This is a genomic window from Arthrobacter sp. (assembly GCF_031179985.1).
In the GTDB taxonomy this organism is placed as follows: Bacteria; Actinomycetota; Actinomycetes; order Actinomycetales; family Micrococcaceae; genus Arthrobacter.
This window is the reverse complement of record NZ_JAPSHJ010000016.1, coordinates 1-85713: the sequence shown is the minus strand read 5'-3', so window position 1 is coordinate 85713 and position 85713 is coordinate 1. Positions and strand designations below refer to the sequence as shown.

Annotated in this window: 75 protein-coding genes and 1 pseudogene; 52 read left to right on the top strand and 24 right to left on the bottom strand. The window is 62.5% G+C overall.

Features of this window, described 5'->3' with window-relative positions:
• The first annotated feature begins 50 nt into the window (after nucleotides 1-50).
• The gene (gene pdxS, locus RIN13_RS09875) at nucleotides 51-977 is read left to right on the top strand and encodes a pyridoxal 5'-phosphate synthase lyase subunit PdxS (RefSeq protein WP_309107158.1); all 927 of its coding nucleotides are present in this window, start codon (nucleotides 51-53) and stop codon (nucleotides 975-977) included.
• A 200-nt stretch (nucleotides 978-1177) separates the two neighbouring features.
• Here the strand turns inward: pdxS and RIN13_RS09870 are convergent, their stop codons facing one another.
• Together RIN13_RS09870 and RIN13_RS09865 are read right to left on the bottom strand one after the other, a co-directional pair.
• Nucleotides 1178-3190 (bottom strand): M3 family metallopeptidase, encoded by a 2013-nt coding sequence (locus tag RIN13_RS09870; RefSeq protein WP_309107151.1) that lies wholly within the window; start codon nucleotides 3188-3190, stop codon nucleotides 1178-1180.
• 12 nt (nucleotides 3191-3202) lie between these two features.
• Nucleotides 3203-3496: a hypothetical protein gene (locus tag RIN13_RS09865; RefSeq protein WP_309107150.1), complete on the bottom strand. Its 294-nt coding sequence runs from the start codon at nucleotides 3494-3496 to the stop codon at nucleotides 3203-3205.
• Between the two features lie 7 nt (nucleotides 3497-3503).
• Here RIN13_RS09865 and RIN13_RS09860 point away from each other — a divergent pair, with 7 nt between their 5' ends.
• A complete protein-coding gene (locus tag RIN13_RS09860; RefSeq protein WP_309107149.1) occupies nucleotides 3504-4502 on the top strand; it encodes a CapA family protein in 999 nt (332 codons plus the stop codon).
• 15 nt (nucleotides 4503-4517) lie between these two features.
• Here the strand turns inward: RIN13_RS09860 and RIN13_RS09855 are convergent, their stop codons facing one another.
• Nucleotides 4518-5258 (bottom strand): glutamine amidotransferase, encoded by a 741-nt coding sequence (locus RIN13_RS09855; RefSeq protein ID WP_309107148.1) that lies wholly within the window; start codon nucleotides 5256-5258, stop codon nucleotides 4518-4520.
• Nucleotides 5255-6559, bottom strand: coding sequence for a MurT ligase domain-containing protein (locus RIN13_RS09850; protein WP_309107147.1), 1305 nt, complete (start codon nucleotides 6557-6559; stop codon nucleotides 5255-5257). Before RIN13_RS09850 ends, RIN13_RS09855 begins: the two co-directional genes overlap by 4 nt.
• A 91-nt stretch (nucleotides 6560-6650) precedes the next feature.
• Between RIN13_RS09850 and pdxT the strand changes: the two genes are divergently transcribed.
• The 9 genes from pdxT (at nucleotide 6651) to RIN13_RS09805 (ending at nucleotide 16621) form a co-directional block, all read left to right on the top strand.
• Nucleotides 6651-7409, top strand: coding sequence for a pyridoxal 5'-phosphate synthase glutaminase subunit PdxT (gene pdxT / locus RIN13_RS09845; protein ID WP_375164756.1), 759 nt, complete (start codon nucleotides 6651-6653; stop codon nucleotides 7407-7409).
• A gap of 3 nt (nucleotides 7410-7412) precedes the next feature.
• Nucleotides 7413-8168, top strand: a complete 756-nt coding sequence (locus RIN13_RS09840) for a YebC/PmpR family DNA-binding transcriptional regulator (protein ID WP_309107146.1) — start codon at nucleotides 7413-7415, stop codon at nucleotides 8166-8168.
• Between the two features lie 9 nt (nucleotides 8169-8177).
• Nucleotides 8178-8753: a crossover junction endodeoxyribonuclease RuvC gene (ruvC, locus tag RIN13_RS09835; RefSeq protein WP_247040160.1), complete on the top strand. Its 576-nt coding sequence runs from the start codon at nucleotides 8178-8180 to the stop codon at nucleotides 8751-8753.
• Nucleotides 8754-8838: 85 nt separating this feature from the next.
• Nucleotides 8839-9483, top strand: a complete 645-nt coding sequence (gene ruvA / locus RIN13_RS09830; protein WP_309107145.1) for a Holliday junction branch migration protein RuvA — start codon at nucleotides 8839-8841, stop codon at nucleotides 9481-9483.
• On the top strand, nucleotides 9476-10564 hold the full coding sequence (gene ruvB, locus RIN13_RS09825) for a Holliday junction branch migration DNA helicase RuvB (protein ID WP_309107144.1): 1089 nt from the start codon (nucleotides 9476-9478) through the stop codon (nucleotides 10562-10564). Before ruvA ends, ruvB begins: the two co-directional genes overlap by 8 nt.
• A gap of 231 nt (nucleotides 10565-10795) precedes the next feature.
• A complete protein-coding gene (yajC, locus tag RIN13_RS09820) occupies nucleotides 10796-11191 on the top strand; it encodes a preprotein translocase subunit YajC (RefSeq protein ID WP_309107156.1) in 396 nt (131 codons plus the stop codon).
• Between the two features lie 117 nt (nucleotides 11192-11308).
• Entirely contained in the window at nucleotides 11309-13066 is a 1758-nt protein-coding gene (gene secD / locus RIN13_RS09815) for a protein translocase subunit SecD (RefSeq protein WP_309107143.1), read from the top strand.
• Entirely contained in the window at nucleotides 13067-14095 is a 1029-nt protein-coding gene (secF, locus tag RIN13_RS09810; protein ID WP_309107142.1) for a protein translocase subunit SecF, read from the top strand.
• 132 nt (nucleotides 14096-14227) lie between these two features.
• Nucleotides 14228-16621: a RelA/SpoT family protein gene (locus RIN13_RS09805; RefSeq protein ID WP_375164755.1), complete on the top strand. Its 2394-nt coding sequence runs from the start codon at nucleotides 14228-14230 to the stop codon at nucleotides 16619-16621.
• Here the strand turns inward: RIN13_RS09805 and RIN13_RS09800 are convergent.
• Complete coding sequence (locus RIN13_RS09800; protein ID WP_309107141.1) at nucleotides 16618-17277, bottom strand: type IV toxin-antitoxin system AbiEi family antitoxin; 660 nt, start codon at nucleotides 17275-17277, stop codon at nucleotides 16618-16620. The genes RIN13_RS09805 and RIN13_RS09800 overlap by 4 nt on opposite strands.
• Between RIN13_RS09800 and RIN13_RS09795 the strand changes: the two genes are divergently transcribed.
• Nucleotides 17210-17722 (top strand): NUDIX domain-containing protein, encoded by a 513-nt coding sequence (locus tag RIN13_RS09795; RefSeq protein WP_309107140.1) that lies wholly within the window; start codon nucleotides 17210-17212, stop codon nucleotides 17720-17722. The genes RIN13_RS09800 and RIN13_RS09795 overlap by 68 nt on opposite strands.
• Before the next feature lie 103 nt (nucleotides 17723-17825).
• Here the strand turns inward: RIN13_RS09795 and RIN13_RS09790 are convergent, their stop codons facing one another.
• Both RIN13_RS09790 and RIN13_RS09785 read right to left on the bottom strand, forming a co-directional pair.
• Nucleotides 17826-19565, bottom strand: coding sequence for a DUF349 domain-containing protein (locus tag RIN13_RS09790; RefSeq protein ID WP_309107139.1), 1740 nt, complete (start codon nucleotides 19563-19565; stop codon nucleotides 17826-17828).
• Between the two features lie 67 nt (nucleotides 19566-19632).
• Nucleotides 19633-20445 carry a peptidylprolyl isomerase gene (locus tag RIN13_RS09785; RefSeq protein WP_309107138.1) on the bottom strand — a complete coding sequence of 271 codons (813 nt, stop codon included), beginning with the start codon at nucleotides 20443-20445 and terminating at the stop codon, nucleotides 19633-19635.
• 246 nt (nucleotides 20446-20691) lie between these two features.
• On the opposite strand from RIN13_RS09785, the gene hisS reads away from it, so the two are divergent.
• Nucleotides 20692-22038 (top strand): histidine--tRNA ligase, encoded by a 1347-nt coding sequence (gene hisS / locus RIN13_RS09780; protein WP_309107137.1) that lies wholly within the window; start codon nucleotides 20692-20694, stop codon nucleotides 22036-22038.
• 10 nt (nucleotides 22039-22048) lie between these two features.
• On the opposite strand, the gene RIN13_RS09775 is transcribed toward hisS, so the two are convergent.
• Nucleotides 22049-23320, bottom strand: coding sequence for an APC family permease (locus RIN13_RS09775; RefSeq protein WP_309107154.1), 1272 nt, complete (start codon nucleotides 23318-23320; stop codon nucleotides 22049-22051).
• 110 nt (nucleotides 23321-23430) lie between these two features.
• On the opposite strand from RIN13_RS09775, the gene aspS reads away from it, so the two are divergent.
• On the top strand, nucleotides 23431-25209 hold the full coding sequence (gene aspS / locus RIN13_RS09770) for an aspartate--tRNA ligase (protein ID WP_309107136.1): 1779 nt from the start codon (nucleotides 23431-23433) through the stop codon (nucleotides 25207-25209).
• Between the two features lie 96 nt (nucleotides 25210-25305).
• Nucleotides 25306-26109, top strand: coding sequence for a GNAT family N-acetyltransferase (locus tag RIN13_RS09765; protein WP_309107135.1), 804 nt, complete (start codon nucleotides 25306-25308; stop codon nucleotides 26107-26109).
• Nucleotides 26110-26114: 5 nt separating this feature from the next.
• Here the strand turns inward: RIN13_RS09765 and RIN13_RS09760 are convergent, their stop codons facing one another.
• The gene (locus tag RIN13_RS09760) at nucleotides 26115-26792 is read right to left on the bottom strand and encodes an acVLRF1 family peptidyl-tRNA hydrolase (protein WP_309107134.1); all 678 of its coding nucleotides are present in this window, start codon (nucleotides 26790-26792) and stop codon (nucleotides 26115-26117) included.
• An 87-nt stretch (nucleotides 26793-26879) separates the two neighbouring features.
• Between RIN13_RS09760 and RIN13_RS09755 the strand changes: the two genes are divergently transcribed.
• The 14 genes from RIN13_RS09755 to nusB all read left to right on the top strand — a co-directional run bounded on the left by RIN13_RS09755 (nucleotide 26880) and on the right by nusB (nucleotide 40499).
• Nucleotides 26880-28298: a replication-associated recombination protein A gene (locus RIN13_RS09755; protein ID WP_309107133.1), complete on the top strand. Its 1419-nt coding sequence runs from the start codon at nucleotides 26880-26882 to the stop codon at nucleotides 28296-28298.
• A gap of 187 nt (nucleotides 28299-28485) precedes the next feature.
• Nucleotides 28486-29112, top strand: coding sequence for a 30S ribosomal protein S4 (rpsD, locus tag RIN13_RS09750; protein ID WP_247040174.1), 627 nt, complete (start codon nucleotides 28486-28488; stop codon nucleotides 29110-29112).
• A 195-nt stretch (nucleotides 29113-29307) separates the two neighbouring features.
• Complete coding sequence (locus RIN13_RS09745; protein ID WP_309107132.1) at nucleotides 29308-29682, top strand: DUF948 domain-containing protein; 375 nt, start codon at nucleotides 29308-29310, stop codon at nucleotides 29680-29682.
• 20 nt (nucleotides 29683-29702) lie between these two features.
• On the top strand, nucleotides 29703-29933 hold the full coding sequence (locus RIN13_RS09740; protein ID WP_309107131.1) for a DUF6167 family protein: 231 nt from the start codon (nucleotides 29703-29705) through the stop codon (nucleotides 29931-29933).
• Nucleotides 29934-30060: 127 nt separating this feature from the next.
• Complete coding sequence (alaS, locus tag RIN13_RS09735) at nucleotides 30061-32739, top strand: alanine--tRNA ligase (protein ID WP_309107130.1); 2679 nt, start codon at nucleotides 30061-30063, stop codon at nucleotides 32737-32739.
• A gap of 9 nt (nucleotides 32740-32748) precedes the next feature.
• On the top strand, nucleotides 32749-33348 hold the full coding sequence (ruvX, locus tag RIN13_RS09730) for a Holliday junction resolvase RuvX (protein ID WP_309107129.1): 600 nt from the start codon (nucleotides 32749-32751) through the stop codon (nucleotides 33346-33348).
• Nucleotides 33345-35063, top strand: coding sequence for an endolytic transglycosylase MltG (mltG, locus tag RIN13_RS09725; protein WP_309107128.1), 1719 nt, complete (start codon nucleotides 33345-33347; stop codon nucleotides 35061-35063). Before ruvX ends, mltG begins: the two co-directional genes overlap by 4 nt.
• The gene (locus RIN13_RS09720; RefSeq protein WP_309107127.1) at nucleotides 35060-35920 is read left to right on the top strand and encodes a shikimate dehydrogenase; all 861 of its coding nucleotides are present in this window, start codon (nucleotides 35060-35062) and stop codon (nucleotides 35918-35920) included. Before mltG ends, RIN13_RS09720 begins: the two co-directional genes overlap by 4 nt.
• 26 nt (nucleotides 35921-35946) lie before the next feature.
• Nucleotides 35947-37146, top strand: a complete 1200-nt coding sequence (gene aroC, locus RIN13_RS09715) for a chorismate synthase (protein WP_309107126.1) — start codon at nucleotides 35947-35949, stop codon at nucleotides 37144-37146.
• Between the two features lie 23 nt (nucleotides 37147-37169).
• Nucleotides 37170-37775: a shikimate kinase gene (locus tag RIN13_RS09710; protein ID WP_309107125.1), complete on the top strand. Its 606-nt coding sequence runs from the start codon at nucleotides 37170-37172 to the stop codon at nucleotides 37773-37775.
• Nucleotides 37772-38863, top strand: a complete 1092-nt coding sequence (aroB, locus tag RIN13_RS09705; protein WP_309107124.1) for a 3-dehydroquinate synthase — start codon at nucleotides 37772-37774, stop codon at nucleotides 38861-38863. The genes RIN13_RS09710 and aroB overlap by 4 nt, the downstream gene beginning before the upstream one ends.
• On the top strand, nucleotides 38863-39381 hold the full coding sequence (locus tag RIN13_RS09700) for a tetratricopeptide repeat protein (protein WP_309107123.1): 519 nt from the start codon (nucleotides 38863-38865) through the stop codon (nucleotides 39379-39381). Before aroB ends, RIN13_RS09700 begins: the two co-directional genes overlap by 1 nt.
• A 144-nt stretch (nucleotides 39382-39525) precedes the next feature.
• On the top strand, nucleotides 39526-40089 hold the full coding sequence (gene efp, locus RIN13_RS09695) for an elongation factor P (RefSeq protein WP_247040184.1): 564 nt from the start codon (nucleotides 39526-39528) through the stop codon (nucleotides 40087-40089).
• Entirely contained in the window at nucleotides 40089-40499 is a 411-nt protein-coding gene (nusB, locus tag RIN13_RS09690) for a transcription antitermination factor NusB (protein ID WP_309107122.1), read from the top strand. The genes efp and nusB overlap by 1 nt, the downstream gene beginning before the upstream one ends.
• Before the next feature lie 235 nt (nucleotides 40500-40734).
• On the opposite strand, the gene RIN13_RS09685 is transcribed toward nusB, so the two are convergent.
• The 5 genes from RIN13_RS09685 to RIN13_RS09665 all read right to left on the bottom strand — a co-directional run bounded on the left by RIN13_RS09685 (nucleotide 40735) and on the right by RIN13_RS09665 (nucleotide 45801).
• Complete coding sequence (locus tag RIN13_RS09685) at nucleotides 40735-42393, bottom strand: choice-of-anchor G family protein (protein ID WP_309107121.1); 1659 nt, start codon at nucleotides 42391-42393, stop codon at nucleotides 40735-40737.
• Nucleotides 42394-42422: 29 nt separating this feature from the next.
• Nucleotides 42423-43127: a hypothetical protein gene (locus RIN13_RS09680; protein WP_309107120.1), complete on the bottom strand. Its 705-nt coding sequence runs from the start codon at nucleotides 43125-43127 to the stop codon at nucleotides 42423-42425.
• Nucleotides 43124-43672 carry a signal peptidase I gene (locus RIN13_RS09675; protein ID WP_309107119.1) on the bottom strand — a complete coding sequence of 183 codons (549 nt, stop codon included), beginning with the start codon at nucleotides 43670-43672 and terminating at the stop codon, nucleotides 43124-43126. The genes RIN13_RS09680 and RIN13_RS09675 overlap by 4 nt, the downstream gene beginning before the upstream one ends.
• A 25-nt stretch (nucleotides 43673-43697) precedes the next feature.
• Nucleotides 43698-44459: a SipW-dependent-type signal peptide-containing protein gene (locus tag RIN13_RS09670; protein WP_309107118.1), complete on the bottom strand. Its 762-nt coding sequence runs from the start codon at nucleotides 44457-44459 to the stop codon at nucleotides 43698-43700.
• A 76-nt stretch (nucleotides 44460-44535) separates the two neighbouring features.
• On the bottom strand, nucleotides 44536-45801 hold the full coding sequence (locus tag RIN13_RS09665; RefSeq protein ID WP_309107117.1) for a PrsW family intramembrane metalloprotease: 1266 nt from the start codon (nucleotides 45799-45801) through the stop codon (nucleotides 44536-44538).
• Nucleotides 45802-46011: 210 nt separating this feature from the next.
• On the opposite strand from RIN13_RS09665, the gene pyrR reads away from it, so the two are divergent.
• From pyrR to RIN13_RS09600, 13 genes and pseudogenes are all read left to right on the top strand, one after another.
• A complete protein-coding gene (pyrR, locus tag RIN13_RS09660; protein ID WP_309107116.1) occupies nucleotides 46012-46596 on the top strand; it encodes a bifunctional pyr operon transcriptional regulator/uracil phosphoribosyltransferase PyrR in 585 nt (194 codons plus the stop codon).
• Nucleotides 46593-47591 (top strand): aspartate carbamoyltransferase catalytic subunit, encoded by a 999-nt coding sequence (locus tag RIN13_RS09655; RefSeq protein ID WP_309107115.1) that lies wholly within the window; start codon nucleotides 46593-46595, stop codon nucleotides 47589-47591. Before pyrR ends, RIN13_RS09655 begins: the two co-directional genes overlap by 4 nt.
• Nucleotides 47591-48955 carry a dihydroorotase gene (locus tag RIN13_RS09650; RefSeq protein ID WP_309107114.1) on the top strand — a complete coding sequence of 455 codons (1365 nt, stop codon included), beginning with the start codon at nucleotides 47591-47593 and terminating at the stop codon, nucleotides 48953-48955. The genes RIN13_RS09655 and RIN13_RS09650 overlap by 1 nt, the downstream gene beginning before the upstream one ends.
• On the top strand, nucleotides 48955-49473 hold the full coding sequence (locus tag RIN13_RS09645) for a hypothetical protein (protein WP_309107113.1): 519 nt from the start codon (nucleotides 48955-48957) through the stop codon (nucleotides 49471-49473). Before RIN13_RS09650 ends, RIN13_RS09645 begins: the two co-directional genes overlap by 1 nt.
• Nucleotides 49454-50767, top strand: a complete 1314-nt coding sequence (gene carA / locus RIN13_RS09640) for a glutamine-hydrolyzing carbamoyl-phosphate synthase small subunit (protein WP_309107112.1) — start codon at nucleotides 49454-49456, stop codon at nucleotides 50765-50767. Before RIN13_RS09645 ends, carA begins: the two co-directional genes overlap by 20 nt.
• On the top strand, nucleotides 50767-54096 hold the full coding sequence (gene carB / locus RIN13_RS09635) for a carbamoyl-phosphate synthase large subunit (RefSeq protein ID WP_309107111.1): 3330 nt from the start codon (nucleotides 50767-50769) through the stop codon (nucleotides 54094-54096). The genes carA and carB overlap by 1 nt, the downstream gene beginning before the upstream one ends.
• Nucleotides 54089-54955 carry an orotidine-5'-phosphate decarboxylase gene (pyrF, locus tag RIN13_RS09630; RefSeq protein WP_309107110.1) on the top strand — a complete coding sequence of 289 codons (867 nt, stop codon included), beginning with the start codon at nucleotides 54089-54091 and terminating at the stop codon, nucleotides 54953-54955. The genes carB and pyrF overlap by 8 nt, the downstream gene beginning before the upstream one ends.
• Nucleotides 54955-55245 (top strand): annotated as a pseudogene (mihF, locus tag RIN13_RS09625) (integration host factor, actinobacterial type); the annotation flags it as partial. The gene pyrF and the pseudogene mihF, both read left to right, overlap by 1 nt.
• A 57-nt stretch (nucleotides 55246-55302) precedes the next feature.
• Nucleotides 55303-55875 (top strand): guanylate kinase, encoded by a 573-nt coding sequence (gmk, locus tag RIN13_RS09620; protein ID WP_309107153.1) that lies wholly within the window; start codon nucleotides 55303-55305, stop codon nucleotides 55873-55875.
• Nucleotides 55876-55914: 39 nt separating this feature from the next.
• Nucleotides 55915-56175, top strand: a complete 261-nt coding sequence (gene rpoZ, locus RIN13_RS09615) for a DNA-directed RNA polymerase subunit omega (protein WP_309107109.1) — start codon at nucleotides 55915-55917, stop codon at nucleotides 56173-56175.
• A gap of 31 nt (nucleotides 56176-56206) precedes the next feature.
• Nucleotides 56207-57484 (top strand): bifunctional phosphopantothenoylcysteine decarboxylase/phosphopantothenate--cysteine ligase CoaBC, encoded by a 1278-nt coding sequence (gene coaBC / locus RIN13_RS09610; protein WP_309107108.1) that lies wholly within the window; start codon nucleotides 56207-56209, stop codon nucleotides 57482-57484.
• A 121-nt stretch (nucleotides 57485-57605) separates the two neighbouring features.
• Nucleotides 57606-58838 carry a methionine adenosyltransferase gene (metK, locus tag RIN13_RS09605; protein ID WP_309107107.1) on the top strand — a complete coding sequence of 411 codons (1233 nt, stop codon included), beginning with the start codon at nucleotides 57606-57608 and terminating at the stop codon, nucleotides 58836-58838.
• Between the two features lie 215 nt (nucleotides 58839-59053).
• Nucleotides 59054-61198, top strand: a complete 2145-nt coding sequence (locus tag RIN13_RS09600; RefSeq protein WP_309107152.1) for a primosomal protein N' — start codon at nucleotides 59054-59056, stop codon at nucleotides 61196-61198.
• A 33-nt stretch (nucleotides 61199-61231) separates the two neighbouring features.
• Here RIN13_RS09600 and RIN13_RS09595 read toward each other — a convergent pair whose 3' ends face one another.
• From RIN13_RS09595 to RIN13_RS09580, 4 genes are read right to left on the bottom strand one after another with little or no spacing between them, the layout of a single operon-like run.
• Nucleotides 61232-62326, bottom strand: coding sequence for a glycosyltransferase family 1 protein (locus RIN13_RS09595; protein ID WP_309107106.1), 1095 nt, complete (start codon nucleotides 62324-62326; stop codon nucleotides 61232-61234).
• Nucleotides 62323-63252 (bottom strand): alpha/beta hydrolase, encoded by a 930-nt coding sequence (locus RIN13_RS09590; RefSeq protein ID WP_309107105.1) that lies wholly within the window; start codon nucleotides 63250-63252, stop codon nucleotides 62323-62325. Before RIN13_RS09590 ends, RIN13_RS09595 begins: the two co-directional genes overlap by 4 nt.
• Nucleotides 63253-63262: 10 nt before the next feature.
• Nucleotides 63263-64132, bottom strand: a complete 870-nt coding sequence (locus RIN13_RS09585) for an aldo/keto reductase (protein ID WP_309107104.1) — start codon at nucleotides 64130-64132, stop codon at nucleotides 63263-63265.
• Between the two features lie 52 nt (nucleotides 64133-64184).
• Complete coding sequence (locus RIN13_RS09580) at nucleotides 64185-65147, bottom strand: sugar-binding domain-containing protein (RefSeq protein ID WP_309107103.1); 963 nt, start codon at nucleotides 65145-65147, stop codon at nucleotides 64185-64187.
• Between the two features lie 124 nt (nucleotides 65148-65271).
• Here RIN13_RS09580 and RIN13_RS09575 point away from each other — a divergent pair, with 124 nt between their 5' ends.
• The 5 genes from RIN13_RS09575 to RIN13_RS09555 all read left to right on the top strand — a co-directional run bounded on the left by RIN13_RS09575 (nucleotide 65272) and on the right by RIN13_RS09555 (nucleotide 73490).
• The gene (locus tag RIN13_RS09575) at nucleotides 65272-67041 is read left to right on the top strand and encodes a glycerol-3-phosphate dehydrogenase/oxidase (protein ID WP_309107102.1); all 1770 of its coding nucleotides are present in this window, start codon (nucleotides 65272-65274) and stop codon (nucleotides 67039-67041) included.
• Nucleotides 67042-67198: 157 nt separating this feature from the next.
• Nucleotides 67199-67948, top strand: a complete 750-nt coding sequence (locus tag RIN13_RS09570; RefSeq protein WP_309107101.1) for an MIP/aquaporin family protein — start codon at nucleotides 67199-67201, stop codon at nucleotides 67946-67948.
• 92 nt (nucleotides 67949-68040) lie between these two features.
• Nucleotides 68041-69555 carry a glycerol kinase GlpK gene (glpK, locus tag RIN13_RS09565; protein WP_309107100.1) on the top strand — a complete coding sequence of 505 codons (1515 nt, stop codon included), beginning with the start codon at nucleotides 68041-68043 and terminating at the stop codon, nucleotides 69553-69555.
• Nucleotides 69556-69918: 363 nt separating this feature from the next.
• Complete coding sequence (gene leuS / locus RIN13_RS09560) at nucleotides 69919-72444, top strand: leucine--tRNA ligase (RefSeq protein WP_309107099.1); 2526 nt, start codon at nucleotides 69919-69921, stop codon at nucleotides 72442-72444.
• A gap of 56 nt (nucleotides 72445-72500) precedes the next feature.
• Nucleotides 72501-73490 (top strand): DegV family protein, encoded by a 990-nt coding sequence (locus RIN13_RS09555; RefSeq protein WP_309107098.1) that lies wholly within the window; start codon nucleotides 72501-72503, stop codon nucleotides 73488-73490.
• A 52-nt stretch (nucleotides 73491-73542) separates the two neighbouring features.
• Here the strand turns inward: RIN13_RS09555 and RIN13_RS09550 are convergent, their stop codons facing one another.
• The 3 genes from RIN13_RS09550 to RIN13_RS09540 all read right to left on the bottom strand — a co-directional run bounded on the left by RIN13_RS09550 (nucleotide 73543) and on the right by RIN13_RS09540 (nucleotide 75541).
• Nucleotides 73543-73818, bottom strand: a complete 276-nt coding sequence (locus tag RIN13_RS09550; RefSeq protein WP_309107097.1) for a hypothetical protein — start codon at nucleotides 73816-73818, stop codon at nucleotides 73543-73545.
• Nucleotides 73819-73826: 8 nt separating this feature from the next.
• Nucleotides 73827-74912, bottom strand: a complete 1086-nt coding sequence (locus RIN13_RS09545; protein WP_309107096.1) for a C2 family cysteine protease — start codon at nucleotides 74910-74912, stop codon at nucleotides 73827-73829.
• Between the two features lie 83 nt (nucleotides 74913-74995).
• A complete protein-coding gene (locus RIN13_RS09540) occupies nucleotides 74996-75541 on the bottom strand; it encodes a hypothetical protein (RefSeq protein ID WP_309107095.1) in 546 nt (181 codons plus the stop codon).
• Between the two features lie 292 nt (nucleotides 75542-75833).
• Between RIN13_RS09540 and RIN13_RS09535 the strand changes: the two genes are divergently transcribed.
• Both RIN13_RS09535 and RIN13_RS09530 read left to right on the top strand, forming a co-directional pair.
• A complete protein-coding gene (locus tag RIN13_RS09535) occupies nucleotides 75834-76682 on the top strand; it encodes a ComEA family DNA-binding protein (RefSeq protein ID WP_309107094.1) in 849 nt (282 codons plus the stop codon).
• 12 nt (nucleotides 76683-76694) lie between these two features.
• On the top strand, nucleotides 76695-78770 hold the full coding sequence (locus tag RIN13_RS09530; protein ID WP_309107093.1) for a ComEC/Rec2 family competence protein: 2076 nt from the start codon (nucleotides 76695-76697) through the stop codon (nucleotides 78768-78770).
• Between the two features lie 94 nt (nucleotides 78771-78864).
• Here RIN13_RS09530 and RIN13_RS09525 read toward each other — a convergent pair whose 3' ends face one another.
• Nucleotides 78865-79608, bottom strand: a complete 744-nt coding sequence (locus tag RIN13_RS09525) for a helix-turn-helix transcriptional regulator (protein WP_309107092.1) — start codon at nucleotides 79606-79608, stop codon at nucleotides 78865-78867.
• A 136-nt stretch (nucleotides 79609-79744) separates the two neighbouring features.
• Between RIN13_RS09525 and RIN13_RS09520 the strand changes: the two genes are divergently transcribed.
• The 3 genes from RIN13_RS09520 (at nucleotide 79745) to holA (ending at nucleotide 83141) form a co-directional block, all read left to right on the top strand.
• Nucleotides 79745-80941, top strand: a complete 1197-nt coding sequence (locus RIN13_RS09520; RefSeq protein WP_309107091.1) for a PLP-dependent aspartate aminotransferase family protein — start codon at nucleotides 79745-79747, stop codon at nucleotides 80939-80941.
• A gap of 232 nt (nucleotides 80942-81173) precedes the next feature.
• Entirely contained in the window at nucleotides 81174-81971 is a 798-nt protein-coding gene (locus RIN13_RS09515) for an alpha/beta hydrolase (RefSeq protein WP_309107090.1), read from the top strand.
• A gap of 156 nt (nucleotides 81972-82127) precedes the next feature.
• Nucleotides 82128-83141, top strand: coding sequence for a DNA polymerase III subunit delta (gene holA / locus RIN13_RS09510; protein WP_309107089.1), 1014 nt, complete (start codon nucleotides 82128-82130; stop codon nucleotides 83139-83141).
• 31 nt (nucleotides 83142-83172) lie between these two features.
• Here holA and ftsH read toward each other — a convergent pair whose 3' ends face one another.
• Nucleotides 83173-85140: an ATP-dependent zinc metalloprotease FtsH gene (gene ftsH / locus RIN13_RS09505; RefSeq protein ID WP_309107088.1), complete on the bottom strand. Its 1968-nt coding sequence runs from the start codon at nucleotides 85138-85140 to the stop codon at nucleotides 83173-83175.
• Nucleotides 85141-85377: 237 nt separating this feature from the next.
• Nucleotides 85378-85638 carry a 30S ribosomal protein S20 gene (rpsT, locus tag RIN13_RS09500; RefSeq protein WP_230119666.1) on the bottom strand — a complete coding sequence of 87 codons (261 nt, stop codon included), beginning with the start codon at nucleotides 85636-85638 and terminating at the stop codon, nucleotides 85378-85380.
• Nucleotides 85639-85713: the final 75 nt, after the last annotated feature.

The following is an 85713-nucleotide window of genomic DNA, read 5'->3' as shown; positions in this document are numbered from 1 at the left end:
CGATCGGGAATCCGGATCAAAGTAACATCTATCTACCCATAGGGGTTTTTGTGTCTACACCTGATGTAAGCAGCGAAGCCGGCTCGTCGGCGAACGGCGTCACGGGCAGCAAGCGCGTCAAGCGCGGTATGGCTGAGATGCTCAAGGGCGGCGTCATTATGGACGTCGTTAACGTCGAGCAGGCCCGCATCGCCGAAGACGCCGGTGCCGTGGCAGTGATGGCGCTGGAACGTGTTCCGGCCGATATCCGTGCCCAGGGCGGCGTGTCCCGCATGTCCGATCCTGACATGATCGACAAGATCATCGAAGCAGTCTCGGTGCCGGTCATGGCCAAGGCCCGGATCGGCCACTTTGTTGAGGCGCAGGTCCTGCAGTCCCTCGGAGTGGACTACATTGACGAGTCCGAGGTCCTGACCCCGGCCGACTACACCAACCACATCGACAAGTGGAAATTCACTGTTCCCTTCGTCTGCGGTGCCACCAACCTCGGTGAGGCACTGCGCCGCATCAACGAGGGCGCAGCGATGATCCGGTCCAAGGGCGAAGCCGGCACCGGCGACGTCTCCAACGCCACCACCCACATGCGCCAGATCCGTGCAGAGCTCCGCCGGCTCTCCTCGCTGCCTGAGGATGAGCTGTACGTGGCCGCCAAGGAACTGCAGGCACCGTACGAACTGGTCAAGGAAGTAGCGCTTTCGGGCAAGCTTCCGGTGGTCCTGTTCACCGCCGGCGGCATCGCCACTCCGGCTGACGCTGCCATGATGATGCAGCTTGGTGCCGACGGTGTGTTCGTCGGCTCGGGCATCTTCAAGTCCGGCAACCCGGCCCAACGCGCTGCCGCCGTCGTGAAGGCAACCACCTTCTTCGATGACCCGGATGTCATCGCCAAGGCCTCCCGCGGCCTGGGCGAGGCCATGGTGGGTATCAATGTCGACGAGATCCCGCAGCCGCACCGCCTCGCCGAGCGCGGCTGGTAGTCCTCTGCCTGACGGCAGGTCCTGATCCTCTGCTTGCTATTCCCCACGTCCCGCTGAGGCCGCTCCGCGGCGAGCGGGGACGCAGGGCCCCTTTTACGCAAGCTGCCGGACCACGACCAGCCTCCTAGCAACAAACCGCGACGGCGGCGAGTCACCTGCAGTAGGTGACTCGCCGCCGTTATTTTAAGGGGTGGACGGAGTTATTCCAGGCCGCGGCGCTTGAGTAGCGGTTCCAGTTGGGCATCCCTGCCACGGAATGCGCGGAAGGATTCCAGGGGATCCCGGCTGTTTCCCCTGGCAAGCAGCTCAGAGCGGAAGAACTCACCATTTCGCCGGTTGAGTCCACCGTTCTCCCTGAACCACTCCACGGTGTCGGCGTCGAGCACTTCGCTCCAGATGTATGAGTAGTAGCCGGCCGCATAGCCGTCTCCGGCAAAGATGTGTTGGAAATAGCCGGTCCTGTATCGGGGCGGAATCAGGGCGTGGGCGACACCGGCTGAAACCAGTGCCTTGGCCTCGAATTCCAGGGGATCGGCAGGAATGTCAGACGCGTCGAGTACATGCCAGGCGAGATCCAGCAGGGCGGCGCTCAAGTATTCAGTGGTGCCGAAACCCTCACCCCAAAGCTCGGCGTCCTTAAGGCGTTCAACCACATTCAGGGGAAGGGGCTCGCCTGTCTCGTGGTGCCGGGCGTAGTTGGCCAGGACTTCGGGCCACATGATCCACATTTCGTTGACCTGGGAGGGGTATTCAACGAAGTCCCGCGGCACGGACGTGCCGGAGAACCGGGGAAAGGTCACGCTGGAAAACAGACCGTGGAGTGCGTGGCCGAACTCGTGAAAAGCGGTGCGCAGCTCGTCGAGGGTGAGGAGGGTCGGCTCGCCAGCGGGAGGCTTGGAGACATTGAGGTTGTTGATGACCACAGGCTTGGTTCCCAGCAGGGCCGACTGTTCAACCAGCGAATTCATCCACGCGCCGCCGCGCTTGGATTCACGGGTGTAGTAGTCACCCAGGAACAGGCCAAGCTCAGAGCCGTCTTCGTTCCGGACCTCCCACACCCTGACGTCCTCGTGGTAGCCCGCCAGATCGTTTCGTTCGTGGAAAGTGATGCCGTAAAGCGTGGTGGCTGCAAAAAACACACCGTCTGTCAGCACCCGATCCAGTTCAAAGTAGGGCCGCAGTTGCCGGTCATCAACCGAATACCTGTCCTTCTTTACTTGTGCCGAATAGTATGCCCAATCCCATGCCTCCAGCCGGTGACCTGCGATCTCCGCCAGCGCAGCACTCTCCGCGTCAGCGTTCCGCACAGCTGCGGGAGCGAGCCTGTTCATCATGGACTGTACGGCTTCGAAGTCAGGGGCTGTCTGACGGTCCACAGTCAGTTCTGCATAGCTTCCGAAGCCCAGCAGGGCAGCCTTTTCAGATCGCAGCCGCACCAGGTCCTTGACGAGTTCCAGGACGTCAAGGCTGCCGCCGCTGCTCCCGCGGCTGACGGATGCCTCGTACAGCCGGCGGCGCACAGGGCGGTTTTCCAAGGCTGACATTGCGGGTTGATTGCTCGGCAGGATCAAGGTGAGGAGGAATTTGCCCTCATGCCCGGCCAGGCGGGCCGCTTCCGCTGCACTGGCAATGTCATCGGTGGAAAGCCCTGCCAGTTCACCTGCATCCTCCAGCAGCAAGGCCGACTGCTTCATACCTTCCTTCACGCGTTGGCCGTACTCGGTGCCAAGGCGGGAAAGCTCTGCATTCACCGCTCTGAGCCTTTCCTGTCCGGCGGCGTCCAGTTGAATCCCTGACTCCCGGAATTCTTTAAGGTACTCCTGGACCAGCCGCGCCGATTCGCCGTCGAGTCCTTCTGTCTTCAAAGCATTGAAGCGTTCGAACAGTTCTCTGTTCATATAGATTGCGTCCTGGTGTGCCGCAAACAGCGGTGACACTTCAGTCTCCAGGGAGCGGACGGCATCTGATGCGTGTGCCGAAACCAGCGTGAAGAAGGAGGCCGCCGCGCGCTGAAGGAGGGCACCGCTGCGCTCCATCGCCAGGGCCGTGTTCTCGAACGTCGGCGGCTCCGGGTTTGCGGCGATTTCCCCGATTTCTTCCAGATGCTCCGCCAGACCGGCCCGGATTGCTTCCCCGTAGTGGATTTCCGAGATATCGGCAAAGGGCGGCAGCCCGAACGGCAGAGGGCTGGGTGTCAGAAGGGGGTTCGTCATGAAGCAACAATTTCACGCGGCGGCATGGTTGACCAGCATCCGCGGCGTTCGCCGTAGGATGTCGAACATGTCGAGCAATCCCAGAAAACTCTCCCACAGGCTCGCCGCAGTCTCAGCCGCGGCGGCGCTCATGGTTTCGATGGCTGCCTGCGGAGTGATCGCCGACCAGGACCGTGAGGCAACGACGTCGGCGGCGGCACCGCCGGCGTCTCCGTCACCTTCCCCGACACCCACGCCCACGCCGACGCCGACCCCCGGCAAAGGCTCCGAATGCCCCACGCTGCGCTGCACTACCGTTCTGGTCACCGGCGACATGCTTGTGCACACGCAATTGTGGCAACAAGCCCAGCAGGACGCAGCCGCAGCCGGACAGCCAGGGCTGGACTTCGTTCCTCTCCTGGAAGGACAGCGGCCGTATATTCAGCGAAGCGACCTCGCAATCTGCCATCAGGAGACCCCGGTCGCCGGTCCCGACGGCCCCTTCTCGGCCTACCCGTCGTTCAATGTTCCCCCGCAGATCATTTCCGCCTCCAAAGCTGTGGGCTATCAGGCGTGCACCACGGCCAGCAACCACACCATTGACCGCGGAACCGAGGGCCTGGTCCGCACTCTGGATGCCCTCGACGCTGCCGGGATGAAGCACACCGGCTCGTACCGGACGGAGGCCGAGGCGCAGGAGATTCTCATCATTCCTACTCCCGCAGCGAAAATTGCCGTCATCATTGGCACCTACGGACTCAACGGCCAGATTCCCGAACAGGAATGGCAGGTGGACATGCTCGACGCAGCCACCATGATCGCCAAGGCCAAGAAAGCCAAAAGCCTCGGTGCTGACATCGTGCTGGGAGTCATGCACGCAGGCGATGAATACGCCAGCGAGGCGAACGCCCAGCAGCAGGAGACCGCCCATGCACTGGTGGACAGCGGCGAATTCACCATGATCTACGGGCACCACACCCACTCCGTGCTGCCGATCGAGCAGTACAAAGGAACATGGATTGTTTACGGCTTGGGCAACGGAGTGACAGAGTTGTCGCCGTGGTACCAGGTCAACAACGAGGGGTTGTTGGTCAGGGCCCAGTTCAGCCAGGACGCTGCCGGAAAATGGACTGCGGCAGATCTTGCCTGGGCCCCTTCGGTCATTGTCCGTGACCCTTACAGGTGGTGTTCGGTCGCTTCCGACGCACCGCAAGGACCGTGTGCAACACCGGCCGAGGACGCCGCAACACACCAGCGGACCAAGACGGTCGTGGAGTCGATGGGTGCGGCAGCAGCCGGCGCCCACGAACTCCTCATCAGCAAGGAGCCCTGAGCGCCAGGTGTTCAGCTAGCGCGGACGGCGGCCCGCGTGTTCCCTTGCCAGGACAGCGAAACGGTCATCCGGTGCACCGGCAGTGAAGCTTCCGTATTTACGTTCGACGGCGGTGCGGATCAGGAAATCTGCGATGGCCGGATTCTTGGGCAAAAGTGAACCATGAAGGTAGCTGGCCACGATGTTCTTGTAGCGGGCTCCCTCCTGTCCGTCGCTGCTGTTGTTTCCGGTGCCCTTGGCCGTGGTCCCCAAAGCGCGGACGGCTGGACCCAGCGTGGTTTGGCCGCTGTGATTCTCGTAGCCCAGGATCTCCCCGAACTCCTCGGATTCGACCTTCACGTTTCCGATAAGCCGTTCGTCTGTGCCGTGTGTTTCCACGTCCAGGACGCCGATGCCGGGAATAACGGAACCCTTGCGCGTCTCGAAGAAGCGGCCAAAAAGCTGGTACATGCCGCAGATCAGCAACATTGGCGTTCCATCCTCGGCAAGTTCCTGCAGCGTTGACCCCCGCTTCAGGAGGTCGGCCTGAATAACCAGTTGCCCGCTGTCCTGACCGCCGCCGCCAACGATGAGGTCCGCATCGTCCGGGAAGTCATCGCCCACATTGTATTCGAGCAGTTCCGGAGTGTAGCCGTGCCAGGCCAGGCGCCGTTTCAGGACAAGGGCGTTGCCCCAGTCGCCATAGATGTTCATGTCCCGCGGATACAGCTGCACTACACGGATGGTGCCTTTGTTCTCCGAAGCCTCCTGCGTCAAGAGACCACCTCCACCGTTGTGATCTTGGACAGCTCCCGGCGGATGGCCAGCATCGCTGTATATGTGCAGAATATCCGTTTCGGCCTGCCCTTGGCGTCCCGGATAAAGGCTGCCAGAGCGGAAGTGATGTCGGTGTTGACTTCGCTGACAGGGACCTCGTCGTACTGAAGCCGAAGCGCCATGTCGTAGGCGCGCGAGCCGCTCAATTGGTCGACGCCGCCGTTACGCAGGGAGTCGAATTCGACGTCCCAGAGCCAGGACATGTCGCGGCCGTCAGCGTAGTTGTCGTTGATGGCGATCATGGTGGCGTAACCGCCTGCGGGGAACGATTTGAGTCCCAGCCGGAAGCCGCTGGGGTTCTTGACCAGGACCAGGTCAAGGGGGAGTCCGTCCACAATCAGGCTCTCACCCCGGCCAAAAGCAGGGGCCACGTTGGAAAGGGCCGACAGCAGTGATTCGGGGTCCGTGGGACCGGACCCCTGCCCTGCGATGCAACGGGCCAGCGTGAGGGCAGCGGCAGCGTTGAAGATGTTGTATACGCCGCGAAGCTTCATGCGCGTCGTGACGACCGCGCCGTCGTACTCAAAGTCGGCGTCATCCACACCCACGCGGCGAAGCACGACGTCGGCATGCGCCCTTTCCTGTACAACCGGCACCGGGCTGCCGGGACCGGCACGCATGTCATCGTCATTGGGAAAGGTGCTCAACAGTGAGTCATCAAGACCGAAATAGCGGACCTTGGGCCCGCCGGACCCCGGCTGGGGCAGCGCGGAAGCAATCCTGGCGACCCTCGGATCCTCACGGTTGAGCACCACCGTGCCAGTGGTCTTGGACGCTACATGCTGCAGCAGCTCAGCTGTCTTGTCGATCTCTCCGAACCGGTCCAGCTGGTCGCGCAGCACATTCAGGAGCAGGCTGTAACGCGGTGGAACCCTGTTCACAAAATGAACTGCATGGGCTTCGTCGAGCTCCAGCACAGCGATATCGGCATGAAGGCGTCCGCGCCGGTCCACTTCTCCCAGCAGCGCGGCCGCAACTCCACGAGTGAAGTTGCTTCCAGTGCGGTTCGTGAAGACCCTCAGCCCTTGGCTTTCCAACAGTTCCACCACCATTTTTGTGGTGGTGGTTTTGCCGTTTGTGCCGCTGACGACGGCCACGCCGTGGGGCAGTGTGGTCAACGTCCGCGCCATAAAACCGGGATCGATCTTTTCGACCACCAGGCCGGGAAAAGCCGAGCCGCCTCCCCTTAGCCGGGTGATCCGGCGCACGAGCTTTCCAAGGGGGACGCTGAAGAAAAACATGCTCCGAATATATCCCAGCACAGGCGTGCACTCTTGCCGTGCCTTGTCCCTGCTGCGTCAGGAGCAGCTTGGGGGAGATTATGCTGGATGAATGACCAATCCCACTTCCCAGGACTTTTCGCTGGATTCGGCGCGGGGTTCATCGTTGTCCTCGTCGTGGTCAGCAGCGGAATCATCAAGAGCAGGCGCAGGCCTTCGCATCGGCGTCCTGGCGCTGCAGGGTGACTTCCGGGAGCACCTCCACGCCGCCGAAGACGCCGGTGCCAAGGGCGTGGCAGTCCGGCGGCCGAAAGAACTCGACGACCTTGACGGTCTCATCATTCCTGGCGGCGAGTCCACCACAATTGACAAGCTCGCCAGGATTTTCGAGCTGACTGAGCCGCTGCGGGACAAGATTGCCAGCGGCCTCCCCGTGTACGGGTCCTGCGCCGGCATGATCCTGCTGGCCGACGAAATTGCCGATGCGGCAAAGGACTTGTCCGGAAATCCCCAGCAGACCTTCGGCGGGCTGGATATGACTGTCCGCCGCAACGCCTTTGGACGCCAGCGCGAATCCTTTGAGACCGATCTTGACTTCAAGGGACTCGAGTTCAGCGCCACCGGTTCCGGTGTTGCTCCCGTGCATGCCGTGTTTATCCGGGGTCCTTGGGTTGAGCGGGTAGGCCCGGCCGTGGAGGTGCTGGCGCAGGTGGAACCGGCCAACGCCGCTCACTCCGAGGCCCTGCACGGGAAGGCTAGAATTGTTGCAGTGCGTTCAGGTCACCTGCTGGCCACCTCATTCCACCCGGAAGTGACGGGGGAGAAGCGTGTGCACGAACTGTTTATTCGAATGATCAGAGGAGAAGCGTAAAGCATGTCAGGCCACTCCAAATGGGCGACGACCAAGCACAAGAAGGCTATCCTCGACAGCCGGCGGGCCAAGTCGTTTGCCAAGCTGATCAAGAACATCGAAGTCGCAGCTCGCATGGGCGGGCCGGATCTTGCCGGAAACCCAAGCCTGGAACTCGCCGTTACAAAGGCAAAGAAGACTTCGGTCCCGGCTGACAACATTGACCGTGCCATCAAACGCGGCGCAGGCCTCACCGGTGAAACGGTTGATTACACAGAGATCATGTACGAGGCCCGTGGCCCTCAGGGCTCGGCCCTTTTGATCGAGTGCCTCACAGACAACAAGAACCGCGCCGCCTCGGAAGTACGGCTCGCAATTTCCCGTAACGGCGGCACCATTGCCGATCCCGGTTCGGTCAGTTACCTCTTTTCCCGGAAGGGTGTTGTATCGCTGCCTAAGAACGGCCTCAGCGAGGACGATGTCCTGATGGCCGTGCTGGATGCCGGCGCTGAGGAAGTCAAGGACAACGGGGAGACCTTCGAGGTCCACTCCGAGCCCACGGACCTGCAGGCCCTCCGCGATGCCCTTACCGAGGCCGGAATCGAGTACGACACCGATGAAGCGGAGTTCGTGCCGTCCATGCAGGTGCCGCTGGACCTCGAGGCCGCCAAGAAGTTCATGAAGCTCGTGGACGCGCTCGAAGAGCTCGACGACGTTCAGAACGTCTACAGCAACGCTGACCTCAGTGACGAAGTGCAGGCCGCCCTGGAAGCCGAGTGATCTAGGGCCTTGCTCCGCGTATTGGGGGTAGATCCGGGGCTCACGCGATGCGGTATCGGCGTCGTGGATGTTGAAAAAAACCGCCGTGCAACCATGGTGGCTGTGGGCGTTGTGGGCACCTCGCCCAGTGAGACGCTGGACCAGCGGCTGTTGCTGATCGCCACGTCGATCGATGACTGGCTGGACCGTTACGAACCGGATGTCCTGGCGGTGGAGCGTGTTTTTTCCCAACTCAACGTCAGTACCGTCATGGGTGTGGCACAGGCGTCCGGAGTGGTGATCGCCGCCGCCGCCCGGCGGGGAATTCCGGTAGCACTCCACACGCCGTCGGAGGTTAAGGCAGCCGTGACCGGCAGTGGCACCTCAAACAAGGAGGCCGTCACAAAACTGGTCACCAAGATCCTGCGGCTTGACGCTCCGCCCCGTCCTGCCGATGCCGCAGATGCGCTGGCCTTGGCCATAACCCACGCGTGGCGGGCGGGCAGCGGGGCTGCAGTGGCCACGACGGGTCCCGGAAGCCTGTCACTTACCCCTGCACAACGCGCGTGGGCTGAAGCGGAGGCAAAGGCGCGCCGTGCACGGTGAATGGATGTTAGTCGTTCGGGTATTAGGGTATTCGTAAGTATGTTCGGATAACCGGTTCAGCCGGTGGTATTTCAGGAGCCCGGCCTTGATCAGTTTTCTCCGCGGAACAGTAGCTCACGTCGGGCTGTCCAGTGCCGTTATCGACCTCAACGGCGCCGGCATGAGCGTCAACGCGACACCCCAGACACTCAGCAGGCTGCGTCAGGGTGAAGAAGGAAAGCTGTTCACATCGCTCATCGTCCGTGAGGACTCCCTGACTCTCTTCGGTTTCTCCACCGACGACGAGCGCGAAGTCTTCGACGTTTTACTGAGCGTCAGCGGTGTTGGTCCCAGGCTGGCGTTGGCGGTCCTGGCCGTCCACGACCCCGAGGCCGTCCGCGTAGCCGCACACTCCGGCGACGGTAAGGCTTTCACCAAGGTGCCGGGTATCGGTCCGAAGGTTGCTGGCAGGATCGTGCTGGAGCTGGCCGGAAAACTCGTCCCGCACGGGACGCCCGGTGGAACTGTGCCAGCTGCCGTTACGGTCACCGCCTGGAAGGGCCAGGTCGTCGCAGCCATGACCAGCCTGGGATGGTCCGAAAAAGACGCCACCGCCAGCATCGACAAGGCCTTGGCCGATTCGCCGGAAATCGCGGAAAAGGGCAACGTAGCCGAAATTCTGCGAACCACGCTGCGCTGGTTGGGCCAGGACGGCGCCCGCGCTGGCAACAGAGTAGGCAGCCGTGGCTGAGCCCTCCCTGGTCACCGGGGGCGAAGAGCCCGAAGAGCGGGTCATTGAAGCAGCCCTCCGCCCGAGGAACCTTCACGATTTCGTGGGGCAGCACCGCGTCCGCAAGCAACTGTCGCTGGTCCTTGAAGCGTCACGGATGCGAGGGCGCAGCGCCGACCACGTACTCTTTTCCGGGCCGCCCGGACTCGGCAAGACCACCCTCGCCATGATCGTCGCGTCTGAAATGAACGCTCCGTTGCGGATCAGCAGCGGTCCGGCCATCCAACACGCCGGTGACCTCGCAGCAATATTGTCCTCCCTCTCGGAGGGGGAGGTGCTGTTCCTGGACGAAATCCACCGCATGTCCAGGCCCGCCGAGGAGATGCTTTACATGGCGATGGAAGACTTCCGGGTTGACATCGTGGTGGGCAAGGGAGCCGGTGCCACAGCTATTCCCCTGGAGTTGCCACCCTTCACACTTGTGGGGGCCACCACTCGCGCCGGCCTTCTTCCAGGTCCTCTTAGGGACCGCTTCGGCTTCACTGGCCACCTCGAGTTCTACTCAGTGGAGGAGCTGGAACTTGTACTTCGCCGTTCAGCCGGGCTCCTGGATCTGAAAGTTAATTCGGCCGGCTTCAGTGAAATTGCGGGCCGTTCACGGGGCACTCCGCGAATAGCCAACAGGCTCCTGCGCCGTGTTCGTGACTGGGCGCTCGTGCACGGCATCGAGCAGATCGACGCGCGGGCAGCCTCGGCAGCTCTGGACATGTATGAAGTGGATACCCGAGGCCTGGACAGGCTGGACCGCGCCGTCTTGGAAGCACTGATCACGAAATTCGGCGGAGGACCAGTGGGCCTCTCAACCCTGGCCATCGCAGTGGGGGAGGAACCCGAGACTGTGGAGACGGTCGCCGAACCGTTTCTTGTGCGGGAAGGGCTGCTCGGGCGTACACCCCGGGGCCGCATCGCCATGGGACCGGCGTGGACGCACTTGGGGTTCGCCATCCCTCCCGGGGCCTTCGGCCAGGAGCCACTGGATCTATTCGACGGCGCTCAGGTTGGCCAGGATCCAAGTGACGAGTGGATTCGGAACGGTCAATAGCACCGCAGCCGACTGTTTCCCTTTAGACTGGTATGACGCTCGGCACGTTCGGGTCTTTATTTCTGTGCGCCGGCTCCAAAGAGTCGCCCGCCGGCAAGGTCTCCTGCCGGGCAGATGGAAGTGAAGCGGACGTTGCTGAAAAACAGTGACGCAAGTACAGAACGGAATTTTCCTGTGTTCGGAAATATCTCTGCCCAGGCCCAGCCGCAGGCCGGCGGCGGCATCGACATCATGACCATCCTGCTGTTCGCGATGCTCGGTCTCTTCATCTTCATGATGTTCCGCCGCAACAAGAAGACGCAGCAGCAACAGGCCAAGCTGCAGTCGCAGTTCGAGCCGGGTGTTGAGGTCATGACGAGCTTCGGTCTCTTCGGCCGTATTGTCTCGATCGATGATGCCGAGAACAAGGTTGTCCTGGAGCTGTCTCCGGGCCACCTGGCAACAGTGCACCGCCAGGCTGTGACGAAAATCGTGGAGCCTCCCGTTGCGGACGAAGAGCCCACAGCTGTTCCCGACGACGCTTCCTCCCTCACCGCCCAGGAAACGGATGCCACGCCCAATGCAGTGGTGGAGACTCCTGACGAGGCCGGGAAGCGCCTTAACGACGAGGGCAAGAAGGACATTTAGTCCGCCGCGTTCCGTCAGCTCCCGCAAAGTAACGATCCTACGGCTGCGGGCCGCCGCCGGTGAGCGTGCTGCAAGCACCTGCCGGCGGCTCCTCCGTAATTAATAGAAAGATCCACAATGGCACGAACTGGCCCCAAAAACTCAGCACTCCGGGTGCTGGTCTGGCTTGGCGTTATCCTGGCAGTCCTTACGGCTGTCCTGGCTGGCGGCACCATGGCCGGCCAAGCGAGCTGGGCTCCAAAACTTGCACTGGACCTGGAGGGCGGCACCCAGATGATCCTGGCGCCCAAGGTTGAGGGCGGTTCGGACATCAATGAAGAGCAGCTGAACCAGGCTGTGGCCATCATTCGCCAACGCGTGGACGGCTCCGGTGTCGCGGAAGCGGAAATCAGCACGCAGTCCGGCCGGAACGTTGTGGTCAGCCTTCCTGGCACGCCTTCCTCCCAGACCCGGGCGCTGATCCAGGCTTCCGCAGACATGAACTTCCGTCCGGTACTGCAGGCGGGCCCGGGTGCTCCGGTTCCTGCCGAACAGCAGACCCCGGAGGACCAGCTGCCCAAGCCCACTGCCGAGCCCACCAACGGCAGTGACATCAACTGGGTAACCCCGGAGATCTATAAGCAGTTCGAGGCGCTCGACTGCGACAATCCCGCACAGGACAAGCAGGAGCGTTCCGATCCTGCCAAGCCCCTCGTCACGTGTGAGCCCGCCACGGCTGCCCAGCCTGCCATCAAGTACATCCTTGGACCGGTCGAAGTGAAGGGCTCAAACATTGAGTCCTCCTCCTTCCAGCTCCAGCAGGGAGCCCAGGGTGCCGTCACCAACGAGTGGGCTGTCAACATCCAGTTCGACGCCGAAGGCACTGCAAAGTTCAAGGAAGTTACAGAGCGCCTCTTCCAGTTCTATACGGCCGCGGGCGGCGACGCCGGTTCAGACCCCAAGTCCCAGTTCGCCATTGTGCTGGACGACCAGGTTATCTCCGCTCCGCGATCCCTGGCCGTCATTACTGATGGTCGCCCGCAGATCACCGGTGGCTTCACGGAACAGACGGCAAAAGCACTCTCGGACCAGCTGCGTTTCGGTGCATTGCCGATCAGCTTTGAAATCCAGAGTGAGCAGCAGATTTCAGCGACGCTTGGCGGTGAGCAGCTACGGATGGGCCTCTTGGCAGGTGTCATCGGGCTGCTCCTGGTGGTGGTCTACTCCCTCTTCCAATACAGGGCTCTGGGCCTCGTGACCATCGCTTCTTTGGTAGTGGCAGGTGCTCTCACATATCTGGCCATTGCCATCCTGGGCTGGACGGAAAACTACCGGCTGTCCCTTGCAGGCGTCGCCGGTATCATCGTGGCCATCGGCCAGACTGCCGACTCCTTCATTGTCTACTTTGAACGAATCCGTGATGAGCTTCGTGAAGGCCGGGGACTGGTCTCGGCCGTCGAGAACGGATGGAAGCGTGCCAAGCGGACAGTGCTTGCGTCCAAGGCAGTAAACCTGCTGGCCGCGCTGGTGCTCTACTTCGTGGCGGTAGGCAACGTACGTGGGTTCGCCTTCACGCTCGGCCTGACCGCCATCGCTGACCTCATCGTGGTCTTCATGTTCACTCACCCCACCCTGCGGCTCCTCGCACGGACCAAGTTCTTCGGTGAGGGCCACAGATTCTCGGGTCTTGACCCGGAGCGGCTGGGCGCGGTTCCCCTGTATCGCGGTGCCGGACGAGTACGCAGCCCCGAGGACAAGCCTGCAACTGTTCGTGCCAAGAACGCCGGCGCTGCTGCGGAAGCAGAGCGCAGAATGACCATTGCAGAACGCCGCCACGCGGAAAAGCAGGAGCAGCTCGCCGGTTCCTCCAAGAGCTCGGCCAAGGAGGGCAAGTAAATGTCCAATACTTTCGCAAATTTCGGCAATGAGCTCTACACGGGCAAGCGCTCGTACGACTTTGTCGGTTCCAAGAAGATCTGGTTCCTCATAGCTGCCGTTGCGGTTGCCCTGTCGATCCTGCTGCCGGCAGTCAAGGGCGGCTTTAACCTCGGTATCGAATTCCGCGGGGGTTCCGAGTTCACGGTATCCAACGTGCAGAACACCGACACCACGCTGGGAACCAAGGCGGTCCAGGACGTCGTCGAGGGTAGCGTTCCCCGTGTAGCGAACGTCGCCGGTACCACCATGCGCATCCAGACAGACAAACTGACCGATGAAGAGACGCTGGCCATCAAGGAGGGGTTGACCACCGCCTACGGCGTCACGGACAACGAAGTTACCTCCACGTTCGTCGGTCCCACCTGGGGCGCCGACGTCACGCGCCAGGCATTGGTGGGCCTGCTGGTGTTTGTCGCCTTCGCGTCTGTCCTGATGGCGTTGTACTTCCGCACCTGGAAGATGTCATTGTCGGCCATCGCAGGCATGTTGGTGACAATGTTCATCACGGCGGGCGTCTACTCCCTCAGTGACTTCGAAGTGACCCCTTCGGCTATCATCGGGTTCCTCACGGTCCTCAGCTACTCGCTGTATGACACCGTGGTGGTATTCGACAAGATCCGTGAGAACACTGCCGACCTTGATGCCTCCACCCGGCGGACCTTCGCTGAGGAGGTCAATCTTGCCGTCAACCAGACGCTGGTGAGGTCCATCAACACCATGATGGTGGCGATCCTCCCTGTGGGCGCCATCCTCTTCATCGGTGCGGGCTTGCTTGGGGCCGGAACCCTGCGCGACCTTTCCCTGGCATTGTTTGTCGGGATCCTGATCGGCACTGCGGCAACCATCTTCATAGCCGCGCCGCTGTACGCATGGCTGCGGGAGAGGGAGCCACAGCTCGTCAGCCAGGCCAAGAGGGTGGAACACCGCCGCCACGATGCTGCGGCCAGGGCTGCTGCTTCCGCTTCCTCGGAAACAGCTTCCGCCTGATTGTTGTTTTTTGGATGGGCCGGGTTGCGTCACGATGACGCGGCCCGGCCCATTGGCGTTGCACCCGGTTATCGAAGTGTCCTGCTGCGGGAATAGACTGGAATAATTAAACAGGTCGTGAGGGGTGCTTCATTGGAAGAACGTTCGACGTCGGCGGCAATGGCAGACGGAAATGCCGATCCGGGCCAGGCTCCACAGGCTGGCGTGGTGGCCTCAGTGCGCCCCGGACCGGGCGTACCCGTCGATAATCCCGGCCTGCGCCAGACGTTCCCGGGACGACGGGAGCGTACGCGTTCCCGTCTCGCCCGGCTGACGGGAAGGGGCGCCATCACGTATTCGCCCATCCTCGAACCGCTGCTGCGAACCGTGCGGGTGAACAATCCCAAAGAAGATTTTGACCTCATCCAGCGGGCGTTCATCGTGGCCGAGCGCAGTCACCGCGGCCAAAAGCGCAAAAGCGGGGATCCGTACATCACCCATCCTGTGGCCGTGGCAACCATCCTGGCCGAGCTTGGCCTCAGCGGTGCTACCCTCGCCGCAGCGCTGCTCCACGACACTGTAGAAGACACGCCCTACACCCTGGCTGATCTCAAGGCGGATTTCGGGCCGGAAGTGGCGATGCTGGTAGACGGCGTCACCAAGTTGGACAAAGTCAGCTTCGGCGAGGCCGCCCAGTCCGAGACAGTCCGCAAGATGGTTGTGGCTATGGCCAAGGACATCAGGGTCCTGATGATCAAGCTGGCCGACCGGCTGCATAACGCCCGCACCTGGCGATTCGTTTCGGCCGAGTCTTCCGCGCGGAAAGCCCGGGAAACCCTGGAAATCTTCGCGCCGCTTGCGCATCGGCTTGGCATGAACACCATCAAGTGGGAACTTGAGGACCTTTCCTTCGCTGCCCTCTACCCCAAGGTGTACGAGGAAATCGTCCGCATGGTCGGAGACAGGACCCCGGAGCGTGAAAAGAGCCTGAGCGTTATCCGGAACCAGATCACTGAGGATCTGCGGACGGCCAAAATCAAGGCCACCATTACAGGCCGGCCCAAGCATTACTACTCGATTTATCAGAAGATGATTGTCCGCGACAAAGACTTCGACGACATCAACGACCTCATGGGAGTCCGGGTGCTGGTGGACTCGGTTCGCGACTGCTATGCGGCACTGGGCACGTTGCATTCCCGGTGGAACCCCCTGCCCGGCCGGTTCAAAGACTACATAGCCATGCCGAAGTTCAACATGTACCAGTCTTTGCACACCACGGTGATCGGTCCCGGCGGGAAGCCTGTCGAAATCCAGATCCGTACCCATGAGATGCACCGCCGGGCGGAATACGGCGTGGCGGCCCACTGGAAGTACAAGGACCAGCCGAACCGGACGGCAGCAGGGCCTGGAAGCCCGCGCGACGGTGACATGGGCTGGCTTCGTTCCCTGGTGGACTGGCAGCAGGAGACGTCAGATCCGGGCGAGTTCCTGGATTCCCTGCGGTTTGAAATCAATGCCCGGGAAGTGTTCGTTTTCACACCCAAGGGTGAGGTCATGGCGCTGCCGGCAGGCTCAACCCCCGTGGACTTCGCCTACGCAGTGCACACTGAGGTAGGCCATCGCACCATCGGCGCCAGGGTCAACGGCAAGCTGGTGCCGCTCAACAGTGAGCTGAATCATGGCGACTGGGTGGAGATATTCACCTCCAAGGCGGAGGGGGCAGGTCCCAGCCAGGACTGGCAGCATTTCGTCAAGAGCGCGCGGGCACGGAACAAGATCCGTCAATGGTTCAGCAAGGAACGCCGGGAAGAAGCCATCGACCGCGGCAAGGACCTTCTTACCAAGGCAATGCGGAAGCAAAACCTTCCCCTGCAGCGGCTAATGACCCATGACGCCTTGGCAGCGGTGGCCGAGGACTTGAAATACGCCGACATTTCCGGGCTTTACGCCGGGGTTGGCGATGGGCATACGTCGGCACAGTCCGTGATGGAGAAGCTTGTTGAGAGCCTGGGCGGCAAAGAAAGTCCTGACGATGACCTGGCTGAAGTCAGCATCCCCACTCAGGTCACGAAAGCCAGGTTCTCCGATTCCGGTGTCATTGTCCGCGGTGTGGGAGATGTCTGGGTGAAGCTGGCGCGCTGCTGTACGCCTGTTCCGCCGGATCCGATCCTCGGTTTTGTGACCCGCGGTTCCGGTGTATCGGTGCACCGGACTGACTGCACCAACGTCTCGGATTTGAAGGACCAGCCCGACCGGATCGTGGAAGTGGACTGGGCTCCGACCCAGTCCAGCGTCTTCCTCGTGGAAATCCAGGTGGAAGCACTGGACCGCAAGTCGCTACTTTCGGACGTCACCCGCGTCCTGTCCGAGAATCACGTAAACATCCTGGCGGCCAGCGTGCATACCTCAACTGACAGGGTGGCCATTTCCAAGTTCGCCTTCGAAATGGGTGACCCCAAGTACCTCAGCCACGTGTTGAGTGCGGTGCGGCGCATCGACGGCGTCTTCGACGTTTACCGGACCACGGGCAACAGACGCCGCAACTAGCCTTGCCCGGACCTGCCGGTGAGCTGGCTGAGCTTCTCCAGGGCTGCCTTCTTATGAGGAACCCTCGGTGTTGCCTCAACGGCCAGGACCAGCAGGCGCAGCCGGACATTCAATTCGGGACGATCCAAGAGTTCCTGGAGTGCCGGGATAGCGCGGACAGGTTCCACGTGCAGTGCTATATCCAGCGCTGTGCGCAGGGGAGTGGAGACCATCAGTCCCCCAAGGCTGACCACATCGCACGGGCCCAACCGGACTTCGTGCAAGGTGCACCCCCGAGTGGAGCGAAGGCTGGACACACGACGTTTTGCATCCACAAGCAAAGCCAACCGATCAGGTTCGGGAGCGCACCCGTAGATCCAGGCCGCAGTCATACGGCCCGCCACCACCCTTTGCCTGATTGCCTGGGGCACTGCGAAGGCCGCCGCCCTTGCCCTCAGCTGCGGCGTTTCAGGTGTGCCGGGCAAAAGGTAACCGCGCTGGAAAAGCTGCGTCAGCACGCCGTCGGAGGCCATGGCCTGCAGCTCAGGCCAGGAGAACAGCCTGCCAGGAAAAAGCAGCTCCGCGGATACGGTTGCGGCAGCGTCCCCGGTGGACGCGGTAGCTGCACTCCCTGGCAGGGAGCCTGCCAGGAGGGAAGGGCGGGAGGTGGTGGCCATTGAGCAATCTTCCTGCGCCCGGATTGAACGGGACAGTCCCGGCAGCGGTTATGTGGATAACCCGGATCGAGGCTCTGAGACGTTGGTACCGGCCGGGACGATTGAACCGGGAGAAACCCCTCCTCAGGCGGCCGTGAGAGAGCTTCAGGAAGAGACAGGTCGAGGCCTCGGGCTGCCTCTTTTCCATTTCGCGGACAGCGTCTACGACATGCGCCAGTACAAGCCCGAGATTCACCTGCGCAGCTGGTTCTTTGGGGTCGCGACCACCGATGATTTCCCGCCAGGCCCATGGACCCACGTAGAACGCCGGGCCAGGGAAGCGGACATCCTTGCGGAATTTTCATGGACAAGAACGTCCCGTCAGGACGAACTGGTCGCCGGCCACGCCGACCTTTTGCCGGTCGCACTACACCTGGCGCGTACCTGGAGCCTTGGCCAACGTTGAACACTTGCGCGCTCGGCGGACAGGGGAGACTCAAGCCGGGCGGAAGACTAGAGCGCCCCCGTCCAGAAGTATCTGGACGGGGGCGCTCCGATGTTTGAGAAGGTTAGGCTAGTTCGTTCGCCGAACGCTCAAGCTGGTCCAGCCAGGCCTGGCGCGCCTCAAGGGCTTCCTTGGCCTGTTTGATCTTGCGCTGGTCACCGGCCTTCTCGGCTTTGGCAAGGTCCTCCTTGAGGGAGGCGATCGCGGACTCCAGCTGTGACAGGGCGCTGTTGGTACGTGCCTTTGTCTCTGGGTTGGACCGCTTCCAGTTCTCGTCCTCGGCGTGGCGGACGGCGTCCTCCACCTTGCGGAGCCCGGCCTCGATCCGGCCCATGTCGCCACGGGGAACCTTGCCGGCTTCCTCCCAGCGGTCACGGATCGACTGGAGCGCCTTCTTGGCAGTGGTCAGGTCCGTGATGGGGAGCAGGGCGTTGGCCTCGGCCAGAAGGCTTTCCTTCACTGCGAGGTTGGCGCTGTACTCCTGGTCGATCTCGTCGTTTGCAGCCTGACGTGAGGAGAAGAAGACATCCTGGGCGGCCCGGAAGCGTGCCCACAGAGCGTCATCATCTTTACGGCTGGCCCGCGGGGAAGCTTTCCACTCATCCATCAGACGGCGGTATTCCCCAGCCGCGAAGCCCCAATCGGTGGAAGAAGACAGAGCCTCGGCCTCTGCAATGAGCTTTTCCTTGACCGACTTCGCAGCGGAATTGTTGCTGTCCAGCTGGGAGAAGTAGGCGCGACGGTGACGGTCAAAGACCGTGCGTGCTGCGCGGAATCTCTTCCAGAGCGCGTCCTCGTTGCTGCGGCCAAGCCGGACGCCACTCTTCTGCGCGGCTTTCCAGCTTTCGAACAGCTCGTTCATCCGGGCACTGGACGTCTTCCACTGGATCTGGGAAGGATCGTGTCCTGCGATTTCCTCAGCCTCGGCAACGATGGCCTCCCGTGCGGCCAACTCTGCAGCGCGGACGGCGTCATGCTCTGCTTTCTCGGACTTTTCCAGGGCAGCAATCTGCTCGGACAGGGCGTCAAGACGCTTCTCGGCTGACTTGATGTCTCCCACCATGTTGCGCTCTGCCAAGAGCTCGCGCAGGTGTAACACGGTTTTCTGCATGTCTGCGGTAGGAGCCTTGGAGCTGACACGCTGTTCCAGGAGAACGATCTGCGCCACGATGTCGTCGTACTTCTTGGCAAAGTAGGCCAGTGCTGCATCGTCGGTCGCACCGGGAAACTGCCCGACCGGGTGCTCGACGCCGTCGACGGTCAGGAAAACCTGTCCGTCGCCTTCTACCCGGCCCCACCGCGCGGCCTCCGCCAGCGATGTCGCTGGGGGTGCGGGTGCGGGGGCAGGCGCAACGGCTGAGGGAGCCGCCTTGGGCCGCGCTGCAAAGGCCGCCGGCGAAGGAGCAGGCCGGGGAGCAGGACGCGGGGTGGGGCTTGGTGTTGGTACCGCAGCCGCCGGAGCGGGCGCAGTTTCGGCGTCGGCCGCCGAAGCGGGCGCAGGAGCAGCATCGACGGCAGGAGCAGCGTCGACCGTGGGTGCGGGCTCAGCCTCAGCCTCACTGTTGCCGGTTACCTCGGCCGGAGCCTCGTCTGCGGGAGCCTCGTCTGCGGGAGCCTCGTCAGCGGGAGCCTCCTCAACCGAGGCGGTCTCTACAGGAGCCTCCTCTGCGGGAGCTTCCTCAACTAAGTCAGTCTCGGCTGAGGTGGTGTCGGCTGTGTCACTGATGGTATCGCCGGCTACAGGAACCGTGGATTCGCTTGTGTCGGCAGCCGATGTTTCGTCGGATTTCTGACTGTCTGTCACCGCTAAAAGTCTTTCGCTTGGAGGGAACTGCTCAGGCAATGCTGCCCCGGCCGCTGGCCGGCGTTGGTTACTTCAGAGAAAACGAGTCTATCGTGACTGGTTCCACAGGTGGGCCGTCGGTTGGGTTGCCACCCGGCTTGAGGCCGGCGGCAGCAATGTTCGACACTACGTCCAACCCGGACGTAACCTTGCCAACCACCGTGTAGCCGCCTGCCGAGTCTGCCGGAATCTCGGTGTCCTTATAGACGATGAAGAACTGACGGCCGTTGCTGTAGGCGTTATCCCCGCCTCTCGCTACTGCAATAGTGCCGGCCGGGTACTTGTTATCAGCCGGAGTGTTTTCAAGCGGACCCCACGTGAAATCGGGATCTGCCCGGCCGTCGCCGGTGGTGGAGCCGCACTGCAGGACGCCGAAGTTCTCGGCCGTGGTGAGTCGGTGGCAGCTGGTTCCGGCAAAGAAGTTCTCGTCAGCCATGGATTTAAACACTGCTGCCGCCTGGGGCGCCTTCGTGCCGTCGAATTCGACCCCCAGCGTGCCCCGGTTAAGCACGAGCTCTCCGGTAAAGACCTTGCCGGCCGCCGTCTCTGGCTTGGGGATGTTCTCAGCATTTGTGGGAGTAGCCGAAGGAGTAGCGGAAGGAGTAGCCGGGGGGCTTGTGAGCCCGGCCTGGGCCGCAGCGTATTCCTCTTCCGTGGGATTGCTTGAGAAAACCGTCAGTTGGAGGACGACTGCGAGAATCAGCACCGCGGTACCGGCGCCTGCCGCAAGGATATTATCCCGTTTGCGGCGTTTTTCCTGTTCCTTGCGCAACTCTCGCTTCGCCTCCATCTGCTGGATGCGTCGCTTGGTTTCGCGGGCACTGCGTGAACTGGCCGCCAAAAGTCCTCCTGGGTGTCGTGCTGGCGTCAGGCATGCCAATGGCAGGCGTCCTTAGACCAGATGCAGAGTGGCCAGCCGGGTAGCGGGCACCTGCCGCATTAGAGTTGCAAGCGCCTGAAGCATAAACTGACTGCCGCACATAGTTTATGCATGTCTGACCGGACTCCCGCCCTTTCCCGCCCGTTTTGGGAGGAATACTGCGTCGGGGTACCGGGCCGCCCTGCTTACCTAAGGAGAAAATCCACCATGGCACGCACCGCCTCCCTGTCCGGATTCCCCGAGTGGCTTCCTGAGGAGCGGCTGGTCGAGATGCATGTGCTGGATACCCTGCGGCGCGTCTTTGAGCTTCATGGCTTCTCCTCGATCGAGACCCGCGCCGTGGAAACTGTAGGCCAGTTGCTGCGCAAGGGGGAGATCGATAAGGAAGTTTATGGGCTGAGCAGGCTCCAGGAAGAAGAAGGCGACGAGGCAAAAACGGGCAAAGCTGATCCGCATGCCCTGGCACTGCACTTCGACCTGACGGTTCCCTTTGCCCGCTACGTAGTGGAGAACGCCGGATACCTTGCTTTCCCCTTCCGCCGCTACCAGATCCAAAAAGTGTGGCGCGGTGAGCGCCCCCAGGAGGGGCGCGCCCGGGAGTTCACCCAGGCGGACATCGATGTAGTGGGCGACGGCGACCTGCCGTTCCGCTACGACGTCGAGATAGCACTGGTCATTGCAGAGGCACTGAACGCACTGCCCATCCCCGACTTCCGGTTGCGTATCAACAACCGCAAACTGGCGGAGGGCTTCTACCGCGGCATCGGCCTGACGGATACGGCGGGGGTGCTGCGCAGCATCGACAAGCTGGAGAAGATCGGTCCGGACAAGGTGTCAGCGTTGCTCCAGAGCGAGCTTGGTGCCACCAGGGAGCAGGCGGAAGCAGCGCTGAAGCTGGCTGGCATCCGCACGGAAGATACATCGTTCGTGGAACAGGTTCGGGCGTTGGGCGTCACCGATGAACTGCTGGAGGAAGGCCTTAGCGAGCTTGAGCAGGTCATAGATGCTGCCGTCCAGCGCGCGCCGGGGAAGGTAGTGGCGGACCTCAGCATTGCCCGCGGGCTCGACTACTACACAGGAACAGTGGTGGAAACGGTACTGGTTGGCCACGAGCAGCTTGGCTCCATTTGCTCTGGAGGGCGATACGACGCCTTGGCCAGCAAGGGCAACCGGAAGTTCCCCGGCGTCGGACTTTCCATCGGTGTGACGCGCCTGGTTTCCCGCATCCTCAGCCAGGATCTCGCCAAGGCATCCCGGTCCGTCCCAACCGCGGTGCTGGTGACCCTGAACAACGATGAGAGCTGGGACGCCGCCCAGGACGTTGCCGCATTGTTGCGCAGCCGGGGTATTTCCACTGAGGTAGCGGCGAAGGCGGAGAAGTTCGGCAAACAGATCAAGTTTGCGGACCGTCGGGGAATCCCGTTTGTCTGGTTCACGGACGACGACGGCAAGCACCAGGTCAAGGACATCCGCACGGGCGAACAGGTCAGTGCCGCCCCCGAGACCTGGATGCCACCGGAAGAGGATCTCCAGGTCCAGGTAGACCGCACGTAGCCGGCAGAACCTAGCTGGAGGGGTTGCCCACGGCTCTGCGCTTGCGGAGCCGGAGCACCCCATACCGGCCAGCAAGGCCAACAGCAAGGACCACAACCATCACCAGCACGGAAGCTGGCGGGAGCGTCACGGCCAGGATGAGGCAGCCGGCGAAACCCACTGCATTCAGCCATTTCGGTCCATACGCCGGACGGTTGGTCATGGTGAAAGCGGATGCATTGGTGACGGCGTAGTAAATCAAGACACCGAAACTTGAGAACCCAACCACCGTGAGCACATTGGTGGTCAGCAGCAGGACAATAACCGCGCCCGCGACAGCAAGTTCAGCAACGTACGGGACTGTATGACTCCCGCCAATGCGGGCAAGCGGTCGGGGCAGGTCCCGCTCCCGTGCCATCGCCAGGGCTGTCCTGCCCACCCCGGTGATCAGGGCCAGCAGGGCGCCAAGGCTGGCGGCTGCCGCTCCTGCCTGCACCAACGGCGCACCGGCGCTCAGCCCCGAAGCAGTGACCGCGTCAAGCAGCGGCGACGTGGATTCGGCCAACCGCTCAACGGACAGGTGGGCCATCAGCAGCAATGCAAGCACCAAATAGATGGCAAAGGCACCGGCAAGGGCAGCAAGAATGGCCTGCGGGATAGTCTTCGCGGGGTCCTTGACCTCCTCGCCCAGGGTGGCGATCCGGGCGTACCCGGCAAAGGCGAAAAACATCAGCCCGGCGGCGGGAAGAATTCCCCAGGCGTTGCCCCCCGGACCTTCGCCGAAGCCGGCAACTACAGGATGCGGCCCCATAATGCTTGCCGCGGCCACGAACACCAGCGTGGCAAGGACGATGGCGAGCAAAACCCGGGTGAGAAGCGCTGTCCGCGTGATGCCCAGCAGATTGACTCCGGTCAGCACCACCACAGCAGCAATGGCTACCGGAATCGCATAATCCGGTGCCACATAGTGCCCGAACGTCAGGGCCATTGCGGCGCATGACGCCGTCTTACCTGTCACGAAGCCCCAGCCCGCGATAAACCCCGGCCATTCGCCCAACTGCTTCCGGCCATACAGATAGGTACCGCCGCTTGCCGGATAAACCGAGGCGAGCTGCGCCGATGCCACCGCATTGCAATACGCGATCGCCCCGGCAAGGACCACCGAGACGATCAGCAGTTCACCGGCCAATAAAGCCGCCGGAGAAAACACAACAAAAACTCCCGCGCCCAGCATGGAGCCGAGGCCTATGGACGTGGCATCGAACACGCCCAGCCTGCGTTGTAACTGGCGGTGGCTCTGCATGGAGGTGGGGAGGCCTTTCCAACGGGTAAACTCGGACGGGATCATTCCCGCAATGATCCTAGTCAACTTGATTCTGTTTTTGCTTCCGTTCTCCTTTAGAAAGGCGTGCTGTGCTGCGCACACATGACCTCGGATCCCTTCGTTCCGAGCACATTGGACAGACCGTTACCCTGGCCGGCTGGGTAGGCCGCCGACGTGATCACGGTGGTGTCGCCTTCGTCGATCTGCGTGACGCATCCGGCGTTGCCCAGGTGGTGGTCCGTGAAGAAGAGGTGTTCCACGGACTGCGCAACGAATACGTGCTTCAGGTCATCGGAACAGTATCCAAGCGCCCGGAGGGCAACGAAAACCCCGCTCTTGCTACGGGTGAAATCGAGGTCATGGCCGAAAAGGTCGTGATCCTCAACACCTCTGACCCGTTGCCGTTCCAGATCGATGAGCATGTGGAAGTGGGCGAAGAAGCACGCCTCAAGCACCGTTACCTGGACCTGCGCCGCCCGGGTCCCAGCCGGAACCTCCGCCTGCGTTCAGAGGCCAACCGCGTGGCACGCGAACTCCTCCACCAGGACGGTTACGTAGAGATCGAAACTCCCACGCTGACGCGTTCGACGCCGGAAGGCGCCCGCGACTTCGTGGTTCCCGCACGCCTGGCCCCGGGATCGTGGTACGCATTGCCGCAGTCTCCCCAGCTCTTCAAGCAGCTGCTGCAGGTCGGCGGTTTCGAGAAGTATTACCAGATCGCACGCTGCTACCGCGATGAGGACTTCCGCGCGGACCGCCAGCCGGAATTCACCCAGCTGGACATCGAAGCGAGCTTCGTGGAGCAGGATGACATCATCGCGCTCGGCGAAAGCATCGTGAAGGCACTATGGCGCCTGATCGACGTCGAGATCCCGACTCCGATCCAGCGGATCACCTACAACGACGCCATGGCGCGATACGGGTCTGACAAGCCGGACCTGCGCTTCGGCGTGGAGCTGACGGAGCTCACCGAGTTCTTCAAGGACACCAACTTCGGCGTTTTCAAGGCTCCGTACGTGGGCGCCGTCGTCATGCCGGGAGGCGCCTCCCAGCCGCGCCGCACCCTGGACGGCTGGCAGGAGTTCGCCAAGCAGCGTGGGCACAAGGGCCTTGCCTACGTCCTGTTCAAGGAGGATGGCGAACTGGCCGGCCCCGTAGCCAAGAATCTCACGGAGGCCGAACGAGCCGGCCTGGCCGACGCCGCAGGCGCCAAGCCCGGGGACTGCATCTTCTTCGCTGCGGGCGAGAAGTCCTCGGCCCGCGCCCTGCTCGGTGCGGCACGGGTCGAAATCGGGCACCGCACCGGTCTCATCGACCCCAACGACTGGGCCTTCGCCTGGGTGGTGGACGCCCCTATGTTCGAGCCGGCTGCCGCTGCCGTGGCATCGGGCGATGTTGCAGTGGGCGGAGGCAACTGGACCGCTGTGCACCATGCGTTCACCTCGCCGAAGCCCGAGTACATGGACAGCTTCGACACCGATCCCGAATCTGCCCTGGCCTACGCCTACGACATCGTCTGCAACGGCAACGAAATCGGCGGCGGTTCCATCCGTATCCACCAGAGCGACATTCAGGAGCGCGTCTTCGAGGTCATGGGGCTCTCCCATGAGGACGCACAGGAGAAGTTCGGCTTCCTCCTCGAAGGCTTCAAGTACGGGGCGCCCCCTCACGGCGGCATCGCTTTTGGCTGGGACCGCGTGGTCTCGCTGCTTGCGGGCGTTGACTCCATTCGCGATGTCATTGCCTTCCCGAAGACCGGTAACGGCTACGATCCGCTCACTGCAGCTCCTGCTCCCATCACGCCCCAGCAGCGCAAAGAAGCCGGCGTCGACTTCAAGCCCGAGGCGAAGAAACCAGAAGCGAAGTAGCGGGGGCCCTGCGCCCTCGCTGCCCGGTGACGTCCTGACCAGAGGCCCCCTGATACGGGGCCTTTGGTGTTTTCCACCCTGCTCTGAAGGAGACGAATGGCAACCGCACAGGCCACTGGCCGTCCCGCAATGCCTGAATTGGAGGCACTCATGGATGCCGCGTGGCCGGCCCATGAACGGCAGGACACCGGAGAGTGGGTCTTCCGGGCGGCGTCCGGCGTCACCCAGCGTGCCAATTCCGTCTGGGTCAGGGACACTGCGGCCAATGAATCAGCGGCAATGCGCGAGGCCGTTCAGTGGTACCGGCGGAACAGGCTCCCCGTCATTTACCAGCTGGCAGAAGACCTGCGCGACCGCCGGCATCAGCGGCATGAGTCCTTGCATGCGTTGCTCGACGCCGCAGGCTACACCCGGCAATCTGAAACACTCGTTATGCACCTCGAGTCGGCCTCCAACCGGCCAGCAGCCGGGGCCGGCGTCGAAATCCTCCCGGATCCGTCGGAGGAATGGCTGGAGCTGTGGTGGAGCGTCGATGGCCGCGGCGGGTTTGGGGAGCTGGCCGTCGCGCGAAGGATCCTCACCGGCTGCCGCGCCCTTTATGCGCTGGTGAGGGACGACGCCGGCGTCCCTGCCGCCGTCGGACGCCTTGCCTTAGTGGGCGGCTATGGCGGGTTGTACTGCATGGCCACCCGGCCGGACGCCCGTCGCCAGGGTTATGCGCGCAGGATCATCAACGCCCTGCTCGGTGAAGGGCGCTCCCATGGCCTGACGGGGTACTGGCTCATGGTCACAGCTTCGAATCCTGCCGGTCAGGAGCTCTACCGGCAGGCAGGCTTTACCGAAGCCGGCCGCTATGTATACCGCCAGGAGCGGCCGAAGCGGCATCTGACGGGGTGCTGATACGGCTAGCTTCCGGGAGGATCTGACACCACTATCCTGATGGCACAAAAGTCAGCGGCTGCTTTCTTCAGCACGTCGGCACGAGGATCCGGGACGTCCATAAAAGCCAGGCGGGGGAGCCGGGCGTACTCCTTGAGCGCCTGCTCTGCCAGCACCAGGTCGGTCAGGGTCCGGTCCCCGCCTGGGGCAATGTACTCGACGGCCTGTCCCTGGAAGATCCTTGCGGCATGCTCCGCCACCGCTTCCACGAGGGCATCAGCCTGGTTGGCGCGGCGCCGGGCAAATCTTTGCTGCGACCAACCTCCGGCAGCGGTCCGCGACTGCACATGGCGGGTCCCGGTTTTTGACACCACTACGCGCCCCTCCCGGACCGACGCAACCGCGTAACCGCCCCGGCGGACCAGCACGAGTCCAAGGCTGCGGGACTGTGCGGCCAGCGAAGCCATCCTGGCAACCGGATCGGCGCCCCTGCCGGGACGTCCATCTGCCGGCCAAGGCGGCTGCAAGAGGGCGCCTGCGCCGTCCGGGGCGCTTAGCTGCAGGCCGGCGTCGCGCTCCTCCAACTGAACGGCACCGTGGCTCGCCTCAAACCGTTCCACCCAGCCGGCCAGCCGCTGGCCCGCAACGAAGGCAGTGCGCATGGCAACGCCTGGGCGTCCCGTTGCCGGACCGTTCTCGATCATTGCTGCATCCCCTTGTCCAGTGCCCGGCTTCTCCACGGCTTCACGTGCAGGAAACCCGTGCGGTAAATCTATGAGTAGCCTATCTATGTGGATGATTTATTTGGGCAAGGGCAAGACCGCGACGACGACGACGCGGACTCCGCCACTCCCGATTCCCGGACGGGGGGCCAGACGCCGTCACAACGGAGCCCCCTCGCGGTCCGCATGAGACCCCGGACCCTGGACGAAGTAGTTGGGCAGCAGCATCTCCTGGGCCAGGGCTCGCCGTTGCGGCAGCTGGCGGCAGGGACCAATGCGGCGGGGCCGGCCGGACCAAGTTCGCTGATCCTCTGGGGTCCCCCTGGCACCGGCAAAACAACTCTTGCCCATGTCATTGCCCGGGGTCCAGGCCGGAAATTCGTCGAGCTTTCCGCCATTACTGCGGGGGTCAAGGACGTCCGCCGGGTCATGGATGAGGCGCTGACAGCCAGGGATCTCTACAAGACCACCACCGTGCTGTTCCTTGACGAGATCCACCGCTTTAACAAGGCTCAGCAGGATGCGCTTCTGCCAGGCGTCGAAAACCGCTGGGTGGTGCTGGTCGCCGCCACCACGGAGAACCCTTCCTTTTCCGTGGTTTCCCCGCTCCTGTCCCGATCACTGTTGCTCACCCTCAGGCCGCTCACCGATGCCGATATTGAAGGGCTGCTGCTCCGGGCGGTCACGGATGTCCGCGGGCTGAATGGAAAAGTGGAACTGAGCGAGGAAGCGCGGGCGCACCTCGTGCGGCTTTCCGGGGGAGACGCCCGGCGGGCGCTGACTGCGCTGGAGGCAGCAGCCGGCGTGGCCTTCGGCGATGCCGACGACGCCGATACCGCCGCAGACTCTGTCATCTCCGTTGAATTGCGCCACACGGAGCGCGCCCTGGACGTTGCTGCTGTGCGATACGACCGGGCCGGGGACCAGCACTACGACGTTGCCAGCGCCTTCATCAAATCAATCCGCGGTTCGGACGTGGACGCTGCCCTGCACTACTTGGCGCGGATGCTGGAGGCGGGGGAGGACCCCCGCTTTGTTGCCCGCCGCATCGTCATCTCGGCCGCGGAGGACGTCGGTATGGCAGACCCCACGGCTTTGCAGACAGCGGTGGCCGCTGCCCAGGCCGTGCAGCTCATCGGGATGCCCGAGGGGCGGATCATCCTGGCGGAAGCAGTGGTTCACCTGGCAACAGCGCCCAAATCCAATGCCGCCTACATGGGTATCAACAAGGCAATCGCCGATGTCCGGGCCGGGCTTGGCAATGGAATACCGGCACACCTGAGGGATGCACACTATCCCGGGTCCAAGCAATTGGGTCACGGCCAGGGCTACAAGTACGCCCATGACGCACCGCATTCGGTGGCCACGCAGCAGTACCCACCTGATGATCTGGTAGGGCGCAACTACTATGAACCAACGGCGAACGGCTCGGAGCGCGATATTGCCGTCCGGCTTGAGCGTTTGAGGAAGATCATCCGCGGCGAGTGACAGCCCTCCCGTGGTAGGATAGTTCGTTGTCTGGCAAGGCACGGACGCACAATCCACTTGATTCGGCAGGAATGCCGGTTTGTTTGGACTGTGCCCTGCGCCCAGTAGCAAAAGGCAGCGGTTGGCCGATGCTCTCCATCGTGGAGGCCAGTAACACTGACACACCGCAGATATTGGAAGGACACAAGTGGCTAACAACACTCGTGCTCGCCGTACGGCACGCCTCTCGCGTGCACTCGGCATCGCTCTGACCCCCAAGGCCGCCAAGTACATGGAGCGCCGCCCGTACGGCCCCGGTGAGCATGGCCGTGCCCGCAAGAAGCAGGACTCCGACTACGCCGTACGTCTGCGCGAAAAGCAGCGTCTGCGCGCCCAGTACGGTATCCGTGAAGCACAGATGACCCGTGCCTTCGAAGAAGCACGCCGCACCAAGGGCCTGACCGGTGAAAACCTCATCGAACTGCTCGAAATGCGTCTGGATGCCGTCGTGCTGCGTGCTGGCTTTGCCCGCACCATCGCCCAGGCCCGCCAGCTGGTTGTCCACCGCCACATCCTGGTTGACGGAATCCGCGTTGACCGCCCGTCTTTCCGCGTCGCCGAGGGCCAGCTGGTCCACGTTCACAGCCGCAGCGAGACCATGCCTCCGTTCCAGGTTGCAGCAGCCGGCGCCCACCGCGACGTCCTGCCCATCGTCCCGGCTTACCTGGACGTCAAGCTGGACGCACTGCAGGCGCGCCTGGTTCGCCGCCCGAAGCGCTCTGAGGTTCCCGTAACCTGCGAAGAGCAGCTCGTCGTCGAATTCTACGCACGCTAAATTTTCGGCAGCGTACCCAAAGAAGCCCGTGGCAAGCGCCGCGGGCTTCTTTGTATGTAAGGTACTTGGGGGAGTTCCGCGGTAGCGGCCAGCTTGGTTCGACGGGTTCTGGGTTCCCCGGAAGATGGTTGGAAGTTCGGCAGCAATGCCTCGGAAGTACCGCAGCATTCACAGTATTGAAGGAGATGAACGTCTATGTCTGGTGGCGATATTGCCGGCCTGATCGCGGCCGGAGTGTTTGCATTCCTGGTGCTGTTGCTGGCTGTGCCCATTTTCAAGCTTGGGCGGGTGCTCGATGAAGTCCGCACGTCCATCCGTTCCCTCAGCGACGGTGCCACTCCGTTGATGGACGAGGTCACTGCGACCGTCTCCACCACCAACCAGCAGCTGAAGAAGGTGGACGGTATCTCCTCCAACGTCTCCGACGCCTCGGCAAACATCTCGGCGCTGTCCTCCCTCCTGGCCGCTACGGTCGGATCTCCGCTCATTAAGGTTGCTGCGTTCAGCTACGGCGTCCGCACGGCCCTGTCTGCCCGCAAGAAGCCCGTAACCGGCCGTCGCAGCCGCTGAATGCACCCGGAGAACATAAAATGAAGAGAATTATCTGGATGGGCATTGGCGTTGCCATCGGTGTCATCGCATTTCGCAAAGTGACGGAAGCGCAGTCAGCATTGGGGCCTGAAGGCCTTAATCGTGCGGTAGGACGCCTCACCGACGGCCTGTACGACTTTGCGGACGCCGTCCGCGGCGGGATGCAGGAACGGGAATCCGAGCTCCGCTCAGCGCTCGGAATCGATGTGGAAGACATCGTCCGGCGCTAGATTGGCGCTGGCCGGTGGAAGCCGGAGAAGAACTAGATATCGGCAGGTCCAGGACGGAGCTGCTGCGCGGATCAAGCGGTCACGCGAACCACAATGCAGTGAAGCAAGAAGGGTACGTAAAAAACTCATGAAGTCGCAGGAGATCACAAAGCGCTGGGTGGACTTTTTTGTCAGCAAAGGCCACACCGCGGTTCCCTCCGCATCCCTGGTCTCCAGCGACCCCTCCCTGCTGTTTACAGTCGCGGGCATGGTGCCGTTCATTCCGTATCTGACGGCGCGTGAGGAAGCCCCCTATGCCCGTGCCACGAGTGTGCAGAAATGCATCCGTACGGGCGACATCGAGGAAGTGGGCAAAACCGCCCGCCACGGGACGTTCTTCCAGATGTGTGGCAACTTCTCCTTCGGCGACTACTTCAAGGAAGACGCCATCAAGTTCGCCTGGGAACTGCTCACCACGAGCGTGGACGACGGCGGGTACGGACTTCCCCCGGAACTGCTGTGGGTGACGGTTTACGAAGAAGACGATGAGGCCAAGGACCTGTGGCTGAAGAACACGGGCGTCCCGGCCAACCGCATTCAGCGGATGGGCAAGGCTGACAATTACTGGCACACCGGCCAGCCTGGCCCCGCCGGTCCCTGCTCGGAGATCTACTACGACCGCGGCCCCGACTACGGCGTCGAAGGCGGACCCATCGCCGACGAGAACCGCTACGTGGAAATCTGGAACCTTGTGTTCATGCAATACCAGATCGACAACGTCCGCTCCAAGGACGACTTCGACATTGTGGGCGAACTGCCCAAGAAGAACATCGACACCGGCCTCGGCATGGAACGGCTCGCCATGATCCTGCAGGGTGTCGAGAACATGTATGAAACTGACCAGGTCCGCCCGGTCATCGACAAGGCCGCGCAGCTGTCCGGCAAGGAGTACACATCGGCGGAGACGCCGGAAGACCCGCACCACACGGACGACGTCCGGATGCGCGTAGTAGGGGACCACATCAGGTCGGCCCTGATGCTGATTGCCGACGGCGTCACCCCCTCCAACGAGGGACGTGGCTACGTTCTGCGCCGCCTGATCCGCCGTGCCGTCCGCTCGATGCGGCTGCTTGGTGTCGAAAAGGCCTGCCTGCCTGACCTCCTCCCGGAATCGCGTGACGCCATGAAGGGCGTCTACCCGATTGTGGAGACCGACTTCGACCGGATCAGCCGCATTGCCTACGCCGAAGAGAAGGCGTTCCTGCGAACCATCGCCTCCGGTACGGCACGTCTGGAGGACGCCGTCAAGGATTCCAAGGCAGCGGGACGGCCGCTGTCCGGAGCCGACGCCTTCGCCCTCCACGACACTTACGGTTTTCCGATAGACCTCACCCTTGAAATGGCTGAAGAGGCCGGCTTGAAGGTTGACGAACCTGAGTTCCGCAAGCTCATGCTCGAGCAGCGCCAGCGGGCCCAGGCCGACGCCAAGGGCAAGAAGGGCGGTCACGCCGATCTCAGCGCCTTCCAGGAGCTGCTGGCGCAAGGCGAAACCGTCTTCACCGGGTACACCGAACTTAACGGGGAGTCCAGGGTCCGCGGCATCCTCTCCAACGGTGCCAAGGTGTCCCAGGCCTCTACCGGCGACGAGATCGAGCTCGTGCTGGGAGAGACGCCGTTCTACGCTGAGGCCGGCGGCCAGGCCGCCGATACCGGACTTATCACGGGCGACGGGTTCGTCGTCGAGGTGCTGGACGTCCAGCGTCCGCTCAAGGGGCTCAGCGTGCACAAGGCCATCGTGCGTGAAGGGGAAATCAGCTCTGATGCCCTCGTCCAGGCCGCTGTGGACCGGGAGCGGCGACATGCCGCGGAGCAGGCCCACACCGGAACACATATCGTCCATGCGGCGCTGCACCAGATCCTTGGTCCGCAGGCCGTCCAGCGCGGTTCCTACAACAAAGCCGGCTACCTCCGCTTCGACTTTGCCTGGGGCGAAGGCCTCAGCACTGCCACGCGCTCCGAGATCGAGGAAGTTTCAAACATCGCCATCCGGAACAACTTCCAGGTGGAGACCAAGGTCATGCCGCTGGCAGAGGCCAAGGCATTGGGCGCTATGGCGCTCTTCGGCGAGAACTACGGCAGCGAAGTGCGGGTTGTAGAGATCGACGGCGCCTGGTCGCGTGAGCTTTGTGGTGGCACCCACGTTCCCAACACCTCCCTGATCGGCAGCCTGTCCTTGCTGGGCGAGCAGTCGGTGGGGTCAGGAAACCGGCGCGTTGAAGCCTTCGTAGGCATGGAGGCCTTCCGTCACCTGGCCGCCGAGCGCGCCCTCGTGACGGAGTTGACCGAAATGCTCAAGGTCCCGTCCGGGCTGCTGACGGACCGTATCGCGAGCACCCTGGCCAAGCTGAAGGCAGCCGAGAAAGAGCTCGAGAAGCTCCGCAAGGAGCAGTTGACGGCAGCGGCTGCGCAGCTCATCGGAACGGCCCGGGATGCCGCCGGAATCAAGGTGATTGCCCACGACGCCGGCCAGGTGAGCGGTGCTGACGATCTCCGCGGCCTGGCTCTGGATCTGCGTACGCGCCTCGGTTCGGCGGCTTCCGCTGTTGCAGTTGCCGGTGTCAGCAACGAGCGCCCCATTATTCTGATCGCTACCAATGAGGCAGCCCGCGAGGCTGGCGTCAAAGCGGGAGCCCTGGTGCGCCTCGCTGCAGGAATCCTCGGTGGCGGCGGTGGGGGCAAGGACGATGTCGCCCAAGGTGGCGGCACTGATGCGGGTAAAGTCCAGGCCGCGCTGACCGCCGTCGTGGACGCCATTGCACGGCGGTAGCGGCTGCCAATGAATCAGGAAGCAGCAGGCGGCGATTACCCCCACGGCATCAAACTGGGGGTTGACGTCGGCACGGTTCGTGTCGGCGTTGCTGTCTGCGACCGTGACGGGATACTGGCCACGCCGCTCAGGACCCTGGAACGCAATGCCAAGAAGAACATCGACGTCAGGATTCTCTCCGGTCTCGCTGCGGAACTGGGGGCGGTGCAGATTTTCGTGGGTCTGCCCCGCACGCTCAAGGGGGAGGAACATGCCTCGGCGCGCATGGCTGAGGACTATGCGCGCCTCCTGGTAGAGGCTCTGGAGCGTAGCGGTTTTGAGGTTCCTGTGAACCTTATTGACGAGCGCCTTAGCACGGTGACGGCGCACCGCGACCTTCACGCGGCTGGCATGAGCAGCCGTAACCACCGTAAAGTGGTTGATCAGGTTGCGGCAGCAGGTATTCTGCAGCACGCAATTGATATGCAAAAAGCCAGGGGAACGGACGTTGGAAGCCGCGTTTACGCGGTTTCCCGTGCGGGGCAATCCGGGGACACCACAGCGGGGGCCGCTGGTAGGACTGTTCCTGGAGAAAACGAGCAATCTTCAGAACATGGAAGGCTACAGTGAGCCCGGTCGATCGTGACGAGTCCTCAGGTGATGCTTTCGGTGACCTCGGACGCCCCCTGACCCGCAAGGAACTGCGAGCCCGCGAAAAGCTGCTGGCAACACAGAGCCAGGATGCCGTGCCTCCCCAGGCGTACGTTGAAGATCCTCCCAGCAGGCCGCTGCCTGAGGTACCGGCTCCTCCCGTTGAGAGTCCGCAGGTTCCCCCAGCACCACCCGAGCCACCATTCGTTCAGGACGAGCCCACTTACCACCCGGAGCCTGTGCATCAGGAGCCGGTGCCGGTCCACCCGGAGCCTGTACATGACGAGCCCCTGCACCACGAGGAACGTCATGACCTTGTCACCGTGGGTGAGTTTCCGGCAGCCCACAGCGCCTCGCACTTCACACAGCTGTCGGAGCCCGTGCCCGATCATGGCGGTCAAGGGCACCACGAGTTTGACGACCGTGATGAGGCCGATGCACACCATGTCCATGACGAGGCCCTGGATGGACACCATCACGTGGATGAACAGGCCCTTCATCTGGACCAGCACGGTCATCCGCTGGACGAGCACGTGCACCACTTGGATGAGCACGCGCATGGGCACGACCATCATCTGGACGAGCATGGCCACCCGCTGTTCGCTGATGCGCCGGCCGTGAAGAAGGGCCCTTCGAAGAAAGTCCGCCGCCGCCGCCGCTTTCTCGCCTTGCTGCTCACGCTGGCCGTTTTCGTCACCGCACTGGTGGTCGGTGCGCAGTTCCTGAAGCCGCTGCTGGGAATGGATAAGGTGGCGGATTTCCCGGGGCCGGGAACCGGCCAGGTGAGTGTTACGGTCCAGCCCGGAGAAGGTGTACGGTCTGTCGCCACCAGGCTCGAGAGCGAGAAAGTCGTTGCGAACGCAGACACTTTCGCGTCAGCCTTTGAGGCCGACGGCGGGACGCTCAGCCCTGGTGATTTCGTCTTCCGCCAACAGATGAAGAACACCGATGCGGTGGCCATCCTGGTGGGCAAGGACCAGGGCAAGGTTATGTACTTCGCCCTGAGCGCGGGGCTGCGGATCGATGAATCACTTGCCGCCATTGCCAAGGGTTCCGGAATTCCGGAGTCTGACCTGAAGGCGCTCAGCGATTCCCCCGCCCAATTCGGTGTCAGCGCCAAGGCAAAGAATCTTGAAGGTTTCCTTGCTCCCGGCGAATACCGCTTCCCGCTTGGCACAACCGCCAAGGAAATCGTGCAGAAGCTTGTGTCCACGACGGTGGACGAGCTCAAGGCGCAGGGCGTGACGGATCCTGACAAACAGTACGACGTCGTAACCGTTGCGAGCATCGTCCAGGCTGAAGGCGGGCAGGCCGAGTATGGAGACGTTGCCGGTGCCATTTACAACCGTCTGAAGCCGGACAATACAGAGACCAACGGGCTGATTCAGTCCGACGCCACGGTGACCTATGGATTAGGCATCAAGAGCTTCCACATCAGTGAAGAGCAAAAGGCCGACAAGTCCAACCCGTACAACACTTACGCCAAGATCGGCTTGCCGGCGGGACCGATCGGTTCGCCGGGAAAGACAGCCATTGACGCTGCCGCCAAACCCAAGCCAAATGACTACCTGTACTGGGTGACCATCAATCTGGACACGAAGGAAACCAAGTTCTCGAAGACCTTGGCCGAGCACAGCGTCTACGTCGAGCAGTACAACGAATGGTGCGCTGCAAATGCGGGCCGCTGCGTATGAGCCAGCGCGCTGCAGTACTGGGACACCCCATTTCGCATTCCAAGTCGCCGGCACTTCACCGGGCGGCGTATGCCCTCCTGGGCGAGGACATCTCGTATTCAGCCATTGATGTCACGGAAGATGGACTTCCCGCCTTTATGGCCGCCCTTCGTTCGGAAACGGACTGGCGCGGTCTTTCAGTGACCATGCCGCTGAAGTCAGCGATGCTGCATGAAATGGATGAGGTTCGAGGAATCGCTCAGATCCTCAAGGTGGTAAACACAGTGGTGTTCGAAGCTGACGGATCTGTCGTCCGCAGAATCGGCTACAACACTGATGTCGCCGGCATCGTCAACGCCGTCCGTCACGCCGGGAGCCCTCCGGCGCCATCAGCAGGCATCCTGGGCGGGGGTGGCACTGCTGCTGCCGCCGTAGCCGCTTTGAAAGACCTCGGCGCCACCTCGGCGGATGTCTTCGTCCGTGACGTGAACCGCGGAGCTGAGGTCAAGGCAGCATCCGCCGGCGTTGGCCTGGACATCCGGGTGCTTCCCTTTTCAGAGGCGGCATCCGCCCTGGCCGCTGCCGACGTCGTAATATCCACTTTGCCTCCCCGCGGCGCTGACGCCCTGGCGGACGAGCTAAGCGGGCTCCGGTTGTCGGCCGACGGCGTTCTGCTGGACGCCGCGTACGATCCCTGGCCCAGCCGGATCGCGGCAGCATGGCAGAACGCGGGGGGCCGGGTGGTCCCTGGCCTTGAGATGCTGATCTATCAGGCGGCCGAACAAGTGCGGCTCTTCACCGGCCGTGGCGCTGATGTCAATGAGAAAGTCATAGATGTGATGTGTGACTCAGTCGGGGCTCCCCGGCGGGTGTTGTAACCGCCATACATGGCAGGATGGAAGATATGTTGCGTTGGTTGACTGCCGGTGAATCCCATGGTCCGGCCTTGGTCGGAATTATTGAAGGCGTTCCCGCAGGTGTTGAACTCACCAGCGGTCAAATAGCCGACTCGTTGGCTCGCCGCCGCCTTGGTTATGGGCGCGGCGCCCGGATGAAGTTTGAGCAGGATGCCGTATCGATCCTCGGTGGAGTCCGGCACGGCCTGACCCAGGGAGGGCCTGTCGCCATCCAAGTCGGAAACACCGAGTGGCCCAAGTGGGAACAGATCATGTCGGCCGATCCCGTCGATGCCGAGCTGCTGGCTGACCAGGCACGCAACGCACCGTTGACCCGGCCACGTCCCGGCCACGCCGACTTCACCGGAATGCAGAAGTACGGCTTCGATGAGGCCCGTCCGGTTCTGGAACGCGCCAGCGCCCGTGAAACCGCCACACGTGTTGCCCTTGGGACTGTCGCTTCCCAATACCTCAAGCAACTCGGGATTGAACTTGTAAGCCACACTGTTGCCATCGCCAGTGTCTCAGTACCCGAAGGCAGGCCTCTGCCGGTTCCCGCTAATGTCGTTGCACTCGACGCGGATCCTCTTCGCTGCTTTGACCGCGAGACGTCCGACGCCATGGTCGCCGAAGTGGATGCTGCCCACAAAGAGGGCGAAACGCTCGGTGGCGTCGTCGAGGTATTGGCCTACGGGCTCCCGCCCGGACTGGGCAGCTACGTCCACTGGGACCGTCGTTTGGATTCCCGCCTCGCGGCGGCACTTATGGGCATCCAGGCCATTAAGGGTGTGGAAGTGGGCGACGGTTTCCTGACCGCTGCCCGCCGGGGCTCAGCTGCCCACGACGAGATCGTCAGGGACGTCGACGGGAAAATCATCCGCACAAGCAACCGTGCAGGCGGGATCGAGGGCGGCATGAGCATTGGCGACGTGCTGCGGGTCCGTGCCGCGATGAAGCCTATTGCCACGGTCCCTCGAGCACTCAAGACAATTGACGTCAGCACCGGCGAGGCTGCGAAGGCCCACCACCAGCGTTCGGACGTCTGCGCGGTTCCTGCTGCCGGAGTGGTCGCCGAAGCCATGGTGGCCCTGGTTCTCGCGGAGGCCGTCGCGGAGAAGTTCGGCGGAGATTCGGTGGCTGAAACTGCACGCAACATCAAGGGTTACCTGGAAAGCATCCCGGCGGCCCTGGATACGATCGGCCAGTAGTGCCGGTCGGTAAGGGAGCCTGGTTGAGTATTCCCGGGCCCATTGCGTTGATCGGACCAATGGCTGTCGGGAAGACGGCCATTGGCCAGCAGCTCGCCAAGCAACTGCGTGCGCCTTTCGTCGACACGGACGCCCTGATTGTTGAAAATCACGGCTCCATCGCCGATATTTTCGCCGGCCGCGGCGAGCATGCTTTTCGGGAGATCGAAGCCCGGACAGTAGCCAGGGTCATCGAGGAGGCTACCGGAACTCCGACAGTGATCTCACTGGGTGGGGGAGCGGTTCTGGATTCCGGCACCCAGCAGTTGTTGGCCCGCTGCATGGTGGTGTATCTGGAATGCGATCCGGAAACGGTCGCGGAACGTATCGCCAGGAATTCGGGCCGTCCGCTTTTGGCCGGCGATCCAATGAGCCGCTGGATGGAACTTTTCACCACCCGGCGCCCGGTGTACGAACGGCTCGCCGATCTGGTCTTCGATGTCCGGCACGGTTCTGTTTCAGAGCTGGGGCGGCGACTGGAGGAAGCGTTGCGTGACTTCCCTGAAGGGGCAGCATCAATCGCGAAGGAAACCGCCGCGGCACCCGCTGTACCGGAAAACGTAGCCGTGAAAGAGGAAGTTGAGCAGTGAGTAACGAATCAACCGTCATCAAAGTCACCGGCCAGTCGGCCGGAGAGAACTACGACGTCGTTGTGGGCCATGGCCTGCTGGATCAACTTCCCGCGGTGCTGGGGGAGCGGGTAAAGAGGGTCCTCGTCATTCATCCGCGCGCTCTGAGGCTGACCGGCGACACCGTTCGTGATGAGCTGGCTGCTGCCGGGTTCACAGCACTCACTGCTGAAATTCCGGACGCCGAAGAAGGCAAGCACATTCAGGTTGCCGCTTTTTGCTGGCAGGTCCTGGGACAGAACGATTTCACCCGTTCTGATGCCATCGTTGCAGTTGGTGGCGGAGCCGTGACTGATCTTGCCGGATTCGTCGCGGCTACCTGGCTGCGCGGCGTGAAGGTTGTCCACATGCCCACCAGCCTCCTCGGCATGGTGGATGCCTCCGTTGGCGGTAAGACGGGCATCAACACCGCCGAAGGCAAGAACCTGGTGGGAGCCTTCCACCCACCCGCCGCGGTCCTGGTGGACCTTGACACCCTGAGCACGCTGCCCAGGAACGAGATGATCTCCGGAATGGCCGAGGTCATCAAATGCGGGTTCATCGCAGATCCCACCATTTTGGACCTCGTTGAGAAGGACCCGGAAGCTGTTACGGATCCGGAGTCGGCAGTGCTCCGTGAACTCATCGAGCGGGCCATCACAGTCAAGGCCAAAGTCGTCTCAGAGGACCTCAAGGAATCGGGATCCAGGGAATTCCTCAACTACGGGCACACGCTGGGCCACGCCATTGAACTGGTGGAGCGGTACTCCTGGCGGCACGGGGCAGCCGTTTCCGTCGGCATGATGTTTGCTGCGGAACTGTCCCGGAGTGTGGGGCGGCTCAGCGACGCCGAGGCCGACAGGCACCGCAGCATCCTTGAAGCCCTTGGCCTGCCCGTGACGTACCGCCGGGACCGGTGGCAAGGGCTTCTGGACGGAATGCGCCGCGACAAGAAATCCCGTGGTGACCTCTTGCGGTTTGTGGTGCTCGACGGCGTCGGGCGCCCGGGAATCCTCGAGGTTCCCGATACCTCCCTGCTGTTTGCCGCCTACCAGGAGATTGCCTCCTGATGTATTCGGTAACTGGAGGAACCAGCGAATGGCCGGACGCAGGATTTCCCGGGATCAGAATCAACCCGGACACACTTACGCCCCACATCGTGGACGAGGAACTTTGCCAGGCAGCGTTGGCTGCCTCCACTGACCCTTCCGACAGGATCTTTGTCCTTCTCGCCCAAGGCCATCCCGCTGATGCAGCCGAGTTGCTGGCCGAAGCACGTTATAAGGATCCTGAATCCTTCCGCCTGCGGACGTTCGAGGCTGAAGTGCTGCGGGTTTCCAACCGTTTCGACCGGTCCGTTGAACTGTATAAGCAATTGCTGGCAGAGGTGCAGGGCACCCCACGGGAAGCCGTCGTCCTGCAGCATCTGGGACGTGCCTACTACGCAGCAGGCAACACCGCGTCGGCGGTGGACGCCTTTGCCAAAGCATTGGACCTTCGCGTCGCGGAAGCGGCGGACGCTGCGCTGATCTACAGCTCCACGGTGGCGCTGCAGCGCGCGCGGAACGTCCTTGAGATGGCTTGTTAAGGAGCCAGAACCCGATGGGTCCGCTGTACCGGTAGAATGGTCTTTGGATTTTTGATAAATACGCGCTGGCGGGCCGTTTGGCGTGCCTGCCTGGCATAAGCGGCTGGCAGCCAGAACCAGTCACAGAGAAACCAGAGGAAATCAGTGGCAACCACTAACGACATCAAGAACGGTACCGTCCTGAAGCTGGAGGGCCAGCTCTGGAACATCATCGAGTTCCAGCACGTAAAGCCCGGCAAGGGCGGCGCGTTCGTCCGCACCAAGATGCGGAACGTTATGTCCGGCAAGGTTGTGGACAAGACCTTCAACGCCGGGCTCAAGATCGAAACAGCCACAGTGGACCGTCGGGATTACCAGTACCTGTACCAGGACGGCGCGGACTTTGTGTTCATGGACACCCAGGACTACGACCAGATCACCGTAACCGGTGCAACGGTGGGGGACGCCACCAACTTCATGCTGGAAAACCAGATGGTGAACATTGCCATCCACGAAGGCACCCCGCTTTACATTGAGCTTCCGCCGAGCGTTGTTCTTGAGATCACTTACACGGAGCCGGGCCTGCAGGGCGACCGCTCCTCCGCCGGAACCAAGCCGGCAACCCTGGAGACCGGCTACGAAATCCAGGTTCCACTCTTCGTGGAGAACAACACCAAGGTCAAGGTCGACACCCGTGACGGTAGCTACCTTGGCCGGGTCAACGACTAGTGAGTGCACGCGGTAAAGCCCGGAACCGGGCTCTTGATGTACTTTTCGAGGCGGAGCAGCGTTCCGTTTCAGCGTTCGACGTCCTGAGGTCACGACGCGAAAAGACCGACCAGATCGTCAATCCTTATACTCTCGAAATCGTTGAGGGCGTGGTTTCACACCAAAGCGCCATCGACGAGTTCCTGGAAACGTATTCCCAGGGCTGGACCTTGGAGCGGATGCCCTCGGTAGACAGGATCATCCTGCGGATCGGCACGTGGGAGCTGCTCTACAACGACGACGTCCCTGACGGCGTTGCTGTCAGCGAAGCCGTGGCGTTGGCTAAGACGCTGTCGACCGATGAATCGCCGTCGTTCATCAACGGCCTTCTGGGCCGTCTCCAGCAGCTGAAGCCTTCGCTCCTGGCCTAGGCTTTCTGCCGGCCGCTGCCCTCAGGTGCGCGTGCGTGCACATTCGTTGCGTCTACCTTTTACAGCCCTGCCGGGCAGCGAACCGCGCTCCGGAAGTTGGAATGAAAATTCCTGCTTTTGGGGCGCGGTTCTCTTTGTGGCGGACCATTGGCCGTACCGCCAAGGGTTCCCGGTCCCGGTACCCTTCGGTGAAGCACCTTGCCATCACACAGCTCCTCGATGCCGCCCCGAGGTGTCAGGTTCCGTACCCCACTGTTGAAGTGGCAACAGACAGATCCAGGACATCCAGCCCAAAGAGCGACAGATGCAAAGCCGAAATTTGAAACGGCCCGGCACTCGATGGCTCCGGGTGCCCGGGTTTGTCGGGCTGGACGTTGACCATGATTGAGAGCAGGCTGCTCAGCTCGTCAAGGGCTGATGACACGCTGGCTCCCACCGGGCCCGTCAACGTCGCGACAGACGTTTTCACATCCCCTGTGATGCCAAGGACGAGTTCTTCATTGAGCGCCTCGCCGACGATGCCGGGTAGCGCCGAGGCAAGCCCGGACTCCAAATCCTGAAGCGTCGGACTCAGGAGTCCTAAGGGGTCCAGACCCAGCAGGCGTACAGACGTCGTCACGGGAACCGCTGGTGTACCCGGCACGTCGTTATGCAGGTTCAACAACTGACCGACGGAAGTCGGTCCAAGTCCGAGCCGGATTTCTGCGAGAGAGACGCCTTCGGAGAGTACGTGGACTGCCGAGTCAGCCGATACCGAGGTCGCTCGTATGGCGTCAATGAGAGCAGAGGCTATGTTCTCCTGCCAGTCGTTCAGTACCTGGGTAAACGCCGCCGTAAGTTCGTCCATCATGGCCTGGTTAAGAACTATTTCAGTATTGGGATCCAGGCCATTGAGCCCATTGACGCCGCCGGCCGTCTTCGCAAGATCAACACGGAGGGTGCCGGCGCCAAAATCAACTGTAAGCAAGCCGCGGTCGTCGGTCATTGTGCCGTGGAGGAGGGCCCGGAGAGGTGTAAGGTCAACGCGGCTCATGGTCACTTGCGTGTTGACACTGCCCAGAGTCAAGTTACCAAGGAGCGGGACGGCCGCAAGCGCCAAATCCTCGGATATGCTCACCTGCATGGCCTCACTGGCTGCGTCCAGGCTTGCCTGAACGCCGTCAAGCAGTTCAGTGGTCCCGGATACTGCAGTACCCAGAGTCAGCAGTGTTGCCTGCAGATCGAGGGACGAAATACTGTAAGCACGGTCCAACAAAGGCTCCTCCAGGGGCCCCAGCCAACTGTTGCCAATATCACCGCACTGGGTCGCCCGGGCAATGCTCGAGGCGGACCCGACCTCAAGGGTCATGCTCGACAAGGCTGTTGGCGCAAGCGCGCCCAGATCGAGTGCCGCCATGACAGGGGGATTAACCGGGTCCTGCGGCTGCCCAAGGCTGATGGCCCCGCCGCTGTTTGTGACCAGGCCGCTGGCCGCCGTCGTGTTCCCGTTATTGAGGGTCTGGCTCCATTGGCTATGCACGTCGGCAGCACCGATCGGAAGGCCAAGCGGAAGTGAGAATTGGAGGAGGTCATTGTTGAGCAAATCCACGTCCAGTGGCGCCATAAAGGTGTTGTCGTCGATGCGGATTGCCCCGGGGTTTGCTGTGCTGGTTCCGCCGCCGTCGTTGGAGACCTGAACCCCTTGGACGGAGGCCAGATTGTCCAGGTTGTAGCTCAGCAAGGTCCCGCTGAGCTGGCGTGCAGATGCCGTACTGATTGTTCCGCTGTTCAGTTCGCACTTGCCATCGGTGCCTACGCCGCGGGCGTGGACGTACTCGTCATCGAGCCAGGCTGCATTGGTAAGGGCCGCGCCGGACAGTGCAGCGACGGCGGATAGAATGCCGGCCACAGTCATGCCGCTTCTGAGTCGGCCAACCAGGAGTTTCATGACTTGGCAGCCCTTCTGCCAGTGACCTTTGCGAACAGGCCCGCTCCCAGCAGGGCAACCCCTGTTGCAAGCGCCCCTGCCACGGCGAACCCGGTTTCCGGCAGCTCGCTGCGCCTCGATGCTTCATCTCCCATTACTGTAAAACCCAGTGCAAAGGCAAAGGGGCCAGCGGCGGCTCCCCCTTCCGGCAGTGACAGGGTGAAGAGAATGTGCGGGCTGGTTGAGGCGGCCACGTCACCGAAAGGAATCTGCGCCGTTGGCCCCGATTGAAGGGGGCTATCGGCCAGCAAAACAGTGGCTCCGGAAGCGCACTTCAGTTCGCCGCGGGTGCCGCTTTGTCCAGACCATTGAGATTCACAGCGCTGCGCGGTGAGCCGGTATCCGGCCCGCGGCTGCATGAGCCCTCCATAGGGTATGAACTCCAAGGTTCCGTCTGCCACCGCCTGATCCTTCAGGTGGAGGCCGATCTGCCAACTGAACGTGTCCCCGGGCTGCAGCCAGGGTATTTCAAGTGGCAGGAACGAAGAAGTCAGGCTCAGGAGCCCCGCTTGCCCTGTCTCCGGGACGTCCTGCATCGGCTCGTGGACCGTCAGTGGGGCCGCGTGGGCGGCCGAGTTCGTTCCTATCCAGAGCGCCACTGCAAACGTAACCAGCAGCGTGCCCATCGTTGCTGAGTAGCCGGAACGTCTGGCCCGCCTCATGCAGTACCTGCCTTTCCGGGACGCGTCTGCCCAGCGTGGGAGCGTGTGGATGGGTCCGATTTCCTTCTTCGGGGCCAGAACGTCCAAGTGACCAGGGTGGCCATTGTGACGGTGATCAAGGCCATGAACCAGGGACTTTGCAGCCGCATCACCCAGTAACCGATGCCGGGTACAGCGAACAGAAGTTTCTTGGCGCTTTGAACGTTGTATAGGACCGGATCCTGGGACGCGTTCGCATCCCCTTTCATGGTGAGGAACACTTTGCGATGATCCGCGGGGTCAGCCACCGAAGTAACCACACGGTGGGTGACCGGAAGCGCTGACCCCTCGCGCTGGACGGTAGCAACGTCGCCAGGTTCAAGGGACGATGCCGGAACCTCCTGGACGATAGCGATGGCACCTGGTTCTATTCCGGGTGACATGGATCCGGTGCGGAACACTATCAGACTGATATTCAGCCAGGCTCCGGCCAGGACTGCGAGAATGCACAGACACCCGGCCAGGGCCAAGGCCGTCAGCGTTGTTTCCTTGCCGGCCCTCGCCAATCGGCGTGAGAGGGTTCCCTTCCAGCTACTGCCCGACACTGCTGGTGAACCGCCATACGGGCACTGTGTTCAAACCTTGGAGGTCTGCACTGGCCGTAGACGGAAGGGTGAGGGCGAAGCAAAGGTTTTCAGGCGCTCCAGGCGTGTCGGCATCGGCCCCCGCAGCCAAGTGGAAAGTCGTGGCTGACGTCGCAGTGAGGACTGAGTTTTCAGGAACAACGACACTGGCCCCGGCTACTGTTCCCGCTTCACACGTGGCTTTGTCTACACCCTTGTAAACGCCGTACCTGAGTGCGTTGTACAGCGCTGTACTGTTGTCCGGCCCTTGGTTGAGGGCAGACTGAATGCCTTCCGCGAGGGAAACATCCAAGGCTTCCGAGCCTGCTACAGTCCGCAGTTGCATTGACGAGTACACCGTTTTTCCGGGAACCATTTTTTCCGGTTCCAGGGTGAAAGTGAGCGCCCCGCCGTTGGCGTTCGGTTCGTCAGTCCAGTTGGCGGCCGCAGCAATTCCCGTCCACGTGTTCTGTTGCATCCTGTAAACGCCGGTTCCAGGAGTGCGCGGTTCGGTGCCGTTGCCTTCTCCTGATCCGCCGAAAACCCATTCATTGTCAGTCCAAGCCGCCAGGGTAGCAGCGGCTCCCAGACCCAGAACCAGACCTCCTGCAAGAAGTGCCCTGCCTCGGGTCCAGCGGTTTTCTTTAACTGTTGTATCCACAAAATCCCCCAGGAATATTGAGATGGAAAGCGACGGCCAGCCCGTCGTCGTTCTTACGATTGCTGACACAAATCAAGGATCTGTCGACATTCGCCAAGGAAATATTCAAGGTTCGCTAAAGGGACAGAAACACTTTGTTTCAGACTCAGCCTGCGACTGCAGCTCTCAAGGCGACGATGTCGCGTAACTGACGCTGCTCATCATGCTGGTGGCCCTGAACATCACGTCCGCTGAGGATGCGCTGGCGCGTAAACGCCAATTGCGTGGCGGCACGCAGGAAGGCCTTCATCTGGTGCCCCCGGCCAAAACTCTTCGCCCAGCGGATGGCGGAGCGGCGTCCGCTCGCTGTGGCCAGCATGGCCACCTCCGGAGGCGTGAACCATCCTGCGGCCGAATACTCCAGCAGGCGCTGCCGCGTGAGCCGGTTCTCGGCAACCCTGAGCAGGATCACGACGACGATGGCCAGCACGAAAATGGGTACCTGGATGAAGATGTACTGCGTGAGGAAATTCTGCCCCATGCTGTTCCACTGACTGTGCAGGATCATCGCGGGGATGAGCCCAAAGACGAACCCCAGAACTGACAGCCCATGGTGCCAGCGGCGGGCAGCGATTCCCATGATGAGGCCCGTAGCCCCGGTGAAAATGGCGTGGGCGAAGGGAGACATGACGCCGCGGAGGAAGAACACGCGGGCGAGGTCAGTCCCGGGATCGCTGGATTCAGCAATAGCCCGGCCGAAGTAGAGGATGTTTTCGGTGAAAGCGAAGCCGCCTGCAATGGTGAAGGCGAAGACAATGCCGTCCACTGGACCATCAAAATGCTTCCGCGCCAGCAAGAGGAGCAGGAGCAGCCCGAGGGACTTGGCAAACTCTTCCACCACAGGGGCCCTGACCGTCACAGCGAATGTCAGGAAGTCCATACCTGCGGGTGGAGGTGCAATCAGCGGGAAATACGGCTGGATGAGTAGGGTGACGGAAATTGAGCCAATCGCGCCCCACACAAACGCGAAAATCAGCAGCCGCTTTGGTTCAGGTTCCCAGCGGTCTATGACAGCAACGGCCAGCAGGACGGCGCCCAGGGGAATCAGCGAAGCCACAAAACCGATGACGAATCCTGCGATGCCAGTGTTTCCCACCAAGAACGGGAGGACCAGGAACAGGCCCATGAAGGCCACGGCCACGGCACCAAGCACAAGGCCGAGGACCCCGGCAGAGGCACGGCGCCGGGATTCCACCGGCAACGCCGGCGGAACCACCGGCGTGACAGCTCCGGCAGGGTTGGCCGGCGCCTGCCGGTAGTTCTGCGGCTGGACCCTTCCCATCCACGTCGGGTTCGTTTCCGCCCTGAAGGGAACCTGGTGTGCATATGGATTCCGGCCGGAGGGATCCTGCCACGGCTGATTGGTGGTCATGGACAAAAGCCTAGGGGCTCCAGCGGCAATGCGCAGGCAGCCCGGCGCAAAGACGGCGACTGCAGCTGTTGGATGAGTGGGAAGGGGCCGGAAGTGTGGGTAGGGACACTCGCTGGCGGGCCAGGCGCCGGCTGCCGGTATGGTAATTTTGGAGGGCAAATGTTCCTTTTTTAATTCCGTCCCGTGAGGCGGGGAAAGGGGAGACGAGCGTTGGCTTCTGTCACACAGGCACCCGTGCCCGCCAGGGTTGTTCTCAATCAGGCGGACATTGACCGTGCACTCACTCGTATCGCCCATGAGATCCTCGAGTCCAACAAAGGCTCCCGGGATCTGGTGCTTCTCGGCATCCCGCGGCGTGGTTATCCACTCGCAGTCCGGCTGGCGCAAAAAATCGCCGCCGCCGATCCCGACGTCGACCCCGCCGCCATCGTTGGCCAGTTGGACGTCACAATGTTCCGGGACGATCTCTCGCATCAGCCCACCCGGCCGCCATATCCCACCCAGCTCCCGCTTACCGGGATCGATAACAAGGTTGTTGTGCTCATAGACGACGTCCTCTACTCCGGACGCACTATCCGTGCCGCCCTGGACGCCATCATCGACCTTGGCCGTCCCCGGATTGTCCGATTGGCAGTTCTCATCGACCGCGGACACCGGGAACTCCCCATCCGGGCTGATCACGTGGGCAAGAATCTTCCCACCTCGTCTGCGGAGAAAGTCCGCGTCCGGCTCGAAGAAACTGACTCCCGGGATGGCGAGCCCGTCAACGAGGTCGTTATTGAGGCAGGCGCATGAGGCACCTCCTGTCCACCGAGGATCTCAGCCTGCACAACGCGAAACGTATCCTGGACACTGCCGAAGAGATGGCCGCGGTAGGGGAGCGGGAAGTCAAAAAGCTCCCGGCGCTCCGTGGCCGCACTGTGGTGAATCTGTTCTTCGAAGACTCAACACGGACGCGGATTTCCTTTGAGGCCGCCGCCAAGAGGCTCTCCGCCGACGTCATCAACTTCGCAGCCAAGGGATCCTCCGTGTCCAAGGGCGAGTCGCTGAAGGACACGGCGCAGACCCTGGCAGCAATGGGGGCCGACGCCGTCGTTATCCGTCACTGGGCCTCCGGTGCACCGCATCGCCTGGCAGCAACGGACTGGATTGACGCGGCGGTGATCAACGCCGGTGACGGCACGCATGAGCACCCAACCCAGGCACTTCTGGACGCGTTCACCATGCGCCGGCACTGGGCGAAACTCGGCGGTCTCGCGTCAACGGGTGGTGACCTGAAGGGCATGCGCGTGGCCATCGCCGGCGATGTCCTGCACTCCAGGGTCGCGCGGTCCAATGTGTGGCTTCTGCGGACGCTGGGAGCGCAGGTCACCCTGGTGGCGCCTCCCACTCTGCTGCCCATCGGCGTCGAGCAATGGCCCTGCAGCGTGAGTTACGACCTCGATGAGACCCTTGAAAAAGGCGTCGACGCCGTCATGATGCTGCGTGTCCAGGGCGAGAGGATGAATGCCTCATTCTTCCCTTCAACCCGGGAATACTCCCGCCGGTGGGGCTTCGACGACAACAGGCTCCGTACGCTTGACCGTATAGGACTCAAGGACACCATCATCATGCACCCGGGCCCCATGAACCGGGGACTCGAAATTTCCGCAGCCGCTGCCGACTCGCACCGTTCCACCGTACTTTCACAGGTGCGGAACGGTGTGTCCGTCCGGATGGCCGCCCTGTACTTGCTGCTCTCCGGGGAAACCCGCGAACCAGCCCACAACTTAAGCAAGGAGAGCAACTGATGGCCAACAACAACGGCGCATACCTCATCCGGGGTGCCGCAATTCTCGATGGTGCCAAGGAAGACCTCCTTATCCAGGACGGCTTCATCGTGGACCGGGGTGTCAACATCAACGCAGATGGTGCCACCGTCATTGAGGGCGAGGGCCTGGTGGCATTGCCCGGCATGGTGGATGTCCACACCCACCTGCGGGAACCGGGCCGCGAGGATGCGGAAACAGTGGAAACAGGAACCCGGGCTGCGGCGTTGGGCGGCTTCACCGCCGTGCACGCCATGGCCAACAGCACCCCCGTGGCAGACACCGCAGGAGTGGTGGAGCAGGTTCACAGCCTTGGCCAGACCGCGGGTTGGGTGGACGTCCGTCCCGTAGGAGCCGTCACCGTCGGACTCGCCGGCCAGCAGCTCGCTGAGCTGGGCGCCATGGCTGACTCCCGTGCGCAGGTGCGTATGTTCTCCGACGACGGCCTCTGCGTCCACGATCCCGTGCTGATGCGCCGCGCTCTGGAATACGTCAAAGCGTTCGACGGCGTCGTGGCCCAGCACGCGCAGGAACCCCGGCTCACCGAGGGCGCGCAGATGAATGAAGGCGACGTCTCCGCGGTCCTGGGATTGGCAGGATGGCCGGCCGTTGCCGAGGAAAGCATCATTGCCCGCGATGTGCTGCTGACCCAGCACGTCGGATCCCGGCTCCACGTCTGCCACGTCTCCACGGCAGGGTCCGTTGAGATCATCCGCTGGGCGAAGGCTCGCGGCATCAACGTCACGGCCGAAGTCACCCCGCACCACCTTCTGCTGACGGACGAGCTGGTCCGCAGCTACGATCCTGTGTACAAGGTGAACCCGCCGTTGCGCACTGACGCCGACGTCCAGGCCCTGCGTGCCGCCCTTGCTGACGGAACCATCGACGTCGTGGGCACAGACCACGCCCCGCACCCCAGCGAACACAAGGAATGCGAATGGGCGCAGGCTGCGATGGGCATGACGGGCCTGGAAACTGCCCTCTCCGTGGTGCAGCAGACCATGATTGAAACCGGGCTGATGTCGTGGTCCGATTTCGCCAGGGTCACCTCCGCGGCTCCTGCGGTCATCGGCCGGCTGGCAGATCAGGGCCGGCCGCTCGAAACAGGCGAACCAGCAAACATCATTCTGGTGGACCCCGCCGCGCGGTGGACAGTTGACCCCTCCACCATGGCCACCATGGGACGCAATTCTCCTTTTGCCGGCAGGGAACTGCCGGGCAAAGTGGTGGCAACGTTCTTCAAGGGCCATCCCACGGTTCTCGAGGGCAAGCTGAACACGCCCTACCGCAACACTGCCGCTGTGCAGCAGGCGGTACCGGCCGCTGGTCCGGTGAGCGGCCTCTGATGGACAAAATACTGCCCGGAATCGGGATGCTCGCGGTCGCGGCCGTCATCTTCGTGATGATCGGAATCGGCTGGCGGAACCGCCGTCGCCGGCAGGCCGACGTCGAACCTTTGCCCGCCGTCCCTGCCCGGCTGGACCCCGCAATCACCAAAGCCGACGGCCAATACGTAACCACCACAACGGCCGGCGACTGGCTGGACCGCATCGCGGTCCATGGGTTGGGAATCCGAACCAACGCCGTCCTGCAGGCGCACCCTGAGGGCGCGCTTTTCGAGCGGAGCGGGGCCGACCCCCTTTTTATCCCCGCCGGCAATCTCACCGGTATCCGGCTCGACAACGGGATGGCAGGCAAATTCGTTGAAAAGGACGGACTGCTCGTCATCAGCTGGACGCTGGGTGACCACGAACTGGACACCGGGTTCCGAACCCGGCGCGCTGAAGATAAGACAGCGCTCCTCAAGGTATTTCAAGAATTAATCCCGGCAGGCCCCCAGGCAGATGCCGATAGTGGAAAGTAAAGACGTGACGGCTACAGAAGTGACAAACACAGAAGCGATTTCGAAGGCCACCGGTGCCGCCCTGGTACTGGAGGATGGACGGATCTTCCGCGGCAGCAGCTATGGCGCCCAGGGCACCGCGCTCGGCGAGGCCGTCTTCGCCACGGGCATGACGGGCTACCAGGAGACCATCACTGATCCGTCTTACGCACGCCAGCTTGTGGTGCAGACAGCGCCGCACATCGGCAATACCGGCGTGAACAGCGACGACGCCGAGTCCCGCCGGATTTGGGTGGCCGGTTACATTGTGCGCGACGCGGCCCGACGTCCCTCCAACTGGCGCTCTGAGCGCTCCCTTGACGAGGAACTCATCGAGCAGGGCATCGTCGGAATCCAGGGTGTGGACACGCGTGCCATCACCCGCCACCTGCGCGAACACAAGACCATGCGCGCCGGCATCTTCTCCGGCGACGCCGCCGCGGCCACGGACAAGGAGCTCCTGGACCAGGTGCTGGCGAGTGCTCCCATGGAGGGAGCACGCCTGGCCGAAGAGGTCAGCGTTGAGGAAGCCTACGTCGTGGAGCCCAAGGATCACGGGTGGGAAGGCGATGTGCGATTCAGCATTGCCGCCATCGATCTTGGCATCAAGGCCATGACTCCCAAGCGGTTCGCGGAACGCGGAGTACGCGTCCATGTTTTGCCTGCCACGGCAACCATCGAGGAAGTCAATGCAGTCAGCCCGGACGGATTCTTTATGTCCAACGGTCCCGGCGACCCCGCGACAGCCGACAACCAGGTCAAACTGCTGCGTTCTGTCCTGGATGAAAAGCTTCCCTACTTCGGCATCTGCTTCGGCAACCAGATCCTGGGCCGGGCCCTCGGCTTTGGCACTTACAAACTCCGTTACGGCCACCGCGGCATCAACCAGCCTGTGATGGACCGCCGCACCGGCAAGGTCGAGATCACGTCCCAGAACCACGGCTTCGCCGTTGATGCACCCCTGGACGGAGCCACCCTGGCTCCGGAGGAGCGTTACGGGCGTGTTGAGGTCAGCCACGTAAGCCTCAACGACGACGTCGTCGAGGGCCTTGCATGCCTGGACATTCCGGCGTTTTCGGTCCAGTACCACCCCGAAGCGGCCGCCGGTCCGCACGACGCCGCATACCTGTTTGACCGTTTCATCGAACTGATGGCCGGCCAGCGGGACGGCCAAACGGCCAACCTTTCTGAGGGACCAGAGGCAACGGAATCCGAAGACCCCGCCGCAGGCGACGCCCAGAACGTTAACGAAAACAAGACTGAGGACAACAAGTAATGCCCAAGAGAACTGACCTAAAGAGCGTCCTGGTCATCGGTTCCGGCCCGATCGTCATCGGCCAGGCCGCTGAATTTGACTACTCCGGTACCCAGGCACTGCGTGTCCTCAAGGAGGAGGGCTTGCGCGTTATCCTGGTCAACTCCAACCCCGCCACCATCATGACGGATCCCGAGTTCGCAGACGCCACCTACATCGAGCCCATCACCCCTGAGGTTGTGGAGAAGATCATCGCGAAGGAACGCCCTGACGCGGTTCTGCCAACCCTTGGCGGTCAGACGGCACTGAACACCGCCATCGCGCTGGACAAAAACGGGGTGCTGGAGAAGTACAACGTGGAACTCATTGGTGCGAACATCGCTGCCATTGAACTCGGCGAAGACCGCGAGAAATTCAAGGGCGTTGTAGAACGCTGCGGTGCCGAATCAGCACGCAGCCACATCATCCACACCATCGACGAAGCACTCAGGGCCGCGGAAGACCTTGGCTACCCGATGGTGGTCCGTCCCTCCTTCACGATGGGCGGACTCGGTTCCGGGCTCGCGTACAACGAGGGTGACCTGCTGCGGATTGTTGGCCAGGGCCTGCAATACAGCCCCACCAGCGAGGTGCTGCTCGAAGAGAGCATCCTCGGCTGGAAAGAATACGAACTGGAAATGATGCGGGACAAGAACGACAACGTCGTTGTTGTCTGTTCCATCGAAAACTTCGACCCCGTGGGCGTCCACACCGGTGACTCGATCACTGTCGCACCGGCCCTGACGCTGACCGACCGCGAATACCAGCGCCTGCGGGACATCTCCATCGCCGTCATCCGTGAAGTAGGCGTGGACACCGGTGGGTGTAACATCCAGTTCGCCATCGAGCCGGACACCGGCCGCGTTGTGGTCATCGAAATGAACCCCCGCGTCTCGCGTTCCTCTGCTCTGGCGTCCAAGGCAACCGGCTTCGCCATCGCCAAGATCGCCACCAAGCTCTCGCTCGGCTACACCCTGGACGAGATTCCCAACGACATCACGCAGAAAACTCCGGCTTCCTTTGAGCCGACGCTGGACTACGTTGTGGTGAAGGTGCCGCGGTTCGCCTTCGAGAAGTTCCCTGCCGCTGACCCCACCCTGACCACCACCATGAAGTCGGTGGGCGAGGCCATGGCCATGGGCCGTAACTTCACTGAGGCCTTGCAGAAGGCACTGCGGTCCCTGGAGCAGAAGGGTTCGCAGCTGGACTTCAGCTCGGTCCCTGAATGGGAAGTCCCGGAACTCATCGAAAAGGCCAAGCGGCCCACCACGGAGCGCCTCCACCAGGTCCAGCGCGCCATGCTGGGCGGCGCCAGTGTCGAGGATCTCTTCGAAGCCACCAAGATTGACCCCTGGTTCCTGGACCAGCTGCAGCTGCTCAACGAAATCTCCCGTGAGATCCGCACGTCCACCGCGCTGACGCAGGAGATGCTGCAGCGGGCCAAGCGCCACGGTTTCTCCGACGAGCAGATCGGCAGCCTGACCCACAATTCAGAGGCCGTAGTCAGGGGCGTCCGGCAGGCTCTCGGCATCCGGCCCGTCTACAAGACCGTGGACACGTGCGCCGCCGAATTCGCTGCCTACACTCCGTACCACTACTCCTCCTACGATGAAGAGGACGAGGTGGCGCTGCACTCCAAGCCGTCCATCCTCATCCTCGGATCCGGCCCCAACCGCATCGGCCAGGGCATCGAATTCGATTACTCCTGCGTTCACGCCTCCATGGCATTGCGCAAGGCCGGCTACGAGACTGTCATGGTCAACTGCAACCCTGAGACGGTTTCCACCGACTACGACGTCTCCACACGGCTGTACTTCGAGCCGTTGACTCTCGAGGACGTCCTCGAAGTCATCGCCGCAGAGGAGCGCACCGGCGGAGTCATGGGCGTCTTCGTCCAGCTCGGTGGCCAGACGCCGCTGAAACTGGCGCAACAGCTTGCCGACGCCGGTGTCCCCATTCTTGGCACGTCCCCGGAAGCGATCGACCTCGCTGAGCACCGCGGCGCCTTCAGTCGTGTGCTGGACGAAGCGGGCCTGATCTCGCCGAAGAACGGGACGGCCGTCTCCTTCGACGACGCCAAGAAGATCGCCGATGAGATCGGTTACCCGGTGCTGGTCCGCCCCTCCTACGTGCTGGGCGGCCGAGGCATGGAAATCGTCTATGACGAGCCGAACCTCTCCCGCTACATCGCCAACGCCACGGAAATCACCCCTGATCATCCGGTACTGATTGACCGCTTCCTCGAGGACGCCGTCGAAATCGACGTCGACGCCCTCTATGACGGCAAGGACATGTACCTCGGCGGCATCATGGAGCACATCGAGGAAGCCGGGATCCACTCCGGCGACTCCGCCTGCGTGCTGCCTCCCATCACCCTGGGCAACAACGTGATCGAGCGGGTCCGGGTTGCCACCCGGGCGATTGCCGAAGGCGTGGGTGTCCGCGGCCTCATCAACATCCAGTTCGCCCTGGCCTCTGACGTCCTGTACGTGCTCGAAGCCAACCCGCGCGCTTCGCGTACAGTGCCGTTCGTGTCCAAGGCAACCGGAGTGCAGATGGCCAAGGCCGCGGCACTGATTGGTACCGGCGTCACCATCAACCAGTTGCGCAGCGCCTACAAGATGCTGCCGGAAAGCGGTGACGGCTCCACGCTTCCCCTGGACGCTCCCGTCTCGGTCAAGGAAGCAGTCCTGCCGTTCAGCCGGTTCCGGACGCCTGAGGGCAAGGTTGTGGATTCCCTGCTTGGCCCGGAAATGCGTTCCACGGGCGAAGTCATGGGCATTGACAAGCACTTTGACACTGCCTTCGCCAAGAGCCAGGCAGCGGCCAACAACGCCCTGCCCACCGAAGGCAAGATCTTTGTCTCCGTGGCCAACCGGGACAAGCGCTCGGTGATCATGGGTGTCAAGCGCCTGTCCGACCTCGGCTTTGAGATTGTTTCCACGGGCGGCACTGCTGACGTCCTGCGCCGCAACGGAATCCAGGCCACCCCGGTGCGCAAGGTCGCTGAAGGCAGCAGTGCCGAGGGCGAAGGCACCATTGCCGATCTCATCATCGCCGGCGAGATCGACATGGTCTTCAACACTCCTTCCGGCGGTGAAGCGCGCAGTGACGGCTACGAACTGCGTGCCGCGGCAACGTCCATCGGCATCCCCTGCATCACAACGGTCGCCGAGTTCAATGCCGCCGTCCAGGCCATCGAGGCGTTGCGCACGTATGAATGGTCGGTGACCAGCCTGCAGGAGCATGCTGCTGCCCTGTTCGCCTCTCAAAACCGGGATTCCGCGGAAGCAGCAGCCAAGAATGCCTGAGCCTGAGGCACCAGCCACGGCCCGCCGGGAGTCCTTTGGCTCCCGGCTGGGCAAGGCCATGGCCGAGCGCGGTCCACTCTGCGTTGGCATTGATCCACACCCTGCGCTCCTCAAGGACTGGGGATTGGACGACGACGCCGCCGGCCTGCGGCGGTTTTCGCTGACGGCTTTGGAGGCGGTCGGTTCGCTCGCCGCCGCGGTCAAGCCGCAGGTGGCGCTCTACGAGCGCCATGGTTCGGCCGGTATGGCCGTGCTGGAGGAAATTCTTGCCGTGGCACGGGACGAGGGCGTGCTCACCATCGCCGACGCCAAGCGCGGTGACATCGGATCCACCATGGCTGCATACGCCGATGCCTGGCTGCGGGACGGTTCGTCGCTTGCGGCGGACTCGGTGACCCTCAGCCCTTACCTCGGCTTTGAGTCTTTGCGGCCGGCCCTGGACCTCGCGGCCGAGCATGGGCGCGGCGTCTTTGTCCTGGCGCTGACCTCCAATCCTGAAGGCGCATCCGTCCAGCACGTGGGGGGTGACGATTCCGTCGCCCGACGCATTGTAGAGGCCGCGTCGGGGGAGAACATCCGCTATGGGGGGACCTTGGGCTCAGTGGGCCTTGTTGTGGGCGCAACAGTGGGCAACGCCCTGTCCAGTCTCAACCTGGACCTCGCCTCGGTCCGGGGCCCCATTCTGGCTCCCGGTCTCGGTGCCCAGGGTGCCACTCCAGCTGACCTTCGCCGAACGTTCGGACCGGCGTACGGGCAGGTCCTCGGGACATCCAGCAGGGACATTTTGAAAGCTGGCCCGGGGCTCACGTCCCTTCGCGACGCAGCGCTTGCCACCCTTGAAGGCCTGCGGGCCGCCTGATGGGTTTGCCGGCACTGACGCACCAGGAACGGGTGGCGGCCCTGAACAAGGCAGCCGCCGCCCGGGCCGCACGCGCCGCCGCTAAGGAGCAACTGAAGGCCGGAACTCTTTCCCTCAATGAGCTCCTGAATGCAGCAACCCAGGACGACGCGATCGCAAGGATGAGGGTCACCGAACTCCTGGGATCCCTGCCTGGCGTTGGTGCAGCAACGGCGCGCAACCTACTGGAGCAATTGGGGATTGCTGCCTCGAGAAGGGTGAAGGGCCTGGGAACCCGCCAGCGCGAGGCGCTGGTAGATTTTACGAACGAGAAACAGATCCATCCGCATACCGCCTCAAAGGAATACGTGAGCAAGAATCCCGGACTGACAGTCCTCGCAGGCCCCACTGCTGTTGGCAAAGGCACCGTATCCACCTACATCCGGGACAACTACCCCAACGTGTGGCTCTCAGTCTCGGCAACCACCCGCCCGCCCCGGCCAGGCGAGCAGGACGGCGTTCACTACTTCTTCAAGTCCCCGGAAGAGTTTGACGCCCTGATCGAGGCCGGGGAACTCCTGGAGTGGGCAGTAGTGCACGGACAGAACCGCTATGGGACTCTGCGCAGCACTGTTGAAGCAGCTATCGCCGACGGGCGCTCGGTTCTCCTGGAGATCGATCTGCAGGGAGCCCGGCAGGTAAAGCAGGCCGTTCCCGACGCCAAATTCGTCTTCCTTGCTCCTCCCAGCTGGGAGGAAATGGTGCGCAGGCTCGTGGGACGCGGCACCGAAACAGCGGACGAACAGCAGCAAAGGCTGGAAACCGCTAAACTAGAACTTGCCGCTGAACCGGAGTTCGATCACACCGTCATCAATGATGACGTTCGACGGGCAGCGGACGAGCTTGTTTCACTCATGGGGCTGGTCCCGAACCCGCGTTAGGCGCCGGGAAAAGTCAGCCCGTTAGAATTTGGAGAATTCGTGTCCACGAACCTTGAAGGCATCATCAACCCGCCGATCGATTCGCTGCTGGAGGCTGCTGATTCCAAGTACGGCCTGGTGATCTTCGGTGCCAAGCGTGCACGTCAGATCAACGCTTACTACGCCCAGCTTCACGAGGGCCTGTTCGAGTACGTCGGCCCCCTGGTCGACACCAAGCTGAACGAGAAGTCACTCTCAATCGCCCTGCGTGAAATCAACGAAGGCAAACTGGTTTCCTCGCCGATCGAACCTGCAGAGTAGAACCTAAAGACTGCCTGTTGACGGAGGTCACGTGCGCATAGTCCTCGGAGTCGGGGGAGGGATTGCCGCCTATAAGGTGGCATCGCTCCTCCGGCTTTTTACTGAAGCCGGCCACAATGTCACTGTTGTCCCCACCGAAGCCGCCAGCCGTTTCGTCGGCGTGGCAACGTGGGAAGCGCTCTCGGGAAACCCGGTCAGCAACAGCGTGTTCGACGACGTCCCCAGCGTCAACCACGTTCGTCTCGGACACGAGGCTGACCTGATAGTGGTCGCTCCGGCCACCGCGGACCTTCTGGCGCGGGCAGCCCATGGCATTGCCAACGATCTCCTCACCAACACCCTGCTCATGGCAAGCGGACCCGTCCTGATGGCTCCTGCCATGCACACCGAGATGTGGCAGCATGCGGCTACGCAGGCGAATGTTGAAACACTTCGTTCCCGTGGAGTTACTGTGCTGGAACCGGCAAGCGGAAGGCTGACGGGGACTGACTCCGGGCCCGGCCGCCTGCCGGAGCCGCAGGCCATCTTCGAAGCAGCCATGGCGCTTACGCAGTCCCTGGCCGAGGGGGCTGAGGGGCAGCCGGTCTCCCCGGCGGGGCTTTCAGAATCCGACGTATTGCCGTTAGCCGGGCGAACCGTAACCATCAGCGCCGGGGGAACCCGGGAACCGCTGGACCCCGTCCGGTTCCTCGGCAACCGCTCCTCGGGAAAGCAGGGAGTGGCTCTGGCCGTCGCAGCGCTCAACGCAGGAGCGACTGTCCGGCTGATCGCCGCGCACATGGATGTTCCACCGCCTCCCGGTGTTGAGTTGGTGGAGGTGGAGACGGCGCTGCAGTTGCGCGAAGCAGTCCTCCGGGAGGCGGCGGGTTCCGACGTCGTGATCATGTCTGCGGCAGTGGCGGACTTCCGCCCTTCCGCAGTCTCTGAGACCAAAATCAAGAAGCGGGACGACACCGAGGACCCAGTGATTACCCTGGTGCGAAATCCGGACATCCTCAAAGAGGTCGTTGAGGTCAGGAACAGTTCTTCCCGCAGCCAGCTGATCGTGGGGTTTGCCGCGGAAACGGGTGACGCCGACGGCGACGTCCTTGAGTATGCCAACGCCAAGCTTCAACGCAAGGGGTGTGACCTGCTGATCGTCAACCACGTCGGAGAAGGCAAGGTCTTCGGCCGGGAGCACAATTCAGTGGTTATCCTCTCCCGTGCCGGCTCGGAGCCCCAATCTGCATCCGGTTCGAAGGCAGACGTCGCTTCCGCCGTGATTGACCGGATCAGTACTGAACTGAGCAGGGTTTATCCGCGAGCCTAGGCTTGTCCGTGTGCGGCCAGTCGATGTTCTCCAAGTGCCTTGGTCGCCTTAGTCCCATGTTCTCCTTAGTCTGGGGAAACATGTCACCAGCCATCCGCATCCCAACAAGTAAGGTAGTTGAGTGACTTTACCGCTGCACCTTCCCGGATCCCACCCTGCGCCTTCGCCCTTGCGCCTCTTCACCTCTGAATCGGTGACTGAAGGACATCCCGACAAGATCTGCGACCAGATCAGTGATGCGATCCTCGATGCGCTGCTGGCTGCGGACCCGGAGTCTCGGGTAGCGGTAGAGACGATGGCTACTACCGGCCTGGTCCACGTGGCCGGTGAAGTCACGACTGACGCGTACGTTGAAATCCCGCAGCTTGTCCGCGAGACCATCCTTGGCATCGGCTACGACTCATCCGCCAATGGTTTCGACGGCGCCCGTTGCGGTGTGTCAGTATCGATCGGCCAACAGTCCAACGACATCGCGGGTGGGGTTTTCAATTCATTGGAAGCCCGCGAAGGCCGCCAGGCGGACGACTACGATCTCCAAGGCGCAGGCGACCAGGGCCTGATGTTCGGCTATGCCAGCGATGAAACGCCTTCGTACATGCCGGTTCCCATCTGGATTGCCCACCGTCTCTCGGAACGGCTGACGGAAGTACGCAAGAATGGCCAGCTCGCCTATCTTCGTCCGGACGGAAAAACGCAGGCCACCATCGGCTACGACGGCGACCGCCCGGTCTCAGTGGAAACCATCGTGATTTCCAGCCAGCACGCTGAGGGCGCAAGCCTTGAGCAGCTTCGGGCCGATCTGGTTGAGTACGTCATAAATCCCGTCCTGGCGACGGCAAACCTTGATATTTCGCGTACGGTCAACATCCTGAACCCCGCAGGTGCCTTCGTCATCGGCGGCCCGGTAGGCGACGCCGGCCTGACTGGCCGCAAGATCATCGTGGACACGTACGGGGGAATGGCCCGCCACGGCGGCGGCGCCTTCAGCGGCAAAGACCCCTCAAAGGTTGACCGGTCCGCTGCCTATGCCATGCGCTGGGTCGCGAAGAATGTTGTTGCGGCAGGCCTTGCTAAGCGTGCGGAAATCCAGATCGCTTACGCAATCGGCCAGGCACGGCCCGTGGGTACTTATGTAGAAACTTTCGGGACCGAAACGGTGGACCCGGCGCGGATCAGCGAAGCTATCGCCGAGATCTTCGACCTCCGCCCGCGGGCCATCATCGATGCCCTTGACCTGAAGCGCCCCATTTACGCCAAGACGGCTGCTCACGGCCACTTCGGGCGGGATGACCCTGACTTCACCTGGGAGCGGCTTGACCGAGTCGAGGAACTGAAGGCCTTCTTCAACGCCTGACCTCCTCCCGGGCCTCACCTCCCGGAAATGTCCCTGCAAATGTCAGTGCCTGGTGGTTGGCTATAGTTGGCCCGCCATCCAGACGGCGCAGGCTCAATGCTCTCAGGAGTGCAGAACTGCAGGGCTGCAAACCGGCGAAACACTGGCGATGCCGAGGGGAGGCAAGGGAAATGACGACTGTCGGGAGAAACGTCGCCGCAGGCGGAAGCATGGCTATGCGTGGACAACCGGGTCCGCCCGAGCCTGTCCAGCCTTCACTGCTCCAAGGATTTCCCCCGCTGGCACAACGTCAATCACCGGCTGGTCCGGATCTTGCCCCGGAGTTGCCAGTGGCCCGGATCCTTATCGAGTCTCCGCTGCCACATCTGGACAGGCCATTCGACTACAGCGTCCCGGCGACCCTGCATCAAGCAGCGCAGCCAGGGGTTCGCGTCAAGGTGAAATTCAACGGGCAGGACCTCTCCGGGTATCTCCTGGAACGGGTCGCCGGGTCGGATGCCGGGCACTCACTGGTACCCCTGCACAAGGTTGTCTCCGACGTCGCCGTCCTGACCCCTGCGCTGGCCGCACTTGCCGGCAGTGTGGCTGCAAGGTATGCCGGTACGGTCAGCGATGTCCTGAGGCTTGCAATCCCGCCGCGCGTGGCCAGGCTCGAAAAGGAGCTCGCTGGGCTCCTTGAGCGTCCTGAGGGCCCGGAATCCGGAGTTGCCGGATATCGGCTTTCGGGGAACTGGGCCAGATATGGCAACGGGCCGGCGTTCCTTCAGCATCTTTCCGCGGGCGAAACACCCAAGGCGGTTCTCAGCGCCCTGCAGGGGTTTGGAGCTGCAGGCTGGCCGCGACTGCTGGCGGAAGCTGTTGCGGCTGTGAGATCCTCCGGCCGGGACGCTGTGGTTGTTGTTCCGGATTACCGCGACCTGGACCGGGTGGAGGCAGCGCTCCTGGAGGTGCTGCCACCCGGAGACGTCGCGCGCCTGAGCGCCGAAGACGGGCCGACGCCGCGCTACCGCAATTACCTGCGCCTCCTGACAGGATCCGCACACGTGGCGGTCGGCACCCGCTCCGCAGCCTATGCCCCCGTGCAGAACCTGGGGCTGGTGGTGTGCTGGGACGACGGCGATGACCTCCACATCGAGCAACGCTCACCGTATGCCCACACGCGGGAAATTCTGCTCCTGCGCTCAGGCCAGGAGAATGCGGCTTGCCTTTTTGCTGCCCATACACGCAGTACGGAACTCCAGCGACTGGTGGAGTCGGGCTGGGCAAGGGCAGTGGAAGCTGGGCGTACGGAGGTTCGCCGCACCGTGCCGCGCGTCCTGAACACGGCGGACAGCTACGAGCAAGAGCGCGATCCTCTCGCCAGGATTGCCCGTCTTCCCGGTGCCGCCTGGCGTGCGGCCAAGGAAGGACTCCAGCGGGGGCCGGTCCTGGTGCAGGTGGCCCGCACGGGATACGCACCGTCCTTGGCGTGTGAGCGATGCCGCGAACAGGCACGTTGCGGAGCCTGCCAGGGGCCGTTGGCCATTGCGGGAGCCGCTGGCACGTCTGCTGTCCCACAATGCCGCTGGTGCTCCACCCCGGCTCCCGAATGGCAATGCACTCATTGTGGCGGGCGGCATCTTCGCCGCGGCGCAACGGGCGTGTTGAGGACGGCGGAGGAACTGGGGCGTGCCTTTCCCGGAGCTCCGGTGATCACGTCGTCAGCTGATCAGGTCAAGGCCACGGTCCCCGACGCCAAGGCCCTGGTGGTTTCCACGGTCGGAGCGGAACCAGTGGCCGAAAATGGGTACGCCGCCGCCTTGCTGCTGGACGGGGATTCTTTGCTGCGACGGGAAAGCCTCCGAGCGGGTGAGGACGCTGTTCGCCGGTGGTTCAACGCTGCCGCCCTCGTGCGCCCGTCAACTGAGGGCGGGCTGGTGGTCATCACAGCCGATGACGCGGCCGCCGTCGGCGCCCTCTTGAGATGGGACTCCGGCGGTTACGCAGCACGGGAGCTCTCGTTGCGGCGCGAACTGCAGTTGCCACCGGCCGTCCGCATCGCTTCCATCACGGGAGGCAGGACTGCCGTGGGCCACTTTGTCGACGCCGTCGAGCAGCGCCTTGCCAGATTGGGGATAGTGCTGCGTACTGCCGGACCTGCACCGCTGGTGATTGCGGCCGCCGTGCCATCACCTGCCGGGCGAGCAGCCGCCGGTGTGGGGTCAGGGGAAGCAGAAGCGGACGTCAGGACCCTTTTGTTCATTCCCTACGCTCAAGCCACTGAAGCCACGAAGGCTATGAGGGCAGCGAGGGCTGCTGCGGCTGCGAAACGGAACGACGACCCAGTACAGCTGAGGCTCGACGGCGTAGACGTCCTCTAGCCTGCAGCAGGGCAGCCCGCGGATCGAGCGCTTCTACATGCTGCTGCGATTCCGCCGCTGCCTTTGGCCCGCCACTTCCTCTGCCACCTCAATCAACTGCCGTGCCGAGTGGTCCCAACTGAACCCGGCCGCCCGCTCCACAGAGCGACGTGACTGCACGTCCCAGACGGAAGGATCCTCCAAGGCACGGACCGCGGCGGCGAACTCCGAGGGGGAATCGGGATCGACATAAGTTACGGCGTCCGAGCCCACTTCCCGGAAAATAGGGATGTCGCTGGCTATAACGGGGGTTCCATGGGACATGGCCTCCACAAGCGGGAGGCCATAGCCTTCAGCTTTGGAAAGACTGATGAGCGCCGTAGCCCGCGAGAGCAGGGCCTCGTACTCGTCTTCCGTCACACCGTTGTGGAACACAATGTCCGTCCCGTGTGGCACCAGCAATTCAAGCTCAGCCCGGCGGGCGGGAGTGATGCGGCTCAGGAGGTGAAGCGTCATCCCCGGCAGCTCAGCCATGCCCTTGATCATCGTTTCCACGTTTTTGTAGGGCATGAATGAGCCCATGTACAGCAGGCTCTTATCGGAACCTGCCGTGACGTCCCGGGGGGAGTGCCCGTGCTGGGGGGCATTGCCCACAATCCTGACCGGCCTCCTGGTGAGGCGGTACTTTGCGATCAGGGAAGCAGTGGTATGGCTGATGGTTGCCACGATGTCAGCCCGGTTCAGCAGCAACCGTTGTGGCCAGAAGGCTTTGTGGTACAGGCGCCACAGAACGCGGACGGGTGCGGGAAGGAAACCTGGAGGAGCGGGGTGTTCGTAGTAGATCAGGTCGTGCAGGGTGAGCACTAAGCCATAGTTCCGGCCCCACGAGCCCATGGTCTGCATTGGGCAGACCACCACGTCGGCCCCCAGCCGGTTGACTTTCGCCGCGACAAAGAGCTCAGCGGGGGAGAGCGGGCTGTTGATGAGCGTGTACGGGACGTCAGGAAGCAACTTGAGCTGCCGGGGGTCGCTGATCAGCATCGAAACGTCAGTGATCTTCGCCAGCGCTGCGATGAGGCTTGAACCGTAGCGGCTGATGCCGTCATGGTGATCCGTGCGGGTGAAACGGGCGTCAATCACGATTTTCACGAGGCGTGGTCCTTCAGGAAGCTGCGGATATGCCCGGCCGCGGGTGCAGGGGTTTCGTAGTGGATGAGGTGGCCAACATCCGGGATGACTTCCAGTCGGGCATCGGGCAATAGCGCCAGTAACTTGTACTGGTCCGGGAGGACGGCGATTTCGTCCTTCTCGCCCGCCACCAGCAGCACAGGGAGCTTAAGCGCGGCGGCCACTTCAGCTACATTGCCGCCCACTGACGCACGGAAGGATTCCAGTAGGCTCTGCCGGTTGGCGAAGGCCGAAAAGTAGGCGGAATGCTGGGCATGAATGAAGCGCCGCAATTGCCTGTCCTTGGTTTTGGCCATCGCCACGCTCATGACCCTGACAATGACCTGGCTCCGCAGGATCGAGAGTCCGAGTTTGCTGGGAAGCCTGGCAGACAGCTGGTAATAAAAGACGGCCAGCCTGGTCATGACACCCTTCGGCCCTTCCAACGCCGGACTGGCTATCGGGTTGACCAGAATCAGCTCACGGACAGTGCCCGGATGAGCTGCCACAAAGTGGCTGGCGACAATTGAACCGAATGAATGACCGAGCAGGACCGTTTCCGGGCCCAGCCCAAGGGCCGCCATAAGACCGCTGATGAAGTGGCCGTAATTCTCGACTGTGTGCTCCAGGGACCTGAACGGTTCTGAGCTGCCGAAGCCTGGCAAATCGGGCATGACCAGCCGCATCTCCGGGAGCTGGTCCGCAACGCGCAGGAGGCCGTGGTGATCCCCACGGAAGCCGTGGATCACCAGGATTGTCCGGGTCTCGGGCGTCACCTGGACCGGCTCGTAAATCCAGTACGCCACCCTGCCGCCGTCAACGTCGACATCAGCGGCGCGCGTCCGGTCGGGGAGCTGGGGGCTGAAGAGGGGCTGAGCCCGACCGGTGTCCGTGTCCACTTGTTCCATCACTTGAATCCTAGTTCACGTTGTCCGGGTGGGAGCCTGTGCGCTGACCGCGGTCCAATGCCGCGATTGCGGACATTTCTGACGACTCCAGGCTGAAGTCGAAGATATCCAGATTCTCCCTGAGCCGTTCATAGGAGCTGGCCTTGGGGATTGCGATGTTCTCCAGCTGCAGGTGCCAGCGCAGGATGATCTGCGCCGGAGTCCTTCCATGATGTGAGGCGAGATCAAGAATCACCGGGTCCTGGAGCACCTTGCCGCGCCCCAACGGGCTCCAGGCTTCGGTGCGGATCCCCAACCGTTTATGCTGCTCGCGCAGTTCCTCCTGCTGGAGCCAGGGATGGAGCTCAATCTGGTTCACGGCGGGAATGACTTCTGCTGTTTCAAGCAGGTGCTCTAAGTGCGCCGGCTGGAAGTTCGACACTCCTATGGCCCGGACTTTGCCCTCCCGGTAGAGGGTCTCCAGGGCACGATACGTTTTGGTATAGAGTCCGCGACGGGCGCAGGGCCAGTGGATCAGGTATAGGTCCACGTAATCCAGGCCGAGGCTTGCCATGGACTTCTGGAACGCCTTTAGAGTGGAGTCGTAGCCATGGTCGTCGTTCCACACCTTAGTGGTAATAAAGAGATCCTGGCGTGAAAGCGAGGGCGTTCCGGCTCCGCTGCCCCCTTCCTGGCCTTCAAATCCGGACAGGGAACCAATGCCTCTTCCGACGCCCGACTCGTTGCCATACATGGCTGCGGTATCGAAATGGCGATAGCCGGCTTCAAGGGCCATGGTAACCAGGCCGGCCGCGTCCGATGGCGGGACTTTGTACAACCCGAAGCCCAACTGGTCGATTAGCACACCGTTGTTGAGCCCAAGGCGGGGGACAGGTTTCATAGCACCGACTCTACCGACTCGTATGGTTCAAATTGCTTTCCGTCATGCGGGGTCAGGACACGTTCTTTGAACCTACGAGCCGCCGGGCCATTGCTTCATCCAGGATCAGATCGGTTGCCAGTCCCGCAGCGAGTGCCCCGCGCAGCCCCTTGATTTTGGACGCGCCGGACACCACACAGATCCTCCGCCTGACCTGGCGCAATTGCGCCAGCGAGGGTCCAGTGGAGCGTTCGTTGAGGGTGATGCCGTCCGAAGAACCATCACCCCGAAAGAAGACGGTGGCCACATCACCCACAACATCAGAACTTGCCAGCACCTTAAGGTCATCTTCATCGAGGTAGCCTCCCGCGTAAACGTGGCTCGGGTAGTCCGCATCCACCGAACCGACCCCGAACACTGCAATGCTCATTCGGGACTGCAGGTCAAGGATCCGCTGCACGCTGCGCTCATTCCACATGGCTGTCTTGGTGTTGGCATGGTCGAAAAACGCGGGAACCGGGAATTGCTCCACTCGTGCACCATAAGCGCTGCCGAACCGCCGCATGATGTCACTTGCGTAGGTGATGCCGGTGGTGTGCATGTTTCCGGCCCCATTGAGCTGGACGATGATGCTGTCGTGAGTGATCTTCCGGGTCAGGTGCCTGCTCACGGCGCTCAATGTAGAGCCCCACGCGACGCCGATGATGGCATTGGAATCCACCAACGGGCCGATGGTCCTGGCAGCCTGCATGGCAACGCGGTCCAGTGTTTCCGCCTCATTCAGGGATTCCAGGACCGGGACAACGTGCACATCCACGTTGTATTCGCTTCGGATGATGCTTTCCAGCTCCGGGCCGGTGTCCAAGGGGCTGCGGATCTGGATCTGGACCAGGCCGGTGTCGCGGGCGGCAGAAAGCAGCCGGGAGACCGTTGATCTGGACGTTCGCAGCTCCCGGGCTATGGCGTCCATTGTCAGGTCCTGCATGTAGTACAGCTGTGCGGCTCTCAGCGCGTCAGCGTGCCGTGAGTGAGGCATCAAAGATCCAATCTGCACATTCGTGCATAGTGCTTGACTCCATTTTCCATTAGTCCAAACAATAGTGGTGAACGGCGCCGTGCCCTTGGGCGCGCCGCAAAGGACCAAACCCAAAGGAGTTGTTTTGGGACGCAATGAAACACCTGGCCGCCATGCCTCCCCCCGGCAGCATCGCCAAACAGTGGAGAGCCTGCGTCAGCGGCCCCGCGCCCAGGTTCTCATCATTGGAGGAGGCATCAACGGCGTCGGGACTTTCCGTGACCTTGCCCTCCAGGGCGTGGACGTTGCGCTCGTGGAGCGCGGCGACTATTGCCAGGGCGCCAGCGGAGCTTCATCGCACATGATCCATGGCGGCATCCGCTATTTGGAAAACGGCGAGTTCCGCCTTGTCCGGGAATCCGTGGTGGAGCGCAACAGGCTCCTGCGGATTGCTCCGCACTACGTGAAGCCCCTGCAAACAACCATTCCCATCTTCAGCACTTTCTCGGGAATTTTGTCCGCACCATTGCGCTTCCTCACTCACAAGCAGCAGGGCAAGCCCAAGGAACGCGGGGCCTTCCTGATCAAGGCAGGGCTTACCCTCTACGATTCCTTTTCGCGCGACGGAGGCAACGTCCCGTGCCACGAGTTCCGCGGACGGAAGCGCGCTTTGGCTGAGCTCCCTATGCTTCATCCGGGCATTAAATATGCCGCCACCTATTTCGATGCCTCAGTCCATAATCCCGAGCGTCTTACCCTCGATGTGCTTCAGGATGGCGAGAAAGCCGGCGGCGGAACCAAGTCAGGCACGGCTGAGGCAAACGCCAGAGCCAGCAACTACCTATCCCTTGTGGACAAGAAGCCTGCCACGGCTGAGCCAGGCACCACTGTGCAGCTCCGCGATGAGCTGACCGGTGAAGTGTTCGACTTCACCGCTGACGTCATTGTGAACACCACCGGAGCGTGGGTTGACCTGACCAACCAGGCTATGGGCGCAGCATCAGCTTTTATGGGCGGCACCAAGGGTTCCCACATTGTCCTGGACCACCCGGGTTTACTTGCTGCGTGCAACGGCCGCGAGATATTTTTCGAGCACACCGACGGCAGGATCGTGCTGATCTACCCGATGGGGGACCGCGTGCTGGTCGGCACCACCGATATCGACGCCGATATGTCCCAGGACGCGGTATGCACCGATGCGGAAATAGACTATTTCTTCGACCTGATCGGACATGTTTTCCCGGACATCACGGTCAACCGCGGGCAGATCGTATATACATTCTCGGGGGTGCGCCCGTTGCCTAAACATGATGAAACGCAGCCCGGATTCGTCAGCCGCGACTACCGGATTGAACGCGAGGGCGTCGTTTTGAGCCTGGTGGGCGGCAAGTGGACCACCTTCCGGGCACTGGCGGAGCACCTCAGCGATGACGTGCTGGCTGAGCTGGGAATGCAGCGCAGGATCTCGACGGCGAAACTCGCCATCGGTGGCGGCGCAGGCTTCCCCGAGACAGAGGCTGGAGTCCAGAAATGGATCAAGGCACACATGTCTCCCGGCCGCGACGCCGACCGGGCCGCAGGGCTGCTGACGCGTTACGGCACCAGGGCAGAAGAAGTGATCTCCTACCTCGATGCCGGGCCTGACCGACTCCTGCACTCGACCCGCGAGCTCAGCGTCCGGGAGCTTGAATTCATGGCACAGCATGAACAGATCGGTCACTTGGTGGACATCCTGATCCGCCGCACATCTCTTGCCTTCCGAGGACTCGTAACGGGCGAACTGCTGAATGAAATCGCCGCTGTCCTCGCCGTACCTCTCGGTTGGGACGCTGCAGCGCGTGCAACCGAGATCCGCCACGCCCAGGAGGTCCTGAACCGTTTCCACGGGGTCCAGGTCCATAGTCTGGTGGCCTGATGATCTTGCGTGCCCGGGTCACCCCGGGCGCAAGGACTGCGCGGAAGCTGAAGTGGCTTCCGGTGCAGCCGTTGGCCGGCAGTTCGGCATTGCTGCCGGCCTCAACAGCCCCTCAAACCCGCGAGGGGCTGACAACAGAAAATAGATGGAGTCGAAGATGTCTCTTGGAATAGTTTTCCTTTCCGAAGTGTTCGGAACCGCAATGCTGACCCTCCTGGGTTGCGGCGTTGTTGCCAACGTGGCGCTCAAGGGCACCAAGGGCAACAGCGGCGGGTTCCTCATGGTCACCTGGGGCTGGGGTATTGCAGTCTTCGCCGGTGTCTACGTGGCAGCCAGATCAGGCGCCCACCTCAACCCGGCCGTTACCCTGGGCCTCCTGGTCAACGGCAAAAGCGAGTATGCACCAGGCGTTCCTGTTGATGCCCTCTCAACATTGACCTACTTTGGTGCAGAATTGCTCGGCGCCTTCCTGGGCGCAGTCGTCGCCTGGCTGGCGCACAAGCAGCACTTTGATGCCGAGCCTGAACCCGCCAGCAAATTGGCTGTCTTCTCCACAGGTCCCGCCATCCGGTCCACTCCCTGGAACCTGGTTACCGAGATCATCGGCACCTTCGTGCTGGTGTTCGTCATCCTCACCTTCGGCGGCACCCCCTCAGGCCTCGGCCCGCTGGCAGTTGCACTCCTCGTCGTAGGCATCGGTGTTTCCCTCGGCGGCCCCACCGGGTACGCCATCAACCCTGCCCGCGACCTCGGCCCCCGCATCGCCCATGCGCTCCTTCCGATCAAGGGCAAGGGCTCCAGCGACTGGAGCTACTCCTGGGTTCCGGTTGTTGGTCCTCTCGTGGGTGGCTCCCTCGCCGGTGCCGTGGCTGCAGTGGTCCCGATCATCGCCACCGCTGCGTCATAAACCGGCACCTTGAGACTGAAAGTTCCGCCAGTCGTTCCACCATTCTCAAAACGCAATTGCTCAGCATCTGAAGAACAGACAAGGACGTCATTATGAACCAGTACGTAATCGCCATCGATCAGGGCACCACCAGCACCCGGGCCCTGGTTTTTGACCACAGCGGCAACATCGTTTCCTCCGGGCAGATGGAACACGAGCAGATCTTCCCGCAGGCCGGCTGGGTGGAGCATGACCCCGCCGAGATCTGGAACAACACCCGCGAAGTCATCGGCTCTGCCCTCTCCAAGGCGAACCTGACCCGGCATGACATCGCCGCCGTCGGCATTACCAATCAGCGCGAAACCGCCGTCGTTTGGGACAAGACGACAGGTGAAGCCGTGTACAACGCCATCGTCTGGCAGGACACCCGCACACAGGGAATCGTGGACGAACTGGCCAGGGACGGCGGTCCCGAACGGTTCAAGCAGAAGGTCGGCCTCCCCCTGGCGACGTACTTCTCCGGCACGAAAATCAAGTGGATCCTCGACAACGTCGAGGGAGCGCGGGCCAAGGCCGAAGCGGGTGACCTGGTCTTCGGAAACACTGATGCGTGGGTGCTGTGGAACCTGACCGGCGGAGTCGACGGGGGCGTGCACGTCACCGACGTCACCAACGCCTCGCGGACCATGTTCATGGATCTGCAGACGCTGCAGTGGGATCAGGAGATCCTGGATGCATTCGGTGTTCCGGCCAGCATGATGCCGGCCATCAAGTCCTCCTCGGAGGTTTACGGGAACGTGCACACCTCCCAGTTGCTGCGTGAAGTTCCTGTGGCCGGCATCCTGGGCGACCAGCAGGCTGCCACGTTCGGCCAGGCTGCCTTCCAGACAGGCGAAGCCAAGAACACCTACGGCACCGGCTGCTTCCTGATCTTCAATACCGGTGAGGAAATCGTCCACTCAAAGAACGGCCTGCTGACCACCGTTGGCTACAAGCTCGGAGATGCCGCACCGCACTACGCGCTTGAAGGCTCCATCGCCGTCACCGGTTCGCTCATTCAATGGCTCCGGGACAACCTGGGCCTGATCAGCAGCGCTCCCGAGGTTGAGACCCTCGCGGCTTCTGTTGAGGATAACGGCGGCGTGTACATTGTCCCGGCATTCTCGGGCCTCTTCGCACCGTACTGGCGTTCCGACGCACGCGGCGCAATTGTTGGCCTGACGAGGTATGTGAATAAGAACCACATTGCCCGTGCGGCTCTGGAGGCAACGGCCTTCCAGACCCGTGAAGTGCTGGACGCCGTAAATGCCGACTCGGGCGTCCCGCTCACGGAATTGAAGGTCGACGGCGGCATGGTCGCCAACGATGCCCTCATGCAGTTCCAGGCGGACATCCTCGGTGTTCCGGTCATCCGGCCCAAGGTGGTGGAAACGACGTCCCTCGGCGCCGCGTACGCTGCCGGGCTCGCCGTCGGCTTCTGGAAGGACCTCGGTGAGCTCTCGGCGAACTGGTCCGAAGACAAGCGCTGGGAGCCCAAGATGGACCAGGCGGAACAGGACCGGCAGATGCGCCTCTGGAAGAAGGCTGTGACCAAGTCCATGGACTGGGTCGACGAGGACGTGAAGTAGCGCGACGCCATCATGCCTTCGCTGTTAAGGGGGCCCCGCCCGCTTCGCGGACGCCCGAAGCCGCTCCCGGGCCCCCTTAACAGCTCGGCATGTCCAGGTCGCGCTGCTTCCTCCTCGTGACGACTTACTTTTGAGATAGGCGTGGTGCGCTAAAGTAGTTTTATGCGTGCGATCCTTCTGCTTAGCTAGCCGCCCGGTATCCCGAATCCATAGGACTACCGAGCGGCCGCCCCTCTCTGTCGAGGGGCTTTTGTGTGTCTGGGGCTGGTGGACCGGCACCAATGCGGACAGCAGGGGATCAAGGGGCCGGGCAGAACAGCAGCCGGCCGTACGAAATGCGGTACAGAACAGAAGAGGGCAGCAGTGAGCGTTCAGCCGGAAACAGACACCGGAACAGCATCAGCCGCGACGGCCGGGCCCGAAGAGGGTGCGTACAGCTTTGCGGCCATGGAAGCCAAATGGCCGCAGGTGTGGGAAGACCTCAAGGTCTTCACACCGGTCGACGACGGCTCCCGGGAGCGCCGCTACGTGCTCGACATGTTCCCCTACCCTTCCGGGGACCTCCACATGGGGCACGCAGAAGCGTTCGCCATGGGTGACGTCGTCGCGCGCTACCTGCGCCAGAAGGGTTACGACGTCCTTCACCCGATCGGCTGGGACTCCTTCGGCCTGCCTGCCGAGAACGCAGCCATCAAGCGCAACGCCCACCCGAGCGAGTGGACCTACGCCAACATAGACACCCAGGCGGCCTCCTTCAAGCGGTATGCCATCTCGGCCGACTGGTCGCGGCGCCTGCACACCTCCGATCCGGGGTACTACCGCTGGACGCAGTGGCTGTTCAAACGGTTTTATGAGCGGGGCCTGGCCTACCGCAAAGACTCTCCGGTCAACTGGTGCCCCAAGGACCAGACCGTGCTGGCCAACGAGCAAGTGGTCAACGGTGCCTGCGAGCGCTGCGGCACAGCCGTCACCAAGAAGTCGCTGAACCAGTGGTACTTCAAGATCACCGACTACGCGGACAGGCTCCTGGACGACATGGAGCAGCTGCGCGGACACTGGCCTGAGCGAGTACTGGCCATGCAGAAGAACTGGATCGGGCGCTCGGAGGGAGCCCACGTCAACTTCGTCATCGAGGCCGACGGCACCAAGCCGGCCAAGGACGTCACAGTCTTCACCACGCGTCCCGACACTCTCTACGGTGCGACCTTCTTTGTGGTGGCCGCTGACGCTCCTCTCGCCGTCGAACTCGTCACTGAAGAACACGCCGGCGCCCTTGAGGCGTACCGCGAGCAGGTCAAGGCGCTCACTGAGATCGAGCGCCAGTCCACTGAGCGCGAAAAGACCGGAGTCTTCACCGGCCGTTACGCCGTCAACCCGCTGAACGGCGAGAAGCTGCCGGTCTGGGCCGCGGACTACGTCCTGGCTGACTACGGGACCGGGGCGATTATGGCCGTCCCTGCCCACGACCAGCGCGACCTCGATTTCGCCAGGACTTTTGACCTGCCTGTGCGGGCGGTGCTGGATACCGGCGAGCAGGACCCCGCAGTCTCGGGAACCGCTACAACGGGCGAGGGTACGCTGATCAATTCGGGCGTCCTCGACGGCCTGCCCAAGGCTGAAGCGATCCCGGCCGCCATCAGCATGCTGGAGGAACAGGGGACAGGGGAGAAGTTCGTCAACTTCCGGCTCCGGGACTGGCTGCTGAGCCGCCAGCGTTTCTGGGGTACGCCCATCCCCATCATCCACTGCGCGGAGTGCGGCGAGGTACCAGTCCCCGACGAGCAACTCCCCGTCACCCTGCCGGCCGACCTCCGCGGCGAAGACTTGAATCCGAAGGGTACGTCACCGCTTGCCGCGGCCGAGGCCTGGGTCAATGTCGAGTGCCCTCAGTGCCAGGGCCCTGCCAAGCGGGACACGGACACCATGGACACCTTCGTGGACTCCTCCTGGTACTTCCTGCGTTTTGTATCCCCCCACTACACCGAGGGTCCTTTCGACCCGTCAAAGATCAACGACTGGATGCCTGTGGGACAGTATGTGGGAGGAGTCGAGCACGCCATCCTGCACCTGCTGTATGCAAGGTTCTTCACGAAGGTCATCCATGACCTGGGCATGATCGAAACCAGCGAGCCCTTCACCGCCCTGCTGAACCAAGGCCAGGTACTCAATGGCGGAAAGGCCATGAGTAAATCGCTGGGCAACGGCGTGGACCTCGGCGAGCAACTGGACAAGTACGGTGTGGACGCCGTCCGCCTGACCATGATCTTCGCTTCTCCTCCGGAGGACGACGTCGACTGGGCCGATGTTTCGCCGTCGGGATCTGCTAAATTCCTGGCGCGTGCGTGGCGCCTTGCCCAGGATGTTGCCAGCGAGCCGGGCGTGGATCCCGCTTCGGGCGACCGCGCCCTGCGCTCAGTGACGCACCGCGCCATTGCGGATGCCGCAGCTCTCCTGGATCACAACAAGTTCAATGTTGTGGTCGCCAAGCTCATGGAGCTGGTCAATTCAACCCGCAAGACCATTGATTCCGGTGCCGGTGGCGCTGATCCTGCAGTGCGGGAAGCAGCGGAAGCGGTAGCGGTGATCCTGAGCCTGTTCGCGCCTTACACGGCAGAGGATATGTGGAGTGTCCTCGGCCACCCCGCCTCAGTAGCCAACGCCGGCTGGCCCGTGCACGACGAAACGCTGCTGGTACAGGAAACGGTCACCGCCGTGGTCCAGGTGCAGGGCAAGGTCAGGGACCGTCTGGAAGTATCTCCGGGTATTTCGGAGGATGAGTTGCGTGAGCTTGCGTTGGCCTCGGAGAACGTCCAGCGGGCTCTTGACGGCAAGGGCATCCGCACTGTGATCGTTCGAGCGCCTAAACTGGTCAACATCGTCCCGGCGTAGCCGGGTAATCGGCCTCCGGTACTTCCGGGGGCCGATCCGACCTCAGGAGGTGCTTGGTGGCGGAACGCGAACACGCGGGCTGGCCTTGGCTGAGGGATCGGCTGGTTCGCCTTCGAAGTGTCAACCGGCCGGGAGGCCCGCCGGCAGTCCCCGCTGCCGTGGTGCGTACGGCTGTTGTCACAGACTCTGCGGCGGCCCTGCCCCGTGAATGGGTCGATGCCCTGGCAGATGGCCGGCTCACTGTCATTCCCATGCCTGTCATGGTTGGCGATGAGATATACGGCGAAGGTGACGACGACATCGCCGGAACAATCGCCGTGGCCTTGGCTTCAGGACAGACGGTCAAGACCTCCCGGCCGTCCCCGGGGCAGTTCGAACAGGCCTATCGGGCCGCCCTCGAGCGGGGGTTTGAGGCTGTTGTGTCTATCCATATCTCCGGTGAGCTGTCCGGAACCGCCGACTCCGCACGGCTTGCCGCCACCCGGGTGGGGATCCCCGTGGAAGTGGTGGATTCCCGGACCGTCGGGATGGCACAGGGGATGGGCGTCCAAAGCGCCGTGGAAGCTGCAGCAGTCGGGCTGTCTGCCGCGGAGGTTCGAAGCTCAGCAGAGGAACGGCTGGCCCACACCAAGGTGTTTTTTTACGTCCCCAGCCTGGAACAGTTGCGGCGCGGAGGCAGAATCGGGACGGCAGCTTCACTCCTCGGAACCATGTTTTCAATAAAGCCTTTGCTGGGAGTCGAGGATGGCAGAATCATCCCGCTCGAGAAGGTCCGCTCCGCAGCAAGGGCAGTCGCACGGCTTGAGGAGCTGGTTGCGGCTGACGTCGGCAAGCGTGGGGCCGGCAAGGCGCGGTTAGCGGTGCACCACTTCGGCAATGCGGGGGAGGCCGAGCAGTTGGCCCGGCGTTTGTCCACCTCACTGGACGGTGTAGCCCCGGTACAGATCAGCTCACTCCCCGCTGTCCTGGCCGCTCACGCGGGACTCGGCGTGCTGGCTGTCATCGTTGGTGAGGGAAGTGACGCCGACGACGCCTTGTCTCCATGAACCCGTAATGGTGAAAGGCGTTCAGTTCGAGGCCCAGGGGTGGGCATAGGTCCTAGGGCTTGTGTGAGTTTAGGGCATCGTAGGCCAGGACAGCCGACGCCGCTGTGGTGCCATCGGCTGGCTGAATGGAATCGAACCGCAATGTTCCGGCGCCGGGCAGGGCGACTGAGTGACCTTCCCGGAAGGCCTGCTTGCGCTCCTGCTCCTCTGTCCGGATCCAGACCTGGATTGCCGGCGCCCCATCAGCTACGCCAATCTTCACGATTCCCACCTGGACACCGTCGAACGTGGGCTGCATGCCCTGTTTGACTGTTACTAGCTGTTCCACGGCCATCCTCACTTCGTGTCCACGGAGTACACGGAATCAAAGTTTTCCTTGTACTCATCCTCGGTCAGTTCCAGGGTGCCCGCCTTGAGGTCGTCGTCGCCGCTCATGTGGCCGCCGGAAGGTCCCCACGGGTTGGCCAGAACCACTACCTTCTCGCCATCATCATTGGTTTTCACCTCAACCACAACGTAGGCGTGGTTGGGAACCACGTCGGTGCGGTTTACTTCCTCGGACTCCCAGACCCAGTCAAAATCGTCATCCCTGGTGTCTTCGGTGCCCACGGACACAGCCCGGCCTCCGGCGAGCTTCTCCTCGATCTCAGCCAGGTCCAGTTGGCCGTCCCTGTCTGCTGACTTACCCGTCATCAGCTCCATCGCATCGCTGCTGAATCCGCCGTCGATGTCGTCATAGGAACCGCCCCGGTGCTCCGCCGCGGCCCGTTCGTAGATGGACAGCCAGTTCGGCTCGCCATCAGCACCACGGACGCCACCTGGGGTGGACTTGGCTTCGACAGTGACCTCCACGGGCTCTCCGTCTTGGTAGAGGGTGACCACCCAATGCGTGGGCGGATCACCCACGGGGCGCAGGTGTCCGGCGAGGAATTCATCAAGTTTGCCCTCCCGCTCCAGGGTTTGGGCAACCGAGCCGATGCCTGCCAGGAGCCAGCAGTCGCCGATCTGTCCCTGATTGATATCGCTGGGATCGCCAGCATCCGGGTCCTTGCGAACGTCGCCAGGCACATGCACGTCCGGGTGGTCCGGGTCCAATGGTCCCGGATCCCCAGGAGGGTTAGAGTCCGGCTCTCCGGAACTTCCAGAGTCCGTTGCTGCGGAGCTGGCGTTGTCTTGCTGATCCGCATTGCCAGTCAGTTTCTGTGCCTGGCTTTGGAGTTCCGTGGCAACACGCATGAGTGTTGGCCGATGTTCCGAGTCCCAGGCCGCCCGGAACGCGGACGCGTCACGGCCCGTCCAAGGTGCCCGGGAAAGCAGCTGGCCCAGTTCAGTGGACAACGACTTCACCTTGTCGGAATGCTGCGACATCGTTTTTGCGAGTAGGCGCAACTGCTCAATGTCGGCGCCATGAAATCCAGGCATCCGTCCGTCCCCTCAGTTAGTTTCAAGCCATACTGGTTGTTTGCCTGCTGGCATTCCCTCCGTTGGGGAAGAAAATGCCGCCGTCAGCTTGGTGGGATCTCGTTCGGGTTGCATGTGGGGGAGTCCACAGGGACGCTGATGCGCAGGTGGGCCGGGCTCTTTGATTCGATGGTCAGCGTGGCACCGGCGGCGTCCGTGCTGCGGGCAACCAGCCAGCCCCCGGGAACGGCGTCCGTTCCATCGAAAGCAGGGAATCCGTGCTCCTTCAGAACGGGATCACCAGCGGCGAAAATGTCAGCGAACTGACTGGACGGCTCCACCACGTCGGCACTGCTTTTCATGGTCTGCGGGTAGAGCATGCACCTGCCGTTCTTCAGCGTGGCCAGCGTAGCTGGCTTGTCCACGGTCCAGCTGATGCCAGGCATCTCGGCTTCCAGTGCCGCAATGAGGTCGGCTCGCAGGGCATCGTATTTGGGGAGGCTTTCCGCTACTGGTGCCGGGGCCTCAGTAACCGGCGCAGCGCTGCTGGCTTCCACGGTGGGTTCCTCGGCTGTGGTACAGCCAGCCATGAGGGTTGTTCCGAGGATCACGAGACCTGCCACGACGCGGGGCGATAGCTGCGGTTGCATTGGGCCGTTCATTTTCCCCCGGTTCTGATGACGGCCTTCAGTGACTGGCCCACAAGGAATGCTGTCACACCTCGCCGCGTCTGGCGATGGGCACAACAACCCGTCGAACTGTAGTCGGCCTCTCTAAGCGGTAACCACGGTCGGGCAAAGGAGAACCTTGAAAATGATGATGGAAGAACAGCACCTGCGAAAAGCACCGCGCCCACCGGCGGCACGTCGCGCAACGGAAAGATTTCCACATAAGGGCGACGCCGGCTGTCCTGGACCGCGGCACCCTCCTAGCGTGTATTCCATGTCACGTCGGAATCCGGGAGCCGCCCCCAGCGCCGACCGGGCCCGGCGCGTGCTCGCAGGGAACGGCACTCCGGATGCCGGCGGTCTCCTGGAGGGATCTGCCTTTGTAGGCGGAGCTGATTTTGTCGAGGAGCAAGATTTTGCGAACGGGGCCGGTTCCCAGTACCCCAGGCGTACCCGATGGCGGACGGGTAGGCGTGCCGGCCTGCTGATTGCCTTCACCGCGGTGATCCTGTCCGGGTGGTTCTGGTGGTCGGCTGCAGCGAACAGCCCCCAGGTAGTTCCGCTGAGCGCTGTATCGAGTGCTGCCGGCGAAGACGAAAGTCCCCCGGCGGTATCGAATTCCGGAACCCTGGCAGCTGATAGCGGTGCGGATGCGGCAAATGAGGATGACGGAGGGAAGATCGTGGTCCATGTCGCGGGCGCTGTGCAGACACCAGGCGTCGTCGAGTTGCCCGCAGGCAGTCGCATTCACGAGGCGGTAGGGGCTGCGGGCGGAAGCACGCCCGGTGCAGACCTGAACCGGCTCAACCTCGCTGCCGTCCTGACGGATGGGCAGAAAGTGCACGTTCCTTTGGTGGGCGAACAACTATCGGCCGACCCCGGGACAGGCGGGGACGCAGACCCCGCAGCTGGGTCCGGGGCGGCTTCAACGGACAAGATAGATCTCAACACGGCATCAGTGGACGAACTGGGTACCCTGCCCCGGGTAGGCCCGGTACTGGCCCAGCGCATAGTCGACTGGCGGAAGGAGCACGGGAACTTTAAGACCGTAGATGAACTTGATGCCGTGGACGGGGTGGGACCGAAGATGCTGGAAGCACTCCTGCCTCTCGTCACGGTCTGAGGTGAAGCGACCATGACACGGATCAGCCCTTGGAAGCGCTACGTGGACGCCGCCGTCCAGCCTGGGCATCAAACGGATTTCCCCGCCCGGGCCGCTACTGAGGCTCGCAGTATCCCGCACGGACACACCCAGCCATTGGCAGGAGCGGCGGCCCTCTCCCCGCGGGTAGCTTGGCAGAAGACCATCCAGGAGAGGCTGCTGGCGGCCTCCCCCTCCGGCGCCGATATAGAAGATACTGAGCAGCCTGGGAGACGCGGTGATCTTCGCCTTGTCCCTGCGGCGGTCATCGCGTGGCTAACCGCAGTTGCCGGCCTCTGGCTCGGGCCCGCGGGACTGGTTGTCCTCAGCGCAGGGCTGATCGCTGCGGGCGGCACACTGTTTGCCTGGGTGTGGCGGGCTGACTGTCAGGCCAGGAAGCGCGCGCGTCTCCACGACAGAATCCGCGACCGGAGGCCGCCTCCCGGACGCAGCCTCCTCATAACCCTGGCCATTTCCCTTTTGTTGGCGGGGGCTGTGGCAGGTCACTCTGCTGGAGCGTCAACCCAGAGACATGACGCCGCCCTGGCAGACGCAATCGCAACGAAAGCGGCCGTCACAGCCGAACTTACGGTCGAAGCTTCCCCCAGGCGGCTGGCCGGTCCCGCGAACTCAGGCGCCGGCGACAGATGGGCCACCAACGTCACAGCGCACTCCTTGACCGCCAAGGGCAACGTCATCAAGGCCAGCGCGCAACTGCTGGTCATGGGCGGTGATGAATGGCAGCATGTGCAGGCCGGCCAGCGGCTCCGCACCACCGGCAAGCTACGATCCCCGGAGGGCGGCCAGGCGGAAGCAGCGATATTGTCCGGAACGTCGCCGCCCACTGTCCTCGCTCCGGCAGGTCCTTGGAATGAGGGGCCAGGTGCACTCCGTGATTTGTTCCGGGAAAGCAGTTCGTCATTGCCCGGAGATTCCAAGGGGCTGCTGCCTGGCATGGTGACAGGAGACACCAGCGGCCTCGATGAAGAACTGAACGCTGCCATGAAAACGGTGGGGTTGACCCACCTGACAGCAGTCAGCGGAGCCAACTGCAGCCTCGTCCTTGGGGCTTTGCTCCTGGTGGCCCGCAGTTTCCGTCTCCCACGCATGGTGGCTGCCGGATGTGCGCTGGCAGGTCTCGGCTTCTTTGTTCTTGTAGTGGGACCGGACGCCAGCGTCCTTCGGGCAGCACTCATGGGCTCGATCGGGTTGATGGCTCTGGCCGGAGGAAGACCAGGCCGGGGACTCAGTTTCCTGTGCCTGGCGGTGATCTGCCTGCTGCTGCTCGATCCGTCGCTGGGGGCCAGTTATGGGTTTATCCTTTCAGTGCTGGCAACGCTGGGCATCGTGACAATCGGGCAGCAACTGGTCAAGTGGACGCCCCGGATTGTGCCGCGATGGGCGGCTGCGGGGCTGGCTGTGCCGTTATCCGCGCAACTTCTCTGCGGCCCGGTGATCGTCCTGTTGCAGCCCCAGTTCTCGCCCTACGCCCTGATTGCCAACATCGTTGCTTCTCCACTTGTAGGGCCAGTGACCATCCTGGGGACTGCTGCGGTGCCCCTGTTGCCTCTTGCTCAGGTGCCCGGAGGAATCCTGGTTTTCATCGCGGGGTTCTTTGCCGGCTGTGTCGCTGGCACGGCCCGGTTCTTCGCGTCGCTGCCGGGAGCCTCATTGCCTTGGCCGGAAGGGATATTCGGCTTCTGCACGATGCTGCTCCTCTCCTGCATGGGCATCCTGGGAATGTGGCTGGTGCTGCATCCATTGAGTGCGGGAAGGAGGCTGCTGCTAGTCCATGCTGCCCTCTTAAGGTATCGGGACCGGTTGGCCGACGGCCGCCCTTTCCTGTGCGGTAAGAGGGGGCCCCCGCCGGGCTTGGTGCGAGGGAGACACCATGAAGTACCTGCACACGCCGGAGCGATTGTGCTTTCGGGAGGATGTCCCGTCACTGGTTCTCGCCGAGGACGTTCCCCTGACCGTCGAGTTCAGCAGCGTGCACGTCTGCAAGGGAAAAGAGGCCGATTAACGTCGTCGCCCTCGGGATGGAGAAGATTAGGACGATTTGGGTCGTAATCCTTGAAGGTGATTCAAAACGTAGTCTCGGTTACGGGAATGTACCAGGGCCTCTTCCAAGAGGCATCCGCCTTGGTGGCGGCTTCCAGGGCTCCTACCGGTACAGCAACCCTGGCGTCGTCCCGAAGGCCGTGCGGAATGCCGTGACGAACGCGCTGGCGGAGGAGTACCCGCAGGCGCTGGCCGTCTGGCTCACGGTCTTACCTTCGGCGAGCATCAGGGAAGCCATATGCAGCCGGAGCTGGTTGCGCCACACGGTGTAAGTCATCCCGACCTCGTCGTGAAACAGCCGGGAGAGCGTGCGTTCGCTCGCTCCGACCCGTCGGCCGAGCTCGGCTAGGCCCGGCGACGTCGTCAGGTCGGCCTCAAGGGCCGCCTGAACGTCCCGCAGTCGCTGCTCCCGGAAGGTCGGCAGCATCGTCGGGGCGTGGGGTGAGGGCTGGATCCGGTCAACGAGCACGCGCAGGAGGCGACGTGCCGCTGGCGTCTCCGCGTGGCCGTTCTGCGAGCACGCAATCGTAAGTTCGCGGAACAGCGGCCCCACAGCGACGAGCGTCGGCATGTGATCGGCCGGAGGCATCATCGCGCTGGGGATGCCGACGAGGTGGACGGTTGTGGTGCCGTGGACCTGCCAATGGTGGATCGTGCCGCCGGGCACCCACACGGCCCGCACCGGGGGCGTGAACCAGGTACCGTCGGGCACGAAGACCTCGAGCACACCGGAGCTGGCATAGATGAGCTGGTGGTCCTCGTGGTGGTGGGGCGTGACGTCGTCGCCGGGCGAGAGGTTGCGGGTCTGGGTCGGCGCGGCCGCGACGTGGCGGATTTTTGACATCATTCGTCAGTCTAGTGAAAGCGCGCCACGCCTGGATAGTCCACTCTGGAACCATGACCATCGGCACGGCCAAGCCATGACTTGGTCCTCATTGACCGGCCCATTGCTCCCATCGCTCAGCCTGACAGAAAAGGAAACCATGCATCCAGAGACTCAGCTCATCCACGTCGGGCGAAACACAGCTTCTGCCATTCATGCCATCAACCCGCCGCTGGTGCGGACATCGACAACCGTGTTCAGCACACTCGACGAGTACAAACAGGCGCAGCGCGGGATTGTCTTCGACGGCCCGCGGTACGGGCGCTCCGGCACGGCGACGACGTTCGAGCTGCAGCGGGCGATGGCGGAGCTCTCGGGCACCGAGACCGCCATCGCGACCAGCAGCGGCCTCGCCGCAATCACTGCCGTCCTGTCCGCGCACGCTGGCCCCGGGCACCGCATCCTGGTCAGCGCAGGCATCTACGGACCGACAAGGGCCTTCTGCGAGGAGGAGCTCGTCCGCGCAGGAACAGTGATCGAGTACTTCTCCAGCAGCGCCGAGCTGTCGGCTCTCCTGTGCGACGACACCAGCATCGTCTTCGTGGAGACGCCCGCATCGTTGACCATGGAGATGTTTGACCTAGTCGCCATCAGCTCCGCGGCTCACGCCCGCGGAGTGCCCGTTGCCTGCGACTCCACCTGGGGGACTCCAGTCTTCTTGGACGCGCACGCGCTCGGCGTCGACATTTCTATCCACGCGGCGACCAAGTTCATTAACGGCCACTCCGACCTGCTGCTCGGGCTCATCACCGGCACGTACGACGCCCTTGGACGCGTCCGTGCGCATTGCGACCGCAACGGCACGCATGCGGCACCCGACGTGTGCTGGCTCACTCTGCGTGGCGTGCGGACCCTCGCCGTCCGGATGCAGCGACACCAGACCTCTGCGCTCACGGTGGCCCGATGGCTGGAGGCGCACCCCGCCGTCCGGCGGGTGCTCTTCCCCGCCCTCGAGGCCGACCCCGGCCACAAGCTGTGGAAGTCGCAGTTCTCCGGCGCGGCCGGCCCGTTCACGATCGAACTGCCGCCCTGCTCCGAGGCGACTTTCGCGCGGTTCATCGACCATTTTGCACTCTTCGGCCTGGGCACGAGCTGGGGAGGCTTCGAAAGCCTGGTCATGCCTGCGGTTCCCCACCACCTCCGAGCCATCGACGGCGCATCGGACGCGCCTCGCCTCGTCCGCCTCCACATTGGACTGGAGAACGCAGAAGACCTCATTGAAGACCTGGACTCCGCCCTCTCCGTGTTGCTGTACGCGTCGGGCGAGAGCGGATCCCATCCGACGTCGGACGACTAGCCCCGGTGGAAGTGGTCGGGCGCTTCGTGCCGAACGTGGCATTGATGCTCCAGACGGACAGGCCGAGGCCGGAGCTGGGTGCACGCGTAGGATTTGCCGGAGTATCCGCGACCGCGAGAAGAGCCGGGCCGCCGCTGGGACTGCTTCTCCGCCGTCGAACTCCCGAGCAAGCCCGACGTGTCATTGGCTCGTGACTTGAGTTGGATGTCGTTCACTCCACAATAATGTCTCCATGGAGCGAACGATTCAGAAACGGGTCCCAGTCAGCGCCGAAAGCTGGGTCACGGTCGATGTCTATGGGGACCCGAAGACCCCCGGGCTAGTGATTGTGCCGGGCGTGATGAGCGATGCGGAGGGGTGGCGAAATGTGGTTCATGCTACGAGGGCCTGGCCCTCGATTTCGGTGGTCAACCGCAGAGGGCGTGCCCCTTCGGGCCCGCTGACGGAGAGCTACGTGATGCGGACGGAGGTGGACGATCTTGCCACCGTCCTCGAAGATCTGAGCGAGCCGCGTGCAGTGTTCGGCTGGAGCTATGGCGGTTTGATTGCCCTGCTGCTTGCGGGCGAACAGCCGCTGAGGCACGTCATCGCCTACGAACCGGTCATCCCGCCGTTCGGCCGCGAGGCCCTGCCGGCTCTCAAAGCAGCAGCCATGGATGGCTGCTGGGACCGCAGCGTGGAGATCGTGAACAGACAAATCTCGGGATTCACCGCTGAGCATGTCGAGGCCCTGCGCACCGATCCCCACACCTGGGAGACGTTGCGTCGTCTCAGCGAGCCACTGTACGACGAACTCCGAGCGCTATCGCTTGCACAGGTGCCCGATGCGATGGCGTCACGGACGGAGAGGATCGACCTGATCATTGGCGAGAACAACGTTGACGCCGACCCATATGGCACTTCCTTCGAAGGAATTCGTACCAGGGTTCCGCACGCCGCCGTCCATGAACTTACCGGCCAAGGGCATCTGGCCCACGTTCAGGATCCCGTAGCACTCGGCAGGATGCTCGACGCCCTCGGCAGCTCATGAACAAGCCGAGGCAGCAGCACCGAAACCTGGGCCTACTGCGCGGCCAGTGACAGGCAACAGTGCTGGAAGGATCGTAGAACACCCGCCGGGCTTGGTGCTCCGGAGACAGCGTGACAGGCTTAGAGTCCGCAGTTATATTTCCGGGAGGAACCGAGAGTGGCCGCAACCCAGGCATCATCCAGAACGCCGGCGTCGAACACGGCAACCTGGCGGGACGTAACACCGGCCGGCGTGGTGCTGATCTCAGGCCCCGAAGAATATCTGGGAACGCGGGCGATGGACAGGATCCGTTTGCTGGTAAGGGCGGCGGAACCTGATGTTGAAGTCACCCGTCTGGATGCCGGCAGTTACGAAGCAGGGTCCCTGGCCATGAATGTGAGCCCTTCGCTGTTCGGGGAGCGGAAACTCATTGAGGTCGAGGGTCTCGAGTCCATGAATGACGCGTTCCTTGCCGATGCGCTGGCCTATCTGGCCCATCCCGAGCCCGATGCCGTCCTCGTGTTGCGCCACCGCGGCGGAAACCGCGGCAAAAAGCTGCTCGACGCCGTGAAGTCGGCAGGATGGCCCATGGTTGACTGCCAACCCCTCAAGAAAGAGGCAGACAAGACGGCCTTTGTGGTGGCGGAGTTCAAAGCAGCCTCCCGCCGGATCGAGCCCGCCGCAGTACAGGCACTCGTAAACGCGGTGGGTGCCAGTCTGGCAGAGCTGGCAGCGGCTTGCAGCCAACTGATTTCCGATGCAGCTACCGCCGTGGATACTGACATGATTGACCGCTACTATGGCGGTCGGGTTGAGGCCTCTGCCTTCAAAGTCGCCGATGCAGCGATGGCCGGGAACGCGCCGCTGGCCCTGTCCACTCTCCGGCACGCCCTCGCCACGGGCGCGGATCCGGTGCCATTGGTAGCGGCCCTCGCGGCGAAGTTACGCACCCTGGCCAAGGTTGCCGGGGCCCAAGGCTCGTCTGCCCAGGTGGCCAGGCAGCTGGGAATGCAACCCTGGCTGGTAGAGCAGGCACAGCGTGATGTCCGTCGTTGGACCCCTGAAGGCCTCATCCGGTCCATCCAGGTCACCGCTGAGGCAGACGCCCAGGTGAAAGGGCTGTCGCGGGATCCAGTGTATGCCGTAGAGCATGCTGTGACAGTTGTTGCCACATCGGTGCGCGGCGGCTGATCCGGTTGGAGAAGCAGGATGGAGTGGCGCTTTAGGACGGTTGGCGTTCGCTTGTTTGGAGACCGCTTCCGGAGGAACGCGGAAGCCCTGCCGCTTCATAGATTTGCTGTTCGTCGAGGGTTTCGTTCTCCAGCAGCTGTCGTGCCAGGGAGTCCAGGCGCCAGCGGTTTTCGTTCAGGAGCGTAAGAGCCCGTTGGTGGCATTGATCCACCAGGGCGCTTACTTCTTCCGCCACCGTGTCGAGCATGCCCTCGGACACACCTGCGGCACGAGGATCTCCCTCTTCGGGAAGGATCTGGACCGGGCCGATACGTTTGGACATACCCCATCGCCCAACCATCATCCGGGCAAGGTGGGTGCTGGTCTGCAGGTCGCTCTCTGCGCCAGTGGTGACAACGCCGAAGACAAGGTCTTCAGCAGCCATTCCGCCCAAAGCACCAACAATCCTGCCCTTAAGATAGTTTTCGTCGTACCCGTACCGGTCGGTGTCGGGTGTGGAGAGGGTCACGCCAAGTGCGCGGCCGCGGGGAATAATGGAAATTTTCCGGACAGGGTCGGCGCCGGGCTCGAGCATGCCCAAAAGGGCGTGTCCTGATTCGTGGTACGCCGTGCGCTTGCGTTCTTCTGCAGGCATCACGACGTTCCTGACCGTACCGAGCTGGATCTTCTCCAATGCGTCGAGGAGGTCGCTTTGAGTTACTGCCGGGTGGGATCGTTTTACGGCCAGTAATGCAGCTTCGTTGACAAGGTTGGCCAGTTCTGCGCCTGTCATGCCCGTCGTTATGCGGCTGATCGAGTCAAGGTCAACATCCCGTGCAAGTTTTACGCCTGCTGCATGGACCCGCAGGATCTGCAGTCTTCCCGTCTGATCGGGGGCGTGCACAGTGATGGAACGGTCGAAGCGGCCAGGCCTCAGTAAGGCAGGGTCCAGGACGTCTGGCCTGTTTGTTGCGGCCAGGACAACGATTCCTTCAGAAGACGAGAACCCGTCCATCTCCGTAAGGATCTGGTTGAGCGTCTGTTCACGTTCATCGTGGCCTCCGACGGCCAGGGAACCGCTTCTCTTGCGGCCGATGGCGTCGATCTCATCGATGAATATGATCGAAGGGGCGGCGTTCCGGGCAGCCTGGAAGAGCTCACGGACGCGGCTGGCGCCGACTCCGACCACCATTTCGACGAACTCGGAGGAACTCGCGTGGAAGAAGGGGACGCCGGCTTCGCCGGCCGTGGCGCGTGCGAGCAGCGTTTTGCCTGTTCCCGGCGGGCCGCTGAGGAGGACGCCTTTGGGCGGCCTGGCACCGATCGCCTGGTACTTTGCTGGGTCTTTCAGGAAGTCGACCACTTCGGAGATTTCGCTTTCGACTTCGTCGATGCCCGCAACATCCCTGAACGTTACGCGGACTCTTTCAGGGTCCACTGGTTGGAACTTCTTACCCGCGAATCCGCCCAAGCCGAGGGCGCCTGACTGCTTCTTGATGAGCCAAAGGTAAAAGAGCACCAGGAGCGCAATGGGTGCCACTGCTATCAGGAGGTTTACAAGGATGCCGCGTTCATTGACGAGTGGAGTGGCACGGACAGTGACGTCGTTTTGTTCAAGCTCACTCAGCAGGTTGTCATTGGCGAAGAGGGGGCGTTCGGTCGTGAATTGGGTGTAGCTGATGTTTTCATTGCCAGGAACCGGTTTTTCGCTGCGAAGGCTTCCATCGATGGTTTGGCCCGTCGCAAAGATTTCCGAGATGTTGTTATCCCTGACCTGTGCCTTGAACTCCGTGTAAGCGACTGAGTGCGGCTGGCTTTGCTGGTCCTGCATCGTCAGCGCCGCAAACACGCCAACATACAGCAGGACGACCAAGAAAGTGCGCCACCACCGGCCCCGTTTTGATGGCTCCTGCGGAGCTGCCAAACCTTCCGTCCTCCACGGGAACTTGGGCCAGGACTCTCGTGGCGCAGGGGCCATCCCGTCGCCCGAGCTGTCCTGCTGTGCAGTTGAACCAGTCATGATCTTGGACTCCTTAAACGACAGATGCCTTGAGCCCTCTCGCCCATCCTCCTGGCTCAGCGGCAGTAAACTTCCCTACAAAGGGAGTACCCAATTCAGAACACTTTTTTCACGATCGAGCGGATCAGGTTCACAACGTCCTCCCTAGCGGAAGGGCCAGCGCGCCGCTTAAACGGATATGGCCGGCACCCCATGGGGTGCCGGCCATAATCATCAGTTCAGGTGAACTGGAAAACCTTAGAGTGCGTTGACCTTTTTGGAGATCGCCGACTTGCGGTTTGCAGCGTTGTTCTTGTGAAGAACGCCCTTGCTGACAGCCTTGTCCAACTTACGGCTGGCAGTAACCAGTGCAGTAGCAGCAGCATCCTTGTCAGTGGACTCAACGGCGGTGTTGACGGCGCGGATGGCAGTCTTCAACTCGGACTTGACTGCGTTGTTGCGCAGGCGAGCCTTCTCGTTGGTCAGGATGCGCTTCTTCTGGGACTTGATATTAGCCACGTGTGAACTCTCTTTTTAATGCGGAAATGGTCTAGAGGGCTTTCAGATTGGCCATTGACTGAGCGGCGTGGGGAT

Bases quoted from the DNA above. Each gene is read 5' to 3' on its own strand.
- RIN13_RS09870 (WP_309107151.1), bottom strand. From the start codon at position 3,190: ATGACGAACCCCCTTCTGACACCCAGCCCTCTGCCGTTCGGGCTGCCG.
- RIN13_RS09860 (WP_309107149.1), top strand. From the start codon at position 3,504: ATGCTTGTGCACACGCAATTGTGGCAACAAGCCCAGCAGGACGCAGCC.
- RIN13_RS09850 (WP_309107147.1), bottom strand. From the start codon at position 6,559: ATGTTTTTCTTCAGCGTCCCCCTTGGAAAGCTCGTGCGCCGGATCACC.
- pdxT (WP_375164756.1), top strand. From the start codon at position 6,651: ATGACCAATCCCACTTCCCAGGACTTTTCGCTGGATTCGGCGCGGGGT.
- RIN13_RS09840 (WP_309107146.1), top strand. From the start codon at position 7,413: ATGTCAGGCCACTCCAAATGGGCGACGACCAAGCACAAGAAGGCTATC.
- yajC (WP_309107156.1), top strand. From the start codon at position 10,796: ATGACCATCCTGCTGTTCGCGATGCTCGGTCTCTTCATCTTCATGATG.
- secD (WP_309107143.1), top strand. From the start codon at position 11,309: ATGGCACGAACTGGCCCCAAAAACTCAGCACTCCGGGTGCTGGTCTGG.
- secF (WP_309107142.1), top strand. From the start codon at position 13,067: ATGTCCAATACTTTCGCAAATTTCGGCAATGAGCTCTACACGGGCAAG.
- RIN13_RS09800 (WP_309107141.1), bottom strand. From the start codon at position 17,277: ATGGCCACCACCTCCCGCCCTTCCCTCCTGGCAGGCTCCCTGCCAGGG.
- hisS (WP_309107137.1), top strand. From the start codon at position 20,692: ATGGCACGCACCGCCTCCCTGTCCGGATTCCCCGAGTGGCTTCCTGAG.
- RIN13_RS09775 (WP_309107154.1), bottom strand. From the start codon at position 23,320: ATGCAGAGCCACCGCCAGTTACAACGCAGGCTGGGCGTGTTCGATGCC.
- RIN13_RS09765 (WP_309107135.1), top strand. From the start codon at position 25,306: ATGGCAACCGCACAGGCCACTGGCCGTCCCGCAATGCCTGAATTGGAG.
- RIN13_RS09760 (WP_309107134.1), bottom strand. From the start codon at position 26,792: ATGATCGAGAACGGTCCGGCAACGGGACGCCCAGGCGTTGCCATGCGC.
- RIN13_RS09745 (WP_309107132.1), top strand. From the start codon at position 29,308: ATGTCTGGTGGCGATATTGCCGGCCTGATCGCGGCCGGAGTGTTTGCA.
- RIN13_RS09740 (WP_309107131.1), top strand. From the start codon at position 29,703: ATGAAGAGAATTATCTGGATGGGCATTGGCGTTGCCATCGGTGTCATC.
- alaS (WP_309107130.1), top strand. From the start codon at position 30,061: ATGAAGTCGCAGGAGATCACAAAGCGCTGGGTGGACTTTTTTGTCAGC.
- ruvX (WP_309107129.1), top strand. From the start codon at position 32,749: ATGAATCAGGAAGCAGCAGGCGGCGATTACCCCCACGGCATCAAACTG.
- RIN13_RS09720 (WP_309107127.1), top strand. From the start codon at position 35,060: ATGAGCCAGCGCGCTGCAGTACTGGGACACCCCATTTCGCATTCCAAG.
- aroC (WP_309107126.1), top strand. From the start codon at position 35,947: ATGTTGCGTTGGTTGACTGCCGGTGAATCCCATGGTCCGGCCTTGGTC.
- RIN13_RS09700 (WP_309107123.1), top strand. From the start codon at position 38,863: ATGTATTCGGTAACTGGAGGAACCAGCGAATGGCCGGACGCAGGATTT.
- RIN13_RS09685 (WP_309107121.1), bottom strand. From the start codon at position 42,393: ATGACTGTGGCCGGCATTCTATCCGCCGTCGCTGCACTGTCCGGCGCG.
- RIN13_RS09680 (WP_309107120.1), bottom strand. From the start codon at position 43,127: ATGAGGCGGGCCAGACGTTCCGGCTACTCAGCAACGATGGGCACGCTG.
- RIN13_RS09665 (WP_309107117.1), bottom strand. From the start codon at position 45,801: ATGACCACCAATCAGCCGTGGCAGGATCCCTCCGGCCGGAATCCATAT.
- RIN13_RS09655 (WP_309107115.1), top strand. From the start codon at position 46,593: ATGAGGCACCTCCTGTCCACCGAGGATCTCAGCCTGCACAACGCGAAA.
- RIN13_RS09650 (WP_309107114.1), top strand. From the start codon at position 47,591: ATGGCCAACAACAACGGCGCATACCTCATCCGGGGTGCCGCAATTCTC.
- RIN13_RS09645 (WP_309107113.1), top strand. From the start codon at position 48,955: ATGGACAAAATACTGCCCGGAATCGGGATGCTCGCGGTCGCGGCCGTC.
- carA (WP_309107112.1), top strand. From the start codon at position 49,454: ATGCCGATAGTGGAAAGTAAAGACGTGACGGCTACAGAAGTGACAAAC.
- carB (WP_309107111.1), top strand. From the start codon at position 50,767: ATGCCCAAGAGAACTGACCTAAAGAGCGTCCTGGTCATCGGTTCCGGC.
- pyrF (WP_309107110.1), top strand. From the start codon at position 54,089: ATGCCTGAGCCTGAGGCACCAGCCACGGCCCGCCGGGAGTCCTTTGGC.
- RIN13_RS09600 (WP_309107152.1), top strand. From the start codon at position 59,054: ATGCGTGGACAACCGGGTCCGCCCGAGCCTGTCCAGCCTTCACTGCTC.
- RIN13_RS09590 (WP_309107105.1), bottom strand. From the start codon at position 63,252: ATGGAACAAGTGGACACGGACACCGGTCGGGCTCAGCCCCTCTTCAGC.
- RIN13_RS09585 (WP_309107104.1), bottom strand. From the start codon at position 64,132: ATGAAACCTGTCCCCCGCCTTGGGCTCAACAACGGTGTGCTAATCGAC.
- RIN13_RS09580 (WP_309107103.1), bottom strand. From the start codon at position 65,147: ATGCCTCACTCACGGCACGCTGACGCGCTGAGAGCCGCACAGCTGTAC.
- RIN13_RS09570 (WP_309107101.1), top strand. From the start codon at position 67,199: ATGTCTCTTGGAATAGTTTTCCTTTCCGAAGTGTTCGGAACCGCAATG.
- glpK (WP_309107100.1), top strand. From the start codon at position 68,041: ATGAACCAGTACGTAATCGCCATCGATCAGGGCACCACCAGCACCCGG.
- RIN13_RS09545 (WP_309107096.1), bottom strand. From the start codon at position 74,912: ATGCCTGGATTTCATGGCGCCGACATTGAGCAGTTGCGCCTACTCGCA.
- RIN13_RS09540 (WP_309107095.1), bottom strand. From the start codon at position 75,541: ATGCAACCGCAGCTATCGCCCCGCGTCGTGGCAGGTCTCGTGATCCTC.
- RIN13_RS09535 (WP_309107094.1), top strand. From the start codon at position 75,834: ATGTCACGTCGGAATCCGGGAGCCGCCCCCAGCGCCGACCGGGCCCGG.
- RIN13_RS09530 (WP_309107093.1), top strand. From the start codon at position 76,695: ATGACACGGATCAGCCCTTGGAAGCGCTACGTGGACGCCGCCGTCCAG.
- RIN13_RS09525 (WP_309107092.1), bottom strand. From the start codon at position 79,608: ATGATGTCAAAAATCCGCCACGTCGCGGCCGCGCCGACCCAGACCCGC.
- RIN13_RS09520 (WP_309107091.1), top strand. From the start codon at position 79,745: ATGCATCCAGAGACTCAGCTCATCCACGTCGGGCGAAACACAGCTTCT.
- RIN13_RS09515 (WP_309107090.1), top strand. From the start codon at position 81,174: ATGGAGCGAACGATTCAGAAACGGGTCCCAGTCAGCGCCGAAAGCTGG.
- ftsH (WP_309107088.1), bottom strand. From the start codon at position 85,140: ATGACTGGTTCAACTGCACAGCAGGACAGCTCGGGCGACGGGATGGCC.